Origin of the sequence: Leclercia adecarboxylata (assembly GCF_006874705.1) — a bacterium.
GTDB lineage: Bacteria > Pseudomonadota > Gammaproteobacteria > Enterobacterales > Enterobacteriaceae > Enterobacter > Enterobacter adecarboxylatus_C.
In genome coordinates this window covers 1601707-1717049 of sequence record NZ_CP035382.1, presented here as the reverse complement: position 1 = coordinate 1717049, position 115343 = coordinate 1601707, and the positions used below count along the sequence as shown (strand labels likewise).

Here is a 115343-nt window from a genome sequence, read left to right as displayed (position 1 = left end):
AGCTGACGCGCAGCGGTAAAGACTGGCGGGATGAGAGCTGTAGACACTGTGAAAATGGGAAGTCTTCATCCTTCTAAAGCCACCTAGCCCGAAGACCTGCCGGGATCACGTCGCATTTGGTTTCATCATCGCGTGCTATGGGTGAGGCCTGCGGCATCCTTCTTATATTGTGGATGCTTTTACAATGATTAAAAAAGTATCGCTGCTGACGGCGCTTTCCGTCACGGCATTTTCGGGCTGGGCGCAGGATAGCGCAGACGCGTTGGTGGTGACGGCAAACCGTGTTGCACAACCGGCTAATACCGTTCTGGCTCCCAGCTCCGTTGTTACCCGGGAAGATATTGAACGCTGGCAGGCAAAAAGCGTCGTTGAAGTCATGTCACGCTTACCGGGTGTGGATATCGCCCAAAGCGGCGGCATGGGTGCCAACTCCTCTACCTTTATTCGCGGGACGGAATCCCGTCATGTGCTGGTGCTGATCGACGGTATTCCACTGAATAACGCCGGGATCAGTAACTCACCTGATCTCAGCCAAATCCCCGTTTCGCTCATTCAGCGTGTCGAATACATTCGTGGCCCGCGCTCGGCCCTGTATGGTTCGGATGCGATTGGCGGCGTGATTAACATCATTACGGGTCGGGACAAGCCAGGGGCGGAAATCACCGCCAGCATCGGCTCGAAAGGCTATCAATCCTACGATGGTTCATTCCAGCAGGTACTGGATAAAACCAAAATCACCATGGCTGGCAATTACACGTACACCCGCGGCTTTGATATCGATGCGGCCGATGCGCCACGCCAGCCCGATCGCGACGGCTTTATGAGTAAGTCGTTATTTGGCTCTGTTGAGCAGCAGATCACCGACAACCTGAGCGGTTTCGTGCGTGGGCTCGGTTATGACAACCGCACCGCGTATGACGGCTATGATAACTATGGCGCAACGGGTATTGATGGTCGCCCGGACACCCGTCAGCTTTACAGCCAGAACTGGGACACCGGTCTGCGCTATAACCAGGGGATCTATCAGACGCAGCTGGTAGCCGGTTACGGTCGCAGTAAAGACCAGAACTACGATCCGAGCAAAGGCCGGTATGCTTCTTCCGCTACCATGGATGATGTTAAGCAGTACACCACCCAGTGGATGAACACCGTCACGGTTGGTCACGGCAATATCGGTGCTGGTCTGGACTGGCAGAAGCAAAAAACCCAGGCAGGAACGGGTTATCTGGAGAAAGGCTACGACCAGCGCAACACCGGCGTGTTCCTGTCTGCCATGCAGCAGTTCGATAGCGTCACCCTGGAAGCCGCAGCGCGTAATGACGATAACTCTAACTTTGGTAACCATAATACCTGGCAGACCAGCGCCGGATGGGAGTTTATCGACGGTTACCGGATCATCGCTTCCTACGGCACGGCCTATAAAGCGCCGACCATGAGCCAGATCCATAGTACGAGGTATGGCAACCCGGACCTGAAGCCGGAAGAGAGCAAGCAGTGGGAAGGCGGCTTCGAGGGGCTGACCGGCCCGGTGACCTGGCGTGTATCGGGTTATCGTAACGATATTGAAAACCTGATCAGCAGCGACCCGCGCACGTTCCGTTATTACAACGTTAATAAAGCGCGCATCAAAGGCATCGAAGCCACGGCCCAGTTCGATACCGGGCCGGTAGGGCATCAGATTTCTTATGACTATGTTGATCCGCGGAATGCCAAAACCAACGAAGTGCTCGCTCGCCGTTCGAAGCAGCAGGTGAAGTACCAGCTGGATACGCAGGTGTGGGATCTCGACTGGAATCTGGCCTATCGCTACCTGGGTACCCGTTATGACGATGACTTCAGTTCGTACCCGTCTCGCAGAGTAAAAATGGGCGGCGTAAGCCTGTGGGATCTCGCAGTTTCATATCCTGTCACCTCTCACCTTACAGTTCGTGGTAAAATCGCCAACCTGTTCGATAAAGACTACGAGACAGTTTATGGCTACGAAACTGCAGGACGGGAATACACCTTGTCTGGCAGCTACACCTTCTGACCCACGTCCCACCGTACTGGTGTTTGACTCCGGTGTCGGTGGGCTTTCAGTCTATGATGAGATTCGACATCTCCTGCCGGATCTTCATTACATCTATGCATTCGATAATGTGGCTTTTCCGTATGGGGAAAAGAGCGAAGCGTTTATCGTCGAACGCGTCGTTGAAATCGTCACCGCCGTACAACAGCATTACCCTCTCGCACTGGCGGTGATTGCCTGTAATACGGCGAGTACGGTTTCCCTCCCCGCCTTACGCGAAAAATTCCCGTTCCCGGTTGTCGGCGTGGTGCCTGCGATTAAACCTGCGGCGCGCCTGACGGCGAATGGCGTGGTGGGACTGCTGGCAACGCGCGGTACGGTGAAGCGCCCCTATACCCGCGAACTGATCGAACGCTTTGCCAATGAATGTCAGATCGCGATGTTAGGGTCTGCCGAGCTGGTGGAAATGGCAGAAGCGAAACTGCACGGTCAACCGGTGTCGCTGGAAGAGCTGCGTCGTATTCTGCGTCCCTGGCTGCGTATGGCGGAGCCGCCAGACACGGTAGTGCTGGGCTGCACGCATTTCCCTTTATTGCAGGAAGAGCTGCTTGCCGTACTGCCGGAAGGTACCCGACTGGTGGATTCGGGCGCGGCTATCGCTCGTCGCACTGCGTGGCTACTTGAACATGAAGCGCCAGATGCAAAATCTGCCGACGCGAATGTCGCTTATTGCATGGCATTGACTGCTGAGACTGAGCAACTTTTACCCGTTTTGCAGCGTTACGGCTTCGAAACGCTCGAAAAACTAGCGCTGTAGCACGTTTTTGAGCAAAAAAAAGACGGTTGAAAGATTTTTTTAAATTAGCTCTTGTCACTGCCGGAGAACTCCCTATAATGCGCCTCCACTGACACGGAACAACGGATTACAAACCGCCGTGACAGCAGGCTTCAGAGATGAACGCCGACAGAGAAAAGCGAAAAATAATTGCTTGACTCTGAATGAGGAAAGCGTAATATACGCCACCTCGCAACGGTGAGCGAAAGCCGCGTTGCACTGCTCTTTAACAATTTATCAGACAATCTGTGTGGGCACTCAAAGTGACATGGATTCTTAATGTCTTCGGACAATAAATGAATACCAAAGTCTCTGAGTGAACATACGTAATTCATTACGAAGTTTAATTCACGAGCATCAAACTTAAATTGAAGAGTTTGATCATGGCTCAGATTGAACGCTGGCGGCAGGCCTAACACATGCAAGTCGAGCGGTAGCACGGGGGAGCTTGCTCCCTGGGTGACGAGCGGCGGACGGGTGAGTAATGTCTGGGAAACTGCCTGATGGAGGGGGATAACTACTGGAAACGGTAGCTAATACCGCATAACGTCGCAAGACCAAAGAGGGGGACCTTCGGGCCTCTTGCCATCAGATGTGCCCAGATGGGATTAGCTAGTAGGTGGGGTAACGGCTCACCTAGGCGACGATCCCTAGCTGGTCTGAGAGGATGACCAGCCACACTGGAACTGAGACACGGTCCAGACTCCTACGGGAGGCAGCAGTGGGGAATATTGCACAATGGGCGCAAGCCTGATGCAGCCATGCCGCGTGTATGAAGAAGGCCTTCGGGTTGTAAAGTACTTTCAGCGAGGAGGAAGGCGGTGAGGTTAATAACCTCATCGATTGACGTTACTCGCAGAAGAAGCACCGGCTAACTCCGTGCCAGCAGCCGCGGTAATACGGAGGGTGCAAGCGTTAATCGGAATTACTGGGCGTAAAGCGCACGCAGGCGGTCTGTCAAGTCGGATGTGAAATCCCCGGGCTCAACCTGGGAACTGCATTCGAAACTGGCAGGCTAGAGTCTTGTAGAGGGGGGTAGAATTCCAGGTGTAGCGGTGAAATGCGTAGAGATCTGGAGGAATACCGGTGGCGAAGGCGGCCCCCTGGACAAAGACTGACGCTCAGGTGCGAAAGCGTGGGGAGCAAACAGGATTAGATACCCTGGTAGTCCACGCCGTAAACGATGTCGACTTGGAGGTTGTTCCCTTGAGGAGTGGCTTCCGGAGCTAACGCGTTAAGTCGACCGCCTGGGGAGTACGGCCGCAAGGTTAAAACTCAAATGAATTGACGGGGGCCCGCACAAGCGGTGGAGCATGTGGTTTAATTCGATGCAACGCGAAGAACCTTACCTACTCTTGACATCCAGAGAACTTAGCAGAGATGCTTTGGTGCCTTCGGGAACTCTGAGACAGGTGCTGCATGGCTGTCGTCAGCTCGTGTTGTGAAATGTTGGGTTAAGTCCCGCAACGAGCGCAACCCTTATCCTTTGTTGCCAGCGGTTAGGCCGGGAACTCAAAGGAGACTGCCAGTGATAAACTGGAGGAAGGTGGGGATGACGTCAAGTCATCATGGCCCTTACGAGTAGGGCTACACACGTGCTACAATGGCGCATACAAAGAGAAGCGACCTCGCGAGAGCAAGCGGACCTCATAAAGTGCGTCGTAGTCCGGATTGGAGTCTGCAACTCGACTCCATGAAGTCGGAATCGCTAGTAATCGTAGATCAGAATGCTACGGTGAATACGTTCCCGGGCCTTGTACACACCGCCCGTCACACCATGGGAGTGGGTTGCAAAAGAAGTAGGTAGCTTAACCTTCGGGAGGGCGCTTACCACTTTGTGATTCATGACTGGGGTGAAGTCGTAACAAGGTAACCGTAGGGGAACCTGCGGTTGGATCACCTCCTTACCTTAAAGAACCTGCCTTTGTAGTGTCCACACAGATTGTCTGATGAAAAAACAGCAGTAAAAAATCTCTGCAGGCTTGTAGCTCAGGTGGTTAGAGCGCACCCCTGATAAGGGTGAGGTCGGTGGTTCAAGTCCACTCAGGCCTACCAAATTTGCGATGCAAATTTGAAGAGATTAACTACGATGGGGCTATAGCTCAGCTGGGAGAGCGCCTGCCTTGCACGCAGGAGGTCTGCGGTTCGATCCCGCATAGCTCCACCATCCTTTACTGCGACAACAAGAAAACTTCAGAGTGTACCTGAGAAGGTGCGCTGCGAAGTTTTGCTCTTTAAAAATCTGGATCAAGCTGAAAATTGAAACGACGCGCCGTGTCTGTTCTCCGAAACAGGAACAGATAAGCGGTGTGTCAGAGTCTCTCAAATTTTCGCAAGTCGATGATGAATCGAAAGAAACATCTTCGGGTTGTGAGGTTAAGCGACCAAGCGTACACGGTGGATGCCTAGGCAGTCAGAGGCGATGAAGGACGTGCTAATCTGCGATAAGCGTCGGTAAGGTGATATGAACCGTTACAGCCGACGATTTCCGAATGGGGAAACCCAGTGCAATCCGTTGCACTATCGTTAAGTGAATACATAGCTTAACGAAGCGAACCAGGGGAACTGAAACATCTAAGTACCCTGAGGAAAAGAAATCAACCGAGATTCCCCCAGTAGCGGCGAGCGAACGGGGAGCAGCCCGGAGTCTGAATCAGCATGTGTGTCAGTGGAAGCGTCTGGAAAGTCGCAGGGTACAGGGTGATACTCCCGTACACGAAGATACACTTGCTGTGAACTCGAAGAGTAGGGCGGGACACGTGGTATCCTGTCTGAATATGGGGGGACCATCCTCCAAGGCTAAATACTCCTGACTGACCGATAGTGAACCAGTACCGTGAGGGAAAGGCGAAAAGAACCCCGGCGAGGGGAGTGAAAAAGAACCTGAAACCGTGTACGTACAAGCAGTGGGAGCACCCTTGTGGTGTGACTGCGTACCTTTTGTATAATGGGTCAGCGACTTATATTCTGTAGCAAGGTTAACCGTATAGGGGAGCCGAAGGGAAACCGAGTCTTAACTGGGCGTTAAGTTGCAGGGTATAGACCCGAAACCCGGTGATCTAGCCATGGGCAGGTTGAAGGTTGGGTAACACTAACTGGAGGACCGAACCGACTAATGTTGAAAAATTAGCGGATGACCTGTGGCTGGGGGTGAAAGGCCAATCAAACCGGGAGATAGCTGGTTCTCCCCGAAAGCTATTTAGGTAGCGCCTCGTGAATTCATCTCCGGGGGTAGAGCACTGTTTCGGCTAGGGGGCCATCCCGGCTTACCAACCCGATGCAAACTGCGAATACCGGAGAATGTTATCACGGGAGACACACGGCGGGTGCTAACGTCCGTCGTGAAGAGGGAAACAACCCAGACCGCCAGCTAAGGTCCCAAAGTCATGGTTAAGTGGGAAACGATGTGGGAAGGCACAGACAGCCAGGATGTTGGCTTAGAAGCAGCCATCATTTAAAGAAAGCGTAATAGCTCACTGGTCGAGTCGGCCTGCGCGGAAGATGTAACGGGGCTAAACCATGCACCGAAGCTGCGGCAGCGACGCTTATGCGTTGTTGGGTAGGGGAGCGTTCTGTAAGCCGTTGAAGGTGTGCTGTGAGGCATGCTGGAGGTATCAGAAGTGCGAATGCTGACATAAGTAACGATAAAGCGGGTGAAAAACCCGCTCGCCGGAAGACCAAGGGTTCCTGTCCAACGTTAATCGGGGCAGGGTGAGTCGACCCCTAAGGCGAGGCCGAAAGGCGTAGTCGATGGGAAACAGGTTAATATTCCTGTACTCGGTGTTACTGCGAAGGGGGGACGGAGAAGGCTATGTTGGCCGGGCGACGGTTGTCCCGGTTTAAGCATGTAGGCGGAGGTTCCAGGTAAATCCGGAACCTTGTTAACGCTGAGGTGTGATGACGAGGCACTACGGTGCTGAAGCAACAAATGCCCTGCTTCCAGGAAAAGCCTCTAAGCATCAGGTAACATCAAATCGTACCCCAAACCGACACAGGTGGTCAGGTAGAGAATACCAAGGCGCTTGAGAGAACTCGGGTGAAGGAACTAGGCAAAATGGTGCCGTAACTTCGGGAGAAGGCACGCTGATGTGTAGGTGAAGCCCCTGCGGGTGGAGCTGAAATCAGTCGAAGATACCAGCTGGCTGCAACTGTTTATTAAAAACACAGCACTGTGCAAACACGAAAGTGGACGTATACGGTGTGACGCCTGCCCGGTGCCGGAAGGTTAATTGATGGGGTTAGCGGCAACGCGAAGCTCTTGATCGAAGCCCCGGTAAACGGCGGCCGTAACTATAACGGTCCTAAGGTAGCGAAATTCCTTGTCGGGTAAGTTCCGACCTGCACGAATGGCGTAATGATGGCCAGGCTGTCTCCACCCGAGACTCAGTGAAATTGAAATCGCTGTGAAGATGCAGTGTACCCGCGGCAAGACGGAAAGACCCCGTGAACCTTTACTATAGCTTGACACTGAACACTGGTCCTTGATGTGTAGGATAGGTGGGAGGCTTTGAAGCGTGGACGCCAGTCTGCGTGGAGCCATCCTTGAAATACCACCCTTTAATGGCTGGTGTTCTAACGTAGACCCGTAATCCGGGTTGCGGACAGTGTCTGGTGGGTAGTTTGACTGGGGCGGTCTCCTCCTAAAGAGTAACGGAGGAGCACGAAGGTTAGCTAATCCTGGTCGGACATCAGGAGGTTAGTGCAATGGCATAAGCTAGCTTGACTGCGAGAGTGACGGCTCGAGCAGGTGCGAAAGCAGGTCATAGTGATCCGGTGGTTCTGTATGGAAGGGCCATCGCTCAACGGATAAAAGGTACTCCGGGGATAACAGGCTGATACCGCCCAAGAGTTCATATCGACGGCGGTGTTTGGCACCTCGATGTCGGCTCATCACATCCTGGGGCTGAAGTAGGTCCCAAGGGTACGGCTGTTCGCCGTTTAAAGTGGTACGCGAGCTGGGTTTAGAACGTCGTGAGACAGTTCGGTCCCTATCTGCCGTGGGCGCTGGAGAATTGAGGGGGGCTGCTCCTAGTACGAGAGGACCGGAGTGGACGCATCACTGGTGTTCGGGTTGTCATGCCAATGGCACTGCCCGGTAGCTAAATGCGGAAGAGATAAGTGCTGAAAGCATCTAAGCACGAAACTTGCCCCGAGATGAGTTCTCCCTGAGCCTTTAAGGCTCCTGAAGGAACGTTGAAGACGACGACGTTGATAGGTCGGGTGTGTAAGCGCAGCGATGCGTTGAGCTAACCGATACTAATGAACCGTGAGGCTTAACCTTACAACGCCGAAGCTGTTTCGGCGGATTTGAGAGATTTTCAGCTGATACAGATTATTCACTGCGCCTGCGGGTGGGGTGACAACAGAATTTGCCTGGCGGCTGTAGCGCGGTGGTCCCACCTGACCCCATGCCGAACTCAGAAGTGAAACGCCGTAGCGCCGATGGTAGTGTGGGGCCTCCCCATGCGAGAGTAGGGAACTGCCAGGCATCAAATTACGTAGTGAACCGGGGCATTAAACCGGTGGTTACAGAAGTATTCGGTGGAGCGGTAGTTCAGTCGGTTAGAATACCTGCCTGTCACGCAGGGGGTCGCGGGTTCGAGTCCCGTCCGTTCCGCCACCTATTTAAACTAAGCCTGCTTTATTAGCAGGCTTAGTAGTAAGAAATTTAGGGGCGTAGCTCAGTTGGTAGAGCACCGGTCTCCAAAACCGGGTGTCGCGAGTTCGAGTCTCTCCGCCCCTGCCATATAAGAATCCTTTGCTTCGGCAAAGGATTTTTTTTTGCCTGTCAGAAAGCAAATACCTTCCTCTCAGTCGTCTTTGCGTTGCGTCCCTGCAACACTTCTCTTAATCCATCACATTGATTTTAAGCAGATCTTTAATTTGCCCTTGCTTGTCACTGTTCTGCAGCCAGATGGCGTACAGCGGCCTCTGAAGCAGGGCTGAATCCGTCACCGTATACAGGCCGGCTTTCTGACTGGCCCAGCGCTGTGGCAACCAGGTACAACCTTTTAGCGATGCGAGTTGCTGGCAGGCTATCTCGGCAGAACTGGTGGTCAGGACCGGAACATCATCAATGGCAATCAAACCCGTCTCATGCGGCTGGAAATCAGGCCCCCATTCCAGTCGCAGATAGTTCAGGTCGCTTTTCATGGCCGAAGGTTCAGCAGCATAAAGCGCCAGGGTGAACTGCCCGAGGATCTGGCTGCTAAATTCATCCATTTTCGGGGCTTCGGTGGTGATCAGCAGATCCAGCTGTCGTTCATGTAACTGCTTAACCAGCGACTGTCGCTGCGCAATGCGGGCCTCAAACTGCAGTTGTGCGTGAGAGCGGTATAAGCGACTAAGCCAGGGGCTGAGCATACACTCCCATAAAGAGGCGCTGGCACCGATAGAAAATTCATTATGCTTTGAGGTATGAGCAACTTCCTTACGCGCGGCCTGCCAGGTATTCATTAAGGTTTCTGCATAGGGCAGAAGCTTTTCACCGGCAGGCGTTAATCGAATGTTGTTGCGATGGCGGGTAAAAAGGTTCACTCCAAGCTGATTTTCAAGCTGACGAATACGAAAGCTCACCGCCGACTGCGTCAGATAAAGCGCTTCTGCGGCGCGCCCAAAGTGGCGAGTTCTGCTCACTTCGAGGAAAGTTTTTAGCAATTCCGTATCCACGGTTTTCTCCGCAAAATAATTTGTCGTTATGATTTAAATGTTTTGTTGGACGCTCTGTCAAGCGTAACTAATACTCCGCGCCATAAATAGCTCGGCCAAAGATATAGGAGCGTGTAGGATGGCGGAAAGCTTTACGACGACTAATCGTTTTTTCGACAATAAAAATTATCCACGCGGATTTTCTCGCCATGGTGATTTCACCATCAAAGAAGCACAACTGCTTGAGCGCCACGGTTATGCTTTCAATGAACTGGATTTAGGAAAACGCGAACCCTCCACTGAAGACGAAAAATCGTTTGTTGCCGTCTGCCGTGGCGAACGTGAGCCGGTAACGGAAGCGGAGCGCGTATGGATCAAGTATATGGCACGTATCAAACGTCCAAAGCGTTTCCACACCCTGTCTGGTGGTAAACCACAGATGGAAGGTGCGGAAGACTACACCGAATCAGACGATTAAGAATAAGGGGCTACGGCCCCTTTTTTTATTCCAGCATCTTTTGCAGGTGCATGAGTAAACGGTCGATAGCGCGATAGCTCAGGGCTTCCTGCAGGTGTCTGCGTTCTATCTTTTCACTTTCCCCCAGGTCGGCAATCGTACGGGCCACCTTTAGCAGCCGTTGCCAGGCACGTACCGACAGGCCGAATCGGGTGAGGGTCTCTTCCAGCCACAGGGCATCCTCTGCCATGAGGGGGCAAAATCTGCGGATCTCCGCATTATCCAGATGGGCATTAAGTTTATTCTGCCGCACCAGCTGACGCTCCTGCGCGGCGATCACTCTGTTTCGTACGGTGAGACTGGTTTCTCCTGCTCTGTGCGCCTGGCTTAGCAAACCTGGCGGCGGTAGCGGGATCTCAAGCGATAAATCGAAGCGATCCAGAAACGGGCCCGATAAGCGTCCCAGATAGCGAAGCGTCTGTTCGGGCGAACAGCGGTTATGGTTACCTTGATAATGACCCGTTGGGCTGGGGTTCATGGCGGCGATAAGCTGGAAGCGAGCCGGATAACTGATCTTTGCACGGGTACGGGAGATGTTAATCTGACCCGATTCGATAGGCTCGCGTAAAGCATCCAGCACACGCCGTTCAAACTCGGGTAACTCATCCAGAAAGAGAATGCCGTTATGCGCCAGTGATATCTCTCCCGGGGCGGGGATTGCCCCCCCGCCTACCATGGCCACGAGCGAAGCGCTATGGTGCGGTGCGCGAAAGGGACGTCGACGCCACTGCTTATACATCGATGTGGCGTTGACCAGACTGACGATTGCCGCACTCTCCAGCGCCTCATGGTTGCTGAGTGGCGGTAGCAGACCATTGAGTCGGCTCGCGAGCATGGTTTTGCCTGTGCCGGGTGGGCCAATCAGCAGCAGGTTGTGTGCGCCGGCTGCGGTGATCTCCAGCGCCCTTTTACCCTGCTCCTGGCCGATAATATCGCTGATATCCTGATCGCTGTTTTCTACTGCAAACGGCTCCTGAACGGGCGCAGCCAGCTCGTGGCGACCCTCAAGAAAGGCGCACACTTCCTGCAGGTGCTCTGCCACCAGGCAGCCTTTTTGTTCGATAAGGCTGACTTCGGCAGCGTTATCGTTGGCAACGATAATCTCTCTGCCAGCCTGAATGGCCGCCAGGGCACCAGATATTGCGCCAGGAACCCCTCTTAATGCGCCTGTGAGCGCCAGCTCACCCACAAACTCGTATGCGCTTAGTCTGGGAGAGGAGAGTTGCTCAGAGGCGGCGAGAAGCGCAATGGCGATAGGTAAATCATATCGTCCGCCTTCCTTGGGTAGATCGGCTGGCGCCAGGTTAATCGTGATCTTTTTGGCCGGAAAGGTATAACCGCTATTGATGATTGCGCTGCGTACCCGGTCTCTGGCTTCCTTGACGGTGGTTTCCGGCAAGCCAACCAGCGTTAAGCCCGGCAGGCCATTACTGAGGTGAACCTCAACGGAAATCAGCGGCGCTTTAACACCTAGCGCAGCGCGGGTAAAAACAACCGACAGTGACATAAAGAGCCTCCTTGAAGCGCCACTATGTCACTATGAGGTGCCGAATTTTATCGGCAAATCGCGTTTTTACGCGTCCGGTTCCTTAATATTTCCCCGAAATTGTAAGCTTTTCATCACTATGGAAGGCCGCTCGCAAATAGCAATAAGCTTTCCTTCTCGGCTTCGGCTAAGCAACAAAAAAATGAAAATAATTCATTTTCTATTTTTCTCATAAAAAACAATGATTTTTATCTAAACTATTAGCGTAATAAGAAAGTGAATTATAAAAAAATGTTGTCTTCGTCTCGATATCTGTGATAACTCTTTAGGTATTCCTTCGAACAAGATGCAAAAAGAATAGAAAATGACAGCCCTTCTACTAGTGATTAGCCTGGTCGTGATTAGCGTGGTGGTGATTATTATCCCACCGTGCGGGGCTGCACTTGGACGAGGAAAGGCTTAATAATCAAGCCTTAACGAACTAAGACCCCCGCACCGAAAGGTCCGGGGGTTTTTTTATGACCTTAAAACATAAGCGAGGAGCAGACGATGAGTAATAGCATAAAATTCTGTTTCTCTCGATTTACGACGGGGAAGTAACTATGAATGGCGCACAGTGGGTAGTACATGCGTTGCGAGCGCAGGGAGTCGATACCATCTTCGGTTACCCGGGCGGCGCAATTATGCCGATTTACGATGCGTTGTATGACGGCGGCGTGGAACATCTGTTGTGCCGACACGAGCAGGGTGCGGCGATGGCGGCCATTGGCTATGCGCGTGCAACCGGGAAAACAGGCGTCTGCATGGCGACCTCCGGCCCGGGCGCAACTAACCTGATCACAGGCCTGGCTGATGCGCTGCTTGATTCCGTTCCCGTTGTGGCCATCACCGGCCAGGTTGCTTCTCCCTTCATCGGGACTGATGCTTTCCAGGAAGTGGACGTTCTCGGTTTGTCACTGGCTTGTACGAAACACAGCTTCCTCGTGCAATCTCTGGAAGAGCTGCCGCGCGTCATGGCGGAAGCCTTTGAGGTGGCAAACTCAGGCCGTCCTGGCCCGGTTCTGGTTGATATCCCAAAAGATATTCAGGTTGCGTTGGGCGATCTGGAGCCGCACTTCTCCACCGTTGAGAATGACGATGCGTTCCCGTTTGCCGAAGTCAGCGAAGCCAGCCAGATGCTGGCCCACGCGCAAAAGCCGATGCTCTATGTCGGCGGCGGCGTGGGGATGGCGCAGGCGGTTCCGGCCCTGCGCGAATTTATCGCGGTCACCCAAATGCCAGCGACCTGCACGTTAAAAGGGCTGGGCGCGGTGGATGCCGACTACCCTTACTATCTTGGCATGCTGGGGATGCATGGCACCAAAGCCGCCAACCTTGCCGTGCAGGAGTGTGACCTGCTGATTGCCGTGGGCGCACGTTTTGACGATCGCGTAACCGGCAAGCTGAACACTTTCGCACCGAATGCCAAAGTCATTCATATGGATATCGACCCGGCAGAGATGAATAAGCTCCGCCAGGCGCACGTGGCCTTGCAGGGCGATCTCAATGCGCTGCTGCCCGCATTACAACAGCCCTTAACGATCGACGCGTGGCGTCAGCATGCAGCAGAGATGCGCCGTGAACATGACTGGCGTTACGATCATCCAGGTGAGGCGATCTATGCCCCGTTACTGTTGAAACAACTTTCAGATCGTAAGCCTGCGGACAGCGTAGTGACTACCGACGTAGGTCAGCATCAGATGTGGTCAGCCCAGCACATGACCTACACGCGCCCGGAAAACTTCATCACCTCAAGCGGCTTAGGCACCATGGGCTTTGGCTTACCCGCTGCGGTGGGTGCCCAGGTCGCACGCCCGGACGATACGGTTATCTGTATCTCCGGTGACGGCTCCTTCATGATGAACGTCCAGGAGCTGGGCACCATCAAGCGTAAGCAGCTGCCGGTGAAGATCGTGCTGCTGGATAACCAACGTTTAGGCATGGTGCGCCAGTGGCAGCAGCTTTTTTTCCAGGAGCGTTACAGCGAAACCACCCTGACCGATAACCCCGATTTCCTCGTTCTGGCCAGCGCCTTTAGCATCCCTGGCCAGCACATCACCCGTAAAGACCAGGTTGAAGCGGCACTTGATGAAATGCTGTCAAGCAAGGGGCCTTACCTGCTTCATGTCTCAATCGACGAGCTTGAGAATGTCTGGCCGTTGGTGCCGCCCGGCGCCAGTAACTCACAAATGCTGGAGAAATTATCATGATGCAACATCAGGTCGCCGTGCAGGCTCGCTTCAACCCGGAAACATTAGAACGTGTGTTGCGCGTGGTGCGCCATCGTGGGTTCCAGATATGTTCCTTGAACATGGAAACCGCCACCGACGCGCAGAACATAAATATCGAATTGACCGTTGCCAGCCAGCGCCCCGTCGAATTACTGTTTAGCCAGTTGAGCAAACTGGTCGACGTCGCACGGGTCGATATCCAGCAGCGTGCCGCTACATCGCAAACACAACAAATTCGCGCCTGAGCGCAATAGGAAGAAAAATGACGACGAAAAAAGCTGATTTCATTTGGTCCAATGGTGAGATGATTCGCTGGGAGGACGCTAAAGTCCACGTGATGTCCCACGCGCTTCACTACGGTACGTCTGTTTTTGAAGGCATCCGTTGCTACGACTCTCACAAAGGACCAGTGGTGTTCCGCCATCGCGAACACATGCAGCGTCTGCGTGATTCAGCCAAAATTTATCGTTTCCCGGTTTCCCAGAGCGTTGACGAGCTGATGGAAGCTTGCCGCGCCGTTCTGCGCAAAAACAACCTTACCAGCGCCTATATCCGTCCTCTGGTATTTGTGGGCGATGTGGGGATGGGCGTTAACCCGCCAGCCGGTTACACCACCGATGTGATCATCGCCGCGTTCCCGTGGGGAGCCTACCTCGGCGCAGAAGCGCTGGAGCAGGGGATCGACGCGATGGTTTCCTCCTGGAACCGTGTCGCACCCAACACCATCCCGACCGCAGCCAAAGCGGGCGGTAACTACCTCTCCTCCCTGCTGGTTGGCAGCGAAGCACGTCGCCACGGCTATCAGGAAGGTATCGCTCTGGACGTGAATGGCTACATCTCCGAAGGCGCAGGTGAGAACCTGTTTGAAGTAAAAGATGGCATTCTGTTCACCCCTCCATTCACCTCTTCAGCTCTGCCGGGCATCACCCGTGACGCCATCATCAAGCTGGCGCAGGATCTGGGTATCGAAGTGCGCGAGCAGGTACTGTCCCGCGAATCTCTGTATCTGGCCGATGAAGTATTTATGTCCGGTACCGCAGCAGAAATTACGCCGGTACGCAGCGTTGACGGCATCCAGGTGGGCGAAGGCCGCCGTGGTCCGGTTACCAAACGTATCCAGGAAGCATTCTTTGGCCTCTTTACCGGTGAAACCGAAGATAAATGGGGTTGGTTGGATCAGGTTAATCAATAAGCATAATTATGGGACGGCACGCACCGTCCCATTTACCAGATAGACGGGAGTAAATAACGCATGCCTAAGTACCGTTCCGCCACCACCACTCACGGCCGCAACATGGCGGGTGCCCGCGCGCTGTGGCGCGCCACCGGAATGACCGACGCCGACTTCGGGAAACCGATTATCGCCGTGGTCAACTCTTTTACTCAGTTTGTACCGGGCCACGTGCACCTGCGCGATCTCGGGAAGCTGGTTGCCGAGCAGATTGAAGCCTCCGGCGGCGTGGCGAAAGAGTTCAACACCATCGCCGTGGATGACGGGATCGCGATGGGGCACGGGGGCATGCTTTATTCACTGCCGTCGCGCGAACTGATTGCCGACTCGGTGGAGTACATGGTTAACGCCCACTGTGCCGATGCGATGGTCTGCATCTCCAACTGCGACAAAATCACCCCGGGGATGCTGATGGCCTCCCTGCGCCTGAACATTCCGGTGATCTTCGTCTCCGGCGGTCCAATGGAAGCGGGTAAAACCAAGCTTTCCGATAAAATCATCAAGCTCGACCTGGTCGACGCGATGATTCAGGGCGCCGACCCGAAAGTCTCCGACGAGCAGAGCGAGCAGGTTGAACGTTCCGCCTGTCCGACCTGCGGCTCCTGTTCCGGTATGTTCACCGCCAACTCGATGAACTGTCTGACCGAAGCGCTGGGCCTGTCCCAGCCGGGTAACGGTTCGCTGCTGGCGACTCACGCCGATCGTAAAGAGCTGTTCCTTAACGCCGGTAAGCGCATCGTTGAACTGACCAAACGCTACTACGAGCAGGACGATGCCAGCGCGCTGCCGCGCAATATCGCCAGCAAAGCGGCGTTTGAAAACGCCATGACGCTGGATATCGCCATGGGTGGTTCCACCAACACCGTTCTGCACCTGCTGGCCGCCGCCCAGGAAGCAGAGATTGATTTCACCATGACGGACATCGACCAGCTGTCCCGTAAAGTGCCGCAGCTGTGTAAGGTTGCGCCGAGCACGCAGAAATACCACATGGAAGACGTTCACCGTGCCGGTGGCGTACTGGGTATTCTTGGCGAGCTGGATCGCGCCGGGCTGATGAACCGTGACGTGAAAAACGTGCTGGGTCTGACGCTGCCGCAAACGCTGGATCAATACGATGTAATGCTGACCAAAGACGAATCAGTGAAAAAAATGTTCCGCGCCGGTCCGGCAGGGATCCGCACCACGCAGGCCTTCTCGCAGGATTGTCGCTGGGACACCCTGGATGACGATCGCGCGGAAGGCTGTATCCGTTCCCTGGAAAACGCCTACAGCAAAGATGGTGGTCTGGCCGTGCTGTACGGCAACTTCGCGGAAAACGGCTGTATCGTTAAAACCGCGGGCGTGGACGACAGCATCCTGAAATTCACCGGTCCAGCAAAGGTGTACGAAAGCCAGGACGATGCGGTAGAAGCGATCCTCGGCGGTAAAGTAGTGGCTGGCGACGTGGTGGTAATCCGCTACGAAGGGCCGAAAGGCGGGCCGGGGATGCAGGAGATGCTCTACCCGACCACCTTCCTGAAATCCATGGGCCTCGGTAAAGCCTGTGCGCTGATCACCGATGGTCGTTTCTCCGGCGGCACATCAGGCCTCTCTATCGGCCACGTTTCACCGGAAGCGGCCAGCGGCGGCAACATCGCGATTATCGAAGATGGCGATCTGATCGAAATCGACATTCCGAATCGCGGCATTCAGCTGCAGCTGAGCCCTCAGGAGATCGCTGCCCGCCGTGAAGCACAGGACGCGCGTGGGGATAAAGCCTGGACGCCGAAAGATCGTCAGCGCGAAGTCTCCTTTGCCCTGCGCGCCTACGCCACCCTTGCCACCAGTGCGGATAAAGGCGCGGTGCGCGATAAATCCAAGCTTGGGGGCTAATGATGGCCGAATCCCAACCCTTATCGTCTGCCCCTGAGGGGGCAGAATATCTCCGGGCGGTGCTGCGTGCGCCGGTCTATGAAGCGGTGCAGGTGACGCCGCTGCAAAAAATGGACAAGCTGTCCTCGCGGCTGGATAACGTTATTCTGGTGAAGCGCGAAGACCGCCAGCCAGTGCACAGCTTCAAGCTGCGCGGCGCCTACGCGATGATGGCCGGGCTGACCGACGAGCAAAAAGCGCGGGGCGTGATCACGGCGTCTGCGGGCAACCATGCCCAGGGCGTGGCGTTCTCTGCCGCGCGACTGGGGCTGAAAGCCCTGATTGTCATGCCTGTGGCAACCGCAGATATTAAAGTCGATGCGGTGCGGGGTTTTGGCGGCGAAGTGCTGCTCCACGGTGCCAATTTTGACGAAGCGAAAGCCAAAGCCATCGATCTGGCGCAGCAGCAGGGCTTCACCTGGGTGCCGCCGTTCGATCACCCGATGGTGATTGCCGGCCAGGGCACCCTGGCGCTGGAGTTGTTGCAGCAGGATGCCCATCTCGACCGCGTGTTTGTCCCGGTTGGCGGCGGCGGGTTAGCTGCGGGCGTGGCGGTGCTGATCAAACAGCTGATGCCGCAGATCAAAGTCATCGCCGTTGAAGCCGAGGATTCTGCCTGCCTGAAGGCGGCGCTGGATGCTGGTCATCCGGTGGACTTACCGCGCGTCGGGCTGTTTGCCGAAGGCGTAGCGGTGAAACGCATCGGGGATGAAACCTTCCGCGTCTGCCAGGAGTATCTCGACGACATCATCACCGTCGACAGCGATGCGATCTGCGCAGCGATGAAAGATCTGTTCGAGGATGTGCGTGCGGTGGCGGAACCGTCCGGCGCGCTGGCGCTGGCGGGCATGAAAAAATACATCGCCCAGCACAACATTCGCGGCGAACGTCTGGCACACGTGCTTTCTGGTGCGAACGTCAACTTCCACGGTCTGCGTTACGTTTCCGAGCGTTGCGAGCTGGGTGAGCAGCGCGAAGCGTTGTTAGCGGTGACGATTCCGGAAGAGAAGGGCAGCTTCCTTAAGTTCTGTCAGCTGCTTGGCGGTCGCTCGGTGACGGAGTTTAACTACCGTTTCGCCGATGCTAAAGATGCCTGCATTTTTGTCGGCGTACGTCTGAGTCGCGGGCTGGAAGAGCGTAAAGAGATCCTCAACCTGTTGCACCTGGGTGGCTACAGCGTGGTGGATCTCTCCGACGACGAGATGGCGAAGCTGCACGTGCGCTACATGGTGGGCGGACGTCCATCGAAGCCGTTACAGGAACGCCTGTTCAGCTTCGAGTTCCCGGAATCACCGGGTGCGCTGCTGAAGTTCCTGCATACTCTCGGCACGCACTGGAACATCTCCCTGTTCCACTATCGCAGCCACGGCACCGACTATGGCCGCGTGCTGGCGGCGTTTGAACTGGGCGAGCACGAGCCGGATTTCGAAACGCGGCTCAACGAGCTGGGTTATGACTGTCATGACGAGACCCACAACCCGGCATTCAGGTTCTTCCTGGCGGGTTAAGTGAATCGTAGGCCGGGTTAGCGCAGCTAATGATTCGGCAATAAATTCCAGAACGCATCAATAAGCGGCTCATGCAGCCGCTTTTTTTGTGCACAGACGCCAAGCTCAAACGGCGTTTTCTCGTCGCTGCGCTCGAGGATCATCACGCGGTTACGCACCGGCTCCGGGCTGTTCTCCAGCACCACTTCCGGCAACAGCGCCACGCCGCATCCCAGCGCCACCATTGAGACCATCGCTTCATGACCGCCGACCGTGGCGTAAATCGAGGGATTACTGATTTTCTGCCGACGGAACCACAGCTCGATGCGGCGGCGCACCGGACCCTGATCGGCCATGATAAAGGGCACCGTTGACCAGTCCGGTTTTTCCACCGAGACCTGATTACGCACCGGGCAGGGCAGGGCCGGGGCGATCAGCACCACTGCCAGATTTTCCAGCATCGAAAACGCCACTGCGCCTGGCAGGGTTTCCGGCTTACCGGCAATCGCCAGATCCGCTTCTCCCGTCACCACCTTCTCCATCGCGTCAGCGGCATCACCGGTAGTGAGTTTGATCTCAACCGAAGGATGTTCTGCGCGGAAGCGATCGAGGATGGGCGGCAGATGACTATAGGCGGCGGTCACGGAACAAAAAATATGGAGCTCACCGGAAAGCGACGGCCCCTGCTGGTCGATGGTGTGGCGCAGCTGCTGGTACTGCAGCAAGGTTTGCTGGGCAAACGTACGCAACTCTTCTCCGGCTTCGGTGAGCGTCACCGTGCGGTTATCACGTACAAACAGGGGCTGGCCGAGGTCCTCCTCCAGGCGCTGGATCTGACGCGAAAGCGTGGAGGGGCTGACGTGCATCGCCCGCGCGCTGCGGCCAAAATGACGGCTTTCCGCCAGATGCAGGAACATTTTCAGATCGCGTAAATCCACCGATTCCACTCCAGGGTTTTATATTGCATAAATTGCAACGTGACGTTGTGAATATATCAATTTCCGCAATAAATTTCCTGTTGTAATGTGGGTACATTCTCGCTGAAACGCGAACCGAACAATAAGACACACAACATCACGAGGTATCACCATGGCTAACTACTTCAACACACTGAATCTGCGCCAGCAGCTGGCTCAGCTGGGCAAATGCCGCTTTATGGCGCGCGATGAATTTGCCGATGGCGCAAGCTATCTTCAGGGTAAAAAAGTGGTCATCGTCGGCTGCGGCGCTCAGGGTCTGAACCAGGGCCTGAACATGCGTGATTCCGGTCTGGATATTTCCTACGCCCTGCGTAAAGAAGCCATCGCTGAGAAGCGTGCATCCTGGCGTAAAGCGACCGAAAACGGCTTCAAAGTGGGTACCTACGAAGAGCTGATCCCGCAGGCGGATCTGGTAGTTAACCTGACGCCGGACAAACAGCACTCTGACGTTGTGCGTTCCGTGCAGCCGCTGATGAAAGACGGTGCGGCGCTGGGTTACTCCCACGGCTTCAACATTGTTGAAGTGGGCGAGCAGATCCGTAAAGACATCACCGTTGTGATGGTGGCACCGAAGTGCCCGGGTACCGAAGTACGTGAAGAGTACAAACGTGGTTTCGGCGTGCCGACGCTGATCGCGGTTCACCCGGAAAACGATCCGAAAGGCGAAGGCATGGCGATTGCCAAAGCATGGGCGGCGGCCACCGGCGGTCACCGTGCAGGCGTTCTGGAATCCTCTTTCGTTGCGGAAGTGAAATCTGACCTGATGGGTGAGCAGACTATCCTGTGCGGTATGCTGCAGGCCGGTTCTCTCCTGTGCTTTGACAAGCTGGTGGAAGAGGGCACCGACCCGGCATACGCAGAAAAACTGATTCAGTTTGGCTGGGAAACCATCACCGAAGCGCTGAAGCAGGGCGGTATCACCCTGATGATGGACCGTCTGTCTAACCCGGCGAAACTGCGTGCATTCGCGCTGTCCGAGCAGCTGAAAACCATCATGGCGCCGCTGTTCCAGAAACACATGGACGACATCATCTCCGGTGAGTTCTCTTCCGGCATGATGGCTGACTGGGCAAACGACGACAAAAATCTGCTGACCTGGCGTGAAGAGACCGGTAAAACCGCGTTCGAAACCGCCGCGCAGTTCGATGGCAAAATCAGCGAGCAGGAGTACTTCGACAAAGGCGTTCTGATGATTGCAATGGTGAAAGCGGGCGTTGAGCTGGCCTTCGAAACCATGGTGGATTCCGGCATCATCGAAGAATCTGCGTACTACGAATCACTGCACGAGCTGCCGCTGATCGCGAACACCATCGCCCGTAAGCGTCTGTATGAGATGAACGTGGTGATCTCTGATACCGCAGAGTACGGTAACTACCTGTTCTCTTACGCATGCGTACCGCTGCTGAAAGAGTTCATGACCACTCTGCAGACCGGCGACCTGGGTAAAGCAATTACCGAAGGCGCGGTAGATAATGCCCAGCTGCGTGACGTGAACGAAGCGATTCGCAGCCACGAGATCGAGAAAGTGGGTCAGAAGCTGCGTGGCTACATGACCGATATGAAACGTATCGCCGTAGCGGGTTAAGTAAATTGTCGGGTGGCGGCTACGCCTTACCCGACCTGGAAAAGCGCAAAATCGTAGGCCCGGTAAGCGTTAGCGCCACCGGGCTTTTTATTAGTTGCGGTACAGCACCTTAATGATGTGGTAACCGAACTGGGTGTGCAGCGGGCCGGTTGGTTCCAGCACCGGGCAGGAGAATACCACTTTATCGAACGCCGGAACCATCTGGCCCTGACGGAATTCACCTAAGTGGCCGCCTTTTTTACCGGATGGGCAGGTGGAGTGCTTTTTCGCCAGCTTTTCGAAGTCGCCGCCGTTCTTGATCTGCTCCAGAAGCTCCAGAGCCAGTTTCTCTTCTTTTACCAGGATGTGCATTGCTGCCGCTGTTTTCGCCATGATCGTGCCTTGAAGGATTGAGTAAAATCGGGGCGCAATATACCACGCGTTAGCTGCGGTACAGCACCTTAATGATATGGTAGCCAAATTTGGTTTTCACCGGGCCGTAAGGCTTCAGCAACGGGCAACTGAAGACCGCCTGATCGAAGGGTCCCACCATCGCACCCTGCTTAAATTCACCTAAATCGCCGCCGTTACGCCCGGAAGGGCATTTCGAGTAGCGCTTTGCCAGATGATCGAAGCTAATGCCGCGCTCCAGTTTGGCGAGGATCTCCTGCGCCAGCTTCTCTTCCTTTACCAGAATGTGCAGGGCCGCTGCGGTCTTTTTCATGGTTCTGTTCCCGGGGTTCATCGCGTTTTCTTCACTTTATCATTAGCCGGTAAATCTGCGCCCGGCTTTCTGCTACAATCCCCACCCCGTTCGAAGATTGAGCAATATTCCCATGCGTTTAAACCCTGGACAACAACAAGCGGTCGAATTCGTAACTGGACCATGCCTGGTGCTGGCAGGGGCCGGTTCCGGTAAAACCCGCGTGATCACCAACAAAATCGCCCATCTGATCCGCGGCTGCGGCTATCAGGCACGCCATATCGCGGCGGTGACCTTTACTAACAAAGCGGCGCGCGAGATGAAAGAGCGTGTCGGGCAGACGTTAGGGCGTAAAGAGGCCCGCGGCCTGATGATCTCCACCTTCCATACCCTGGGGCTGGATATCATTAAGCGCGAATACGCGGCATTGGGCATGAAGTCAAACTTCTCCCTATTCGACGACACCGATCAGGTGGCGCTGCTGAAAGAGTTGACCGAAGGGCTGATCGAAGACGACAAAACGGTGCTGCAGCAGTTGATCTCTACGATCTCTAACTGGAAAAACGATCTGATGGGCCCTGCCCAGGCCGCTGCAAGCGCCAAAGGGGAGCGGGATCGGATCTTCGCCCACTGCTACAGCCTGTACAACGATCATCTCAAAGCCTGTAACGTGCTCGATTTCGATGACCTGATCCTGCTGCCGACGCTGCTGCTGCAGCGTAATGAAGAGGTGCGAGAGCGCTGGCAGAACAAGATCCGCTATCTGCTGGTGGATGAATACCAGGACACCAACACCAGCCAGTACGAGCTGGTGAAACTGCTGGTAGGGCAGCGGGCACGTTTTACCGTCGTGGGTGATGACGACCAGTCGATCTACTCCTGGCGCGGCGCCCGTCCGCAAAACCTGGTCCTGCTGAGCAAAGACTTCCCGGCGCTGCAGGTGATCAAGCTGGAGCAGAACTACCGCTCCTCCGGGCGTATACTGAAGGCGGCCAACATCCTGATCGCCAATAACCCGCACGTGTTTGAAAAGCGCCTCTTCTCCGAGCTGGGCTATGGCACCGAGCTCAAGGTGTTGAGCGCCAATAACGAAGATCACGAAGCCGAACGCGTGGCGGGGGAGCTGATTGCCCATCACTTCGTGAATAAGACCGACTACAAAGATTACGCCATTCTCTATCGCGGGAATCACCAGTCGCGCGTCTTTGAAAAGATGCTGATGCAGAACCGTATTCCGTACAAAATTTCCGGCGGCACCTCGTTCTTCTCGCGCCCGGAAATCAAGGATCTGCTCGCCTACCTGCGCGTGCTGACCAACCCGGATGATGACAGTGCTTTTCTGCGGATCGTGAATACGCCGAAGCGGGAGATTGGGCCGGCGACGCTGCAAAAACTGGGTGAGTGGGCAATGACCCGCAATAAGAGCCTGCTGACAGCCAGCTTCGATATGGGCCTGAGCCAGAGCTTAACCGGGCGTGGCTATGAATCGCTGACCCGCTTTACCCACTGGCTGCGCGAGATCCAGCTGCTGAGCGAGCGGGAGCCGATCGCGGCGGTGCGCGATCTGATCCGCGGCATCGACTATGAATCCTGGCTGTATGAAACCTCCGCCAGCCCGAAAGCGGCAGAGATGCGGATGAAGAACGTTAACCAGCTCTTTAGCTGGATGACCGAGATGCTGGAAGGTTCCGATATCGACGAGCCGATGACCCTGACCCAGGTCGTCACCCGCTTTACCCTGCGCGACATGATGGAGCGCGGAGAAAGCGAAGAAGAGGCGGATCAGGTGCAGCTCATGACCCTGCACGCCTCGAAAGGGCTGGAATTCCCCTATGTCTATCTGGTGGGCATGGAAGAGGGCATCCTGCCGCATCAGAGCAGCATCGATGAAGATAACGTCGATGAAGAGCGCCGCCTGGCCTATGTGGGCATCACGCGGGCACAGAAAGAACTGACCTTTACGCTCTGTAAAGAGCGCCGTCAGTACGGGGAGCTGGTGCGTCCGGAGCCGAGCCGCTTCCTGCTGGAATTACCGCAGGATGATGTGCTCTGGGAGCAGGAACGTAAAGTGATTACCGCCGAAGAACGGATGCATAAAGGGCAGGCCAGTATCGCCAATATTCGCGCGATGATGGAGAAGGCAAAAAACCGCTAGTTTGAGGGCCCGGTAGGCGTCGCGCCGCCGGGCGTTTAATCGGGTTATTGTGCTTCAAGTACCCAGTGCACATAACTCTGCCACTGACACTCCTGCACCAGCATTTCTGCTCCCAGCGGATGGCTATCCAGCCACTTTTCCGGCAAATTCAACGTCAGCTTTTCGCCGTCCGCCATCAACGTCATGGCGGGCAGCAAATCGTCGCGCCGACGGCTGGCAAAGAGGATCGCCAGACGCAGCAGGCGGCAGAGATGCTCCGCCACGCGCGGCGGCACCGCATTTTGCTGGTGGAGCGAAGAGAGATCGACGGGGTTGGTCTGGTTCAACAGCAGCGTGGCCAGCAGCTTTTTCTGCGCCGGGGTATAACCGGGCAGATCGAGATTGCGTACCAGGTAGGCGGCATGCAGCGGTGCCTGTTTAAAATCGACGCTCAGGCCGATCTCATGCAGCTGACAGGCACTCACCAGCAGCTCGCGGCTGACAGGCTCAAGATGCCACTCGCTTTCAACCTGATCGAGGAAACTGACCGCCAGGTTCGCGACCCGATGCGCCTGTTCGATATCCACCATAAACCGGCGCTGAATATTGCGCAGCGTATGGTTGCGAATGTCCTGATCGACGGCCAGATGCAGCATGCCGTAGACCAGCCCTTCCCGTAGCGCACCGCCCGCAAGGGTCATGCACTGAATATTCAGTTCGGTGAAAATGGCAATCAGGATCGCCAGCCCGCTTGGGAACACCAGGGCACGCTCAAGGGTCAGCCCTTCAATTTCGAGCTCTTCCAGACGACCACAGTGGATTGCGCGCTGCTTTAACTGCTGCAGTTTCGCCAGCGTAATACGCTCATCCATCCCCTGCGCCATCATGATTTCCTGCAGCGCCTGGACGGTGCCAGACGCGCCAACGCAGACCTTCCAGCCGTGATAACGCAGCTCATCCGCCACCGGACGCAGTACCTCGCGAGCGGCTTTTTCCGCGTCATCGAAGTTCTCTTGCGCCAGATTGCGATCGGTAAAGTAGCGTTCAAGCCAGGTGACACAGCCCATCGACAGGCTGTTCAGGGAGGTTGCCTGCGCACCGATACCGGTGACCAGCTCAGTGCTTGCACCGCCGATATCCACCACCAGACGACGTTCATCGCCGCCCGTGGTGTGCGCCACGCCCTGATAAATCAGACGGGCTTCTTCTTCACCGCTAATCACCTGTACCGGGCAGCCGAGGATCGCCTGCGCTGTAGCAATAAACTCCCCGGCATTCACCGCCAGACGCAGGGTTGCGGTGGCGACAACACGGATTTGCTGGGCGGGAATATCCTGCAGGCGTTCGGCAAAGAGACGCAGGCATTGCCAGCCGCGCTCCATGGCTTCAGGAGAGAGATGATTATCCGCACTCAGGCCCGCCGCGAGACGGACCTTGCGCTTAATACGCGTCAGCGTCTGTATACTTCCCGCCACCTCGCGTACAACCAGCATATGAAAACTATTCGAACCTAAATCAATAGCTGCATAGAGCGAGGTGGACCGGAGCATAGTTTTTAGCCTGAACGACGACGATTACGCGGGGCGCTGTTACGGCGCGGGCCATTGCCGGAACGGGCGCGGGTCAGGCGCTTCGCCGGCGGCAGTTCGCTTAACAGCGCTTCCGGGTTGTATTTACTCTGCGGAATTGAGTGGCCGATATAGGTCTCAATCGCCGGCAGGTTCAGCGCATACTCTTCGCAGGCAAGGCTGATGGAGTGACCGCTGGCGCCCGCACGACCGGTACGGCCGATACGGTGAACGTAATCTTCGCAATCGTCCGGCAGATCGTAGTTAAAGACATGGGTGACCGCCGGGATATGCAGACCACGTGCGGCCACGTCCGTTGCCACCAGAATATCCAGATCGCCACGAGTGAAATCCTCGAGAATGCGCAGTCGTTTTTTCTGCGCCACATCACCGGTCAACAGACCCACACGATGCCCATCCGCAGCCAGATGGCCCCAGATATCTTCACAGCGGTGTTTGGTGTTAGCGAATACGATGGCGCGATCCGGCCACTCTTCTTCAATCAGCGTTTGCAGTAAACGCATTTTTTCTTCGTTAGACGGGTAGAAGAGCTCTTCTTTAATACGGTGGCCGGTTTTCTGTTCCGGCTCCACTTCGACGTATTCAGCGTTGTTCATCTGTTCGAACGCCAGCTCACGGACGCGATAAGACAGCGTAGCTGAGAACAGCATGTTCAGGCGCTGGTTAGCGGCAGGCATACGACGGAACAGCCAGCGGATATCTTTAATAAAGCCCAGATCGTACATACGATCGGCTTCATCCAGCACCACAACCTGGATAGCGCCGAGGTTAATGTGGTTCTGTTTTGCATAATCGATCAGACGGCCAGTGGTGCCAATCAGGATATCGACGCCGCTTTCCAGCACTTTCAGCTGTTTGTCGTAACCGTCACCGCCGTAGGCCAGGCCGAGCTTCAGACCGGTGGCCTGTGCCAGCGGTTCTGCGTCAGCGTGGATCTGTACCGCCAGTTCTCGCGTCGGGGCCATGATCAGCGCGCGCGGCTGGTTAACTTTGCGGTCAGCAATTGCCGGGTGAGTCAGTAAATAATGAAACGTTGACGTCAAAAACGCCATCGTTTTGCCGGTACCGGTTTGCGCCTGCCCTGCAACATCGCGACCTGCCAGCGTTAGCGGGAGGGCGAGAGCCTGAATGGGCGTGCAGTTATGAAACCCTTTATTTTCAAGGGCTTCGATCACTTTTGGGTGCAGGGCGAAGTCGGAAAACTTCTGTTCTGTTAAATGTGTTTTGCTCATAGTGTGGTAGAATATCAGCTATCTATTGCTTTACGAAAGCGTATCCGGTGAAATAAAGTCAACCTTTAGTTGGTTAATGCTACATCAACAGGTCGTTGATGGAAGCGAGATCAACGCACCAGGCTTATTCCTGTGGAGTTATATATGAGCGATAAAATTATTCACCTGACTGACGACAGTTTTGACACGGACGTACTTAAAGCTGACGGGCTGATCCTCGTCGATTTCTGGGCTGAATGGTGTGGTCCTTGCAAAATGATCGCCCCGATTCTGGATGAGATCGCTGACGAATATCAGGGCAAACTGACCGTAGCGAAACTGAACATCGACCAGAACCCGGGCACCGCACCTAAGTATGGCATTCGTGGTATCCCAACCCTGCTGCTGTTCAAAAACGGTGAAGTTGCGGCGACCAAAGTGGGCGCGCTGTCCAAAGGTCAACTGAAAGAGTTCCTGGACGCCAACCTGGCGTAAGGTTCTCGGCTGTGCGTCCAGGGTTTCTAAATTGTTTGGATCTCTGGACGCCCGGCTAGAGTCGTGCTAAGTTAGCTATGACTTCGTTTTAAACATACCTTGTTGTTTGAATCTTGTTTTACCCGATACTTCCCGTTGTTGACATAAACAGTGCGTGAAGTGGATAGATTCCGGGCTTGTCACTCAATCCGTCTTGTCGTTTCAGTTCTGTGCTTTCCCTGTGACCAGACAGCGAACAGACATGAGTTGATGGCCGCTAACAGGCATGGATGACCCTGCCATACCATTCACAAATTAAGTTCGAGTATCACCCCGAGTTTAAGAACCCACACCATTATGAATCTTACCGAATTAAAGAATACGCCGGTTTCTGAGCTGATCACTCTCGGCGAAAATATGGGACTGGAAAACCAGGCTCGTATGCGCAAGCAGGACATCATTTTTGCCATCCTGAAGCAGCACGCAAAGAGTGGCGAAGATATCTTTGGCGACGGTGTGCTGGAGATATTGCAGGACGGATTTGGTTTCCTCCGCTCTGCAGACAGCTCCTACCTCGCCGGTCCTGATGATATCTACGTTTCCCCCAGCCAAATCCGCCGTTTCAACCTCCGCACTGGTGACACCATTTCAGGTAAGATTCGTCCTCCTAAAGAGGGTGAACGCTACTTTGCGCTGTTGAAAGTTAATGAAGTTAACTACGACAAACCAGAAAACTCGCGCAATAAGATCCTGTTTGAAAACTTAACGCCGCTGCACGCGAACTCTCGCCTGCGCATGGAGCGTGGTAACGGTTCTACCGAAGACTTAACCGCTCGCGTTCTGGATCTGGCGTCTCCGATTGGTCGTGGCCAGCGTGGTCTGATTGTGGCACCGCCGAAAGCCGGTAAAACCATGCTGCTGCAGAACATCGCCCAGAGCATCGCATACAACCACCCAGACTGCGTGCTGATGGTGCTGCTGATTGACGAACGTCCGGAAGAAGTGACCGAGATGCAGCGTCTGGTGAAAGGTGAGGTTGTAGCCTCTACCTTCGACGAACCGGCATCCCGTCACGTTCAGGTTGCGGAAATGGTTATCGAGAAGGCGAAGCGTCTGGTTGAGCATAAAAAAGACGTTATCATCCTCCTCGACTCCATCACCCGTCTGGCGCGTGCCTACAACACCGTGGTTCCGGCTTCCGGTAAAGTACTGACCGGTGGTGTGGATGCCAACGCCCTGCACCGTCCGAAGCGTTTCTTCGGTGCTGCGCGTAATGTGGAAGAGGGCGGAAGCCTGACTATCATCGCAACCGCGCTGATCGACACCGGTTCGAAGATGGATGAAGTTATTTACGAAGAGTTTAAAGGTACAGGCAACATGGAACTGCACCTCTCTCGTAAAATCGCTGAAAAGCGCGTCTTCCCGGCTATCGACTATAACCGTTCCGGTACCCGTAAAGAAGAGCTGCTCACCACTCAGGAAGAGCTGCAGAAAATGTGGATCCTGCGCAAAATTATCCATCCAATGGGTGAAATCGATGCGATGGAGTTCCTCATTAACAAACTGGCGATGACCAAAACTAACGACGATTTCTTCGATATGATGAAGCGCTCGTAAAGCAAATAAAGCGCCGAAACGCCACGTTTTTACGTGGCGTTTTTCTTTTGTGGCTTATACGCTGTAACTGTGCGCTGTCCAATTATCCTGCCGGAGACGAAAATGGGAATGTTCGTCAAAGCAGAAAAGTAATTGTCTGAAAAATAAACAAAGGGACTTGGGTGAGGCCTGCTTTTTCCTTCTGGAGCCGAGCCTTCAAGGTTATACTTCCGGGATTAACATTTGTTGAGAGTATCCATAGTGAATCTACTCACCGCGGTGACTGAGCTAATCAGTATTTTTCTTTTCACCACCTGCTTTTTATTTCTCGCCCGCAAGGCGGCGAAGAGAGTGGGTCTGGTGGATAAGCCCAATTATCGTAAACGCCATCAAGGCTTGATTCCGCTGGTTGGCGGAATCTCTGTTTATGCGGGCATTTGTTTCACCTTCAGTATTGCGGATTACTATATCCCGCATGCGGCGCTCTATCTGGCGTGTGCCGGCGTGCTGGTACTGGTGGGGGCGCTGGACGACAGGTTCGATATTAGCGTGAAATTCCGCGCTGCGGTTCAGGCGGCCATCGGCGTCATCATGATGGTGGTTGGGAAACTCTACCTCAGCAGCCTTGGCTATATTTTCGGCACCTGGGAGATGGTGCTGGGGCCGTTCGGCTACTTCCTGACGCTGTTTGCCGTGTGGGCGGCGATTAACGCCTTTAACATGGTGGACGGCATCGACGGCCTGCTGGGGGGGCTCTCCAGCGTTTCGTTCGCCGCAATCGGCATCATCCTGTGGTTCGACGGTCAGTACAGCCTGTCGATGTGGTGTTTTGCGATGATTGCCGCCATTCTGCCATATATCCTCCTTAACCTTGGCGTGCTGGGCCGTCGCTACAAAGTCTTTATGGGCGATGCCGGGAGTACGCTGATTGGTTTTACCGTTATCTGGATCCTGCTGGAAACCACTCAGGGGAATACCCACCCAATCAGTCCGGTGACGGCCCTGTGGATTATTGCCATTCCGCTGATGGATATGGTGGCGATTATGTATCGCCGTCTGCGCAAAGGGATGAGCCCGTTCTCGCCAGATCGTCAACATATTCACCATCTGATTATGCGCGCCGGCTTCACCTCGCGTCAGGCGTTTGTCTTAATCACCCTCGCCGCTGCGCTGCTGGCCGGCATTGGTGTCGCCGCAGAATATGCACATTTCATCCCTGAATGGGTAATGTTGGTATTGTTCTTGCTAGCATTTTTCCTGTACGGCTATTGTATTAAGCGGGCATGGAAAGTGGCGCGATTTATTAAACGCGTAAAACGCCGTATGCGTCGAAATGGCAATAACCCAACTTTAACCAAGTAAATCGGGACTGTAATGACTCAACCGTTGGCGGGAGCAAAATCAGTGGTAACTGAGAATGAGCTGGATGTTCGTGGCTTGTTCCGCGTGTTGTGGGCGGGCAAGTTTTGGATCGCAGGTATTGCGCTGGGCTTTGCACTTATCGCACTGGCGTATACCTTTTTTGCCCGACAGGAGTGGAGCGCGACGGCCATTACCGATCGTCCGACGGTGAACATGCTCGGGGGCTTCTACTCTCAGCAGCAGTTTCTGCGTAACCTGGATGTGAAAGCGAATCCAGCCTCCGCCGAGCAGCCCTCGGTAATGGACGAGTCCTACAAAGAGTTCATTATGCAGCTCGCCTCCTGGGATACGCGCCGTGATTTCTGGAACCAGACCGACTATTTCAAACAGCGGATGGTGGGCAACAGCAAGGCGGATGCCGCCCTGCTGGACGAACTGATCAACAATATTCAGTTCATGGCGGGCGACCCGCTGCGCAACATTAACGACAGCGTCAAACTGATCGCGGAAACCGCGCCGGATGCCAACAATCTGCTGCGTCAGTATGTCGCTTTCGCCAGCCAGCGAGCGGCAAGTCATCTGAATGATGAGCTGAAAGGGGCCTGGGCAGCGCGTACCGTGCAGATGAAAGCGCAGGTCAAACGTCAGGAAGAGGTGGCGAAAGCGATCTTTAATCGCCGGGTTCATAATATTGAGCAAGCGCTGAAGATTGCGGAGAAGAGCAATATCTCCCGCAGCGAAACCGACGTGCCGGCCGACGAACTGCCAGATTCTGAAATGTTCCTGCTGGGCCGCCCAATGCTGCAGGCGCGCCTGGAAAACCTGCAGGCCGTAGGCCCGGATGTTGACCTGGACTACGATCAAAACCGCGCCATGCTCACAACCCTCAACGTAGGTCCGACACTGGACCCACGTTTTCAGACCTATCGTTATTTGCGAACACCTGAAGAACCTGTAAAACGCGATAGTCCACGTCGCGCATTCCTGATGATTATGTGGGGGATTGTGGGTGCTTTAATTGGCGCAGGCGTGGCGTTAACCCGTCGTCGCAAAATTTAAGAACGCCATCTACGATGAAGGCTTATGGCCTTCATCGCTTAATCGAAGAGAATCGATGTGAAAGTACTAACCGTCTTTGGTACGAGGCCGGAAGCCATCAAGATGGCGCCTCTGGTTCATGCGCTAGCAAGCGACCCTTATTTTGAGGCGAAAGTTTGCGTTACCGCACAGCATCGGGAGATGCTGGATCAGGTCCTTAACCTCTTTTCTATTGTTCCCGATTACGACCTCAATATTATGAAACCGGGGCAAGGATTAACCGAAATTACCTGCCGTATTCTGGAAGGGTTAAAACCCATTCTGGAGTCGTTCAGGCCTGATGTCGTGCTGGTGCACGGTGATACCACTACCACCATCGCCACCAGCCTGGCGGCGTTCTATCAGCGTATTCCAGTGGGGCATGTCGAAGCGGGATTGCGTACTGGCGATCTTTACTCTCCCTGGCCTGAAGAGGCGAACCGTACCCTGACCGGGCATCTGGCGATGTATCACTTCGCACCGACGGAGAACTCCCGTCAGAACCTGTTGCGCGAGAACATAAAAGACCAGCATATCTTTGTCACCGGCAACACGGTGATCGACGCGCTGATCTGGGTGCGTGACCGGGTGCTGGCGAGTGACACCTTGCGTGGGGAGCTGGCCGAGCAGTATCCGTTCCTGGCTAATGGTAAAAAGATGATCCTGGTGACCGGACACCGTCGGGAAAGCTTTGGTCAGGGATTCGAGCAAATATGCCATGCGCTGGCGGAAATCGCTGCACTTAATGAAGATGTGCAGATCGTCTATCCGGTGCACCTGAATCCCAACGTCAGTGAACCGGTCAACCGCATCCTGGGGCACGTCAAAAACGTCATACTTATTGAGCCGCAGGACTATCTGCCTTTCGTCTGGCTGATGAACCACGCCTGGCTGATCCTGACCGACTCTGGCGGTATTCAGGAAGAGGCGCCTTCATTGGGCAAACCGGTGCTGGTAATGCGTGAGACCACCGAGCGCCCGGAAGCGGTCAAAGCCGGAACCGTGCGGCTGGTGGGCACCGATTCGCGACTGATCGTGGAAGAGGTGACGCGCCTGCTGCACGACGATAAAGAGTATCAGGCCATGAGCCGGGCCCATAATCCTTATGGTGATGGCCAGGCCTGTGACCGTATTTTGCATGCACTTAAACATAATCGGGTATCGCTATGAGTTTTACGACCATTTCTGTCATTGGGCTTGGCTACATTGGGCTGCCAACGGCGGCGGCATTTGCCTCCCGTCAAAAACAGGTCGTAGGTGTGGACATCAACCAGCATGCGGTTGCGACGATCAACAAGGGTGAAATTCACATTGTTGAACCGGATCTCGACAAGGTAGTGAAAACGGCCGTTGAGGGAGGGTACCTGAAGGCCAGCACCACGCCGGTAGTCGCCGATGCTTACCTGATTGCCGTGCCGACGCCGTTCAAAGGCGAGCATGAGCCGGATATGGCGTATGTCGAAGCGGCAGCAAAATCCATCGCGCCGGTGCTGAAAAAAGGCGCCCTGGTGATCCTGGAGTCGACCTCCCCGGTGGGTGCCACCGAGCAGATGGCACAGTGGCTGGCCGAGGCGCGCCCGGATCTCACCTTCCCGCAGCAGGCGGGCGAGCGTGCGGATATCAACGTCGCCTACTGTCCGGAGCGCGTGCTGCCGGGGCAGGTGATGGTCGAACTGATTAAAAACGATCGTGTTATTGGCGGGATGACGCCGGTCTGTTCCGCCCGCGCCAGCGAGCTCTATAACATCTTCCTGGAAGGCGAGTGCGTCGTCACCAACTCCCGTACCGCCGAGATGTGCAAGCTGACGGAAAACAGCTTCCGCGACGTCAATATCGCGTTTGCCAATGAGTTATCGCTGATTTGCGCCGATCAGGGGATCAACGTCTGGGAATTGATTCGTCTGGCGAACCGCCATCCGCGCGTCAATATCCTGCAACCCGGCCCGGGCGTAGGCGGTCACTGTATCGCGGTCGACCCGTGGTTTATCGTGGCGCAGAACCCGCAGCTGGCGCGTCTGATCCGTACGGCCCGCGAAGTGAACGACAGCAAACCGCACTGGGTGCTGAACCAGGTGAAGGCCATGGTGGCGGATTACCTGACGCAGAGCGGCAAGCGGGCAAATGAGGTGACTATCGCCTGTTTTGGTCTCGCCTTTAAGCCGAACATCGACGATCTGCGTGAAAGCCCGGCGATGGAAATTGCTGAGATGATTGCCGACTGGCACAGTGGCGAAACGCAGGTAGTGGAACCCAATATCCACGAGCTGCCGAAAAAGCTGGCCGGTCACTGCACCCTGACACGCGTTAATGATGCGCTGGCCACCGCCGATGTGCTGGTGCTGCTGGTGGATCACAGCGAGTTTAAAGCGATTTCGGGCGATGCCGTGCGTCAGGAATTTATCGTTGATACCAAAGGCGTATGGCGTTGAGTCAGCTGCGTGGTGCGTTACAGCCGCTGGACTGGGAAAGTCAGTTTTTTTCCCTGCCTACGGCCATTGTGCGCCTGTCTGATGACGCCCCGTTGCTGGCGGCCGACGATTTATCCGCCTGGCAACGCGTGCAGGCTAAAATTCCGGCCACCCGCACCGACTGGCTGGATGCACTCCAGCAGCAGGGCTTCAGGCTGGTTGAAGGCGAAGCCGATCTTGCGATCGAGGTGACGCAGCATGCCTGCCCAGGCGCTGAGATCGCTACCGAACAGGATATTCCGGCGCTGCGCCAGCTGGCCGCGCAGGCGTTTGCCCTGAGCCGCTTTCGCGCGCCCTGGTACGCCCCGGACGACAGCGGTCGCTTCTATGCCCAGTGGATCGAAAATGCGGTAAAAGGCACCTTCGATCACCTCTGCCTGATATTCCGTGCACCGGATGGCGCCATCCTGGGCTTTGTCTCCCTGCGTAAACTGAATGACACCGACGCGCGTATCGGCCTGCTGGCCGGGCGCGGCATGGGCGAGCGGTTGATGCAGGCGGCGCTGTGCTGGGCCGGACAACAGCAGCTTTCCATATTGCGGGTGGCGACCCAGATGGGCAACACCGCCGCGCTTAAACGTTATATTGCAAGCGGCGGCAACATCGAAACGACCGCTTACTGGCTATACAGGTGACAAGATGATCCCATTTAATGCGCCTCCCGTGGTGGGCACCGAACTTGATTACATGCAGTCTGCGATGGGCAGCGGCAAACTCTGTGGCGATGGCGGCTATACTCGCCGTTGCCAGCAGTGGATGGAACAGCGTTTTCAGAGCGCGAAGGTGCTGCTCACGCCGTCCTGCACCGCCTCGCTGGAGATGGCGGCGCTATTGCTGGATATCGGTCCTGGCGATGAAGTGATCATGCCGAGCTACACCTTTGTCTCGACCGCTAACGCCTTCGTGCTGCGTGGAGCGAAAATCATCTTCGTGGATATCCGTCGGGACACCATGAACATCGACGAGACGCTGATTGAAGCGGCGATCACCGACAAGACCCGCGCCATCGTGCCGGTACACTATGCCGGCGTGGCGTGCGAGATGGACACCATCATGGCGATCGCCAAAAAGCACAACCTGTATGTGGTGGAAGATGCCGCGCAGGGGGTGATGTCCACCTACAAAGGCCGCGCGTTGGGTACTATCGGTCATATTGGTTGCTTCAGCTTCCACGAAACCAAAAACTACACCGCAGGCGGTGAGGGCGGCGCGACCCTGATTAACGATCGCGCCCTGGTGGAGCGCGCAGAGATCATCCGTGAGAAAGGCACCAACCGCAGCCAGTTCTTCCGCGGACAGGTCGATAAGTACACCTGGCGCGATATCGGCTCCAGCTACCTGATGGCAGATCTGCAGGCGGCGTATCTGTGGGCCCAGCTGGAGGCGGCAGACCGCATCAACCAGCAGCGCCTGGCGCTGTGGCAGACCTATTACGATGCGCTGGCCCCGCTGGCGCGAAAAGGCCGTATTGAGCTGCCAACCATCCCGGCGGACTGCGTGCATAACGCGCATATGTTCTATATCAAGCTACGGGATAACGACGATCGCAGCGAGCTGATCGCATACCTGAAAGAGGCCGAGATCCTGGCGGTGTTCCACTATATTCCGCTGCACTCCAGCCCGGCAGGGGAAGCCTTTGGTCAATTCGTGGGTGACGATCGCTTCACCACCAAAGAAAGTGAGCGGTTACTCCGCTTACCGCTGTTCTACAACCTCGCTGCAGTCAACCAGCGCACGGTCATTAATACCCTTCTGAGTTATTTCGGCTGATATGTCTCTGGCGAAAGCATCGGTGTGGACCGCCGCGTCCACACTCGTCAAGATCGGCACGGGCCTGTTAGTCGTCAAACTGCTGGCCGTCTCATTTGGCCCGGCGGGCATTGGGCAGGCGGGGAACTTCCGTCAGCTGGTCACCGTGCTGGGCGTGCTGGCCGGGGCGGGTATCTTCAACGGCGTGACCAAGTACGTGGCGCAATATCATGATGATAAGGCGCAATTACGTACGGTGGTCGGGACCTCATCCGCGATGGTGCTGGGCTTTTCCACCCTGCTGGCGGTGATCTTTTTACTGGCAGCCGCGCCCATCAGCCAGGGGCTGTTTGGTCATACGGGCTATCAGGGTCTGGTGCGGCTGGTGGCGCTGGTGCAGATGGGTATCGCCTGGGCTAACCTGCTGCTGGCGCTGATGAAGGGCTTCCGCGATGCCGCCGGCAATGCGCTGGCGCTGATCGTAGGCAGCGTGATTGGGGTTGTCGCCTATTACGCCTGTTATCGTCTCGGCGGCTACGAAGGCGCGCTGCTGGGGCTGGCGCTGGTGCCAGCGCTGGTGGTGATCCCGGCGGCTATCATGCTGATGCGCAGAGGCACTGTCCCGCTGCACTATCTTAAGCCGCAATGGGACAAGATCCTCGCGGGACAGCTGGGCAAGTTTACCCTGATGGCGCTCATCACCTCCGTCACCCTGCCGGTGGCCTATGTGATGATGCGAAATCTGCTGGCGGCGCACTACAGCTGGGATGAGGTGGGGATCTGGCAGGGGGTCAGCAGTATCTCCGATGCCTACCTGCAGTTTATTACCGCCTCTTTTAGCGTCTACCTGCTGCCAACCCTGTCGCGTCTGACGGGGCGTCAGGAGATCACCCGCGAGATACTCCGTTCCCTGCGCTTCGTCTTACCTGCGGTGGCTATCGCCAGTTTTACCGTCTGGTTGCTGCGCGATGTCGCCATCTGGCTGCTGTTCTCCGCTAAATTTACCGCGATGCGCGATCTGTTCGCCTGGCAGCTGGTGGGTGATGTGCTGAAAGTAGGCGCTTACGTCTTTGGCTATCTGGTGATCGCCAAAGCCTCGCTGCGGCTCTACATTCTGGCGGAAATCAGCCAGTTCACCCTGCTGACGGCGTTTTCGCACTGGCTGATCCCCACGCACGGCGCGCTGGGAGCAGCCCAGGCCTATATGGCCACCTATATTGTCTATTTTGCTGCCTGTTGCGGCGTCTTTTTACTTTGGCATAAACGCGCATGACTGCACTGATTCACGTCCTGGGATCGGATATCCCACATCATAACCAGACCGTACTGCGGTTCTTTAACGATGAGCTGGCACCCGGCAGCGCCCTGGCGCGCGAATTTATGGTGGTGGGGAAGGATACCGGCCTGAGCGCCGCCTGCCCGGCACTGCAGCTGACTTTCTGGCCGGATAAAGCGTCGCTTGCCAATGCGGTGATCGCCAGAGCCAAAGCGGATCGCCAGCAGCGTTTCTTTTTCCACGGTCAGTTCAATACCGGCCTGTGGCTGGCGCTACTGAGTGGGGGCATCAAGCCCGCGCAGTTTAACTGGCATATCTGGGGGGCAGATCTGTATGAAGTCTCCCAGGGCTGGAAATTCCGTCTTTTCTATCCGCTGCGTCGCATGGCCCAAGGGCGGGTGGGCTGCATCTTTGCCACTCGCGGCGATCTGAACTATTTCGCCCAACGTCATCCGAGCGTCCGCGGCGAGCTGCTCTATTTTCCGACCCGCATGGATCCGTCCCTGAACGGGTTAGCCAGGGATGTGAAGCGCGAGGGGAAGCTGACGATTCTGGTGGGTAATTCCGGGGATCGCAGCAACGAACATATCGCGGCCCTGAAGGCGGTGCATCAGCAATTTGGCGATACGGTCAACGTGATCGTACCCATGGGCTATCCTGCTAATAACGCGGCGTACATCAATGAAGTTCGCCAGAGCGGGCTGGCGTTGTTCAGCCCGGAGAATCTGCAGATCCTCAGCGATAAGCTGGCCTTTGACGACTACCTGGCCCTGCTGCGCCAGTGCGATCTGGGTTACTTCATCTTCGCGCGCCAGCAGGGGATTGGCACACTGTGTCTGCTGATCCAGGCGGGCGTGCCCTGCGTGCTCAGTCGCGACAACCCGTTCTGGCAGGATATGGCGGAGCAGCACATTCCGGTGCTGTTCACCACGGATGACCTGAATGAAGAGGTGGTGCGCGAAGCGCAGCGACAGCTGACGCAGGTGGATAAAAACACCATCGATTTTTTCAGCCCGAACTACCTTACGCCGTGGCACAAGGCGCTGCGGATCGCCTCAGGGGAGAAAGCATGAGCCAGTTGCAATTTAGCGGCCTGTTGGTCATCTGGCTTCTGAGCGCGCTCTTTATCGCCACCCTGACCTGGTTCGAATTCCGGCGGGTGCGCTTTAACTTCAACGTCTTTTTCTCGCTGCTGTTTCTGCTGACCTTTTACTTTGGCTTCCCGCTGACCAGCGTGCTGGTGTTCCGCTTCGACGTGGCCGTCGTACCGCCGGAGATCCTGATGCAGGCCCTGCTGTCGGCCACCTGTTTCTATGGGGTCTACTACGTCGCCTACAAGACGCGGCTGAAGCCCGCCAGCTCTGGCGCTGAGCGACGACCGCTGTTTACCATGAACCGGGTCGAGACCCACCTGACCTGGGTGATGCTGATGGGGATCGCGCTAATTACCGTCGGCATCTTCTTCATGCACAACGGCTTTTTGCTGTTTAAGCTGCAGTCCTACAGCCAGATCTTCTCCAGCGAAGTCTCAGGGGTGGCGCTCAAGCGCTTCTTCTACTTCTTCATTCCGGCGATGCTGGTGGTCTATTTTCTGCGCCAGGATGCCCGGGCGTGGTTGTTTTTCCTGGTCAGCACCGTGGCGTTTGGCCTGCTGACCTACATGATTGTCGGCGGCACGCGCGCGAACATCATTATCGCCTTTGCCATCTTCCTGTTTATCGGCATCATTCGCGGCTGGATCTCGCTGTGGATGCTGGCTGCCGCAGGGGTAATGGGGATTGTCGGGATGTTCTGGCTGGCGCTGAAACGCTATGGCATGGACGTCAGCGGCGATGAGGCGTTTTACACCTTCCTGTACCTCACCCGCGATACCTTCTCGCCGTGGGAGAACCTGGCCCTGCTGCTGCAGAGCTACGACAAAATCGACTTTCAGGGGCTGGCGCCCATCGTGCGCGATTTTTATGTCTTTATCCCCACATGGCTGTGGCCGGACAGGCCAGGGGTGGTTCTGAACACCGCCAACTACTTTACCTGGGAAGTGCTTAACAACCACTCCGGTCTGGCGATCTCACCGACGCTGATCGGCTCGCTGGTGGTGATGGGCGGCGGCTGGTTTATCCTGCCGGGGGCGATCGCCGTAGGGCTGATTATCAAATGGTTCGACTGGCTCTATACGCTGGGCAATCAGGATACCAATCGCTACAAGGCAGCGATTTTGCATAGTTTCTGTTTCGGTGCCATTTTCAATATGATCGTGCTGGCGCGAGAGGGGCTGGACTCGTTCGTCTCCCGCGTGGTCTTTTTCATGGTGGTTTTTGGCGCCTGTCTGCTGATGGCGAAGCTGCTGTACTGGCTGTTCGACAGCGCCGGGTTAGTACATAAGCGCGAGCCGGCAAGCGGCAGGGCGCTTTCGCGAGTCTGAGTAAGGATAATAATGACTGACAATACCTCTGCGCCGCTGTATGACCTGCGGGGCCTGAAGCTGATTGGCTGGCGTGATATGCAACATGCGCTGGACTATCTCTGCGCCAGTGACGGAATGAGAACCGGCACGCTGGTGGCCATTAACGCAGAAAAAATGCTTACCATTGAGGATAACGCCCAGGTACGCGATCTCATTGAGGCGGCAGAATTTAAATACGCTGACGGCATCAGCGTGGTGCGCTCCTTGCGTAAGAAATACCCGGATGCAGACATCTCCCGCGTGGCGGGGGCTGACCTCTGGGAAGCGCTGATGGCCCGGGCGGGCGCAGACGGCACGCCGGTGTTTCTCATTGGCGGCAAACCGGAGATTCTGGCGCAAACCGAGCAGAAGCTGCGTGACCAGTGGCAGGTGAATATCGTCGGTAGTCAGGACGGTTACTTCAGTGCCGATCAGCAGCAGGCGCTGTTTGCCCGCATTCGTGACAGCGGGGCGAAGATTGTCACCGTGGCGATGGGTTCCCCGCGTCAGGAGATCCTGATGCGCGACTGCCGTCAGGTCTACCCGGACGCGCTCTATATGGGCGCTGGCGGCACCTACGATGTCTTCACCGGCTGCGTAAAGCGTGCGCCAAAAGCCTGGCAGAATCTGGGGCTGGAGTGGCTGTACCGCCTGCTATCACAGCCCAGCCGCATCACCCGCCAGCTGCGTCTGCTGCGTTATCTCGGCTGGCACTACTCCGGTCGGCTTTGATCTGTGATTTGCAGCGCGATCTGCTGTTCGCGCTGCAACCTGCCTGCAAATCTGCTGCTTTTCTGTGCAATACATTCATTTTTTTAACGCATCATTTGCCATTTCACAAAATTTAAGAAACCATTCCTCCCCGCACTACCGTACCAGGCTGTTTTTGCATCAACTGTTAACATAAACGGTCCATATCGCACAGCCCGTGATAGCACATCCGTACCTATAACAATAACCGGCCGAGGCCGGGAGAGTCGCAAGCACAACCGAGGATTTATGGCAGAGAAAAAACCGGAGCTTCAGCGTGGGCTGGAAGCTCGTCATATTGAACTTATCGCCCTGGGCGGGACGATTGGCGTGGGGCTGTTTATGGGCTCCGCCAGCACCCTGAAATGGGCGGGGCCGTCGGTCCTGCTGGCGTATATCATCGCCGGGCTGTTCGTCTTCTTTATCATGCGCTCGATGGGCGAAATGCTGTTCCTCGAACCGGTTGCCGGTTCGTTCGCCGTCTACGCTCACCGCTACATGAGCCCGTTTTTCGGCTATTTAACGGCCTGGTCGTACTGGTTTATGTGGATGGCGGTCGGGATATCGGAGATTACCGCCATCGGGGTCTACGTGCAGTTCTGGTTCCCGGAGATGGCGCAGTGGATACCCGCACTGATCGCCGTGGGGCTGGTGGCGCTGGCTAACCTCGCAGCCGTGCGCCTGTACGGTGAGATCGAGTTCTGGTTTGCGATGATCAAAGTCACCACCATCATCGTGATGATCGTCATCGGGGTGGGGGTGATCTTCTTCGGCTTTGGTAATGGCGGGCAGGCGATTGGCTTTGGCAACCTGACCGAGCACGGCGGGTTCTTTGCCGGAGGCTGGAAAGGTTTCCTGACCGCGCTCTGTATCGTAGTGGCCTCCTACCAGGGCGTTGAGCTGATCGGTATCACCGCCGGTGAAGCCAAAAATCCGCAGGTGACCCTGCGCAGCGCGGTAGGCAAAGTGCTGTGGCGCATTCTGATCTTCTACGTGGGCGCGATTTTTGTCATCGTCACCATCTTCCCGTGGAATGAGATTGGCACCACCGGCAGCCCGTTCGTGCTGACCTTCGCCAAAATCGGTATTACCGCGGCGGCAGGCATTATCAACTTTGTGGTGCTGACGGCGGCGCTCTCTGGCTGTAACAGCGGCATGTACAGCTGCGGGCGTATGCTTTATGCCCTGGCGAAAAACCGCCAGCTTCCGGCGGCGGTGGGCAAGGTTTCCCGCGCAGGGGTGCCGGTGGCGGGTGTAGCTATCTCGATTGCCATCCTGCTGGTGGGGTCGTGCCTGAACTACATCATCCCGAACCCGCAGCGTGTCTTCGTCTACGTGTACAGCGCCAGCGTACTGCCGGGAATGGTGCCGTGGTTTGTGATCCTGATTAGCCAGCTGCGTTTCCGTCAGGCGCATAAAAAAGCGATTGCCAGCCATCCGTTCCGCTCCATTCTGTTCCCGTGGACGAACTATCTGACCATGGCGTTCCTGATCTGTGTGCTCATCGGCATGTACTTCAATGAAGATACCCGCATGTCACTGTATGTCGGGATGATATTTATCGCTGCCGTGAGCCTGGGATATAAGCTTTTTGGCCTGGGACGGCACGTCGAAAAGGCAAAAACGCAGTAATATGCGGCAAAGTGCGCAAACTGTAAGCAAACGCGCATTTATTTTAAAAAAGCACTAGACAGCAGAGCGAGACCTCCGTAATATCCAGCCCCGCAACGGCGCTAAGCGCCCGTAGCTCAGCTGGATAGAGCGCTGCCCTCCGGAGGCAGAGGTCTCAGGTTCGAATCCTGTCGGGCGCACCATTTACCCGGTGCTGGAGCTGCGGTGGTCTGTTAAGTAGGCAGAACCGCGTGGAAGTAAAGTATTAAGTAGTGGTGGCTATAGCTCAGTTGGTAGAGCCCTGGATTGTGATTCCAGTTGTCGTGGGTTCGAATCCCATTAGCCACCCCATTATTTAAAGAGTTGTGAATTGCGAAGGTGGCGGAATTGGTAGACGCGCTAGCTTCAGGTGTTAGTGTCCTTAGGATGTGGGGGTTCGAGTCCCCCCCCTCGCACCACGACTTTTAATGAATTGAACTAAAAATTCAAAAAGCAGTACAACGGCGAGTAGCGCAGCTTGGTAGCGCAACTGGTTTGGGACCAGTGGGTCGGAGGTTCGAATCCTCTCTCGCCGACCAATTTTGAACCCCGCTTCGGCGGGGTTTTTTGTTTTCTGCTATTCCTGCCTCTGTTGCTAATCGCCGACAGCATTCCGCCAGCCTGTCGTGAATAAGTGACACTTAACCTTCTGATAAATAATAATATATTTCTTTCTGTTCCAGGGTGTCGTTTTCAGGAGACACTTTGTCCGCGATCGCGATACATTCTGCCCCTCTCGACCTGCCTGAATAGCATAATTTCCTTTTATCTTAAAAAGTTGGAGATCGGACAACTTCGGGATACAAACCTGGCACGTTGCATGCAATAATACATATGTAGATGCTCATTCCATCTCTTATGTTCGCCCTAGCGCCTCATAAACCCCGGAATGATGCAGAGCCATTTACGGTGCTTATCGTCCACTGACAGATGTCGCTTCGGCCTCATCAAACACCATGGGCACAACGTTGAGTGAAGCACCACAAGTTGTCGAACAGACCTGTTTAACGCCTGCTTTTTAGCAGGCGTTTTTTTATGCCTTATCTGCCGTAGCGCCTCAGGGTCCCCACGACAATCAGCAAGGCACAGGCCGAAACGCCATACAGCGCCTGCAGCGGCCCCCATACGTCAGCAATCAGTGCCGTGAGGCAGGTAAAGAGTGACGCACTGGCGGTTTGCCATCGCCACGCCCTGCCGCTGGCCGAAGAAACCTGGTCAGCCTGAAAGCTGCTCAGCAGGCTAAAAGTGCCCACCGCAAAAACGATATTTGAGGCCAGATGGGCGATAAATACTACCCCCAGCGCCTGCATCCCCGATAACAGGGGGATCGTTCCGTAAGCGAATAAAAAGAGGCCGAGGCAGGTCAGCAGGAGACGGTTTTGCCCGGCGTAGCGGGGCAGGCTCTCTCTCTTCAGCAGCAGCGGGCCGCACAGCTGCCCAAGGCTGCGGGCAAAGAGCAAGGGTAGAGCCAGCCCGGCGGCATCCTCCGGTTCGATCTGCTGCGCCAGCGCAGGCAATAGCGCCATCGCGGGCGATCCCACGGCGGCGAGGGCGGGAAGCAGTAACAGGCTGCGTTTTTGCTGCGGGGCCAGCGTCTGCCAGTGCACTGCCACCGGTCTTTCGGTTTCTGCTGCCTGTCCAGGCGCCAGAGAAGGCAACGCGCTGCCGGCGAGGAGCAACATCAGCAAGGAACCCACAAAGGTGAGCGCGTCGAACCCGAGGAGTGTCAGGGCGGGCAACTGGTGGAACAGCACCATACCCAGCCCGGTACCCAGCAGCACCTGCGACGCAAAAATCATCGTCTCCAGGCATGTCGCCGCGGGCAGCTCGGCTTCGGATAATCCCCGACGGAACAGCAGGGTCAGAGCCGGCCAGCTCATGCCCGCCAGAAAGGCCTCGGTGGACTGCACCGCCAGCAGCGCCACCATGCTGTGATACTGAATGCCCATCAGGGGAAACAGCAGGGCGAGCAGACCCAGCCACTCGGTCAGGACCAGCAGGCGGATGGGCGAAAAGCGCATACAGAGCCTCTCTCCAACGAGGCTGCCCACAAAGCCGGGTAGCATGGCAAACAGATATGCCAGGGTCAGTAAAGAGGCGGGAGCCTGCCAGTCCAGCAGCAGGCCAAAGACCATGACCTGGGTTAAGCCATTCCCCACAGAGGTAAAGAGAAAAGCGCAGGCCAGCAGGCGCAGCCAGCGATGGCTGCGGAGCGCGCGAAAAAGCGCGTACAAAAGCGTGTTCATGAAACGATCCTTTCAAAAACGATTTAGTCCACGCCGCAAAGGCGTGTGCAGGAAAAATGTTTAATGAAAGGAGGTCGTTACATTGGCGGAAGCGGTCTCATGAAGATGATGCAAAGAATGTAGCAAATAAAAAAGGAGGCCGTCAGGCCTCCTGGGTAATTATTGCTGCGGGGGATTGTTCTGCAACGTCATCAGCAGGCCATCGCGACGCATCGCGGCGGCTTCCTCTGGCAGATGAAGCTTGTCCAGCGTATCCGCCAGCCAGGCGTAATCGAACGCATCCGGGCGCTGTTTTAACGCGGCGCGGAAGGCGAGGCTGGCCTCTTTCCATTCGCCATGTTTTGCCAGGGACTGACCCAGGGTACTCCACAGCAACGGACGATCGCCCACGGTTTTGATCTGTTGGCGGAGCATCTTCTCGATCTGTTCCGGGTTATTGGTTTTCAGACGCGGGATCACCATCACCAGCCGATCGTCATACTGGCGCTTCAGGCCATCAAGAATGATGCTCTGCGCGGTATCGTGATCGTCACACTCAATCAGGTGCTCCGCCATCGCCACCTGCAGTGGCACCTGCTGGCGCGTTTTGCGACTCTGATTTTTCCACCACTCTTTCAGTCCATCGCTGCCCTGATCGGCGCGGGCCTGGTCCATCAGACCAATCCAGGCCTGACGTTGCAGGTCGTCGCGCTGCTCATCGTCACCCACGTCTGCTTTTGCCATCGACGGGATGATGTCCAGCAGCGAGCCCCAGGCGCCGGTGCGGATATAGGCTTGCTCAGCCAGACGCAGAACCTCCGGATGACGCGGGGCGATCTCCAGCAGACGATCGACGCCGTGTCGGGCGGCATGGTTTTCGTTACGCGCCAGCTGCAGACGCACCCGGGTGATCTCCACCGGGATCGGATCGTTTTCGGCCAGCTCGGAGGCACGCTCCAGATGCTGATTGGCGCGCACTTCGTCGCCGCGCTGTTGGGCCGCTTCGGCCGCCAGCAGGTAGTTGACCACCGGCTGTTCAGCGTGATCGGCGTTCTTCGACATCAGCTTCTCAACCTGCTGATAGTCGCCTTCGGCCAGCTTGAGCAGCGCCTGTTCGGTCTGCTTGCGGGCACGACGGCGTTTGCGGCCGACAAACCAGCTGCGGGTATGCGCCCCGGTGCGGAAGATGCGGCGCAGGATCCATTCGATCGCCAGAAACGCCACCATCACCAGGATCAGAATGATCACCAGCCCGGTGACGCTGGTTTCGATATTGTAGTTATCGGTCTGGATCAGCACGTAACCCTGATGACCCGCCAGCATAGGACCAAGCACGATCCCGGCGAGCAACAGTGCGAAGAGTAACAGGACTTTCAACATAATTACTCTCCTTGTGGCGCGCTGTCAGGGGCCGGAGCGGAAGCGGGGGCTTGCTCTGCGGCCACGCCCGGCTGTGCCAGCAGGTTGCGCACGCGCGTCTGCATCAGCTTCTCCAGAATCGGCTGGCTTTCCAGCTTATCCGGGACGTTCATGGTGATGTTCTGTTGGCTCAGTTTGTCCACATCTTCAAGGAAGGCCGTGGTAGTGGCATCGTCGGTATCGTAGTAGGCACGCACCCAGGTCGAGACGTTGTCCAGCGCCTGCTTGTAGGTCTCTTCCTGATGGCGAGGCACCGCCTGGGCGGCCACCAGCAGACGCGAGCGCAGGTTTTCGCGCAGGTAGACGTCCTGATTCGGGGCTAACAGCGGCACGGTGGTCTCATCGCGGCGGCGAACGGTGATAAAGCTGTCCATAAAGTTCTGCCAGCTTTTCTGCAGGTTGATGCGCCACTCGCTCAGCGAGCTGGAGAGTTCGCTGCTGTCGGAATCCATCGGGGAGTCGTCGTCGTTATTGTCTGCCAGACGCAGGTTATCGATCTGGTTCGACAGCTGATTCACTTTCAGAATGATGCCGTCGTAGTCCACCTGCGAAACGGTGCCCAGGCTGGCGATATCTTCGGTGAGGGCGCGACGGGCAGCGATCAGGCTCGGGTCGTTCATGTCTCCCAGGCTGGCATCGGCACTTTTCAGCAGCGCGGCGGCGGTTGTGACGTCCTGATCGCTCCACAGCTTACGCCCGGCCAGTTTGACGAGGAAATCCGCCTGCGCCAGCAGCCAGGTTTTGGCGTCGGTGCCGGAAATGGTGGCCACTTTTTGCTGCATCTCATCCAGCTGCTTCGTCAGCTCGGCCTGCTGACGGTTCGCGTCGGCCAGCTGGGCTGCCTGCTGTTTGATCACCGCATCCAGCTCGGCTTTCTGCGACTGCTGTGCCTGTTGCAGGGCAGTGACCTGGGTAACCAGCGCGTCGCTGGCGGCGGTCTGATTAGTGGCTTGCTTTTTCACCAGACCGTACAGGCCGATACCTGCAGCCAGCGCAATGGCGATAGCAATCGCGCTTAACGCCAGGCTGGTTTTATTGCTGCCATGCTTTTTCTCTGTCGTTTCTGGCTGTGGCGTGGTGTCCACAGTCTCCCTGGTCTCTTCAACCACGGCGGAGGATTTTTCTTGTTCCGTCATTATGGCTTCCCATTATGAGAGTTATTGTAATGCGCGCAGCAGCGCATCGTTGTCGGCGTTATCAGCGATCCGAATATCTTGCCAGCCCAGTTCCCGGGCGAGGTTCGCCAGACGCTCACTGACGACCAGAAGCCGACAGCGGAGTAACCAGTTTTCACGATACCATTGTGGCATCAGCGACCAGAGGTGTTGCAGCATTTCGCCGCTGGTCACCACCAGGGTTGTAACGCCGCGAGACTGCCAGCGCATCGCCTCTTCCGCACCGTCATAGTGTTTATTACATCGTTGATAACATTCACAAAATGTCACTTCTGCTCCGCGCTCACGCAGCGTGTCGCCCAGCAGTTCACGTCCACCGTTGCCGCGCAAAATCAGGGCGCGCTTCCCGACAACGGTTTGTAATTCAGGTAATTGTAGCAATACTTCGCTGATTTCCCGATCCAGCGGATAGCGGACGTCTTTGCCACTTTCGGTATGCAGCGCCAGGGCGGTGGTTCTGCCGATGGCGAAATAGCGTGGCGCGTCCGGCCAGCGCTGACCGTCCTGTTGCAGCCGGGCGTGGGCAAATTCCACGGCATGTTGTGAAAGGGCAAACAGCATGTCATCGGCCTGCAGCGTACCAAGATGACCGGCAAGCAGGGGCAGTTCCCGGCCCGGGGTGAACTCAATCAGCGGAAAGCTCCACGCCACCTGCCCCAGTGCGCGCAGACGGCTCACTAACTGATCTCCAGCGGGAGAAGGGCGGGTGACGAGAATACTCATGCCGGGGGTTCTCCGTTATAGACATCCGCGAGAATTTCACGCGCGCCGTTATCGAGCAGCTCTTCAGCCAGCGAAATACCCAGCTGTTCTGCATCCTGGGGATGACCACGGCGTTCGCCGCGTACCATCTGCGAACCGTCCGGCGCGCCAACCAGCGCGCGCAGCCACAGTTCGCCATCAATTAATTCAGCATAGCTGCCAATCGGCACCTGACATCCCCCTTCAAGGCGGGTATTCATGGCGCGCTCTGCCTGGACGCGGATGACCGTCTCGTCGTGATTGAGCGGCGCCAGCAGCGCATGGGTGCGGGTATCGTCGAGTCGGCACTCAATGCCCACCGCGCCCTGGCCCACGGCCGGCAGCGACTGTTCCGGTGGCAACGCCACCTTAATGCGCGACTCCAGACCCAGGCGTTTCAGACCGGCAACCGCCAGGATGATGGCGTCATATTCGCCATTATCCAACTTGCCGAGACGGGTGCCGACGTTACCGCGCAGGGAGCGGATAACCAGGTCCGGGCGGGACTCGGCCAGCTGGCACTGGCGGCGTAAACTTGACGTGCCAACGATGCTGCCCTGTGGCAAGGCATCCAGCGAGTCGTAGCGGTTTGAAACAAAGGCGTCGCGCGGATCTTCGCGCTCGCAAATGGTGACCAGCCCCAGTCCCTCAGGGAAATCAACCGGGACGTCCTTCATGGAGTGGACCGCGATATCAGCGCGATCCTCAAGCAGTGCCAGCTCCAGCTCTTTCACGAACAGGCCTTTGCCGCCCACTTTCGCCAGCGGTGTATCAAGAATGACATCGCCGCGCGTGACCATCGGCACCAGCTCAACCCGCAAGCCTTCATGGCAGGCTTCGAGGCGCTGCTTAACATAATGTGCCTGCCAGAGCGCGAGGGGGCTTTGGCGTGTGGCAATTCTTAAAACATTGTCTAACATGCTTGTTACCGTCTTAATCATCTACTGACCATCCTAACATTGTTGTCCTGGGAGTGTCAGTTTTACGGACGTTGAGGGGTTCAGGACAGGGCAGCGATAGAGGTTGCCTGCTGCCGTATTCAGGAATTTACACGTACAGAACGGTGCTACACTTGTATGTAGCGCATCTTTCTTTACGGTCAAACGGCAAGGTGTTAAATTGATCACGTTTTAGACCATTTTTTCGTCTCCGAGACCAGAAAGATAAGGGCGAAAAAGGGCGACGGTTACTTTCGAAATACTGTGAACGCGTAATCCTCGGTCCTGGTGAGGATTAGTGCCTTCTGAACATCAGGCGATACGTCTTGTACCTCTATATTGAGACTCTGAAACAGAGACTGGATGCCATCAACCAACTGCGTGTCGATCGCGCGCTTGCTGCGATGGGCCCTGCTTTCCAGCAGGTTTACAGTCTTCTGCCGACATTGTTGCACTATCACCACCCACTGATGCCGGGTTACTTCGACGGTAACGTTCCCAAGGGCATCTGCCTTTTCACGCCTGATGAAACCCAAGAACACTACCTGAAAGAGCTGGAGCTCTACCGTGGCATGCCGCCGCAGGAGTCCCCGAAAGGTGAACTACCGATCACCGGCCTCTACACCATGGGCAGTACCTCTTCGGTAGGGCAAAGCTGTTCTTCGGATCTGGATATCTGGGTCTGCCATCAGTCCTGGCTCGATAACGACGAGCGTCAGCTGCTGCAGCGTAAATGCAGCCTGCTGGAGAGCTGGGCGGCCTCGCTCGGCGTGGAAGTGAGCTTCTTCCTGATTGATGAAAACCGTTTCCGCCATAATGAAAGCGGCAGTCTGGGTGGTGAAGACTGCGGCTCGACGCAGCACATCTTATTGCTGGATGAGTTTTACCGTACCGCCGTGCGCCTGGCCGGGAAGCGTATTCTCTGGAGTATGGTGCCGTGCGACGAAGAAGAGCATTACGACGATTACGTCATGAAGCTCTACGCCCAGGGGGTCCTGACGCCAAACGAGTGGCTGGATCTGGGCGGCTTAAGCTCCCTGTCTGCCGAAGAGTATTTCGGTGCGAGCCTGTGGCAGCTGTATAAAAGTATCGATTCCCCGTACAAAGCGGTGCTGAAAACCCTGCTGCTTGAAGCCTACTCGTGGGAATACCCGACGCCGCGCCTGTTGGCGAAAGACATTAAACAGCGTCTGCATGATGGCGAGATCGTCTCTTTCGGTCTTGATGCCTACTGCATGATGCTCGAGCGCGTCACCGAATACCTGAAAGCCATTGACGATCCGACCCGTCTGGACCTGGTCCGTCGATGTTTCTATCTCAAAGTCTGTGAGAAGCTCAGCCGCGAACGCGCATGCGTCGGCTGGCGTCGTGAAGTGGTCAGTCAGTTAGTCAAAGAGTGGGGATGGGACGAAGAGCGTCTGTCGATGCTCGATAACCGTGCCAACTGGAAGATCGATCAGGTGCGTGAAGCGCACAACGAGCTGCTCGATGCCATGATGCAGAGCTACCGTAACCTGATCCGCTTTGCCCGTCGTAATAACCTCAGCGTTTCCGCCAGCCCGCAGGATATCGGTGTTCTGACCCGTAAGCTGTACGCCGCGTTTGAAGCGCTGCCGGGTAAAGTGACGCTGGTGAACCCGCAGATTTCGCCGGACCTGTCTGAACCAAACCTGACCTTTATCTATGTGCCGCCGGGTCGCGCGAACCGCACCGGGTGGTATCTGTACAACCGTGCGCCGAGCATGGATTCGATCATCAGTCATCAGCCGCTGGAATATAACCGCTATCTGAACAAGCTGGTGGCCTGGGCCTGGTTTAACGGCCTGCTGACGTCGCGTACCCGCCTGTTTATTAAGGGTAACGAGATCGTCGATCTCGCCAAACTGCAGGAGATGGTGGCGGATGTGTCGCATCACTTCCCGCTGCGTCTGCCTGCGCCGACGCCGAAAGCGCTCTACAGCCCGTGCGAAATTCGCCATCTGGCGATCATCGTCAACCTGGAATACGACCCGACGGCGGCGTTCCGTAATCAGGTGGTGCATTTCGATTTCCGCAAGCTGGACGTGTTCAGCTTTGGCGAGCAGCAAAACTGCCTGGTGGGCAGCGTCGATCTGCTGTACCGCAACTCGTGGAACGAAGTGCGTACCCTGCATTTCAACGGCGAGCAGGCGATGATCGAAGCGCTGAAAACCATTCTCGGCAAGATGCACCAGGATGCTGCTCCACCGGACAGCGTCGAGGTCTTCTGCTACAGCCAGCATCTGCGCGGCCTGATCCGTACCCGCGTGCAGCAGCTGGTCTCCGAGTGTATCGACCTGCGTCTCTCCAGTACCCGTCAGGAAACCGGCCGCTTCAAAGCGCTGCGCGTCTCCGGGCAAACCTGGGGCCTGTTCTTTGAGCGTCTGAACGTCTCGGTGCAGAAGCTGGAAAATGCCATCGAGTTCTATGGCGCCATTTCGCACAATAAACTGCACGGTCTGTCGGTACAGGTTGAGACTAACCACGTCAAGCTGCCGCAGGTGGTGGATGGTTTTGCCAGCGAAGGGATTATTCAGTTCTTCTTTGAAGAGTCGGGCGACGATGCCGGTTTCAATATCTATATCCTTGATGAAACCAACCGCGCCGAAGTGTATCACCACTGTGAAGGCAGCAAAGAGGAGCTGGTGCGCGACGTCAGCCGCTTCTACTCGTCCTCACACGATCGCTTTACCTACGGTTCCAGCTTCATCAACTTCAACCTGCCGCAGTTCTACCAGATTGTGAAGGTCGATGGCCGTGCGCAGGTGATCCCGTTCCGTACCCAAGTGATTGCAGCCGCACCGGCCAATCAGGACGCCAACACCCCGCTGTTGCAGCAGTATTTCTCCTGAGCCGCTGTGCCGGATGCGCTTTGCTTATCCGGCCTACGGTTCGAGCCGTTGTAGGCCCGGTAAGCGCAGCGCCACCGGGCAATAAACCTTAGCGGAAGCTCACCTCTTCGCCCGACTGCGTGGTCGCGGCCTGCTCAAGCAGATCCCAGAACGCTTCACCGCTGCGATCGCAAATCCACTCGTCGCCCTTGAGGTCGAAATGGTAGCCGCCCTGCTTGGTGGCCAGCCACACCTGGTGAAGCGGTTCCTGACGGTTAATAATGATCTTGCTGCCGTTTTCAAAGCTGATGGTCAGCACGCCGCCGTTGATTTCACAATCGATGTCGCTGTCGCCATCCCAGTCGTCAAGACGTTCTTCGATGGTTTGCCACAGGTTATCGGCGAGGCGATGGAATTCACTGTCATTCATGGTTCTGTTCCTGTTTTTCGTGATGGCGGCAGTATAACGCTAAATAATTCCGGTTGCAGGTTAGCGGCAAACTCTTGCTTTTGTGCCTTCTCCTGCGATGATAGAAAACAGAAAGCATGAACTTACAGGCAACCTGATAATGAAAAACGTTTTTGGAACGCTTGCCGTTCTCCTCGCACTGTTTAGCCTGAGTGGCTGTGGTCTGAAAGGGCCGCTCTATTTCCCACCGGCAGATAAAACCGCGCCACCACCGACCAAAAAAGCGCAAAGCCCCGTACAAACCACCATGCCAGATCGTAACGATCGCGGCGACAATGGCGGCCCAAGCCAGGTGAATTACTGACGCGCGTTGCGAACCGCGCAATGGAGTAAATAATGCAATTCTCTAAAATGCATGGCCTTGGCAATGATTTTATGGTCGTCGACGCGGTAACGCAGAATGTCTTCTTTTCTCCGGAGCTGATCCGCCGCCTGGCCGATCGGCACCTCGGGGTCGGGTTTGATCAGCTGCTGGTGGTTGAGCCGCCTTACGATCCCGATCTCGATTTTCACTACCGCATCTTTAATGCTGACGGCAGCGAAGTCTCCCAGTGTGGCAACGGCGCGCGCTGTTTTGCCCGCTTTGTCCGGCTGAAAGGGCTGACCAACAAGCGTGATATCCGCGTCAGCACTGCTAATGGGCGAATGGTGCTGAGCGTCACCGACGATGAGCTGGTGCGGGTCAACATGGGCGAGCCGAACTTCGAGCCATCGCAGGTGCCGTTCCGCGCCAACAAAGCGGAAAAGACCTATATCATGCGCGCCGCGGAACAGACAGTCTTGTGCGGCGTGGTCTCCATGGGGAACCCGCACTGCGTGATTCAGGTTGATGACGTCGCGACCGCGCCCGTTGAGACGCTCGGTCCGGTGCTGGAAAGTCATGAACGTTTCCCTGAGCGCGCCAATATTGGGTTTATGCAGGTCGTCACTCGCGATCACATCCGTCTGCGCGTCTTTGAACGCGGAGCTGGTGAAACACAGGCGTGCGGAAGCGGTGCCTGTGCGGCCGTCGCGGTGGGGATTGCGCAGGGTTTACTGGCGGAAGAGGTTCGCGTGGATTTACCAGGCGGCCGTCTTGATATCGCCTGGAAAGGCCCGGGCCAGCCGCTGTATATGACCGGCCCGGCGACACAAGTCTACGACGGGTTTATCCATCTATGAAACAACCAGGAGAAGAACTGCAGGAAACGCTGACGGAGATGGACGACCGGGCGGTTGTTGATTATCTGCTGCGCCATCCTGAGTTTTTCATTCGTAATGCCCGCGTGGTTGAAGAGATGCGCGTGCCACATCCGATCCGCGGGACGGTCTCGCTGGTCGAATGGCATATGGCGCGCGCGCGCAATCATATCAACCATCTGGAAGAGAATATCTCGCTGCTGATGGAGCAGGCCACCAGTAATGAGAGCCTGTTCTATCGTCTGCTGCACCTGCAGTCGCGACTGGCCTCCGCCAGCAGCCTGGACGAATTTCTGCTTCGCCTGCATCGCTGGGCGCGCGAGCTGGGGCTGGCCGGGGCGACCCTGCGCCTGTTCCCGGATCGCTGGCGCATTGGCGCCCCCTCCAGCTTTACCCATCTGGCGCTATCGCGGCAGGCGTTTGAGCCGCTGCGCATTCAGCGCATGGGGCATGAGAACCACTACCTCGGGCCGCTGCATGGCCCGGAACTGCTGATCGTTCTGCCGGAGGCCAAGGCCATCGGTTCGGTGGCGATGTCGCTGATGGGACGCGATGGCGATCTCGGGGTGATGCTGTTTACCAGCCGCGATCCGCAGCACTATCAGCAGGGACAAGGGACGCAGCTGCTCCAGGAGATCGCGCAGATGCTGCCCGAGCTGCTGGAGCGCTGGATTGAACGCGTATGACGGATGCTCTGCTGGCGCCTGCCGTCACGCGTTTTCTGCGCTATCTGGGCGTTGAGCGCCAGCTCAGCCCAATCACCCTGGTAAACTACCAGCGTCAGCTTGATGCCATCATGCAGCTGGCCGACGAGATCGGCCTGAGGAGCTGGCAGCAATGTGATGCCGCCACGGTGCGGACCTTTGCCGTGCGCAGCCGCCGAAAAGGGCTTGGCCCTGCCAGCCTCGCGCTGCGTCTGTCGGCCCTGCGCAGCTTCTTCGACTGGCAGGTAAGCCAGGGCGAGCTCAACGCCAACCCGGCCAAAGGGATCGCCGCGCCAAAAGCGCCGCGCCACCTGCCCAAAAATATCGATGTCGATGACGTTAACCGCCTGCTGGATATCGATCTCAACGATCCGCTGGCGGTACGGGATCGGGCGATGCTGGAGGTGATGTACGGCGCGGGGTTACGTCTTTCCGAGCTGGTGAACCTCGATATCAAACACCTCGATCTGGACACCGGCGAAGTGTGGGTGATGGGCAAAGGCAGCAAAGAGCGCCGCCTGCCCATTGGCCGTAACGCCGTGGCGTGGATTGAGCACTGGCTCGATCTGCGCGGCCTATTTGGCACCGAAGACGATGCGCTGTTCCTCTCGAAGCTCGGGAAGCGCATCTCGGCGCGTAACGTGCAGAAACGCTTTGCCGAGTGGGGGATCAAGCAGGGGCTGAACAGCCATGTTCATCCGCATAAACTGCGTCACTCGTTCGCCACGCACATGCTCGAGTCCAGCGGCGATCTGCGTGGGGTGCAGGAGCTGCTGGGCCACGCCAATTTGTCCACCACCCAGATTTATACCCATCTTGATTTTCAACACCTTGCCTCGGTGTACGACGCGGCGCATCCACGCGCCAAACGGGGGAAATAATGCGTTTTTATCGTCCATTAGGCCACATCTCAGCACTGACGTTCGACCTTGATGACACCCTTTATGACAACCGCGAGGTGATCCTGCGTACCGAGCAGGAAGCGCTGGCGTTTGTGCAAAACTACCATCCCGCGTTAAAAACGCTGGAAAACAAAGAGTTTCACCGCCTGCGCCAGGCGTTACGGCAAACCGAGCCGGAAATTTACCACGACGTCACCGAGTGGCGTCGCCGCGCCGTTGAGCAGGCGATGCTGAATGCTGGCCTGACCGCCGCCGATGCCGCGCTTGGCGCAGAAGCCTCGATGGCGCACTTCGCCCAATGGCGCAGCCGCATCGACGTCCCGCAGGAGACCCACGACACCCTGGCGAAACTGGGCGAGAAGTGCCCGCTGGTGGCCATCACCAACGGCAATGCGCAGCCGGAGCTGTTCGGCCTGGGCGACTACTTCGAGTTTGTACTGCGCGCGGGCCCGCACGGGCGCTCCAAGCCGTTCAACGATATGTACCATCTGGCGGCAGAGAAGCTCGACCTGCCGCTGGGGGAGATCCTTCACGTGGGCGATGACCTGACTACCGACGTTGCTGGCGCGATCCGCTGCGGGATGCAGGCCTGCTGGATCAAGCCGGAAAATGCCGATCTGATGCAGACCGCCGACAGCCGCCTGCTGCCGCATATCGAAATTTCACGGTTGGCATCCCTCACCACGCTGATATAATCACCAGTAGTATTGTATAAATTACCAGGGTTTTGCAGTTGTAGGCCCGGTAAGCGAAGCGCCACCGGGCGTTTTGCCGTGTTCCTGATTACTACGTGACGGTGCCAATGGACGTTTCTTACCTACTCGACAGCCTTAATGACAAACAGCGTGACGCGGTTGCCGCGACGCGCACCAATATGCTGGTGCTGGCAGGGGCGGGCAGTGGTAAGACACGCGTGCTGGTACACCGCATTGCCTGGCTGCAGAGCGTGGAGAACTGCTCGCCGTACTCGATTATGGCGGTAACCTTCACCAACAAAGCGGCGGCGGAGATGCGCCACCGTATTGCCCAGCTGATGGGCACCAGCCAGGGCGGCATGTGGGTTGGCACCTTCCACGGGCTGGCGCACCGCCTGCTGCGTGCACACCATCTGGATGCCAACCTGCCGCAGGACTTTCAGATCCTCGACAGCGAAGATCAGCTGCGCCTGCTGAAGCGCCTGATCAAGGCCATGAACCTCGACGAGAAGCAGTGGCCGCCGCGTCAGGCGATGTGGTACATCAACAGCCAGAAAGACGAAGGGCTGCGCCCGCACCACATCCAGAGCTTTGGCAACCCGATTGAGCAGACCTGGCAGAAGGTCTATCAGGCCTACCAGGAGGCCTGCGATCGCGCCGGACTGGTGGATTTTGCCGAGCTGCTGCTGCGCGCCCATGAGCTGTGGCTCAACAAGCCGCATATCCTGCAGCACTACCGCGAACGCTTCACCAACATCCTGGTGGACGAATTCCAGGATACCAACAACATTCAGTACGCATGGATCCGCCTGCTGGCGGGCGATTCCAGCAAGGTGATGATTGTCGGCGATGACGATCAGTCGATCTACGGCTGGCGCGGCGCCCAGGTGGAGAACATCCAGCGCTTCCTCAAGGACTTCCCGGGCGCGGAGACCATCCGCCTGGAGCAGAACTACCGCTCCACCAACAACATTCTGAGCGCGGCCAACGCCCTGATTGAGAACAACAACGGGCGTCTGGGTAAAAAGCTGTGGACCGAGGGCATCGACGGCGAGCCGATCTCGCTTTACTGCGCCTTCAACGAGCTGGACGAAGCCCGCTTCGTGGTCAACCGAATCAAAACCTGGCAGGACAACGGCGGCGCGCTGGAGAAGTGCGCCATTCTCTACCGCAGCAACGCCCAGTCGCGCGTGCTGGAAGAGGCGCTGCTGCAGGCCAGCATGCCGTACCGCATCTATGGCGGGATGCGCTTCTTCGAACGCCAGGAAATTAAAGACGCGCTCTCCTATCTGCGCCTGATTGCCAACCGTAACGACGACGCGGCCTTTGAGCGCGTGGTCAACACCCCCACGCGCGGCATCGGCGATCGCACCCTTGACGTGGTGCGTCAGACCTCCCGCGATCGCCAGCTGACCCTGTGGCAGGCGTGTCGCGAGCTGCTGCAGGAGAAGGCCCTCGCCGGACGTGCGGCCAGCGCGCTGCAGCGCTTCCTGGAGCTGATCGAAGCCCTGGCTCAGGAAACCGCCGACATGCCGCTGCACGTTCAGACCGACCGGGTGATTAAAGACTCCGGCCTGCGCATGATGTACGAGCAGGAGAAGGGCGAGAAGGGCCAGACCCGTATCGAGAACTTAGAGGAACTGGTGACGGCCACGCGCCAGTTCAGCTACAACGAAGAAGATGAAGACCTGATGCCGCTGCAGGCGTTCCTGTCCCATGCCGCGCTGGAAGCGGGCGAAGGGCAGGCCGACACCTGGCAGGATGCGGTCCAGCTGATGACCCTCCACTCGGCCAAAGGGCTGGAGTTCCCGCAGGTGTTTATCGTCGGCATGGAGGAGGGGATGTTCCCGAGCCAGATGTCGCTGGATGAGGGCGGTCGTCTGGAAGAGGAGCGTCGCCTGGCCTACGTCGGCGTGACCCGCGCGATGCAAAAGCTGACCCTGACCTATGCGGAAACCCGCCGTCTGTACGGCAAAGAGGTTTACCACCGGCCGTCGCGTTTTGTTGGCGAACTGCCGGAAGAGTGCGTGGAAGAGGTTCGTCTGCGGGCCAGCATCAGCCGCCCGGTCAGCCATCAGCGTCTGGGTGCGCCAGTCTCGGAAAACGACAGCGGATTCAAACTCGGCCAGCGCGTGCGCCACGCCAAATTCGGTGAAGGCACCATTGTGAACCTGGAGGGCAGCGGGGAACACAGCCGCCTGCAGGTGGCATTCCAGGGGCAGGGTATCAAATGGCTGGTGGCCGCTTACGCCCGACTGGAAGCAGTGTAACTTTCCGAAAAATATCACTATTTTTTAATAAGCTGCCAGGCTTAAACGCTGAAGGGCATTTAAAGTTCTTCAGCGTTTCGTTGCGTGTTGACGCCGCTGTGACTGCTGGCGTAACATGCGCGCACGATTACGCTAAGAGGACATTCGCCTTGGACACACCCAGTAGATGCTGGCTCAATTCCCTGTCATCCAGGAACAACTCCTAAGGCTATCTCCTCACGCTGATGCCCTTAGTGGTTGTCAGCGACAGTTATTCCCGTCGCGCTGAGTCAGGCTGTTTAATGGTCTGAAACCCAATTTGTTTCTGTGTGCCCACCGAACTGTCCGATATTTTTTGCATTGGGAGTCCCGGTCATGCTGAGCGCATTTCAACTGGAAAAGAACCGACTGATTCGGCTTGAAGCTGAAGAGTCACAACCCCTCATTGATGCCGTTTGGGTGGATCTGGTCGAGCCGGATGACGACGAACGCCTGCGCGTACAATCTGAACTTGGACAAAGCCTGGCCACCCGCCCGGAACTGGAAGACATCGAGGCGTCGGCCCGTTTCTTCGAAGACGAAGACGGTCTGCACATCCACTCCTTTTTCTTCTTCGAAGATGCGGAAGATCACGCCGGTAACTCTACCGTCGCATTCACCATCCGCGATGGCCGCCTGTTTACCCTGCGTGAGCGTGAACTGCCCGCGTTCCGTCTCTACCGCATGCGCGCCCGTAGCCAGGCGATGGTGGACGGCAATGCCTATGAGCTGCTGCTCGACCTGTTTGAAACTAAAATCGAACAGCTGGCGGATGAAATTGAGAACATCTACAGCGATCTGGAAGCGCTGAGCCGGGTGATCATGGAAGGCCATCAGGGCGATGAGTACGACGAAGCGCTTTCAACCCTGGCAGAGCTGGAAGATATCGGCTGGAAGGTGCGTCTGTGTCTGATGGATACCCAGCGCGCGCTGAACTTCCTGGTGCGCAAGGCGCGTCTGCCGGGCGGTCAGCTGGAGCAGGCGCGTGAGATCCTGCGCGATATCGAATCCCTGCTGCCGCACAACGAATCCCTGTTCCAGAAGGTGAACTTCCTGATGCAGGCGGCGATGGGCTTTATCAACATCGAGCAGAACCGCATCATCAAGATCTTCTCGGTGGTCTCGGTAGTGTTCCTGCCGCCTACGCTGGTGGCCTCCAGCTACGGGATGAACTTTGAGTTTATGCCGGAGCTGAAATGGAGCTTTGGTTATCCGGGAGCGATTGTCTTTATGGTGCTCGCCGGTCTCGCGCCGTATCTCTACTTTAAGCGCCGTAACTGGCTGTGATGGTTGCGCCCGGTGGCGCTACGCTTACCGGGCCTACAGATCCCGTAGGCCGGATAAGGCGCAGCCGCCATCCGGCAAAAAGCACTACAACCCTTTGCGCGTCCTGCGCTGGGTATAAATCGCATCTGCCACAAACACCGCCAGCGCCACCCAGATAAAGGCAAAGGTCACCATCTTATCCGCGCCCGGCACTTCGCCGTAGAACAGCACCGCCAGCAGGAACATCAGCGTCGGGCCGATGTACTGGAAGAAACCCAGCGTCGACAGGCGCAGACGCGTTGCCGCACCGGTAAAGCACAGCAGCGGGATGGTGGTGACCACACCGGCCGCCATCAGCATCACGTTCAGCGTCCACGGGTTACTGCCCATATGGCTGGTGCTGCTGTCGGCAATGCCGAACAGGTAAATCGCGGCCACTGGCAGCAGCCACAGGGTTTCAAACAGCATCCCGGTTTGCGCTTCAACTGCAATTTTCTTGCGCACCAGGCCATAGAAGGCAAAGCTGAACGCCAGCCCCAGGGCGATGACCGGCAGCGAGCCGAAGGTCCAGAGCTGAACCAGAACGCCGCAGAGGGCGAGGATCACCGCTAGCCACTGCATCCGGCGGAAGCGCTCGCCAAGGAACAGCATCCCCAGCACGATATTCACCAGCGGGTTAATGAAGTAGCCGAGGCTCGCTTCCAGCATATGATGGTTATTGACTGACCAGATAAACAGTAGCCAGTTGCCGCCAATCAATACGGCAGAGAGGGCCAGCAGGAAAATTTTCTTTGGCGTTTGCAGGAGCGTTTTCACCCCCGACCACTGACGGCTTACGCTCATCAGCGCCACCATAAAGAAAAACGACCAGATCACGCGGTGGGTAAGAATTTCGTCAGCGGGGACGTAGTGAATCAGCTTGAAGTAGGCGGGCGCGATACCCCAGATAAAATAAGCGGCAAGGGCGAGCAAAACGCCCTGCCGCGTCTGTTTAGCATCCATCAGGAAAATCCGTTACAAAAAAGTAACGCAATTTTACCCGATTTTACCTTCTCAACCCACCATATAAGTGGCGGTTGCGCTGGCGATATAAACCTGATCTTCGTTGTGTAGCTCGACGCGCGCGACCGCGACTTTATTGCCCGCCCGCAGCAGGCTGCTGCTGGCAGTAAAGCGATTCCCGCGGCCAGGGCGCAGATAATCGACGCGCAGGTCGATGGTGCCCATCCGCGACAGGCGCTGGCGCAGCTCGTCTTCGTTGATGGTGTCGTGGCGGGTCAGGGTGCTGCCGACGCAGACCAGACCAGCGGCAACATCAAGGGCAGAGGCGATCACCCCGCCATGGAGAATGCTTTGCGCCCAGTTACCGACCATCATCGGCTGGTTGTTAAAGCTCAGTTGGGCAAAATCTTTTTCGTAACGCTCCAGCTCGAGCCCCAGCGCACGGTTGAACGGCATATGGTAGACGAAGATCTCCCCGACAAGCTTCAGGGCCTGGTCGGCAGTTAGCGTGGCAGACATAGCGCGTCACATCCTTATTGTTAAAAGGCTGTTGATTTTATGCCTCATTAGTGTGAATTTCTACTTTCAGACCCCGGATATAAGCAGTTAATCATTAATTCTGTAAAATGAATAAACCATAACTATTCATTAAAACAATTTCGCAGGAGAGCATCACCGATGCGGATATATCAGGCCGGGTTCCTGGCGGCGGTTACGCTGCCCTCTGTGGCATTCGCGCAGGAAGCGGTAACTCAAGAGGTGCCTGCTGTACGGGGCAGCATCATCGCTAACCTTTTGGAAGAGCACGATAATCCTTTTACGCTCTATCCCTATGACAGCAACTACCTCATCTACACCGCCACCAGCGACCTCAATAAAGAGGCGATCCGCACCTATGACTGGGCCGACGATTCGCAAAAAGATGAGGTGAAGTTTCAGCTGAGCCTTGCCTTCCCGCTATGGCGCGGCATTTTGGGGCCGAATTCGATTCTCGGTGGCTCCTACACGCAAAAATCCTGGTGGCAGCTGTCGAACAGCGATGAATCTTCGCCGTTTCGTGAGACCAACTATGAGCCGCAGCTTTTCCTTGGCTTTGCCACCGATTACTCGCTGGCGGGCTGGACCCTGCGGGACGTGGAGTTTGGCTACAACCACATGTCTAACGGCCGCTCCGACCCAACGTCGCGCAGCTGGAACCGCCTCTATACCCGCCTGATGGCGCAGAACGGCAACTGGCTGGTGGAGGTGAAGCCCTGGTACGTGGTGGGCAACACCGACGATAACCCGGATATCACCAAATACATGGGCTACTACCAGCTGCGGGTGGGCTATCAGCTGGGCGAAGCGGTGCTGAGCGTGAAGGGTCAGTACAACTGGAATACCGGCTACGGCGGCGCGGAGATGGGCGTCAGCTACCCGTTGACCAAACATGTTCGTTTCTATACCCAGGTCTACAGCGGTTACGGCGAATCGCTGATCGACTACAACTTCAACCAGACCCGCGTCGGCGTGGGCGTGATGCTGAACGATCTTTTCTAGCCTCCTCGAATGTTTTTGTCTTAAACGTTGAAGTTTCTCTCGCAGGCGCTGAAAATAGCGCCTGTTTTTATTTCAGGCAAATGGGGTTGATGTGGTGCAGGCGGAAGTCGTAAATCAGGAGTTGCTGGCTAAACAGGTTTTGCACGAAACCTTTGGCTACCAGCAGTTCCGCCCGGGCCAGGAAACCATCATTAACACTGCCCTTGCGGGCCGTGACTGTCTGGTGGTGATGCCGACCGGCGGCGGGAAATCCCTTTGCTATCAGGTTCCCGCCCTGGTGATGAACGGCCTGACGGTGGTGGTATCACCGCTGATCTCGCTGATGAAAGATCAGGTCGACCAGCTGCTGGCGAACGGCGTTGCGGCGGCCTGTATCAACTCCACCCAAACCCGCGAGCAGCAGCAGGAAGTCATGGCCGGGTGCCGCACCGGGCAGGTGCGTCTGCTGTATATCGCCCCGGAACGCCTGATGCTGGATAACTTCCTTGAGCATCTGGCGCACTGGAATCCGGTGCTGCTGGCGGTGGACGAAGCGCACTGTATTTCCCAGTGGGGTCATGATTTTCGTCCGGAGTACGCGGCCCTCGGTCATCTGCGCCAGCGTTTCCCCGAGCTGCCGTTTATGGCGCTCACCGCCACCGCCGACGACACCACCCGCCAGGATATTGTTCGTCTGCTGGGCCTTAACGATCCGCTAATCCAGGTCAGCAGCTTCGACCGCCCGAATATCCGCTACATGCTGATGGAAAAATTCAAGCCGCTGGATCAGCTGTTGCGCTATGTCCAGGAGCAGCGCGGCAAGTCGGGCATCATCTACTGCAACAGCCGGGCGAAGGTGGAAGACACCGCCGCGCGACTGCAAAGCCGGGGTTTCAGCGCAGCCGCCTATCATGCCGGGCTGGAAAACCACATTCGCGCCGAGGTGCAGGAGAAGTTCCAGCGCGACGACCTGCAAATCGTGGTGGCGACCGTCGCCTTTGGGATGGGCATCAACAAGCCGAACGTGCGCTTTGTGGTGCATTTCGACATTCCGCGCAATATCGAATCCTACTATCAGGAGACGGGCCGCGCCGGGCGTGACGGCCTGCCTGCGGAAGCGATGCTGTTCTACGATCCGGCCGATATGGCCTGGCTGCGCCGCTGCCTGGAAGAGAAACCGCAGGGGCCGTTGCAGGATATCGAGCGCCACAAGCTCAACGCGATGGGGGCCTTTGCCGAAGCGCAAACCTGCCGCCGCCTGGTGCTGCTGAACTATTTTGGCGAGGGGCGCCAGGAGCCGTGCGGCAACTGTGATATCTGCCTCGATCCGCCGAAGCAGTACGATGGCCTGATGGACGCGCGTAAGGCGCTCTCCACCATTGGCCGCGTCAATCAACGCTTCGGTATGGGCTACGTGGTGGAGGTGCTGCGCGGTGCCAACAACCAGCGTATCCGCGAGATGGGTCATGACAAGCTGCCGGTCTACGGTATTGGTCGCGATCAGAGCCATGAGCACTGGGTGAGCGTCATCCGTCAGCTGATCCACCTCGGTTTTGCGACCCAGAACATTGCCCAGCACTCTGCGCTGCAGCTCACCGAAGCTGCCCGCCCGGTGCTACGTGGCGTCGTGGAACTGCAGCTGGCCGTGCCGCGCGTGGTGGCGCTGAAACCGCGGGTGATGCAGAAATCTTACGGCGGTAACTACGATCGCAAGCTGTTCGCCAAGCTGCGTAAGCTGCGCAAAGCCATCGCGGATGAAGAGAATATCCCGCCGTACGTGGTGTTTAACGACGCGACGCTGATTGAGATGGCCGAACAGATGCCGCTCAGCGCCAGCGAAATGCTCAGCGTCAACGGCGTCGGCACGCGTAAGCTGGAACGTTTTGGTAAAGAGTTTATGGCGCTGATTCGTTCCCATACGGATGGCGATGATGAGGAGTAGTCAGTCCGGCAAAAAAGTGCCAGGATGATGACTCCCTGAACTATTTCCCCGCGAGTTAATTATGTTAACCCTGTTTCTGACCGTGGCGCTGGTGCATATTGTGGCGCTGATGAGCCCTGGCCCTGACTTTTTCTTCGTCTCACAGACGGCGGTGAGCCGCTCCCGCAAAGAGGCGATGATGGGCGTGCTGGGTATTACCCTTGGCGTCATGGTCTGGGCTGCCGTGGCGCTGCTGGGCCTGAACCTGATCCTCGAAAAAATGGCGTGGCTGCACAACATCATTATGGTCGGCGGCGGTCTGTATCTGTGCTGGATGGGCTATCAGATGCTGCGTGGGGCGTTTAAGAAAGAGGACAGCGATGCACCGGAGCCAAAAATGGAGCTGGCGGCCAGCGGGCGCAGCTTTGTGAAAGGGCTGCTGACCAACCTCGCCAATCCAAAAGCAATCATCTATTTTGGCTCGGTATTTTCACTGTTCGTGGGTGAAGACGTCGGGGCCGGTGCGCGCTGGGGCATTTTCCTGCTGATCGTGCTGGAGACCTTCGCCTGGTTCACAATCGTTGCGAGCCTGTTTGCTCTGCCCTCGATGCGCCGCGGATATCAACGCCTGGCGAAGTGGATTGACGGCGTTGCCGGCGCGTTATTCGCCGGCTTCGGCATTCATCTGATCCTGTCGCGTTAAGCGTGTCGTGCTGACGCCAGCAGCGCGCCCACCAGCATAAACAGCGAACCAAACACTTTATTCAGGGCCTTCATCTGACGAGGCCCTTTAATCCATGTCGCAATCCGCGTTGCCAGCGTCGCATAGCCAATCATCACAATAATATCGACCACAATGGTGGTCACGCCGAGCACCACGTACTGCATGATCTGGGGCTGATGCGGCACGATAAACTGCGGAAACAGGGCGGCTAGAAAGACGATGCTTTTCGGGTTGGTCAGGTTCACAAACACCGCGCGTTTAAACAGGCGGCCCCGGCTCTGGGTCTGGGCGAGCGTATTCAGATCCAGGGCACCCGCGGCGCGCCACTGCTGGATCCCCAGCCAGATAAGGTAGGCCGCGCCGGCCCACTTCAGCACTTCGAAAGCCAGTACCGAGCGGGAGAACAGAGTGCCGAGCCCTATGCCGACCAGCACGATGTGAATCCCCAGCCCGGTCTGCAATCCGGCAATCGACGCCGCCGCTCCGCGATAGCCATGGTTCATGGCGGTGGTCATGGTATTGATGGCCCCGGAACCCGGTGAAAGGCTGAGGATGATGGATGTCAGCAGGTAGGCGAACCACCACTCGAAGGTCATTTGAAGCTCCCGAATCGTCTATTTTTATGCCACAATACGCTAATGTTGCGTCATTTTACGACCTGTCACGAAAAAACGATATTCCTTGGCTTACAGGGGTGTAAACCCGATGTTTCAGCAGAATAAGGACTGGGAAACGCGAGAAAAGGCTTTCGCCGCTTTCTCTATGGGGCCGTTGACCGATTTCTGGCGCCAGCGCGAAGAGGGCGGGTTTACAGGCGTCGATGATGTTCCTGTGCGCTTTGTTCGTTTTCAGGCCGAAACCCATGATTCGGTGATAATAATTTGTCCCGGACGGATCGAAAGTTACGTCAAGTATGCCGAGCTGGCATACGATCTCTTCCGGCTGGGTTATGACGTGCTGATTATCGACCACCGTGGTCAGGGGCGCTCCGGGCGAATGCTGTCCGACACGCACCGCGGCCATGTAAGTCAGTTCAGCGATTACGTCGATGATTTTGCCGCCTTCTGGCAGCAGGAAGTGCAGCCCGGCCGATGGCGAAAACGGTTTATTCTGGCGCATTCGATGGGCGGCGCGATCGCCACGCTGTTTTTACAGCGCCACCCGCAGCATCAGTGTGATGCCATTGCCCTGAGCGCCCCGATGTTTGGCATCGTCATGCGTTTTCCGGACTGGATGGTACGCCATATCCTCGACTGGGCTGAGGGCCATCAGCGCATTCGTGAAGGCTACGCCATCGGCACCGGGCGCTGGCGCGCACTGCCTTTTGCCATTAACGTGTTAACCCACAGTCGGCAGCGTTATCGCCGCAACCTGCGCTTTTATGCGGATGAACCGCGTTTACGCGTCGGTGGTCCCACTTACCACTGGGTGCGCGAAGGCATTCTGGCAGGTGAGGAGGCGATGGCGGGCGCCGGCCAGGACGATACCCCCACAATTATCCTTCAGGCAGAAGAGGAGCGGGTAGTGGATAACCGCATGCACGACCGCTTCTGTGAACTGCGAGCCGCAGCCGGTCACCCTTGCGAAGGGGGTAAACCGCTGGTCATAAACGGCGCGTACCATGAGATCCTTTTTGAAAAGGACGCCATGCGCTCAGTCGCACTCAACGCCATCGTCGACTTTTTCGGCAGGCATAACTGATATTCACCAGAGGTTAAATTTTTCTATGTACCAGGTTGTCGCGTCTGATTTAGATGGCACGCTGCTCTCTCCCGACCACACTTTATCGCCTTACGCGAAAGAGACCTTAAAACTCCTGACTGCCCGTGGCGTGAATTTCGTCTTCGCCACCGGCCGCCACCACGTTGATGTGGGGCAGATCCGCGATAATCTGGAGATCAAGTCCTACATGATCACCTCCAACGGTGCCCGCGTGCACGATCTGGACGGGAATCTGATCTTCACCCATAACCTCGATCGCGACATCGCCACCGATCTGTTCGGGATCATGCATAACAACCCCGATATCATCACCAACGTCTATCGCGATGATGAGTGGTTTATGAACCGTCACCGCCCGGACGAGATGCGTTTCTTCAAAGAGGCGGTCTTCAACTATTCGCTGTATGAACCGGGCCTGCTGGAGCCGGAAGGCATCAGCAAGGTATTCTTCACCACCGACAGCCACGAAGCGCTGCTGCCGCTGGAGCAGGCGATCAACGCCCGCTGGGGCGATCGGGTTAACGTCAGCTTCTCCACGCTTACCTGTCTGGAAGTAATGGCGGGCGGCGTCTCCAAGGGTCATGCTCTGGAAGCGGTTGCCAAACGTCTGGGCTTTGATCTGCAGGACTGCATTGCCTTTGGCGACGGTATGAACGACGCTGAAATGCTCTCCATGGCGGGGAAAGGCTGCATCATGGAAAACGCCCACCAGCGCCTGAAAGACCTGCACCCGGAGCTGGAAGTGATCGGCACCAACGGTGACAACGCGGTGCCAAAATACCTGCGTAAGCTGTTCCTTGAATAATCTTCATTTGGTTGTTTAACGTTCAGCTGTCAACCAAAGAGTTCGCTACAATGCCTGTCCATCTTCCAGAGAGACAAGCATTGTGGCGCTACTCATCATCACCACTATCCTGTGGGCCTTCTCCTTTAGCCTGATCGGTGAATATCTTGCCGGACATGTCGACAGCTACTTCTCGGTGCTGATGCGCGTCGGGCTGGCGGCGCTGGTGTTCCTGCCGTTCCTGCGTACGCGCGGGCAAACGCTGAAAACTATCCTGCTCTATATGCTGGTGGGCGCGATGCAGCTTGGCATCATGTATCTGTTCAGCTTCCGGGCTTACGTTTATCTGTCGGTATCGGAATTCCTGCTGTTTACCGTGCTGACGCCGCTCTATATCACCCTGATTTACGATCTCCTGAGCAAGCGCCGGCTGCGCTGGGGCTACCTGCTGAGCGCGGCGCTGGCGGTAGTGGGTGCGGCGATCATTCGCTATGACAAAGTGAGCGATCATTTCTGGACCGGACTGATGTTCGTCCAGCTCGCCAACATCAGCTTTGCGATTGGCATGGTGGGCTATAAACGCCTGATGGAGACCCGGCCAATGCCGCAGCACAACGCTTTTGCCTGGTTCTATATGGGGGCAGCGATAGTAGCGGTGGCGGCGTGGTTCATGCTGGGTAATCCGCAGAAGCTGCCGACCACCACGCTGCAGTGGAGCGTGCTGATCTGGCTGGGGGTGGTGGCATCCGGGCTGGGTTACTTCATGTGGAACTACGGCGCCACGCAGGTGGACGCCGGGACGCTGGGGATCATGAACAACGTCCACGTCCCTGCGGGCCTGCTGGTGAACCTCGCCATCTGGCAGGAACAACCGCACTGGCCGAGCTTCATTATTGGGGGGACGGTGATCCTGGCTTCACTGTGGGTACATCGCCGTTGGGTCGCTCCGCGCTCCGGACAAACGGTAGATGGTCGCAAGCATGGTTCCGCGCTGAGCGAATAAAGGCCTCGGTAACCGGTTGACGCTGCTCGCCATCGCGCACGGCGGCGTACAACCGGCTCCACAATCCCTCGCCCAGGGTTTTGGTCACCACCAGACCCTGGCGTTCAAAACTCTCCACCACCCAGTGCGGCAGCGCCGCGATGCCCATTCTGGCCGCCACCATCTGAATCAACAGCAGGGTGTTATCCACGCTTTTCAGCTGCGGGCTGATGCCCGCCGGCTGCAGAAAGTGACGCCAGATATCCAGACGACTGCGCTGAACCGGGTAGATCAGCAGCGTTTCCGTCGCCAGATCTTCCGGCGTGATGCGCGCTCTGGCGGCCAGAGGATGGTCCGGGGCCAGCACCAGACGCACTTCAAAATCAAACATGGGCGAATAGTGCAGGCCGCTGCGCGGCAGAATGTCCGAGGTCATCACCAGATCCAGCTCGCCCTGCACCAGGGAGGGCTGCGGATCAAAGGTCACGCCGGATTTAAAGTCCATCTCCACCTGCGGCCACCTCTGGCGGAAGTTCTCAAGCGCGGGGGTCAGCCACTGAATACAGCTGTGACACTCGATGGCGATGCGCAGCCTGGTCTGCTCCGGCTCATGACAGGCCTGCAGCGCGCTGGCGATCTGCGGCAGCACCTGATTGGCCAGCTGTAGCAGGATCTCGCCCTGCGGCGTAAAGCGCAGCGGCTGACTTTTACGCACGAACAGACGGAAGCCAAGGCGTTGTTCCAGATCGCTGAACTGGTGGGAAAGGGCGGACTGCGTCTGGTGCAGCGTGGCCGCCGCCGCCGCGAGAGAACCGCAGTTCCGCAACGCCTGGAGCGTTTTCAGGTGTTTTATCTCGATCATGAAAGTCCTTCACTTCGCCATGAGCAATTTGCGCTTGAGGAATATACAGTACCTTTACAATATGGAAGTGTAAACATCTGGACGTCTAAATCCTGAAAATTCCATAAGGGGCATACCATGACAATTCGTAACCACACCCTCGGTTTTCCACGCGTCGGCCTTCGTCGCGAACTGAAAAAGGCACAAGAGAGCTACTGGGCGGGCAACGCCACGCGTGAAGAACTGCTGGCGGTAGGGCGCGAGCTGCGCGCCCGTCACTGGGACCAGCAAAAGCAGGCTGGCGTGGATCTGCTCCCGGTGGGCGATTTTGCCTGGTACGACCATGTTCTGACCACCAGCCTGCTGCTTGGCAACGTGCCGGCTCGTCATCAGAACAGCGATGGATCGGTGGATATCGACACCCTGTTCCGTATTGGCCGTGGCCGCGCACCGACCGGCGAGCCCGCGGCGGCAGCGGAAATGACCAAATGGTTTAACACTAACTATCACTACATGGTGCCGGAGTTCGTTAAAGGTCAGCAGTTCAAACTGACCTGGACCCAGCTGCTGGATGAGGTGGACGAAGCGCTGGCGCTGGGCCACAAGGTCAAACCTGTCCTGCTGGGCCCGGTTACGTATCTGTGGCTGGGTAAAGTGAAGGGCGAGCAGTTTGACCGCCTGAGCCTGCTGAACGACATCCTGCCGGTGTATCAGCAGGTGCTGGGCGAGCTGGCAAAACGCGGCGTTGAGTGGGTGCAGATCGACGAACCGGCGCTGGTGCTGGAGCTGCCGCAGGCATGGCTGAATGCTTTCAAACCGGCGTACGACGCGCTCGCGGGCCGGGTAAAACTGCTGCTGACCACCTATTTCGAAGGGGTGACGCCGAACCTCGACACCATCACCGCGCTGCCGGTGCAGGGTCTGCACGTAGACCTGGTTCACGGTAAAGATGAGGTAGCCGAGCTGCACACCCGTCTGCCTGCGAACTGGCTGCTCTCTGCCGGACTGGTGAACGGGCGTAACGTCTGGCGCGCCGACCTGACAGAAAAATATAACCAAATCAAAGGTATTATAGGCAAGCGCGAGCTATGGGTCGCCTCCTCTTGTTCACTGCTGCACAGCCCAATCGACCTGAGCGTCGAGACCCGCCTGGATGCGGAAGTGAAGAGCTGGTTCGCCTTCGCCCTGCAAAAATGCGAAGAGCTGGCGTTGCTGCGTGATGCGCTGAATACGGGTGACACCGCCGCCATTACCGAATGGAGCGCGCCGATTCAGGCCCGTCGTCACTCGACGCGCGTGCACAATGCCGCCGTGGAAAAACGTCTGGCGGCCATCACTGCCCAGGACAGCCAGCGTCAGAATGGCTATGAGGTGCGTGCCGAAGCCCAGCGTGCCCGTTTCAACCTGCCGGCCTGGCCGACCACCACCATCGGTTCCTTCCCGCAGACCACCGAGATCCGCGGCCTGCGTCTGGACTTCAAAAAGGGCAACCTGGATGCGGGTAACTACCGCACCGGCATCGCCGAACACATCAAACAGGCCATTGTGGAGCAGGAGCGTTTAGGACTCGACGTGCTGGTGCACGGTGAAGCCGAGCGTAACGACATGGTGGAGTACTTCGGTGAACACCTCGATGGGTTTGTCTTTACCCAGAACGGCTGGGTGCAGAGCTACGGCTCCCGCTGCGTGAAGCCGCCGGTAGTGATTGGCGACGTCAGCCGTCCGGAAGCGATCACCGTGGAGTGGGCGAAATATGCTCAGTCTCTGACCGACAAGCCGGTAAAAGGCATGCTGACCGGTCCGGTGACCATCCTTTGCTGGTCCTTCCCGCGCGAAGACGTGACCCGTGAGACCATCGCCAAACAGATTGCCCTGGCGCTGCGTGATGAAGTGGCGGATCTGGAAGCGGCGGGCATTGGCATCATCCAGATCGACGAACCGGCGCTGCGCGAAGGTTTGCCGCTGCGTCGCAGCGACTGGGATGCTTACCTGGCGTGGGGCGTGGAAGCCTTCCGTATCAACGCCGCCGTGGCGAAGGATGACACCCAGATCCATACCCATATGTGTTACTGCGAGTTTAACGACATCATGGACTCCATCGCCGCCCTGGATGCTGACGTGATCACCATCGAGACCTCGCGCTCAGACATGGAGCTGCTGGAGTCGTTCGAAGAGTTCGACTACCCGAACGAGATCGGGCCGGGCGTGTACGACATTCACTCCCCGAACGTCCCGAGCGTGGAGTGGATTGAAGCCCTGCTGCAGAAAGCGGCGCAGCGTATCCCCGCAGAGCGCCTGTGGGTAAACCCGGACTGCGGCCTGAAAACCCGCGGCTGGCCGGAGACCCGTAGCGCGCTGGCGAACATGGTTAAAGCGGCGCAGAATTTGCGCCAGGGTTAGCCCCGGCGCACGATTGCCGGGCGGCGCTGACGCTTGCCCGGCCTACGATTTAGTGTCATTTGTAGGCCCGGTAAGGCGCAGCCGCCACCGGGCGATTTACGCCTGCCCATCCATCAGCCGGCTAATATGGATGCTCAACCACGTCAGCTCATCTTTCGGCAGGGTGAGCTGATATTTATCCTGCACATAATCACGGATCACCCACGCCACGGTCATCGCGTCCGGGCGGTGGCGCATCAGCTCCTGATAAAAATCCTCGGTCTCGCTGAGGGCGATTTTCCCGGCCAGCACCCGCTCGGCAAAATAACGCAGATGGGTGATAAAGCGCATATAGTTAACCGACTGCGTATCGATGCTCTTGCCCAGCTTATAGCGCACGATATCAGCGATGCGGTTGACCAGCTCAACCTGCTGGTGGGCGGTGCTGTCGTCGTCCTGGCTGCTGGCGTTGATCAGATGAAAGGCGATATTTACCGCCTCTTCTTCAGGTAATTCGATGTCAAACTTCTCATTCACCTGGGCGCGTGCCTGCAAACCGACACTGTACTCCTGCGGATAGTAACGCTTCACTTCCCAGCTCAGCTTATTGAGGATCGTCTGCCCGTTGCGGCTGCGCTCCACCGCAAAGTGCAGATGCTCCGCAAGGGTAAAGAGCAATACGGAATTGAGCTTATCCCCACACAGGCGGCGCGCGAGGATAAGAATTTCATGGCTAATGTCGAAGAACGCCGCAGGAATGGTGTCCGTCAGGGATAAAAAATGGCGGGATTTGAGATCGCTCAGCGGCAGGAACACTTTCTCCACCTGCGCCAGGTCGATATGGGTACCGGGTTTCGCCCCAAAGCCGATCCCCTTGCCGAACAAAATCATCTCCCGCTGGTCGTTATCGACCAGCAGCATGCTGTTATTAAGCGACTTTTTTATCGTTATCACGGTTATTCCTGCGGCATGGCCGGTTAGCTCATGTCTGCGCCATTGCTGGCAATCACTTTTTTGTACCACCAGAAGGAGTCTTTTTTCAGGCGCTTCAGCGTGCCTTTGCCTTCATCGTCCTGATCGACATAGATAAAGCCGTAGCGCTTGGACATCTGCGAGGTGCCCGCACTGATAATGTCGATGCAGCCCCAGGTGGTGAATCCCATCACATCCACCCCTTCATTTATAGCTGCCAACGTTTGCTCGAAGTGGGCGCGGAAGTAGTCGATGCGGTAGCTGTCGTGGATCGCACCGTTTTCCACGACATCTTTCGCGCCAAGACCATTCTCCACGATAAACAGTGGCTTCTGGTAACGGTCATACAGCTCCAGCAGGGAGATTTTCAGCCCGACAGGGTCAATCTGCCAGCCCCATTCGGATGCCGGCAGGTACGGGTTTTTCACCCCGAGAACGGTATTCCCCGGGATGCGCTCCACGTCCGGCTGGGTCGATTCTGTCATCGACATGTAGTAGCTAAAGGAGACGAAGTCGACTGTATAATCCTTTAAGATGCGCTGATCGTCGGCCTGCATCGCAATCTGGATATCCCGCCGCGCCAGATCGCGCAGGATCAGCGGCGGATACTCGCCAAACACCTGCACATCGGCGTAGAAATAGTTCTCCAGATTCTTCTTCAGCGTCGCTTCCACGTCTTCGGGACGGCAGCTGTGCGGATAGGTGGTGAGTTTGGTCAGCATGCACCCGACCTGGCTGCCCGGGATTTTGGCGTGGCAGTCGCGCGTCACCAGCGCAGAGGCGACAAACTGGTGATGCAGCCCCTGGTAGATATCCTGCTGGGCTTTGCCCGGCGCGCTTTTCTCTTCCCGGATGCCCGCCGTGGTAAAGGGGTGGCGATGGATACTGTCGATCTCATTAAACGTCAGCCAGTAGCGGACCAGATCTTTATAGCGATCGAAACAGACGTTGCTGAAGCGCACAAAAGCATCCACCACGTTGCGGTGCACCCAGCCGTTGTACTTTTCGCTCAGGGCCAGCGGCATTTCGTAGTGAGAGAGGGTCACCAGCGGCTCGATGTTGTGGCGACGCAGCTCGCGGAACATCTCTTCATAAAACTGCAATCCTGCCTCGTTTGGCGCAGCGTCTTCACCGGTCGGGAAGATACGCGACCAGGCGATCGACACCCGCAGCACGGTATAGCCCATCTCAGCAAACAGGGCGATATCGTCCTTATAGTGGTGATAAAAATCGATGCCGCGGCGTTTCGGGTAGAGCGCGTCATTTTTACCTTCAAACGCGTCGCGGATGTTCTCGTCCGTCAGCGCCATATGGCCGCTGTAATCCTTCACGGACAGGTTGGGCTTCCAGGTGATGGCGTCAGCTACGGACGGCCCTTTGCCATCCACATTCCATGCCCCTTCGGCCTGATTAGCGGCTATAGCGCCACCCCATAAAAAACCTTGCGGAAACGGGAGGGATTTCTCCATTACACGGACTCCTTAAGCGTCATGATGATATGCGGGTCTGGATTCTTATCGTCGGTATTACCTGGTGTCAGCGAAAAGCGTTCGCCGTTCGTCACCACCATCATCACCACCGGATCGAGCCCGGCGGAAGTGATGGTATCGAGTGAAAATTCAATCAGCGTGTCGCCGCTCTTCACATGCTGGCCCTCCACCACCCGTGGTGAGAAACCTTCACCCTGCAGCCGGATGGTGTCGATGCCGATATGGAAAATCAGCTCGACGCCCGCGTCGGTGAGCAGGCTCAGCGCATGGCCGCTGTCAAATACGTTCACGATGGTTCCATCCGCCGGGGCCCGCAGCACGCCCTGGGAAGGAATAATAGCGATCCCGTCGCCCATGATTTTGCGGGAGAAGACGTCATCGTTAACGTTTTCAAGCGGGATGATCTGCCCTTCGACCGGGCGGGTGAGGCTCAGCGCGTCGGTGTGTTCAGCCGCTTTATCACGCCACAGCACGAAGGCGCTGATAAAGGCGACGGCAAAAGATAGCCCCGCCCCGGCGAAGGCCCAGACGATGTTCATCGGGTTATCCGGAGAGACAAACATTGAGATGCTGGCAAGGCCAGGGCCGACAAGGGCAAAGGCCTGAATCGCCATCCAGCCAATAAATGCCCCACCCACGATGCTGCCGAGGATCACGCTGTAAAGCGCCTTTTTATTCAGCAACGTAACGCCATACAGCGCCGGTTCGGTAATGCCGAACAGGGCGGAGATCCCGGCGGAGAAGGCGGTAGATTTCAGCACTTTATCTTTACTCTTAAGCGCAATCGCCAGGCACGCGCCGGACTCGGCAATGTTGTGCGCCAGCGACGCGGGCAGATAGAGCATCTCGCGCCCGAACTGGCTCATGGAGGCCACGGCGTAGGGCAGCATCGGCTTGTGCATCCCGGCGGCGACCATGAAGGGCAGGGCGGCGGCCAGCAGCCCGGTGGCGACAAAACCGAGTTTGCCGTAGAGCCATAAAATCACCGTTGCCAGGCCGGCACCCAGCTCGTAGCCCAGCGGCCCCAGGATCAGCAGCGTAACGGGGACCGTCACCAGCAGAGAGAGCATCGGCGAGAGAAAAATGCGCAGCGCGCCGGGGGAGTAGCGGTTGAACAACTTCTCCGTCCGGGCGTAAAACAGCACGCACAGGATGGCCGGGAATACCTGCGAGGCGTAGGCGACGTTGCGCAGATCGAACGACATGAATGCCGTCCCGTCGGCCAGCTGTTTGGTCATCGCCGGCAGCACCATCACGGAAACTGCCGAGACGGCCACCAGCACGTTCACCTTCAGCTTCATCGCCGTGGTGATCGCCACCAGGATCGGCAGGAAGTAGAGCGGCGCGGAGCCGATATTATCCAGTACCTTGTAGGTCGAACTGTCCCGGCTGAGCCAGCCCATGACGTCCAGCAACAGCAGCAGCGATTTCAGGACGCCACCACCGGCAATGGCAGGCACCAGCGGCTGAAAAATGCTTATCACGAAATCGACAACCTGCGCGCCACGGCTGATTCTGACAGGTGTATGTTGTCCGCCCGCCTGAGGGGCCCCCACCAGCGAGCGCACCGCCTCAAAGACCTGCACCACTTCGTGACCAATAATCACCTGGCACTGCACGTTCACCCGCACGCCCAGCACGCCGTCGACCTTTGCCAGCGCCGCTTCGTTGACCTTGCCACTGTCGTACAGGCTCAGCCGTAAACGGGTGGAACAGTGTTCGATATGTTCGATATTCTCAGCACCGCCGACCTGGGCGATGATGTCCAGCGCTGTTTGCAAGTGGTTCATGTTCTGGCCCCTGTCTCCAGAGCAAAAAAAAAGACCTGAACCCCCTCTCCGCTCGAAAACGGAGAGGGGGTTCAGGTCTTGCCTACGGATCGTAGTTACACGCCTGTGGTTTTTATATCGTCCAGATTGTGTTTAAAAGTCAAACAGTCGCGTCACTTTGCGTAGCGAAATGTGAGCCGCTTAACCTTTTTTACCACCATATTGTTGGAACCAGGCCAGCATCCGCTGCCAGCCATCTTTGGCTGAGTCCGCGTGATAGCTCGGGCGATAATCAGCGTTAAAAGCGTGTCCGGCTCCCGGATAAACCACAATCTCCGCCGTTGCGTTTGCCGCACGCAGGGCATGACGCATGGTCTCTACCGTATCCAGCGGGATCCCGGTATCTTCTGCGCCATACAACCCGAGGACGGGCGCGTTCAAATCGGTTGCAATATCAACCGGATGCTTCGGTGAATTCAGCGTCTTTTCGCCCACCAGCTTGCCATACCACGCCACGGCGGCTTTCAGCTGCGGGTTGTGCGCGGCATACAGCCAGCTGATACGGCCGCCCCAGCAGAAGCCGGTTGCCAGCAGACGATGGGGATCGCCCCCGTTGCGCGCCGCCCAGTTGGCGACGTGGTCAAGATCCGCCAGTACCTGCGCATCCGGCACTTTAGTGACCAGGTTGCTGAACAGGGTGGGAATGTCGTTGTAATCGTTCGGGTCGCCCTGACGGAAATAGAGCTCAGGCGCGACGGCCAGATAGCCTTCCAGCGCCAGGCGACGGCAGAGATCGCGAATGTGCTCATGTACGCCGAAAATTTCCTGAATCACGATGACGATTGGCAATGCCCCTTGCGCATTTTTGGGCCGGGCATGGTAAGCGGGCATATTATCGCCCTGGGTCGGAATCGAGGTCTCCCCGGCGGTAATCGCCTCGTCGGAGGTAGTGACAACGGTTGAGGCTTGCAGGTCAGCAGCAGGGGCAAATCCAGATTTTCCAGTCATGGCATTCTCCGTACCAATTAGCGCAAAAGTAAATATAGTCCGCAGGTTAACAATCCACAGTGCCCGAAACAGGCTATCTTTTGTGCAACAGATAACGATATAACTCGTTAATGTGATGTTAATCACTATTTCATGGTAATTAACTGCAATCAATTTTATTCATGGTGACGTCTGTCACGAAACAAGGCCGGTTCCTCCGGTAAAGTACCGCTTTGCTTCTGCTGACAAACTGACCCACAGAGGAGTTTTCTATGTCTAAGTCTGATGTTTTTCATCTCGGCCTCACTAAAAACGATTTACAAGGGGCTACGCTCGCTATCGTCCCTGGCGATCCTGAGCGTGTGGAAAAGATCGCCGCGCTGATGGATAAGCCGGTTAAGCTGGCAGCCCATCGCGAATTCACGACCTGGCGGGCAGAGCTGGATGGCAAAGCGGTGATCGTGTGCTCTACCGGTATCGGTGGCCCGTCTACCTCAATTGCCGTTGAAGAGCTGGCGCAGCTGGGCATCCGTACTTTCCTGCGTATCGGTACGACCGGTGCGATCCAGCCGCACATCAATGTCGGCGACGTACTGGTTACCACCGCGTCCGTGCGTCTGGACGGCGCGAGCCTGCACTTTGCGCCAATGGAGTTCCCGGCAGTGGCCGATTTCGAGTGCACCACCGCGCTGGTAGAAGCCGCGAAATCCGTCGGCGCGACCACGCACGTTGGCGTGACCGCCTCCTCTGATACCTTCTATCCTGGCCAGGAGCGCTACGACACCTTCTCCGGTCGCGTAGTCAACCGTTTCAAAGGCTCGATGGAAGAGTGGCAGTCGATGGGCGTGATGAACTATGAAATGGAATCTGCCACGCTGCTGACCATGTGCGCAAGCCAGGGTCTGCGTGCCGGTATGGTTGCGGGCGTCATTGTTAACCGCACCCAGCAAGAGATCCCTAACGCCGAGACCATGAAGCAGACCGAAAGCCACGCGGTGAAAATCGTGGTGGAAGCGGCCCGCCGCCTGCTGTAATTTCCCCTTTTCCTTGCCAAAGGCCGACCTGTTCGGCCTTTTTCTTTGCGTAGCGCCTCGCAGAAAACCCTTTTCAAACTGGACGTTTATACAGCACAATTCTATTTTGTGCGGGTCATACCTTGATGCAGGGGGCGTCGTGGATATTTCCATCCTTTTTTATGCCGTTATTGCGCTGGTCAGCGTCGGCGTGGGCTGGTTGTTCGCCAGCTATCAGCATGCGCAGCAGAAGGCCGATCAGCTTGCCGAACGTGAAGAGATGGTGGCCGATCTCAGTGCATTAAGACAGAACATAGCCCAGAGCGGGCACTGGCGCGACGAATGCGAGCTGCTCAACAACGAGCTGCGCAATCTGCGGGATATCAACACCTCGCTGGAAGCTGACCTGCGCGAAGTCACTACCCGGCTGGAGTCTACCCAGCTGCATGCGGAAGACAAAATCCGCCAGATGATCAACAGCGAACAGCGCCTGAGCGAGCAGTTCGAAAACCTCGCCAACCGCATCTTTGAGCAGAGTAACCGCCGCGTCGATGAACAAAACCGCCAGAGCCTGAACGGCCTGCTGTCGCCCCTGCGCGAACAGCTGGACGGCTTTCGTCGCCAGGTGCAGGACAGCTTCGGTCAGGAGGCGCGGGAGCGCCACACGCTGGCCCATGAAATCCGCAACCTCCAGCAGCTAAATGCCCAGATGGCGCAGGAGGCCATCAATCTCACTAAAGCGCTGAAAGGCGACAATAAAACCCAGGGTAACTGGGGCGAAGTCGTCCTGACCCGCGTGCTGGAAGCCTCTGGCCTGCGCGAGGGCCACGAATATCAAACCCAGGTCAGCATTGAAACTGAGAGCCGCGCGCGAATGCAGCCCGACGTCATTGTGCGTCTGCCGCAGGATAAGGACGTGGTCATCGATGCCAAAATGACCCTGGTGGCCTATGAGCGCTACTTCAACGCCGAAGATGACTACACCCGCGAGTCGGCGCTGCAGGAGCATATCGCCTCGGTGCGTAACCATATCCGTCTGCTGGGACGCAAAGACTATCAGCAGCTGCCCGGCCTGCGTTCGCTCGACTACGTGCTAATGTTTATCCCGGTTGAACCAGCCTTTTTACTGGCGCTGGACCGCCAGCCGGAGCTGATCTCCGAGGCGCTGAAAAACAACATTATGCTGGTCAGCCCCACCACGCTGCTGGTGGCGCTGCGCACCATTGCTAATCTGTGGCGCTATGAGCACCAGAGCCGCAATGCCCAGCAGATTGCCGACCGCGCCAGCCGCCTGTATGACAAAATGCGCCTGTTCGTCGATGACATGTCGTCGGTCGGGCAGAGCCTGGATCGCGCCCAGGATAACTACCGTCAGGCGATGAAAAAGCTGGCCTCCGGGCGGGGTAACCTGCTGGCTCAGGCCGAATCGTTCCGCAGCCTGGGCGTGGAAGTAAAACGCGAGATTAATCCGGAATTAGTTGAACAGGCCACGTCGCAGGATGAAGAGTACCGGCTGCGCAGTGATGAGCCCGTTCAAAATACAAACAACACCTTAGCAGGCGCGCAGGCGTCGGCAGACCCCCTGGAGCGTTATTCCCGGGGTGGTTGAATCGTAGGGCAAATGCGCCCAATCTGTTACACTTCTCAAACATTTGACTGATAAGCAGGCTCTGAGATGGTTGAAGATTCACAAGACACAACGCACTTTGGCTTTCAGACTGTCGCTAAAGCGCAGAAAGCTGACATGGTGGCCCACGTATTCCATTCCGTGGCGGCGAAGTACGATGTAATGAATGACCTGATGTCATTCGGCATTCATCGCTTGTGGAAGCGCTTCACTATTGACTGTAGCGGCGTGCGTCGTGGACAAACCGTGCTGGATCTGGCGGGCGGCACCGGCGACCTGACAGCGAAATTCTCGCGTCTGGTGGGCGAAACGGGCCGCGTGGTGCTGGCTGATATCAACGACTCCATGCTGAAAATGGGTCGTGAAAAACTGCGCAATATTGGCGTGGTCGGCAACGTTGAATATGTCCAGGCGAACGCTGAAGCGCTGCCTTTCCCGGATAACACCTTTGACTGCATTACCATCTCTTTCGGTCTGCGTAACGTCACCGATAAAGAGAAAGCGCTGCGTTCCATGTACCGCGTGCTGAAACCGGGTGGACGTCTGCTGGTGCTGGAGTTCTCGAAGCCGATTATTGAGCCGCTGAGCAAAGCCTACGACGCCTATTCGTTCCACATTCTGCCGCGCATTGGCGAAATGGTTGCCAACGATGCAGACAGCTATCGCTATCTGGCCGAATCCATCCGTATGCACCCAAACCAGGACACCTTAAAAGCCATGATGCAGGATGCAGGCTTTGACAATGTTGATTACTTCAACATGACGGCAGGCGTTGTTGCGCTGCATCGCGGTTATAAGTTCTGAGTGGAGGTGGCAAATGCCGTTTAAACCCTTGATCACAGCCGGTGTGGAAAACGTACTCAATACCTTTCTGTACCGGTCTCCCGCGCTAAAAACGGCGCGTCAGCGTCTTAACGGCAAAGTGCTGCGGGTAGTATTAAAAGAGTTTTCGACTCCGCTGGTGCTGGTGTTCAGCGAGCGTCAGCTCGACGTGCTGGGGGAGTGGGAAGGCGAGGCCGACTGCTCCGTCATCACCCATATGAGCACCCTGCCTAAACTGCGCGATCGCCAGCAGCTTACCGCCCTGATCCGCAGCGGCGAGCTGGAGGTTCAAGGCGATATCCAGGTGGTGCAGAACTTTGTCGCGCTGGCCGATCTGGCCGAGTTCGACCCGGCAGAGCTGCTGGCCCCCTGGACCGGCGATATTGCCGCTGAGGGGATTGGTAAAGTACTACGCGGCGGTGCCTCGTTGCTGAAGAAGGGGTTTCAGCGCCAGCAGCGCTATGCCGCGGAAGTGCTGACCGAGGAGTGGCGCATGGCGCCGGGGCCGCTGGAAGCGGCATGGTTTGCAGAAGAGACCGCCGCGGTTGAGCGTGCAGTTGATGCACTGACAAAACGGCTTGAAAAACTGGAGGGCAAATGACGCCTGGTGAAATTCGGCGCCTCTACTTTATCATCCGCACCTTTTTAAGTTACGGGCTCGACGAGCTTATCCCCCGAATGCGCATCACACTGCCGCTGCGTATCTGGCGGCGAACGCTATTCTGGATGCCAAATCGCCATCAGGACAAACTGCTTGGTGAGCGGCTGCGTTTGGCGCTTCAGGAGCTGGGGCCTGTCTGGATCAAGTTCGGCCAGATGCTCTCCACCCGTCGTGACCTGTTCCCGCCAATGATCGCCGATCAGCTGGCGCTGCTGCAGGATAAAGTTGCCCCGTTCGACGGTAAGCTGGCAAAGCAGCAGATCGAAAAAGCGATGGGCGATCTCCCGGTTGAAACCTGGTTCGATGATTTCGACATCCAGCCGCTGGCTTCCGCCTCCATTGCGCAGGTTCACACCGCACGGCTGAAAGAGAATGGCAAAGAGGTGGTCATCAAGGTGATCCGCCCGGACATTCTGCCGATCATCCGAGCCGACATGAAACTCATCTACCGCCTGGCCCGCTGGGTGCCGCGTCTGCTGCCTGACGGCCGCCGCCTGCGCCCGATGGAAGTGGTGCGCGAATATGAAAAGACGCTAATTGATGAGCTGAACCTGCTGCGGGAATCGGCGAACGCCATTCAGCTGCGCCGTAACTTTGAAAACAGCCCGATGCTGTATGTGCCGGAAGTCTATTCCGACTATTGCAGCCAGGACATGATGGTGATGGAGCGCATCTACGGGATCCCGGTCTCGGACGTCGCAACCCTGGAAAAGCAGGGTACCAACATGAAGCTGCTGGCCGAGCGTGGCGTGCAGGTCTTCTTCACCCAGGTGTTCCGGGACAGCTTCTTCCACGCCGACATGCACCCGGGGAATATCTTCGTCAGCTACGAGCATCCTGAAGATCCGCAGTATATCGGCATCGACTGCGGTATTGTCGGCTCGCTGAACAAAGAAGATAAGCGCTATCTGGCCGAGAACTTTATCGCCTTCTTTAACCGCGATTATCGTAAAGTGGCCGAGCTGCACGTCGATTCCGGCTGGGTTCCGCCGGATACCAACGTAGAAGAGTTTGAGTTCGCCATTCGTACGGTCTGTGAGCCTATTTTCGAGAAGCCGCTGGCTGAGATCTCGTTCGGCCATGTGCTGCTGAACCTGTTCAATACCGCCCGCCGCTTTAATATGGAAGTACAGCCCCAGTTAGTTTTACTTCAGAAAACATTACTTTACGTTGAAGGGGTGGGGCGACAGCTTTATCCTCAGTTAGACTTATGGAAAACGGCAAAACCCTTCCTTGAGTCGTGGATCAAGGACCAGGTGGGTCTTCCGGCGCTGGTGCGCTCCCTGAAAGAGAAAGCGCCGTTCTGGATTGAAAAAATGCCTGAAATTCCTGAACTGGTGTATGACAGTTTGCGTCAGAGCAAAAACTTGCAACACAGCGTGGATAAAATTGCCCGCGAGTTGCAAACCAACCATGTGCGTCAGGGGCAGTCCCGGTATCTGTTTGGCATTGGGGCGACACTGTTGTTAAGCGGCACGCTGCTGCTGATCAATCGTCCTGAGTGGGAGCTCATGCCTGCCTGGTTGATGGCGGGCGGCGTGGTTGTCTGGCTAGCCGGATGGCGCAAAACGCGCTGAATTGCGTCGCTATACCAGGGCCGCATAACGTATAATGCGGCCTGATTAATTATTCATCTATAACTGGGGAAGATGTATGGGTGGTATCAGTATCTGGCAATTGTTGATCATTGCCGTCATCGTCGTGCTGCTGTTCGGTACCAAAAAACTCGGTTCTATCGGTTCCGATCTCGGTGCGTCCATCAAAGGCTTTAAAAAAGCGATCAAAGATGATGACGAGAAGCAGGATAAATCCAGCCAGGATGCGGATTTCACTGCTAAATCCATCGCTGATAAACAAGACGATGCCAAAAAGGAAAATGCTAAACGCCACGATAACGAGCAGGTGTAATTCGTGTTCGATATCGGTTTTAGTGAACTGCTGCTGGTCTTCGTGATTGGTCTCATTGTTCTGGGGCCACAACGTCTGCCTGTGGCAGTAAAAACGGTTGCAGGCTGGGTGCGTGCGCTGCGATCGCTGGCGACTACGGTGCAAAATGAGCTGGCGCAGGAGCTTAAGCTGCAGGAGTTTCAGGACAGTCTGAAAAAGGTTGAAAAGGCGAGCATGGATAACCTGACGCCGGAACTGAAAGCCTCGATGGACGAACTGCGCGAAGCGGCGGAATCCATGAAGCGCTCCTACAGCGTCAACGATCCGGAAAAAGCGAGCGATGAAGCCAATACCATTCGCAACCCGCTGGTCAAAGATAACGAAGCGCAGCATGAAGGCGTGACGCCTGCCACTGCTGAGCATCAGGCCACTGCGCCCGAACAGGCGCCAGCCGAGCCGGTGACCCCAAAACAAGAACCGACGCCAGCGCCCGCAGAGAAAAAGCCTGCACCCGCTGCTGACGCGTCCCCCTCGTCGAGTGATAAAGCGTAAACATGGCAGTAGATGAAACTCAACCGCTGATTGCGCACCTGATCGAGCTGCGTAAACGCCTGCTGAACTGCATTATTGCGGTTTTGCTCATTTTTTTATGCCTGGTCTATTTTGCCAACGATATCTATCAGGTGGTCTCTGCCCCTCTGATTAAGCAGATGCCGCTTGGGGCCACCATGATCGCCACCGACGTGGCATCGCCCTTCTTCACGCCAATTAAGCTGACCTTCTGGGTGTCGCTGATTGCCTCTGCGCCGGTGATCCTCTATCAGGTCTGGGCCTTTATTGCCCCCGCGCTGTATAAGCATGAACGCCGCCTGGTGATCCCGCTGCTGGTCTCCAGCTCGCTGCTGTTTTATATCGGCATGGCCTTTGCCTACTTCGTGGTCTTCCCGCTGGCCTTTGGCTTTCTGGCAAATACCGCGCCGGTAGGGGTCCAGGTCTCGACCGATATTGCCAGTTATCTCAGCTTCGTGATGGCGCTGTTTATGGCCTTCGGCGTGGCGTTTGAGGTGCCGGTTGCCATCGTGCTGCTCTGCTGGATGGGGATCACCACCCCGGATGAATTACGCAAAAAACGGCCTTACATTCTGGTCGGCGCCTTTGTAGTGGGCATGCTTTTAACGCCGCCGGATGTCTTCTCGCAAACCCTGCTGGCAATCCCGATGTATTGCCTGTTTGAAGTCGGTGTCTTCTTCGCGCGCTTCTATACCGGCAAGCGACGTGAAGATCACGACGAAGAGTCCGAAGGAACAGAAGAATAACCCCAACCGCCCGCCAGGGCGGTTGTCATATGGGAGCCAGTATGTTTGATATCGGTCTGAATCTGACCAGCCCGCAGTTTGCCCAGGATCGTGACGAGGTGGTGGCAAGGGCCATCGCCGCCGGGGTCAACGGCTTACTGCTGACGGGCACCAACCTGCACGAAAGTGAACAGGCGCGACAGCTGGCGCAGCGCTACGACCGCTGCTGGTCAACGGCGGGCGTCCATCCGCACGACAGCAGCCACTGGACGGCGGAAAGTGCCAGCGCACTCCGGGCTTTAGCCGCATCCCCTGAGGTGGTGGCTATCGGTGAGTGTGGTCTCGACTTTAATCGCAACTTCTCTACTCCCGCCGAGCAGGAGCATGCCTTTAGTGCCCAGCTGGCATTAGCCGCGGAGCTGGGCATGCCGGTGTTTATGCACTGCCGCGACGCTCATGACCGTTTTCTGGCGCTGCTGGAGCCCTGGCTGGATAAACTGCCCGGGGCGGTGCTGCACTGTTTTACCGGCACGCGCGAGGAGGCGATAGCCTGTCTGGATCGCGGTTTGTATCTGGGGATCACCGGCTGGGTCTGCGATGAACGGCGCGGGCTTGAGCTGCGCGAGCTGCTGCCGGTTATTCCTGCCGAACGCCTGTTGGTTGAGACTGATGCACCTTATCTGCTGCCGCGCGATCTCCGTCCAAAACCGGCATCGCGACGCAATGAACCGGCTTATCTGGGACATATCATGGAACGGGTCGCCCACTGGCGCGGCGAAGAGGCGCAGTGGCTGGCAGCGCAGACGGATGACAACGTACGTCGTCTGTTTGGCGTCGACTTTTAAACTTTGCGGAAGCTGGTATTTTTTACGCTCTGCTTCACTTCTTTATTCAGTAAGTTCAGCAGCAGCATGGAGCGGGCTTCACCGTCCGGCTCAGCGAAAATGGCTACCAGCCCTTCAAAGGCCCCTTCGGTGATCACCACATCGTCGCCGGAGAAGGGGGTATCGGGATCGGTAATGCCTTCAGGTTGTTTGTAGACCGAGAGCTGGTGGATCACGGAAGAGGGCACGGTAGCCGGGTGCGCGCCAAAGCGTACGAAGTGGCTGACACCGCGCGTCGCATTGATGGTGGTGGTGTGGATCACTTCGGGGTCGAATTCAACAAACAGATAGTTAGGGAACAGCGGTTCACTGACGGTTGTGCGTTTACCACGGACCATTTTTTCCAGCGTGATCGCTGGCGTCAGACAGTTCACTGCCTGGCGTTCCAGATGTTCCTGAGCACGCTGAAGTTGTCCGCGCTTGCAATACAGTAAATACCAGGCCTGCATAATGACTCTTTTCCGCTTGTTATGCCGGCAAGCATATCAAAACCCTGGCGGGATCGCTAAGCTGATTATAATGGCCGTACCCAGAAGAAGCCGTGAATCTTCACGCTAATTTAACAAAAATACAGCATCAGGCAGTCTTACGCCGTATAATGAAACGCTTACAGAGAGAGCTTGACTAACTGCATGAAATACAACGATCTACGCGACTTCCTGGAACTGCTGGAAAAGCAGGGCGAACTCAAACGCATCACAATTCCTGTCGATCCTTACCTGGAAATGACAGAGATTGCCGACCGCACGCTCCGCGCGGGTGGGCCAGCGCTCCTGTTTGAAAATCCGAAAGGCTACACCATGCCGGTGCTCTGTAACCTGTTTGGCACACCAAAACGTGTGGCGATGGGGATGGGGCAGGAGGATGTCAGCGCGTTGCGTGAAGTGGGTAAGCTGCTGGCCTTTTTAAAAGAGCCTGAGCCGCCAAAAGGGTTTCGCGATCTCTTCGATAAGCTGCCGCAGTTTAAGCAAGTCCTGAATATGCCGACCAAACGGCTGCGCGGCGCGCCCTGCCAGCAGAAAATCGTGGAAGGCGATGCGGTCGATCTGACGCGTATTCCGATCATGCAGTGCTGGCCCGAAGACGCCGCCCCGCTGATTACCTGGGGTCTGACCGTGACGCGCGGGCCGCATAAAGAGCGGCAGAATCTTGGGATCTATCGTCAGCAGCTGATCGGTAAAAATAAATTGATTATGCGCTGGCTGTCGCATCGCGGCGGTGCGCTTGATTTTCAGGAGTGGTGCGCGGCCCATCCGGGCGAACGCTTCCCGGTCGCCGTGGCGCTGGGTGCCGATCCGGCCACCATTCTCGGTGCCGTCACGCCGGTGCCGGACACCCTGTCGGAATACGCCTTTGCCGGACTGCTGCGCGGCACCAAAACCGAAGTGGTGAAGTGCGTTTCGAACGATCTGGAAGTACCTGCCAGCGCTGAAATCGTGCTCGAAGGCTACATTGAGGCGGGTGAGATGGCACCGGAAGGGCCGTATGGCGACCACACCGGCTATTACAACGAAATCGACAGCTTCCCGGTGTTTACCGTGACGCACATTACCCAGCGTGAAGATGCCATTTACCACTCCACCTACACCGGACGTCCGCCGGATGAACCCGCGGTGCTGGGCGTGGCGCTGAACGAAGTGTTTGTGCCGATCCTGCAAAAGCAGTTCCCGGAAATCGTTGATTTCTATCTGCCGCCGGAAGGGTGCTCCTATCGCCTGGCGGTGGTAACCATTAAGAAGCAGTATGCGGGTCACGCTAAACGGGTGATGATGGGCGTATGGTCTTTCCTGCGCCAGTTTATGTATACCAAGTTTGTGATCGTTTGCGATGATGACGTCAACGCCCGTGACTGGAATGACGTGATCTGGGCCATTACCACCCGTATGGATCCGGCACGCGATACCGTGTTAGTGGAAAACACGCCGATAGATTACCTGGATTTTGCCTCGCCGGTTTCCGGTCTTGGCTCAAAAATGGGACTGGATGCCACCAATAAATGGCCCGGCGAAACCCAACGTGAATGGGGTCGTCCGATCAAAAAGGATCCTGAGGTGACTGCGCGAATTGACGCGATCTGGGATGAACTGGCCATAATGAATAACGGTAAAGACGCCTGAATGCGCCGTTATGCCCTATAGACTTCCCGACAGAGAGAGCGAATGACAACCTTAAGCTGTAAAGTGACTTCGGTAGACGCTATCACCGACACCGTATATCGCGTCCGTTTAGTACCTGAATCGGCGTTCTCCTTCCGCGCTGGCCAGTATCTGATGGTGGTGATGGATGAGCGGGATAAGCGCCCTTTCTCAATGGCCTCGACGCCGGACGAGCAAGAGTTTATCGAGCTGCACATTGGGGCGTCTGAGCTCAACCTGTATGCGATGGCAGTCATGGATCGCATTCTGAAAGAGAATGAGATCGAGATTGATATTCCTCACGGCGAAGCATGGCTGCGTGATGACGAAGAGCGTCCGCTGATCCTGATTGCGGGCGGCACCGGTTTCTCCTACGCGCGCTCCATCCTGCTGACGGCGCTGGCGCGTAACCCGGACCGTGATATTACCATCTACTGGGGTGGCCGCGAGGCGAAGCATCTCTACGATCTGTCTGAGCTGGAAGCGCTGAGCGTGACCCATCCGAACCTGCGCGTTGAGCCAGTAGTTGAACAGCCGGAAGAGGGTTGGCGCGGTCGCAGCGGCACCGTGTTAACGGCGGTGCTGCAGGATCATGGCACGCTGGTGAATCACGATATCTACATTGCCGGTCGTTTTGAGATGGCGAAAATTGCCCGGGACCTGTTCTGCAACGAACGTAACGCCCGTGAAGATCGCCTGTTTGGCGACGCATTTGCGTTTATTTGAGACGAAAAAAACCCGCCCCTGACAGGCGGGAAAACGGCAACTAAACCTTTCCCCGTCATCATTCACGCTGCCTCTTTGTTGGCTGCCTTTGCTCACCCCGGTCACATAGTTAACTATGCTCCCGGGGATTCGCGCAGTTGCCGCCGCGATGCAACGCGAATGATTTAGGGGAATATTCTTCGATTACACCCTTTCAAATACCGTCGCGATCCCCTGACCCAGGCCGATGCACATGGTTGCCAGACCAAACTGGGCATCTTTGCGTTCCATCAGGTTAATCAGCGTGGTGCTGATACGCGCCCCGGAACAACCCAGCGGGTGACCCAGCGCAATGGCGCCGCCGTTGAGGTTAATCTTCTCGTCGATCTGATCCATCAGCCCCAGATCCTTAATACACGGCAGGATCTGTGCGGCGAAAGCTTCGTTCATCTCAAAGAGGTCGATATCGCTGGCGGAAAGCCCGGCTTTTTTCAGCGCCAGCTTTGAGGCTGGCACCGGGCCGTAACCCATGATTGACGGATCGCAACCCACCACCGCCATCGAGCGGATGCGCGCGCGCGGCGTCAGGCCCAGCTCGCGGGCGCGGCTTTCGCTCATTACCAGCATCGCCGCCGCACCATCGGACAGGGCAGAAGAGCTGCCCGCCGTCACGGTACCGGTGACCGGATCAAAGGCCGGTTTCAGCGTCGAGAGGGCCTCAACGGTAGTTTCCGGGCGGATCACTTCATCGAAATAGAACTGCTTCAGCACGCCGTCAGCGTCGTGACCGCCGGTGGGCAGAATTTCATTCTTGAATGCGCCGGACTGCGTCGCGGCCCAGGCACGGGCGTGGGAGCGGGCGGCAAAGCCGTCCTGCATTTCACGGCTGATACCGTGCAGGCGTGAGAGCATTTCTGCCGTCAGCCCCATCATTCCCGCGGCTTTCGCTACGGTGCGGCTCATGCCGGGATGGAAATCGACCCCGTGGTTCATCGGCACGTGGCCCATGTGCTCCACGCCGCCGATCATGCACACCTGCGCATCGCCGGTCATGATCATACGCACCGCATCGTGCAGGGCCTGCATCGATGAACCGCACAGGCGATTGACGGTGACAGCCGGTACCGAATGCGGGATTTCCGCCAGTAGCGCCGCGTTACGGGCGATGTTAAAGCCCTGCTCCAGGGTCTGCTGCACGCAGCCCCAGTAGATATCGTCCAGCGCGGTGGCTTCCAGAGCCGGGTTGCGCGCCAGCAGGCTACGCATTAAATGTGCGGAGAGATCTTCCGCGCGCACGTTACGAAATGCGCCGCCCTTCGAACGGCCCATCGGGGTGCGAATTGCATCGACAATGACAACCTGTTCCATTGTGACTCCTTAAGCCGTTTTCAGTGCGCCAACCGGACGGGCGGGCTCAACCGGGGGATAGTACGCTTCGTTATTACGCGCTTTGGTACGCAGACCTTCTGGAGCCTGATAAAGCGCGCCGAGATGTTCATACTGCTGCGTCATATCCAGGTAGCGGGCGCTGCCCAGCGTATCCAGCCAGCGGAACGCGCCGCCGTGGAACGGAGGGAAGCCCAGGCCGTACACCAGCGCCATGTCTGCTTCCGCCGGGCTGGCGATAATACCCTCTTCGAGACAGCTCACCACTTCGTTGACCATCGGGATCATCATGCGGGCGATAATCTCTTCGTCGCTGAAATCGCGCTTCGCGTGACTGACGTCGGCCAGCAGGCTGTCCACGGCTGCGTCTTCCTCTTTCTTCGGCTTGCCTTTGCTGTCTTCTTTATAACGCCAGAAGCCGAGGCCGTTTTTCTGGCCGTAGCGGTTCGATTCAAACAGGGCGTCGATGGCATCGCGGTAATCTTTCTGCATGCGCTGCGGGAAACCTGCCGCCATCACCGCCTGAGCGTGATGCGCAGTATCAATGCCGACCACATCCAGCAGATACGCCGGGCCCATCGGCCAGCCAAACTGTTTTTCCATTACTTTGTCGATCTTGCGGAAATCCGCCCCGTCGCGCAGCAGCTGACTGAAACCGGCAAAGTAGGGGAACAGCACGCGGTTAACGAAGAAGCCCGGGCAGTCGTTCACCACAATCGGAGTTTTGCCCATCTTGCTGGCCCAGGCCACCACTTTGGCGAGGGTTTCGTCAGAGGTTTTTTCACCGCGGATCACTTCAACCAGCGGCATACGGTGCACCGGGTTAAAGAAGTGCATGCCGCAGAAGTTTTCCGGGCGCTTGAGAACGCTGGCCAGTTCGCTGATTGGAATGGTAGAGGTGTTGGAGGCCAGCACGGTGTCCGGACGTACTTTATCTTCGGTTTCTGCCAGTACCGCTTTTTTCACTTTCGGGTTTTCGACCACCGCTTCGACGACCACATCCACGCGATCGAAGCCGCTATATTCCAGCGTCGGATGAATAGTGGAGATCACCCCGGAGAGCTTCAGGCCGTCGATTTTGCCGCGTTCGAGCTGTTTATTCAGCAGCTTGGCCGCTTCGGTCATGCCCAGGGTCAGCGACTTCTCGTTGATGTCTTTCATCACCACCGGCACGCCTTTCCAGGCCGACTGGTAGGCAATGCCGCCGCCCATAATGCCTGCGCCCAACACCGCCGCCTGTTTTGGCGTCTCGATGTTTTTGGTGAGCTGCTTCGCTTTACCCTTCACGTACTGGTCATTGAGGAAAATACCGACCAGCGCGCGGGCTTCGTTGGTGTGAGCCAGTGGGACGAAACTTTGGTTTTCTAATTTCAGTGCTTCGTCACGGCCCAGACGTGCGGCGGCTTCGATGGTTTTCACCGCGGTGATCGGCGCCGGATAGTGTTTACCCGCCGTCTGCATCACCATGCCTTTGGCGATGGTGAAACTCATGGTGGCTTCAATTTTACTTAAGTGCAGCGGCTCCAGCTTCGGCTGGCGTTTCGCTTTCCAGTCAAGGTCGCCGTTGATCGCCTGACGCAGAATGGCCAGCGCTCCTTCATGCAGTTTTTCAGGCTTAACCACGCCATCCACCAGACCGAGTTTCAACGCCTGGTCGGCACCGACGTCTTTACCGGCAGCGATGATCTCGAGAGCGCTGTCGGCACCCAGCAGGCGCGGCAGACGGACCGAGCCGCCAAAGCCCGGCATAATGCCCAGTTTGGTTTCCGGCAGGCCGATGCGCAAATCAGGGGTGGCGAGACGGTAATCGGTCGCCAGCACGCATTCGCAGCCGCCGCCGAGCGCATAGCCGTTGACCGCAGAGATCGTCGGGACAGGGAGATCTTCCAGACGGTTAAAGACGCTGTTGGCAAAATGCAGCCACTGGCTCAGCTGCTCCTGGGGGACCAGGAACAGGGAGAGAAATTCGGTGATGTCTGCGCCGACGATAAATGCCGCTTTTTCGGAACGCAGCAGCAGACCTTTTAAGTCGGACTCTTTTTCAAGCACGTCCAGCGCATGGCCAAGGCTGGCCACGGTTGCGGTGTCCAGTTTATTCACTGAGCCGGGGGCGTCGAACACCAGTTCGGCAATGCCACCTTCCAGCCAGTCTACGTACAGGGTGTCGCCTTTGTAGAGCATGTCGGTCTCCTGAATCCAGCAATTGGATCTGGTCATACCAGATGATTCGGAGTGTGGGATTTGTGTTAATGAAATGCAAATTACTCATTAAATAATTGTAGGTCTGATCACGATCGGCGGAGATCACGCAGCCTTTCTGAGGTGTGCTAAGATGCGGTGACTTGAGGTCAAAACAAAAGGAAGAATGATGGACTCACTGGCCGCGCTGTATAAAAATCACATTGTTACGTTACAGGAACGTACCCGCGACGTACTGGCTCGCTTTAAGCTGGATGCCCTACTCATCCACTCAGGCGAGCTGTTCAATGTCTTTCTCGACGATCACGCTTATCCCTTCAAGGTGAATCCGCAATTTAAAGCCTGGGTGCCGGTAACCCAGGTTCCCAATTGCTGGTTGCTGGTGGACGGCGTGAACAAGCCGAAACTGTGGTTCTATCTGCCGGTGGATTACTGGCACAACGTTGAACCGCTGCCGACCTCCTTCTGGACGGAAGAGATCGAGGTGATTGCCCTGCCTAAAGCCGACGGTATTGGCAACCAGTTACCTGCTGCCCGCGGCAACATCGCCTATATTGGCCCGGTACCGGAACGTGCGCGCGGTCTGGAAATCGCCGCAGATAACATCAACCCGAAAGGCGTGATCGACTATCTGCACTACTACCGCTCCTATAAGACCGACTATGAGCTGGCGTGCATGCGTGAAGCGCAAAAAACCGCGGTCAACGGCCACCGTGCGGCACACGAAGCCTTCCTGTCCGGCATGAGCGAGTTCGACATTAACCTGGCTTACCTGACGGCCACCGGCCATCGTGACACCGACGTGCCATACAGCAACATTGTGGCGCTGAATGAGCACGCGGCGGTGCTGCACTACACTAAACTCGATCACCGCGCGCCGTCCGAAATGCGCAGCTTCCTGCTGGATGCCGGTGCGGAATATAACGGCTATGCCGCGGACCTGACCCGCACCTGGGCCGGGAACAGCGATACCGAGTTCGCTCAGCTGATCAAAGACGTCAATGAAGAGCAACTGGCCCTGATCGCCACCATGAAGGCCGGAGTGAGCTATGTGGATTACCACATCCAGTTCCATCAGCGCATTGCGAAGCTGCTGCGTAAGCACCAGATCGTCAGCGATATGAGTGAAGAGGCGATGGTGGAAAACGACCTGACCGGGCCGTTTATGCCGCACGGTATCGGCCACCCGCTGGGTCTGCAGGTGCACGACACCGCTGGTTTTATGCAGGATGACACCGGTACCCATCTGGCAGCGCCGTCCAAATATCCTTACCTGCGCTGCACCCGCATCCTGCAGCCGCGCATGGTGCTGACCATCGAGCCGGGCATCTACTTCATTGAGTCTCTGCTGGCGCCGTGGCGCGAAGGGCAGTTCAGCAAGCACTTCAACTGGCAGAAAATTGAGGCGCTGAAGCCGTTTGGTGGCATCCGTATCGAAGATAACGTGGTGATCCATGAAAACGGTACTGAAAACATGACGCGAGATCTGAAGCTGGCGTAATGGAGAGCTGGCTCATACCGGCAGCGCCGGTCACCTTTACGGAAGAGATCAAAAAAAGCCGTTTCATCACATTGCTGGCGCATACCGACGGCGTGGAGGCGGCAAAGGCTTTTGTTGAGTCAGTACGGGCAGAACATCCTGACGCCCGCCACCACTGCGTGGCGTGGGTAGCGGGGCCGCCCGACGATTCACAGAAGCTGGGGTTCTCGGATGATGGTGAACCGGCGGGCACGGCGGGCAAACCAATGCTCTCTCAGTTAATGGGCAGCGGCGTGGGCGAAATCACCGCCGTCGTGGTGCGTTACTACGGCGGCGTATTATTAGGAACGGGTGGGCTGGTCAAGGCCTATGGCGGCGGGGTCCAGCAGGCGCTGAATCAACTGACAACGATCCGCAAAACGCCACTTACCGAATATACTTTATTGTGCGATTACGCCCAGTTATCCGGCATCGAAGCGTTGCTGAAGCAGTATCAGGGCCTGATTGTGCACAGTGATTACCAGGCGACGGTGCAATTGCGTGTGGCGCTACCCCAGGCGTCGCTTCCGGTATTCTCAGCAAAACTGGCTGATTTTAGTCGTGGTTCGTTGCAATTACGGCCGATTGAAGAATAATCCCCACCTTACTTATTGAATACCTAAGGAAGCGGCAGAGATGCATTTTCGTGCCATAACCCGAATCGTTGGATTGCTGGTCATACTCTTTTCCGGGACGATGATCCTCCCCGGACTGGTGGCGCTTATTTATCGGGATGGTGCGGGCCGGGCCTTTACGCAGACTTTTTTCGTCGCGCTGATGATTGGCTCCCTGCTGTGGTGGCCTAACCGTCGTGAGAAGGGGGAGCTGAAATCCCGCGAAGGCTTCCTTATCGTGGTGCTGTTCTGGACCGTGCTGGGCAGCGTGGGGGCATTGCCCTTCATCTTTTCCGAACAGCCCAACCTGACCATCACCGATGCGTTCTTTGAATCCTTTTCCGGGCTGACCACCACCGGGGCCACCACGCTGGTGGGGCTGGACTCGCTGCCCCATGCCATCCTCTTTTATCGCCAGATGCTGCAATGGTTCGGCGGGATGGGGATCATTGTATTAGCCGTGGCGATCCTGCCGATACTGGGCGTCGGGGGGATGCAGCTCTACCGGGCAGAGATGCCGGGGCCGCTGAAAGATAACAAGATGCGCCCGCGTATCGCCGAGACGGCCAAAACCTTGTGGCTCATCTATGTGCTGTTAACCGTCGCCTGTGCGCTGGCGCTGTGGTTCGCCGGAATGCCGGCCTTTGATGCTATCGGCCACAGCTTTGCCACCATCGCGATTGGGGGGTTCTCCACCCATGATGCCAGCATCGGCTATTTTGACAGCCCGACCATCAACACCATTATTGCGGTCTTCCTGCTCATCTCCGGCTGTAACTATGGTCTGCACTTCTCTTTACTCAGTGGTCGTAACCTGAAGGTCTACTGGCGCGATCCGGAATTCCGCATGTTTATCGGCGTGCAGCTGACGCTGGTAGTGATTTGTACCCTGGTGCTGTGGCTACACGATGTCTATGCTTCGGCGGTCACTACGCTGAACCAGGCCTTCTTCCAGGTGGTGTCAATGGCGACGACCGCAGGCTTTACCACCGACAGTATTGCGCGCTGGCCGCTCTTCCTGCCGGTTCTGCTGCTCTGTTCGGCCTTTATCGGCGGCTGCGCCGGGTCGACGGGGGGCGGGTTAAAAGTGATCCGTATCCTGCTGCTGTTTAAGCAGGGCAACCGTGAGCTTAAGCGTCTGGTGCACCCGAATGCGGTTTACAGCATCAAGCTGGGTAACCGTGCGCTGCCAGAACGTATTCTCGAAGCGGTGTGGGGTTTCTTCTCCGCCTACGCGCTGGTCTTTATCGTCAGCATGCTGGCGATTATCGCGACGGGCGTGGATGACTTCTCGGCGTTTGCCTCCGTTGTGGCTACATTAAATAACCTGGGACCGGGCCTTGGCGTGGTCGCAGATAACTTTGCCAGCATGAATCCGACCGCGAAGTGGATCCTGATTGCCAACATGCTGTTCGGGCGTCTTGAGGTCTTTACGCTGTTGGTCCTCTTTACGCCAACATTCTGGCGCGAATAAAGGGAGCCATTTGTGAAAACACTCATTCTATTTTCAACACGCGATGGGCAAACGCGCGAGATTGCCGCTTTTCTGGCTTCTGAGTTAAAAGAGCAGGGCATCTATGCCGACGTCATTAACCTGAACCGCACCGAAGAGATTGCGTGGCAGGAGTATGACCGGGTGGTGATCGGCGCCTCCATCCGCTACGGCCATTTCCATCCGGCGGTGGATCGCTTTGTGAAAAAGCATACGGCAACGCTGAACAGCCTGCCCGGCGCTTTCTTCTCCGTGAACCTGGTGGCGCGTAAAGCGGAAAAGCGTACCCCGCAGACCAACAGCTACACGCGTAAGTTTTTGCTGAACTCGCCCTGGAAGCCAACGGCCTGTGCCGTCTTTGCCGGTGCCCTGCGTTACCCACGCTATCGCTGGTACGATCGCTTTATGATCCGTCTTATTATGAAGATGACCGGCGGCGAAACGGATACACGCAAAGAAGTGGTCTACACCGACTGGTCCCAGGTCTCCAGTTTTGCCCGGGAAATCGCACAATTAACCGGCAATCCGCGGCTTTAATAAACGTAAAGATTGAAAAGTAAGCGAACGAAAAACTTTTTGAGATTTATGCTTGTCACCGCCGAAGAACTCCCTATAATGCGCCTCCACTGACATGGAACAACGGCAAACAAGCCGCCGGGTCAGCAGGGAAAAGCGTGAAATTATCGCTTGACTCTGAAAGAGGAAAACGTATTATACGGGACCTCGCAACGGTGAGCGAAAGCCGCGTTGCACTGCTCTTTAACAATTTATCAGACAATCTGTGTGGGCACTCAAAGTGACATGGATTCTTAATGTCTTCGGACAATAAATGAATACCAAAGTCTCTGAGTGAACATACGTAATTCATTACGAAGTTTAATTCACGAGCATCAAACTTAAATTGAAGAGTTTGATCATGGCTCAGATTGAACGCTGGCGGCAGGCCTAACACATGCAAGTCGAGCGGTAGCACGGGGGAGCTTGCTCCCTGGGTGACGAGCGGCGGACGGGTGAGTAATGTCTGGGAAACTGCCTGATGGAGGGGGATAACTACTGGAAACGGTAGCTAATACCGCATAACGTCGCAAGACCAAAGAGGGGGACCTTCGGGCCTCTTGCCATCAGATGTGCCCAGATGGGATTAGCTAGTAGGTGGGGTAACGGCTCACCTAGGCGACGATCCCTAGCTGGTCTGAGAGGATGACCAGCCACACTGGAACTGAGACACGGTCCAGACTCCTACGGGAGGCAGCAGTGGGGAATATTGCACAATGGGCGCAAGCCTGATGCAGCCATGCCGCGTGTATGAAGAAGGCCTTCGGGTTGTAAAGTACTTTCAGCGAGGAGGAAGGCGGTGAGGTTAATAACCTCATCGATTGACGTTACTCGCAGAAGAAGCACCGGCTAACTCCGTGCCAGCAGCCGCGGTAATACGGAGGGTGCAAGCGTTAATCGGAATTACTGGGCGTAAAGCGCACGCAGGCGGTCTGTCAAGTCGGATGTGAAATCCCCGGGCTCAACCTGGGAACTGCATTCGAAACTGGCAGGCTAGAGTCTTGTAGAGGGGGGTAGAATTCCAGGTGTAGCGGTGAAATGCGTAGAGATCTGGAGGAATACCGGTGGCGAAGGCGGCCCCCTGGACAAAGACTGACGCTCAGGTGCGAAAGCGTGGGGAGCAAACAGGATTAGATACCCTGGTAGTCCACGCCGTAAACGATGTCGACTTGGAGGTTGTTCCCTTGAGGAGTGGCTTCCGGAGCTAACGCGTTAAGTCGACCGCCTGGGGAGTACGGCCGCAAGGTTAAAACTCAAATGAATTGACGGGGGCCCGCACAAGCGGTGGAGCATGTGGTTTAATTCGATGCAACGCGAAGAACCTTACCTACTCTTGACATCCAGAGAACTTAGCAGAGATGCTTTGGTGCCTTCGGGAACTCTGAGACAGGTGCTGCATGGCTGTCGTCAGCTCGTGTTGTGAAATGTTGGGTTAAGTCCCGCAACGAGCGCAACCCTTATCCTTTGTTGCCAGCGGTTAGGCCGGGAACTCAAAGGAGACTGCCAGTGATAAACTGGAGGAAGGTGGGGATGACGTCAAGTCATCATGGCCCTTACGAGTAGGGCTACACACGTGCTACAATGGCGCATACAAAGAGAAGCGACCTCGCGAGAGCAAGCGGACCTCATAAAGTGCGTCGTAGTCCGGATTGGAGTCTGCAACTCGACTCCATGAAGTCGGAATCGCTAGTAATCGTAGATCAGAATGCTACGGTGAATACGTTCCCGGGCCTTGTACACACCGCCCGTCACACCATGGGAGTGGGTTGCAAAAGAAGTAGGTAGCTTAACCTTCGGGAGGGCGCTTACCACTTTGTGATTCATGACTGGGGTGAAGTCGTAACAAGGTAACCGTAGGGGAACCTGCGGTTGGATCACCTCCTTACCTTAAAGAACCTGCCTTTGTAGTGTCCACACAGATTGTCTGATGAAAAAACAGCAGTAAAAAATCTCTGCAGGCTTGTAGCTCAGGTGGTTAGAGCGCACCCCTGATAAGGGTGAGGTCGGTGGTTCAAGTCCACTCAGGCCTACCAAATTCTTCCTGATACTGCGTTGCAGAATAACTCACATACTTAAGTATGCTTCGTTATTCCACGCCTTGTCTCAGAAAGAATTAGCGGTACAGAGATTAGCATTTTGCGATGGGGTTATAGCTCAGCTGGGAGAGCGCCTGCCTTGCACGCAGGAGGTCTGCGGTTCGATCCCGCATAGCTCCACCATCCTTTACTGCGACAACAAGAAAACTTCAGAGTGTACCTGAGAAGGTGCGCTGCGAAGTTTTGCTCTTTAAAAATCTGGATCAAGCTGAAAATTGAAACGACACGCCGTGTCTGTTCTCCGTAATAAGAGCAGATAAGCGGTGTGTCAGAGTCTCTCAAATTTTCGCAAGTCGATGATGAATCGAAAGAAACATCTTCGGGTTGTGAGGTTAAGCGACCAAGCGTACACGGTGGATGCCTAGGCAGTCAGAGGCGATGAAGGACGTGCTAATCTGCGATAAGCGTCGGTAAGGTGATATGAACCGTTACAGCCGACGATTTCCGAATGGGGAAACCCAGTGTGTTTCGACACACTATCGTTAAGTGAATACATAGCTTAACGAAGCGAACCAGGGGAACTGAAACATCTAAGTACCCTGAGGAAAAGAAATCAACCGAGATTCCCCCAGTAGCGGCGAGCGAACGGGGAGCAGCCCAGAACCTGAATCAGCGTATGTATTAGTGGAAGCGTCTGGAAAGTCGCAGGGTACAGGGTGATACTCCCGTACACAAAAATACATGCACTGTGAGTTCGAAGAGTAGGGCGGGACACGTGGTATCCTGTCTGAATATGGGGGGACCATCCTCCAAGGCTAAATACTCCTGACTGACCGATAGTGAACCAGTACCGTGAGGGAAAGGCGAAAAGAACCCCGGCGAGGGGAGTGAAAAAGAACCTGAAACCGTGTACGTACAAGCAGTGGGAGCACCCTTGTGGTGTGACTGCGTACCTTTTGTATAATGGGTCAGCGACTTATATTCTGTAGCAAGGTTAACCGTATAGGGGAGCCGAAGGGAAACCGAGTCTTAACTGGGCGTTAAGTTGCAGGGTATAGACCCGAAACCCGGTGATCTAGCCATGGGCAGGTTGAAGGTTGGGTAACACTAACTGGAGGACCGAACCGACTAATGTTGAAAAATTAGCGGATGACCTGTGGCTGGGGGTGAAAGGCCAATCAAACCGGGAGATAGCTGGTTCTCCCCGAAAGCTATTTAGGTAGCGCCTCGTGAATTCATCTCCGGGGGTAGAGCACTGTTTCGGCTAGGGGGCCATCCCGGCTTACCAACCCGATGCAAACTGCGAATACCGGAGAATGTTATCACGGGAGACACACGGCGGGTGCTAACGTCCGTCGTGAAGAGGGAAACAACCCAGACCGCCAGCTAAGGTCCCAAAGTCATGGTTAAGTGGGAAACGATGTGGGAAGGCACAGACAGCCAGGATGTTGGCTTAGAAGCAGCCATCATTTAAAGAAAGCGTAATAGCTCACTGGTCGAGTCGGCCTGCGCGGAAGATGTAACGGGGCTAAACCATGCACCGAAGCTGCGGCAGCGACACTATGTGTTGTTGGGTAGGGGAGCGTTCTGTAAGCCGTCGAAGGTGTGCTGTGAGGCATGCTGGAGGTATCAGAAGTGCGAATGCTGACATAAGTAACGATAAAGCGGGTGAAAAACCCGCTCGCCGGAAGACCAAGGGTTCCTGTCCAACGTTAATCGGGGCAGGGTGAGTCGACCCCTAAGGCGAGGCCGAAAGGCGTAGTCGATGGGAAACAGGTTAATATTCCTGTACTCGGTGTTACTGCGAAGGGGGGACGGAGAAGGCTATGTTGGCCGGGCGACGGTTGTCCCGGTTTAAGCATGTAGGCGGAGGTTCCAGGTAAATCCGGAGCCTTACTAACGCTGAGGTGTGATGACGAGGCACTACGGTGCTGAAGCAACAAATGCCCTGCTTCCAGGAAAAGCCTCTAAGCATCAGGTAACATCAAATCGTACCCCAAACCGACACAGGTGGTCAGGTAGAGAATACCAAGGCGCTTGAGAGAACTCGGGTGAAGGAACTAGGCAAAATGGTGCCGTAACTTCGGGAGAAGGCACGCTGATATGTAGGTGAAGCCCCTGCGGGTGGAGCTGAAATCAGTCGAAGATACCAGCTGGCTGCAACTGTTTATTAAAAACACAGCACTGTGCAAACACGAAAGTGGACGTATACGGTGTGACGCCTGCCCGGTGCCGGAAGGTTAATTGATGGGGTTAGCGGCAACGCGAAGCTCTTGATCGAAGCCCCGGTAAACGGCGGCCGTAACTATAACGGTCCTAAGGTAGCGAAATTCCTTGTCGGGTAAGTTCCGACCTGCACGAATGGCGTAATGATGGCCAGGCTGTCTCCACCCGAGACTCAGTGAAATTGAAATCGCTGTGAAGATGCAGTGTACCCGCGGCAAGACGGAAAGACCCCGTGAACCTTTACTATAGCTTGACACTGAACACTGGTCCTTGATGTGTAGGATAGGTGGGAGGCTTTGAAGCGTGGACGCCAGTCTGCGTGGAGCCATCCTTGAAATACCACCCTTTAATGGCTGGTGTTCTAACGTAGACCCGTAATCCGGGTTGCGGACAGTGTCTGGTGGGTAGTTTGACTGGGGCGGTCTCCTCCTAAAGAGTAACGGAGGAGCACGAAGGTTAGCTAATCCTGGTCGGACATCAGGAGGTTAGTGCAATGGCATAAGCTAGCTTGACTGCGAGAGTGACGGCTCGAGCAGGTGCGAAAGCAGGTCATAGTGATCCGGTGGTTCTGTATGGAAGGGCCATCGCTCAACGGATAAAAGGTACTCCGGGGATAACAGGCTGATACCGCCCAAGAGTTCATATCGACGGCGGTGTTTGGCACCTCGATGTCGGCTCATCACATCCTGGGGCTGAAGTAGGTCCCAAGGGTACGGCTGTTCGCCGTTTAAAGTGGTACGCGAGCTGGGTTTAGAACGTCGTGAGACAGTTCGGTCCCTATCTGCCGTGGGCGCTGGAGAATTGAGGGGGGCTGCTCCTAGTACGAGAGGACCGGAGTGGACGCATCACTGGTGTTCGGGTTGTCATGCCAATGGCACTGCCCGGTAGCTAAATGCGGAAGAGATAAGTGCTGAAAGCATCTAAGCACGAAACTTGCCCCGAGATGAGTTCTCCCTGAGCCTTTAAGGCTCCTGAAGGAACGTTGAAGACGACGACGTTGATAGGTCGGGTGTGTAAGCGCAGCGATGCGTTGAGCTAACCGATACTAATGAACCGTGAGGCTTAACCTTACAACGCCGAAGCTGTTTCGGCGGATTTGAGAGATTTTCAGCTGATACAGATTATTCACTGCGCCTGCGGGTGGGGTGACAACAGAATTTGCTTGGCGGCTGTAGCGCGGTGGTCCCACCTGACCCCATGCCGAACTCAGAAGTGAAACGCCGTAGCGCCGATGGTAGTGTGGGGTCTCCCCATGCGAGAGTAGGGAACTGCCAGGCATCAAACACGCGAAAGCCCATCCTCACGGATGGGCTTTTTGCGTTGCGGCGGGAAAACCCGCCGGGCGGCTGCGCCTTACCCGCCTACAACACCCCCTGGCCCGGCAATTCCAGCCGACAATGATCCCCCGATGGGGTAAACTATCCCGGTTTTTGCATCTGGATAGCCTCTATGAATCACTCCCTTAAGCCCTGGAATACCTTCGGTATCGACCGAAATGCCCGACAGATCGTGCGAGCCGACGATGCGCAGCAGCTGCTGGCCGCATGGAATCATGCCACGCAACACCACCAACCCGTTCTTATTCTGGGCGAGGGCAGTAACGTTCTCTTTCTGGAAGATTTTTCCGGCACGGTGATCGTTAACCGCATCCGTGGGATCGCGGTTGAGGAGACGCAAGAATGCTGGCGTCTGCACGTGGGTGCCGGAGAAAACTGGCACGATCTGGTGCAATTTACCCTTGAACACAACATGCCGGGGCTGGAAAACCTTGCCCTGATCCCAGGCTGTGCCGGTTCATCCCCTATTCAGAACATTGGTGCCTACGGTATTGAACTCAAAAACGTCTGTGAATATGTAGACTGTATCGAGCTGGCTACCGGTGAAGCACGTCGTTTACAAGCTGATGAATGCCGTTTCGGCTACCGCGACAGCATTTTCAAACATGAATATCAGGACAAATATGTCATCGTCGCGGTCGGTCTGCGCCTGACAAAAAACTGGAAGCCGGTTCTCTCCTACGGTGATTTAACCCGTCTGGATCCCGCTACTGTGACCGCGAAAGAGATTTTTACGGCAGTTTGCCAGATGCGCATGAGCAAATTGCCCGATCCGAGAGTGAATGGTAATGCCGGGAGTTTCTTTAAAAACCCGGTGATCGGCGCCGAAAATGCACAAACATTGCTTGCCCAATGGCCGAATGCGCCGCACTATCCGCAGGCAGATGGCAGCGTTAAGCTGGCTGCCGGCTGGTTGATCGATCAGTGTCAGCTCAAAGGCACCACCTTTGGCGGCGCGGCGGTACATCGCCAGCAGGCGCTGGTGCTTATCAACGAAAATAATGCGACCAGCGATGACGTCGTGCAGCTGGCCCATCAGGTGCGTCAGCGCGTGGGTGAGAAGTTCAATGTCTGGCTGGAGCCGGAAGTGCGCTTTATCGGGCATCACGGTGAAGTGAACGCGGTGGAGACCATTGCATGAAAGACCATACTGTCCCCCTGAAGCTGATCGCCATTCTGGCCGACGGCGATTTTCATTCCGGTGAACAGCTCGGTGAACAGCTGGGAATGAGCCGTGCGGCCATAAACAAGCATATTCAGACCCTGCGCGACTGGGGTGTGGATGTCTTTACCGTGCCGGGCAAAGGCTACAGCCTGCCGGAGCCGGTTCAGCTGTTGAATGAAGCCTTTATCCACAGTCAGATTGTCGATAACAGCGTCGCCGTTCTGCCGGTGATTGATTCCACCAACCAGTATCTGCTCAACAGGCTCAACGAACTGAAGTCAGGCGACAGCTGTGTGGCTGAGTACCAGCAGGCCGGACGCGGTCGCCGGGGACGTAAATGGTTTTCGCCTTTTGGCGCCAACCTCTACCTGTCTATGTACTGGCGTCTGGAGCAGGGGCCCGCTGCCGCCATCGGTCTTAGCCTGGTGATTGGTATTGTGCTGGCAGAGGTCCTGCAATCCCTTGGTGCTGACGACGTGCGGGTGAAGTGGCCAAACGATCTCTATCTTAAGGATCGCAAACTGGCCGGCATTCTGGTCGAACTGACGGGTAAAACCGGTGATGCGGCGCAGATCGTGATGGGTGCCGGGATCAATCTGGTGATGCGTAACGTGCAGGCAGACGATATCAATCAGGGCTGGATCAACCTGCAGGAAGCGGGGATCGCCATCGATCGTAACGTCCTGGCGGTGCAGGTCATCAATGAGCTGCGTCACTCGCTGAAAATCTTCGAACAGGAAGGGTTAACGCCGTTCCTGCCTCGCTGGGAGAAGCTGGATAATTTTGTTCACCGTCCGGTGAAGCTCATTATTGGCGATAAAGAGATCTACGGCACCTCGCGGGGTATTAACGAGCAGGGCGCACTGTTGCTGGAACAGGATGGGGTTATAAAACCCTGGGTAGGTGGAGAGATTTCACTGCGCAGCGCCGAATAAGGCACCAGGCTGCAGCCCCCGTTATACGGGGCTGTAACCGGCCTGAACAACCGCTCCACACCCTGTGCGGAGCGGGAACCAGAATAATCCCTAAACGGTTGGTTACACTCTCTTAAATACATCACGATAAGGTATACTCTGAAAGCAGCGGGGTAACAGTTGATTAACCTGCGTTTCGCGTTTCTGGAGATTCATTTTGCGTGTCAGCCGCTCTTTAACTATCAAACAAATGGCGATGGTGACTGCCGTCACTATGGTGTTTGTTTTTGTCTTTTGCGTCATTTTGCTGTTTCATGCCATTCAGCAGAATCGCTATAACACGGCTTCGCAACTCGAAAGTATTGCCCGCTCAATCCGTGAGCCCCTTTCTGCGGCCATTCTTAAGGGCGACATTCCCCAGGCGGAATCCATTATTAAGAGCATCAGGCCGGCAGGCGTCGTCAGCCAGGCCGATGTGGTGCTGCCCAATCAGTTTCAGGCGCTGCGCATGAACTTTATTCCGGAGCGTCCGGTACCGGTGATGGTGAAGCGCCTGTTTGAGCTGCCGGTACAAATCTCGCTGCCGGTCTATTCCCTGCAGCGTCCGGCGAACCCGCAGCCGCTGGCCTATCTGGTGCTGCAATCGGACTCCTGGCGAATGTACAAATTCGTGATCAGTTGGGTCTCAACGTTGGTAACCACTTACTTATTGTTGACGCTGATGCTCACCGTGGCGCTGACCTGGTGCATCAACCGGCTGATCGTCCACCCGCTGCGCCGGATTGCCCGCGAGCTGGATACCCTTTCGCCGCAGCAGCAGATCGGGCATCAGCTACCCGTCCCTCGTCTGCATCATGACGACGAAATTGGCATGCTGGTACGCAGCTACAATCTGAACCAGCAGCGCATGATGCGCCAGCATGAAGAGATCAACCACAACGCCACCCGCTTTGCAGTGTCGGATCTGCCCAACAAGGCATTTCTGATGGCGTTGCTGGAGCAGGCGGTGAAACGCCAGCAGACTACCGCGCTGATGGTGGTGGCCTGTGAGACCCTGCAGGACACCGCTGGCGTGCTGAAGGAGAGCCAGCGGGAAATGGTGCTGCTGACGCTGGTCGAAAAGCTCAAATCCGTACTGGCACCGCGGATGGTGCTGACCCAGGTAAGCGCCTATGACTTTGTGATTATCGCCAATGGCGTCAAAGAACCGTGGCACGCCATTACGCTAGGTCAGCAAGTACTCACCGTTATCAATGAACGGTTGCCGGTACAGGGGATCCAGCTGCGCCCGAGCGCCAGTATCGGCATCGCCATGTTTAACGGCAACCTGACCGGCGAGCAGCTCTACCGCCGGGCATTCTCTGCCGCATTTACTGCCCGGCAGAAAGGAAAGAACCAGATCCAGTTCTTCGAACCGGAGCAGATGGAGAAGGCGCAGCAGCGGCTCTCAGAAGAGAACGATATTCTGACCGCGCTGGACCACAACCACTTCGCTATCTGGCTACAGCCACAGGTGGATCTGCATACCGGCAAGGTAAGGAGCGCTGAAGCGCTGCTGCGGATGCGCCAGGCCGATGGCAGCTGGGAGCTCCCGGAAGGGCTGATCGACCGCATTGAGAACTGCGGTCTGATTGTGACCGTAGGTCACTGGGTGCTGGAGGAGTCCTGCCGTTTGCTGTCAGCCTGGCAGTCGCGGGGAATAATGATGCCATTGTCGGTTAACCTGTCGGCATTACAGCTGATGCACCCGAACATGGTCCCGGAGCTGCTGGAGATGATCGGTCGCTACCGCATCCAGCCTGATACCCTGATACTGGAAGTGACCGAGAGCCGTCGGATCGACGATCCTAACGAAGCCGTGGCAATACTCCGCCCGCTACGTAATGCCGGCGTGCGCATTGCGCTGGACGATTTTGGCATGGGGTACGCCGGGCTGCGTCAACTCCAGCATATGAAAACCCTGCCGGTAGACGTGCTGAAAATCGATAAGGCCTTTGTCGAGGAGCTGCCTGACGACAGCAGCATGGTGGAGGCGATTATCCAGATGGCGCACAGCCTGAAGCTGGAGATTATCGCCGAGGGTGTCGAGACCGACGCTCAGCGACGCTGGTTGGCTGATGCCGGGGTGGAGTGCGGACAGGGATTTTTGTTTGCTAAAGCCGTTCCAGGCGATGTTTTTGAAAGCCGTTATCTTCACCAGAATGACAATCACACAGTTGAATGAAATGTTGCTGGCTTGTGCGAGCCAGCTCAAGTTTCTTAACATTTGTGTTTCAAATTCAGCCTGAGCTTCTATTTGTCCTGATTATTGGGTGCTATTTTAAGGCCGCAGGTGAGCAGTAACCCTACACTGCCTGCGGTTTTTCTTCCCAAGGACATCTTATGAAAACCTCTCTCTTCAGAAGTCTTTATTTTCAGGTCTTAACCGCCATCGCCATCGGTATTCTGCTTGGCCATTACTACCCTGAATTAGGCGCCCAAATGAAACCGCTTGGCGATGCCTTCGTTAAGCTGATTAAGATGGTGATCGCTCCGGTTATATTCTGTACCGTCGTGACCGGCATCGCAGGCATGGAAAGCATGAAAGCCGTGGGCCGCACGGGTGCGGTTGCGCTTCTCTATTTTGAAGTGGTCAGCACCCTCGCGCTGATCATCGGCCTGATCATTGTGAACGTGGTTCAGCCTGGCGCGGGTATGAACGTTGACCCCTCGACGCTGGATGCGAAAGCGGTGGCGGTCTACGCCGAGCAGGCGAAGGATCAGGGCGTGGTCGCCTTCCTGCTGGATGTGATCCCCGGCAGCGTGATTGGCGCCTTCGCCAGCGGCAACATCCTGCAGGTGCTGTTGTTCGCCGTGATGTTTGGCTTTGCTCTGCATCGCCTCGGCAGCAAAGGCCAGCTGATTTTCAACGTGATTGAAAGCTTCTCGCAGGTCATCTTCGGCATTATCAACATGATTATGCGCCTGGCACCGATCGGAGCCTTCGGGGCGATGGCCTTTACCATCGGCAAATATGGCGTTGGCACCCTGGTACAGCTCGGCCAGCTGATCATCTGCTTCTATATTACCTGTATCCTGTTTGTGGTGGTGGTGCTGGGCAGTATTGCGCGTGCCACAGGCTTCAACATCTTTAAGTTCATCCGCTATATTCGTGAAGAGCTGCTGATCGTGCTGGGTACTTCTTCGTCCGAATCGGCTTTGCCGCGCATGCTCGACAAGATGGAGAAGCTGGGCTGTCGTAAATCGGTGGTGGGGCTGGTTATCCCGACCGGTTACTCCTTTAACCTTGATGGCACCTCGATCTACCTGACGATGGCGGCGGTGTTTATCGCTCAGGCCACCAACAGCCATATGGATATCTTCCATCAGATCACGCTGCTGGTGGTGCTTCTGCTCTCCTCGAAAGGCGCAGCAGGGGTGACGGGCAGCGGCTTTATCGTGCTGGCAGCCACCATCTCTGCGGTAGGGCACCTGCCGGTAGCCGGGCTGGCGCTGATCCTCGGTATTGACCGCTTTATGTCTGAAGCCCGCGCGCTGACCAACCTGGTGGGTAACGGCGTGGCGACCATCGTGGTGGCGAAGTGGGTGAAAGAGCTGGACCACAAAAAACTCGACGATACGCTGAATAATCGTGCGCCAGACGGCAAAACACAGGGTTTGTCCTCCTAAAATCTTCTCTCTGGCCCGCATTCCCTTGTCGGGGTGCGGGCTCCTGCGCATAATGGCCCTGAATACTTGTCATAATCGGACAAGATTTATTTCGGGTATATTTCACTTCTTGCCGTGACGTTTCGCTTCACGCGCGGTCTAATCGGAGTGTTTTGAACATCATCTTTAGAGTGCGACAGGGCGTGTGGCACTCTTTATAACCAGGAATGTTGATCAGGGGTTCACATGCAGGGCACAAAAATTCGACTCTTAACCGGCGGTTTGCTCATGATGGCAGCAGCCAGTTACGTGCAGGCTGACGCGCTCCAGCCGGACCCGGCCTGGCAACAGGGTACGCTGGCGAACGGTTTTCAGTGGCAGGTTTTAGCCACACCACAACGCCCCAGCGACCGCATTGAAATCCGCCTTTCCGTCAATACCGGCTCCCTGACCGAGAGTACGCAACAGAGCGGTTTCAGCCATTTTCTTCCCCGTCTGGCGCTGACCCAAAGCGGCAGCCTGCAGGCCGTACAGGTTCGTTCACTGTGGCAACAGGGTATTGACCCTAAGCGTCCTTTGCCGCCTGCCGTTGTCTCCTATGACTACACCATGTTTAACCTCAGCCTGCCAAACAACCGTAACGATCTGCTCAAAGAGGCGTTGACCTGGCTGTCCGATACCGCCGGTAGCGTCTCGATTACGCCTGATACCGTGAATTATGCCCTGAGCAACAGCGATATGGTGGCGACCTGGCCGGCGGATACCAAAGAGGGCTGGTGGCGCTATCGCCTGAAAGGCTCTGCGCTGCTGGGCCACGATCCGGCGGAGCCGCTGAAACAACCGGTTGATATCGAGCAGGTCAAATCGTTCTACCAGACCTGGTACACCCCGGACGCCATGACCCTGATTGTGGTCGGCAACATTGATAGCCGCTCGGTGATCGAGCAGATCAGCAAAACCTTTGGCGAGCTGAAGGGCAAACGCAGTACCCCTGCGCCGGTACCCACCCTGTCGCCGCTGCGTGCAGAGCCGGTCAGCATCATGACCGATGCCGTGCGCCAGGAGCGACTCTCTATTATGTGGGACAGCCCGTGGCAGCCGATTCGCGAATCTGCCGCGCTGCTGCGTTACTGGCGCGCCGATTTAGCCCGTGAGGCGCTGTTCTGGCACGTTCAGCAAACCCTGAGCAAGAACAACGCCAAAGACATTGGTCTGGGCTTTGATTGCCGGGTGCTGTTCCAGCGCGCCCAGTGCGCCATTAACGTGGAGTCGCCGGGCGACAAGCTGAACGCCAATATGGCGGTGGTCGCCAAAGAGCTGGCGAAGGTGCGTGAGAACGGCCTGAGCGAAGAGGAGTTCAACGCGCTGGTGGCGCAGAAAAACCTCGAGCTGCAAAAACTGTTCGCCACCTATGCCCGGACCGATACCGATATTCTGATCAGCCAGCGTATTCGCTCGCTGCAAAACCAGGTGGTGGATATCGCGCCGGAGCAGTATCAGAAACTGCGTCAGGACTTCCTTAACAGCCTGACCGCAGAGATGCTGAGCCAGGATCTGCGTCAGCAGCTTTCACAGGATATGTCGCTGATTCTGATGCAGCCGAAAGGCGAGCCGGAATACAACATGAAGGATCTGCAGGCGACGTGGGATGGGATTATGGCACCCGCGAAATAAAAGCAAAAAGGCAACGTAAGTTGCCTTTTTTAATGTTTGCTCCCTCGGACTAAAGGAGAGGGTTGGGACGAGGGCTCCAGACCGCAGTTATGCAGGCATCGCCTCACGCGGGATGATCGCGCCGCGATACTGAATCACCGTGCTGGCGGTCAGATGGCCGCGCTGCGCTGCCGCTTCCGGGGTTCCGCCCGTCAGACGCACCGCAAGATAACCGGCGCTGAAGGAATCACCCGCCGCGGTGGTATCAATCACTTTCTCTTTCGCCAGCTTCACCGCAGGCACGTCAACAACCGCTTCCCCGGCAACCGCCACCAGGCAGGAGTCTGCCCCGCGCTTAATCACGAATTCAGATACACCAGCAGCCTGAGTACGGGCGATCACCTCATCAACCGGCTTTTCGCCCCACAGGGCATCTTCGTCATCGAGGGTTAAGAAGGCGATATCGGTGCATTCAAGCATGCGGGTATAAACCTGCTGCGTCTCTTCGCGGCTGGCCCACAGGCGTGGACGGTAGTTATTGTCGAAAATCACCTTTCCGCCGTTGGCGCGGCATTCGCGCAGCAGGGAGAAGAGTTTTTCACGGCTGTTTGGGCTGAGGATCGCCAGGCTGATGCCGCTCAGGTAGAGATAGTCAAAGTGGGCCAGCGTTTCGCAGATGCGATCGGCGCTGTCGCTCTCCAGCCAGAATTTGGCGGCGGCTTCGTTACGCCAGTAGTAGAAGGTACGCTCGCCGGTGCTATCAGTCTCAATGTAATAAAGACCCGGCAGGCGGTTTTCCATCCGCTGGGTCAGAGAGATATCAACGTTTTCACTCTGCCAGGCGTCCAGCATCTGCTGGCTGAAATTATCCGTGCCCAGGGCAGTCACATAGTTGACCGCCAGCGCATCAGCATCAACCTGACGGGCAATATACACCGAGGTGTTTAAGGTATCGCCACCAAAGCCACGGTTCACTTCCGCGCCTTTCTGGGACAGTTCGATCATACATTCGCCGATCACGGCAATTTTCTTAGACATAGTCGTGAACCTGAACAGTTAAATTAGCGCTAGTGTGCGCTGCAGCCCGGGAGCGGTCAACTGTATTAAAACGACGTTCCATTATTTTTTTGAACCCGGACAAGTTTCGGGGAAGTTTCAGATCCCAGATTTTAATATTCGTCCGCAACCGAACATAAAGTTCTCTTAGCCCGGGCCGATAATCCTTTGACCAGTCCCGACAGGCTCTTCCCTATTCAACAGGATATCTGAAATGAAGTTAAGGCAGGACATCCAGCTGCTGAGCATCCCTGAGGCAAGTATTGAGAACTTGCAGGAACATCGCTACTGGCTGCAATGTCAGCGTGCTTATACTTATCAGCCCATTTACCGCACCGACGGTAAACTGATGGCGATCGAGATCCTGACCGTCGTGACCCATCCCTCCAACCCGGCACAGCGGATCGCTCCGGATCGCTATTTTGCGGAACTGCCGGTGCGCCACCGCCTGGATATCCTTGAAGAGCAGCTCAGCATGCTGACGGCAAAACAGGACTTCTTCGCTGACAACAGCATTCTGGCCTCGGTCAACGTTGATGGTCCAACCCTGCTGGCGGTGCGTCAGGATGAGAGCCTGCAGAAGCTGATTCAACAGCTGCCGTGGCTGCGCTTTGAGCTGGTGGAGCACGTGCGTCTGCCGCAGGACTCCTCGTTTGCCACCATGTGCGAATTTGGCCCCCTGTGGCTGGACGACTTTGGCACCGGCATGGCGAACTTCTCCGCCCTGAGCGAAGTGCGTTACGACTACATCAAAGTGGCGCGGGACCTGTTCATTATGCTGCGTCAGACCCCGGAAGGCCGCAACCTGTTCACGCTGTTATTACAGCTCATGAACCGCTACTGCCAGGGCGTGATTGTCGAAGGTGTCGAGACGCTGGAAGAGTGGCGCGATGTGCAAAACTCACCCGCCGCCGCCGCGCAGGGCTATTTCCTTTCCCGTCCGGTACCGATGGAGACGCTCGACAACGTTATCATCACTCTGTAATCCCTGGCTGCTTCCCATAATAGCGCGTGGTTAACGCGTTATTACCGGACGCTGCCGCCCCTTTTTTGCTTGTCTGAACTATATTCATGACTGGCAAGGTAAAAAGGGAAATATGGGATGACAAAAACAGCGAAGATTATCACCTGGTCCGGGGGGGTCTTCTTGTTGCTGATTGTGGTGCTTATTGTCGTGATCGCGACATTTGACTGGAACCGCCTCAAACCGACCATCAACCAGAAAGTCTCGACTGAACTCAACCGTCCATTCGCCATTCGCGGCGATCTGGGCGTTGTATGGGAGCGCCAGAAGGGCGAAACGGGCTGGCGCAGCTGGGTCCCATGGCCACACGTGCATGCCGACGACGTTATTCTCGGCAACCCACCCGATATTCCTGAAATCACTATGGTGCATCTGCCGCGCGTCGAAGCCACGCTGGCCCCGCTGTCGCTGCTGACCAAAACGGTCTATCTGCCGTGGATCAAACTCCAGAAGCCCGATGCCCGGCTGATCCGCCTGTCGGAAAAGACCAACAACTGGACCTTTGATTTTGCCGATAGCAAAGACAAAGAGGCCGCAGCTAAACCCTCGTCCTGGTCGTTCCGTCTCGACAACATTATTTTCGATCGCGGGCGCGTCACCATTGACGATACGGTGAGCAAAGCCAACCTCGAAATCTTCGTCGATCCGCTGGGTAAAGCGCTGCCTTTTAGCGAAGTCACCGGCGCGAAGGGCAAAGATGATAAAGGCAAAGTGGGCGATTACGTCTTTGGCCTGAAAGCCGAGGGGCGTTACAACGATCAGCCTCTGAAAGGTAGCGGCAAAATTGGCGGCATGCTGGCCCTGCGCAGCGAAGGCACTCCCTTCCCGGTGCAGGCCGATTTCCGCTCCGGCAACACCCGGGTGGCCTTTGTCGGCACGGTGAGCGATCCCATGAAGATGGGCGGGGTCGATCTGCGCCTCAAATTCTCCGGGGATTCGCTGGGCGAACTGTACGAACTGACCGGGGTACTGCTCCCGGATACACCACCGTTTGAAACCGACGGCCATCTGGTGGCAAAAATCGACCCTGAAAAATCGTCCGTCTATGACTACCGCGACTTCAATGGCCGGATCGGTGACAGCGATATTCATGGCTCGCTGACCTACAGCACCGGTAAACCACGGCCGAAGCTGGAAGGCGACATGGAGTCCCGGCAGCTGAGGCTGGCCGATCTGGGGCCGCTGATTGGCGTTGACTCCGGCAAAGGCACCAAGGCGCAGAAGGTGAGAAAGGAGGCACCGCCGTCAGGGAAAGTGCTGCCTAACGACCGCTTCGAAACCGATAAATGGGATGTGATGGATGCCGACGTGCGCTTCAAGGGGCGTCGAATCGAGCACGGCAGCAGCCTGCCGCTCAGCGATCTCTCGACCCATATCATTCTCAAAAATGCTGACCTGCAGCTGAAGCCGCTGAAATTTGGCATGGCGGGCGGGACGATCTCGGCCAACATCAAGCTGGAAGGTGACAAGAAACCGATGCGCGGCCAGGCGGAGATCCAGGCCCGCCGGCTGAAGCTTAAACAGCTGATGCCCGATGTGGAGCTGATGCAAAAAACCCTCGGGGAGATGAACGGCGATGCGACCATCCGTGGCACGGGTAACTCCGTGGCGGCCCTGCTGGGCAACGGTAACGGTAACCTGAAGCTGCTGATGAACGATGGGCTGGTCAGCCGCAACCTGATGGAGATCCTCGGGCTTAACGTTGGCAACTTCCTGGTCGGGCAGATTTTTGGTGACGATGAGGTGAGGGTCAACTGTGCGGCGGCCAATATCGACCTGGTCAACGGCGTTGCCCGTCCGCAGATTTTTGCTTTTGATACTGAAAATGCGGTGATCAACATTACCGGCACGGCCAGCATGGCTTCTGAGCAGCTGGATCTGACGATTAACCCTGAAAGTAAAGGCATTCGCATCGTGACGCTGCGCTCGCCGTTGTACGTACGCGGTAGCTTTAAAGATCCGGATGCGGGAGTGAAGGCGGGACCGTTGATTGCGCGTGGTGCGGTGGCTGCGGCGCTGGCAACGCTGGTGACGCCAGCGGCAGCACTGCTGGCGCTCATTTCCCCGTCAGAGGGGCAGGCCAATCAGTGTCAGGTGATTCTGTCGCAGATGAAGAAATAGAGCGGGGATTTGCCCGGCGGCGTATTGCTTGCCGGGCCTGGGTGTTATTCACCCTCTCCCTTTGGGAGAGGGTAGTTTGAATTACAATGATTGATGGCGGGTCTCGTGGGTCAGCAGCAGGGCAATCAGCGTCAGCGCCGCCATTGCCGCCAGGTAGAACCCGACATACGCCAGACCGTAGTTCGCCTGCAGCCAGGTGGCGATATACGGCGCTACAGAGGCCCCCAGAATCGAGGAGACGTTATAGGAGAATGACGCTCCGGTATAACGTACTTCGGTCGGAAACAGCTCTGGCAGCAGCGCGCCCATCGGACCGAACGTCAGTCCCATCAGGCTCAGACCAATCAGCAGATAAGCCATCACCAGCGCCGGGTTACCGGAACCCAGCAGCGGCGGGAAGACGAACAGCGCAAACAGAATGATCAATGAAGTGATAACGATCATGCTCGGGCGACGACCAAAGCGGTCAGCCAGCAGCCCGGCAATCGGCACCATCACGCCAAAACCAATCACCGCCATCATCAGCATCCACAGCACTTCGTTACGCGGCAGACCCAGACCCACAGGCGCAGCGGTGGTACTGAAGGTCATGGAGTAGACGGTCATGATGTAGAACAGCGTATAGGTCGCCAGCATGATGAAGGTACCGAGCACCGTCACGCGGACGTGTTTGGTCAGCAGCGTGCCGAGCGGGATTTTTACCTGTTTCTTCGCGGCGGCCACTTTGGCGAACACCGGGGTCTCATGCAGGGAGACGCGCACATACAGGCCGATCAGCACCAGCACCGCCGAGAAGATAAACGGAATACGCCAGCCCCAGGTCATGAACTGCTCGTCGGTCAGCAGCCAGGAGAGCAGCAGGAAGGTGCCGTTGGCAAAGAAGAAGCCAATCGGCGCGCCCAGCTGCGGGAAGGAGCCGTACAGCGCGCGCTTGCGCGGTGGCGCATTCTCGGTGGCCAGCAGTGCCGCGCCGCCCCATTCACCGCCCAGACCCAGACCCTGACCAAAACGGGCCAGCGCCAGCAGCAGCGGAGCCAGAATACCGATGGTTTCGTAGGTCGGCAGCAAGCCGATGGCGACAGTAGAGATCCCCATGGTCAGCAGCGAGGCGACCAGCGTCACCTTACGCCCGACGCGATCGCCGAAGTGGCCGAACAGCGCTGAACCAATAGGACGTGCGATAAAGGCGATGGCGAAGGTCGCCAGCGACTGCAGGGTAGCCGCCGTCGGGTCGCCCTGCGGGAAGAAGATATGCGGGAAAACGATGACCGCAGCGGTCGCGTAAATATAGAAGTCGAAGAATTCGATGGCGGTGCCAATCAGCGATGCGACGACGACTTTATTGCGCGAGTTAACCGGGGCGTTTTCCTGCTCTGAATTGAGTGTTGTGGCTGTGGCTTGCATAAACTTTTCTTATTTTTGGCGAACGAAAGGCCATATTACGCACAGCAAAAGCGACATTTCAATCTGTAACAAACGCAGCGAATGGCGAAAAAGCCGGCAAAAAGTGAATAATTTTCAGACCTGGAAATTCACATCTATGAAATGCTTCACAGAAATTAATACTTAGAGGATAAAACTGGTTTTTGGTTAAATAAAAGTTACAGGCTGGATTTATATGCTGAAATGATGAATCGGGCTGAAATATTGCGTTCTTATCCAGCCCGATGAGGTGCTTAACGGTGTGTTTTGCCGGGCATTCTCCGGTCATCCGGGTACTGGGCGGTGGCGATCCACGCCGCGCAGAACAGCGTCAGCCTGGCGAAGAAGTAGAAGAAGGCCATCAACCCCAGCACGGAGCCGAATGCCGCCCCGGAAGGAGAAGACACCAGCGACGGAAGGGTGTAGGTCATGACAATTTTGATCACCTCAAAACCAATCGCGGCAATGAAGGTGCCACGGATCAGCGCTTTGCGCCGCGGCCGGTGGCGCGGCAGACGCCAGAAGATCCAGAAGAACAGCAGATAGTTCGCCAGCATCGAGATCGCCAGCCCCACCAGATGCCAGACGGGCTTCAGCCACTCGATGGTATCGAGATAAAGCGCAGAGATAATCATCTGCTGCGCTGCGCCTGCCGCAGAGGTGATGGAGAGGGTGATAATCAGCGCCACCAGCAGGCCAATCAGCGAAACGAAATCGCGGAAATACTTGATCCAGATTTTCTCCTCATCCTGCGGTTTACGCTCCCAGACGTCACGCGACTGGGCGCGGATCGCTTCCCGCAGGTTGCCCATCCAGTTAATGCCGGAGTAGAGCGCCACAAACAGCCCGACAATCCCCACGGTGGTACGCTGCTGTACGGCGGTGCTGATGGTGCTTTTCAGGGTGGCCGCCAGCGTTGGATCGCTGACGTTCTGCAGAATTTTACCGAAGATGTCCTGCAGCAGGGTCGGGTGCGACACCAGAATGAAACCCGCCGCGGCAAAAGAGAGCATCAGGATGGGGATCATCGACAAAAATGAGAAGTAGGTGATCGCCGCGCCAAACTGATTGCCCAGTCGATCGTTAAACCGCTCGGTGGCACGCAGCAGGTGGGCAATGACCGGCTGCTGCTGAATCAGCTGGAAGGCGTCCTTCGCTTTGTCCAGCAGGCTCCCCGTTTTACGTATAGAGGTGACTTTAGGTTCAGCCGGCGGAGGCGGGCTGTTTTCCAGTTTTTTAATCGGTTCGAAGTCCAGATCATGGGTGGGGCGTTGCTCACTATTTTCCGGCGTCACGCGCACTTTCCTTATTGATTAGCGGGAGGTCCTTAAAATTATAGCCTGCACTCAGTCAACGTACGCTTTCATGATATCCGTGAGCCAGGCCATAAACAGATGCACCCGGCGGGAGAGGTTGCGGCGGTGGGGATAGATGAGCGACACCGGCATCGGTCGGGCGCGGTACTGCGGCAGGATCTCCAGCAGCTTTTTGGTGCGCAGCGCGTCACGCACGCCTACCCGCGGTGCCTGAATAATCCCCAGCCCGGCGAGTGCCGAAGCGTTATAAGTCTCGGTAGTGTTGACCGTCAACACGCCGCCGGTTTTAACCCAGTGGCTCGCCTCGCCGTCGTAGTATTCGAAACCCTGTGACCGGGTGCCAGGGTGCGCCGCGTAGTGCACCACCGCATGGGAGGCTAAATCCTCCAGCCCGTCGGGATAGCCGAAACGCGACAGATAATCGGGGCTGGCGCAGTTGATTACCGACAGCCTGCCAAGCGGTCGGGCAATTAAGCCGGAATCCTTCAGGGTGCCAACGCGCACCACGCAGTCGAACCCTTCCCGCACCACATCCACCAGCCGGTCGCTGCTGCTCAGCTCCAGTTCTATGCCGGGATACTGTTGTAGAAAAAGCGGCAGGCGAGGGATGACTAAATTTCGCGCAACGCTTACGGGCATATCCACCCGCAATCTTCCGCTGACGCTGGCAGGGTCGTGCAAAAAAAGACCATCCAGTTCATCCATGTTGGTCAGCAGATCTTTGGCCCGCTCGTAATAGACCATTCCGTCCTGAGTCAGACTGACGCGCCGCGTGGTGCGGTGCAGCAGTCGGGTGCCAAGCCCGTTCTCCAGGGCCTGGATCTGACGGGATACGCTACCTTTAGGAAGGCCCAGTGAGTCTGCTGCCCGGGAAAAACTCTCCAGTTCAGCGACGCGAATGAACAACTGCATTGCCTGAATTTTATCCATAGGGAGCACTCATTGTTGTTGGATATGAAACAGTGAAGCGTTGCTAGCCATATTTATTGATTTTCTATCACCTAATAAGCTCTTTCTCAATCACCACCACAGCCGAAACGAGGTTTCTTATGACTGAACGTATTGCATTAGTGACTGGCGGCAGCCGCGGGCTCGGTAAAAACGCGGCGCTGAAGCTGGCAGACAAAGGTGTCGGGATCCTCCTGACCTGGAACCGTAGCCAGCAGGAGGCGCTCGAAGTTGTGCGCGAAATTGAGCTAAAAGGGGTAAAGGCGGCGGCATTGCAGCTGAACGTCGGGGAAGTTGCCAGCTTCGACGCCTTTACCGGACAG

General features: G+C 56.5%; 91 protein-coding genes, 10 tRNA genes, 6 rRNA genes, 1 pseudogene and 1 riboswitch (2 of these 109 only partly in view). Of the genes and pseudogenes, 80 read left to right on the top strand and 28 right to left on the bottom strand.

The window, feature by feature from the left end; translation table 11 throughout:
• Positions 1–119, top strand: a riboswitch (cobalamin riboswitch) (it extends 58 nt beyond the left edge of the window).
• Positions 120–184: 65 nt separating this feature from the next.
• From btuB to ES815_RS09185, 9 genes are all read left to right on the top strand, one after another.
• Positions 185–2029, top strand: coding sequence for a TonB-dependent vitamin B12 receptor BtuB (gene btuB, locus ES815_RS09225; RefSeq protein ID WP_142487546.1), 1845 nt, complete (start codon positions 185–187; stop codon positions 2027–2029).
• Entirely contained in the window at positions 1974–2825 is an 852-nt protein-coding gene (gene murI, locus ES815_RS09220) for a glutamate racemase (RefSeq protein ID WP_142487545.1), read from the top strand. The genes btuB and murI overlap by 56 nt, the downstream gene beginning before the upstream one ends.
• A gap of 383 nt (positions 2826–3208) precedes the next feature.
• Positions 3209–4750 (top strand): 16S ribosomal RNA (locus tag ES815_RS09215).
• A gap of 71 nt (positions 4751–4821) precedes the next feature.
• Positions 4822–4898 (top strand) — tRNA-Ile (locus ES815_RS09210).
• Positions 4899–4934: 36 nt separating this feature from the next.
• Positions 4935–5010 (top strand) — tRNA-Ala (locus tag ES815_RS09205).
• A gap of 207 nt (positions 5011–5217) precedes the next feature.
• Positions 5218–8124: ribosomal RNA gene (locus ES815_RS09200) — 23S ribosomal RNA — on the top strand.
• Positions 8125–8215: 91 nt separating this feature from the next.
• A 5S ribosomal RNA gene (gene rrf / locus ES815_RS09195) occupies positions 8216–8331 on the top strand.
• Together the 16S, 23S and 5S rRNA genes with 4 tRNA genes alongside form the textbook arrangement of a ribosomal RNA operon.
• A 55-nt stretch (positions 8332–8386) precedes the next feature.
• Positions 8387–8463 (top strand) — tRNA-Asp (locus ES815_RS09190).
• Positions 8464–8513: 50 nt separating this feature from the next.
• Positions 8514–8589 (top strand) — tRNA-Trp (locus ES815_RS09185).
• Between the two features lie 101 nt (positions 8590–8690).
• Here ES815_RS09185 and hdfR read toward each other — a convergent pair.
• Positions 8691–9512, bottom strand: coding sequence for an HTH-type transcriptional regulator HdfR (hdfR, locus tag ES815_RS09180; protein WP_142487544.1), 822 nt, complete (start codon positions 9510–9512; stop codon positions 8691–8693).
• Positions 9513–9630: 118 nt separating this feature from the next.
• Between hdfR and ES815_RS09175 the strand changes: the two genes are divergently transcribed.
• Positions 9631–9969, top strand: a complete 339-nt coding sequence (locus ES815_RS09175) for a DUF413 domain-containing protein (protein WP_142487543.1) — start codon at positions 9631–9633, stop codon at positions 9967–9969.
• A gap of 25 nt (positions 9970–9994) precedes the next feature.
• Here the strand turns inward: ES815_RS09175 and ES815_RS09170 are convergent, their stop codons facing one another.
• Complete coding sequence (locus tag ES815_RS09170) at positions 9995–11515, bottom strand: YifB family Mg chelatase-like AAA ATPase (protein WP_142487542.1); 1521 nt, start codon at positions 11513–11515, stop codon at positions 9995–9997.
• A gap of 343 nt (positions 11516–11858) precedes the next feature.
• On the opposite strand from ES815_RS09170, the gene ilvL reads away from it, so the two are divergent.
• The 7 genes from ilvL to ilvA all read left to right on the top strand — a co-directional run bounded on the left by ilvL (position 11859) and on the right by ilvA (position 18414).
• Positions 11859–11957 (top strand): ilv operon leader peptide, encoded by a 99-nt coding sequence (gene ilvL / locus ES815_RS09165; protein WP_023620831.1) that lies wholly within the window; start codon positions 11859–11861, stop codon positions 11955–11957.
• A gap of 86 nt (positions 11958–12043) precedes the next feature.
• A complete protein-coding gene (gene ilvX / locus ES815_RS23845) occupies positions 12044–12094 on the top strand; it encodes a peptide IlvX (protein WP_197090613.1) in 51 nt (16 codons plus the stop codon).
• Between the two features lie 2 nt (positions 12095–12096).
• On the top strand, positions 12097–13743 hold the full coding sequence (ilvG, locus tag ES815_RS09160; protein ID WP_142487541.1) for an acetolactate synthase 2 catalytic subunit: 1647 nt from the start codon (positions 12097–12099) through the stop codon (positions 13741–13743).
• Complete coding sequence (ilvM, locus tag ES815_RS09155) at positions 13740–14009, top strand: acetolactate synthase 2 small subunit (RefSeq protein WP_142487540.1); 270 nt, start codon at positions 13740–13742, stop codon at positions 14007–14009. The genes ilvG and ilvM overlap by 4 nt, the downstream gene beginning before the upstream one ends.
• A gap of 17 nt (positions 14010–14026) precedes the next feature.
• Positions 14027–14956, top strand: a complete 930-nt coding sequence (ilvE, locus tag ES815_RS09150; RefSeq protein WP_142487539.1) for a branched-chain-amino-acid transaminase — start codon at positions 14027–14029, stop codon at positions 14954–14956.
• Positions 14957–15016: 60 nt separating this feature from the next.
• A complete protein-coding gene (gene ilvD / locus ES815_RS09145) occupies positions 15017–16867 on the top strand; it encodes a dihydroxy-acid dehydratase (protein ID WP_142487538.1) in 1851 nt (616 codons plus the stop codon).
• Between the two features lie 2 nt (positions 16868–16869).
• A complete protein-coding gene (ilvA, locus tag ES815_RS09140; RefSeq protein ID WP_142490035.1) occupies positions 16870–18414 on the top strand; it encodes a threonine ammonia-lyase, biosynthetic in 1545 nt (514 codons plus the stop codon).
• A gap of 26 nt (positions 18415–18440) precedes the next feature.
• On the opposite strand, the gene ilvY is transcribed toward ilvA, so the two are convergent.
• A complete protein-coding gene (ilvY, locus tag ES815_RS09135; protein WP_142487537.1) occupies positions 18441–19331 on the bottom strand; it encodes an HTH-type transcriptional activator IlvY in 891 nt (296 codons plus the stop codon).
• 151 nt (positions 19332–19482) lie between these two features.
• Between ilvY and ilvC the strand changes: the two genes are divergently transcribed.
• Positions 19483–20958 carry a ketol-acid reductoisomerase gene (ilvC, locus tag ES815_RS09130; RefSeq protein WP_032615195.1) on the top strand — a complete coding sequence of 492 codons (1476 nt, stop codon included), beginning with the start codon at positions 19483–19485 and terminating at the stop codon, positions 20956–20958.
• 90 nt (positions 20959–21048) lie between these two features.
• Here the strand turns inward: ilvC and ppiC (ES815_RS09125) are convergent, their stop codons facing one another.
• Both ppiC (ES815_RS09125) and ppiC (ES815_RS09120) read right to left on the bottom strand, forming a co-directional pair.
• A complete protein-coding gene (gene ppiC, locus ES815_RS09125; protein ID WP_032615193.1) occupies positions 21049–21330 on the bottom strand; it encodes a peptidylprolyl isomerase PpiC in 282 nt (93 codons plus the stop codon).
• Positions 21331–21379: 49 nt separating this feature from the next.
• The gene (gene ppiC, locus ES815_RS09120) at positions 21380–21661 is read right to left on the bottom strand and encodes a peptidylprolyl isomerase PpiC (RefSeq protein ID WP_106995953.1); all 282 of its coding nucleotides are present in this window, start codon (positions 21659–21661) and stop codon (positions 21380–21382) included.
• A 112-nt stretch (positions 21662–21773) separates the two neighbouring features.
• Between ppiC (ES815_RS09120) and rep the strand changes: the two genes are divergently transcribed.
• Complete coding sequence (gene rep, locus ES815_RS09115) at positions 21774–23795, top strand: DNA helicase Rep (RefSeq protein WP_142487536.1); 2022 nt, start codon at positions 21774–21776, stop codon at positions 23793–23795.
• Between the two features lie 44 nt (positions 23796–23839).
• Here the strand turns inward: rep and gppA are convergent, their stop codons facing one another.
• A complete protein-coding gene (gene gppA / locus ES815_RS09110; RefSeq protein WP_142487535.1) occupies positions 23840–25324 on the bottom strand; it encodes a guanosine-5'-triphosphate,3'-diphosphate diphosphatase in 1485 nt (494 codons plus the stop codon).
• A 5-nt stretch (positions 25325–25329) separates the two neighbouring features.
• Complete coding sequence (rhlB, locus tag ES815_RS09105; RefSeq protein WP_142487534.1) at positions 25330–26595, bottom strand: ATP-dependent RNA helicase RhlB; 1266 nt, start codon at positions 26593–26595, stop codon at positions 25330–25332.
• Between the two features lie 144 nt (positions 26596–26739).
• Here rhlB and trxA point away from each other — a divergent pair, with 144 nt between their 5' ends.
• The 17 genes from trxA to ES815_RS09020 all read left to right on the top strand — a co-directional run bounded on the left by trxA (position 26740) and on the right by ES815_RS09020 (position 41958).
• A complete protein-coding gene (gene trxA, locus ES815_RS09100) occupies positions 26740–27069 on the top strand; it encodes a thioredoxin TrxA (protein WP_006179218.1) in 330 nt (109 codons plus the stop codon).
• A gap of 336 nt (positions 27070–27405) precedes the next feature.
• Positions 27406–28665, top strand: coding sequence for a transcription termination factor Rho (gene rho, locus ES815_RS09095; protein ID WP_001054528.1), 1260 nt, complete (start codon positions 27406–27408; stop codon positions 28663–28665).
• 240 nt (positions 28666–28905) lie between these two features.
• Positions 28906–30006 (top strand): UDP-N-acetylglucosamine--undecaprenyl-phosphate N-acetylglucosaminephosphotransferase, encoded by a 1101-nt coding sequence (gene wecA / locus ES815_RS09090; protein WP_142487533.1) that lies wholly within the window; start codon positions 28906–28908, stop codon positions 30004–30006.
• A gap of 12 nt (positions 30007–30018) precedes the next feature.
• Entirely contained in the window at positions 30019–31065 is a 1047-nt protein-coding gene (wzzE, locus tag ES815_RS09085; protein ID WP_142487532.1) for an ECA polysaccharide chain length modulation protein, read from the top strand.
• A gap of 57 nt (positions 31066–31122) precedes the next feature.
• A complete protein-coding gene (gene wecB / locus ES815_RS09080) occupies positions 31123–32253 on the top strand; it encodes a non-hydrolyzing UDP-N-acetylglucosamine 2-epimerase (RefSeq protein ID WP_142487531.1) in 1131 nt (376 codons plus the stop codon).
• Positions 32250–33512, top strand: coding sequence for a UDP-N-acetyl-D-mannosamine dehydrogenase (gene wecC / locus ES815_RS09075; protein ID WP_142487530.1), 1263 nt, complete (start codon positions 32250–32252; stop codon positions 33510–33512). The genes wecB and wecC overlap by 4 nt, the downstream gene beginning before the upstream one ends.
• Positions 33509–34186, top strand: a complete 678-nt coding sequence (gene rffC / locus ES815_RS09070) for a dTDP-4-amino-4,6-dideoxy-D-galactose acyltransferase (protein WP_142487529.1) — start codon at positions 33509–33511, stop codon at positions 34184–34186. The genes wecC and rffC overlap by 4 nt, the downstream gene beginning before the upstream one ends.
• A gap of 4 nt (positions 34187–34190) precedes the next feature.
• Positions 34191–35321 carry a dTDP-4-amino-4,6-dideoxygalactose transaminase gene (rffA, locus tag ES815_RS09065; protein WP_142487528.1) on the top strand — a complete coding sequence of 377 codons (1131 nt, stop codon included), beginning with the start codon at positions 34191–34193 and terminating at the stop codon, positions 35319–35321.
• A gap of 1 nt (position 35322) precedes the next feature.
• Positions 35323–36573 carry a lipid III flippase WzxE gene (wzxE, locus tag ES815_RS09060; protein ID WP_142487527.1) on the top strand — a complete coding sequence of 417 codons (1251 nt, stop codon included), beginning with the start codon at positions 35323–35325 and terminating at the stop codon, positions 36571–36573.
• Positions 36570–37649, top strand: a complete 1080-nt coding sequence (locus ES815_RS09055; RefSeq protein ID WP_142487526.1) for a TDP-N-acetylfucosamine:lipid II N-acetylfucosaminyltransferase — start codon at positions 36570–36572, stop codon at positions 37647–37649. The genes wzxE and ES815_RS09055 overlap by 4 nt, the downstream gene beginning before the upstream one ends.
• Positions 37646–38998 carry an ECA oligosaccharide polymerase gene (gene wzyE / locus ES815_RS09050; protein WP_142487525.1) on the top strand — a complete coding sequence of 451 codons (1353 nt, stop codon included), beginning with the start codon at positions 37646–37648 and terminating at the stop codon, positions 38996–38998. The genes ES815_RS09055 and wzyE overlap by 4 nt, the downstream gene beginning before the upstream one ends.
• 12 nt (positions 38999–39010) lie before the next feature.
• Positions 39011–39751 carry a lipopolysaccharide N-acetylmannosaminouronosyltransferase gene (wecG, locus tag ES815_RS09045; RefSeq protein WP_142487524.1) on the top strand — a complete coding sequence of 247 codons (741 nt, stop codon included), beginning with the start codon at positions 39011–39013 and terminating at the stop codon, positions 39749–39751.
• A gap of 267 nt (positions 39752–40018) precedes the next feature.
• On the top strand, positions 40019–41401 hold the full coding sequence (thrP, locus tag ES815_RS09040) for a bifunctional threonine/serine APC transporter ThrP (RefSeq protein ID WP_142487523.1): 1383 nt from the start codon (positions 40019–40021) through the stop codon (positions 41399–41401).
• Positions 41402–41506: 105 nt separating this feature from the next.
• A tRNA-Arg gene (locus ES815_RS09035) sits at positions 41507–41583 on the top strand.
• Between the two features lie 72 nt (positions 41584–41655).
• Positions 41656–41731 (top strand) — tRNA-His (locus tag ES815_RS09030).
• A 21-nt stretch (positions 41732–41752) separates the two neighbouring features.
• Positions 41753–41838 (top strand) — tRNA-Leu (locus ES815_RS09025).
• A 43-nt stretch (positions 41839–41881) separates the two neighbouring features.
• Positions 41882–41958, top strand: a tRNA-Pro gene (locus ES815_RS09020).
• Between the two features lie 501 nt (positions 41959–42459).
• Here the strand turns inward: ES815_RS09020 and ES815_RS09015 are convergent.
• The 5 genes from ES815_RS09015 to hemC all read right to left on the bottom strand — a co-directional run bounded on the left by ES815_RS09015 (position 42460) and on the right by hemC (position 47899).
• On the bottom strand, positions 42460–43665 hold the full coding sequence (locus tag ES815_RS09015) for an MFS transporter (RefSeq protein WP_142487522.1): 1206 nt from the start codon (positions 43663–43665) through the stop codon (positions 42460–42462).
• 159 nt (positions 43666–43824) lie between these two features.
• Complete coding sequence (hemY, locus tag ES815_RS09010) at positions 43825–45024, bottom strand: protoheme IX biogenesis protein HemY (RefSeq protein ID WP_142487521.1); 1200 nt, start codon at positions 45022–45024, stop codon at positions 43825–43827.
• Between the two features lie 2 nt (positions 45025–45026).
• Positions 45027–46199, bottom strand: a complete 1173-nt coding sequence (gene hemX / locus ES815_RS09005) for a uroporphyrinogen-III C-methyltransferase (protein WP_142487520.1) — start codon at positions 46197–46199, stop codon at positions 45027–45029.
• A gap of 21 nt (positions 46200–46220) precedes the next feature.
• On the bottom strand, positions 46221–46961 hold the full coding sequence (gene hemD / locus ES815_RS09000) for a uroporphyrinogen-III synthase (protein WP_142487519.1): 741 nt from the start codon (positions 46959–46961) through the stop codon (positions 46221–46223).
• Positions 46958–47899: a hydroxymethylbilane synthase gene (hemC, locus tag ES815_RS08995; protein ID WP_142487518.1), complete on the bottom strand. Its 942-nt coding sequence runs from the start codon at positions 47897–47899 to the stop codon at positions 46958–46960. The genes hemD and hemC overlap by 4 nt, the downstream gene beginning before the upstream one ends.
• A gap of 344 nt (positions 47900–48243) precedes the next feature.
• Here hemC and cyaA point away from each other — a divergent pair, with 344 nt between their 5' ends.
• Positions 48244–50787 carry a class I adenylate cyclase gene (gene cyaA, locus ES815_RS08990; RefSeq protein ID WP_142487517.1) on the top strand — a complete coding sequence of 848 codons (2544 nt, stop codon included), beginning with the start codon at positions 48244–48246 and terminating at the stop codon, positions 50785–50787.
• Between the two features lie 88 nt (positions 50788–50875).
• On the opposite strand, the gene cyaY is transcribed toward cyaA, so the two are convergent.
• Positions 50876–51196, bottom strand: a complete 321-nt coding sequence (gene cyaY, locus ES815_RS08985) for an iron donor protein CyaY (RefSeq protein ID WP_142487516.1) — start codon at positions 51194–51196, stop codon at positions 50876–50878.
• A 139-nt stretch (positions 51197–51335) separates the two neighbouring features.
• On the opposite strand from cyaY, the gene lptM reads away from it, so the two are divergent.
• The 8 genes from lptM (at position 51336) to corA (ending at position 58290) form a co-directional block, all read left to right on the top strand.
• Entirely contained in the window at positions 51336–51539 is a 204-nt protein-coding gene (gene lptM, locus ES815_RS08980; RefSeq protein WP_106995931.1) for an LPS translocon maturation chaperone LptM, read from the top strand.
• A gap of 32 nt (positions 51540–51571) precedes the next feature.
• Complete coding sequence (gene dapF, locus ES815_RS08975) at positions 51572–52396, top strand: diaminopimelate epimerase (protein ID WP_142487515.1); 825 nt, start codon at positions 51572–51574, stop codon at positions 52394–52396.
• Positions 52393–53100 carry a DUF484 domain-containing protein gene (locus ES815_RS08970; RefSeq protein WP_142487514.1) on the top strand — a complete coding sequence of 236 codons (708 nt, stop codon included), beginning with the start codon at positions 52393–52395 and terminating at the stop codon, positions 53098–53100. Before dapF ends, ES815_RS08970 begins: the two co-directional genes overlap by 4 nt.
• Entirely contained in the window at positions 53097–53999 is a 903-nt protein-coding gene (gene xerC / locus ES815_RS08965; protein WP_142487513.1) for a tyrosine recombinase XerC, read from the top strand. The genes ES815_RS08970 and xerC overlap by 4 nt, the downstream gene beginning before the upstream one ends.
• Complete coding sequence (yigB, locus tag ES815_RS08960; RefSeq protein WP_142487512.1) at positions 53999–54715, top strand: 5-amino-6-(5-phospho-D-ribitylamino)uracil phosphatase YigB; 717 nt, start codon at positions 53999–54001, stop codon at positions 54713–54715. The genes xerC and yigB overlap by 1 nt, the downstream gene beginning before the upstream one ends.
• 107 nt (positions 54716–54822) lie before the next feature.
• Positions 54823–56985: a DNA helicase II gene (gene uvrD, locus ES815_RS08955; RefSeq protein WP_142487511.1), complete on the top strand. Its 2163-nt coding sequence runs from the start codon at positions 54823–54825 to the stop codon at positions 56983–56985.
• The gene (gene ysgD, locus ES815_RS24130) at positions 56946–57191 is read left to right on the top strand and encodes a YsgD/CorL family protein (RefSeq protein ID WP_350223562.1); all 246 of its coding nucleotides are present in this window, start codon (positions 56946–56948) and stop codon (positions 57189–57191) included. The genes uvrD and ysgD overlap by 40 nt, the downstream gene beginning before the upstream one ends.
• 148 nt (positions 57192–57339) lie before the next feature.
• Positions 57340–58290, top strand: coding sequence for a magnesium/cobalt transporter CorA (corA, locus tag ES815_RS08950; protein WP_142487510.1), 951 nt, complete (start codon positions 57340–57342; stop codon positions 58288–58290).
• A gap of 84 nt (positions 58291–58374) precedes the next feature.
• On the opposite strand, the gene rarD is transcribed toward corA, so the two are convergent.
• Positions 58375–59271 (bottom strand): EamA family transporter RarD, encoded by an 897-nt coding sequence (gene rarD / locus ES815_RS08940; protein ID WP_142487509.1) that lies wholly within the window; start codon positions 59269–59271, stop codon positions 58375–58377.
• Positions 59272–59322: 51 nt separating this feature from the next.
• Positions 59323–59790 carry an acyl-CoA thioesterase YigI gene (yigI, locus tag ES815_RS08935; RefSeq protein ID WP_142487508.1) on the bottom strand — a complete coding sequence of 156 codons (468 nt, stop codon included), beginning with the start codon at positions 59788–59790 and terminating at the stop codon, positions 59323–59325.
• 159 nt (positions 59791–59949) lie between these two features.
• Here yigI and pldA point away from each other — a divergent pair, with 159 nt between their 5' ends.
• From pldA to rhtC, 3 genes are all read left to right on the top strand, one after another.
• Positions 59950–60810 carry a phospholipase A gene (pldA, locus tag ES815_RS08930; RefSeq protein ID WP_142487507.1) on the top strand — a complete coding sequence of 287 codons (861 nt, stop codon included), beginning with the start codon at positions 59950–59952 and terminating at the stop codon, positions 60808–60810.
• Positions 60811–60901: 91 nt separating this feature from the next.
• Positions 60902–62731, top strand: coding sequence for an ATP-dependent DNA helicase RecQ (gene recQ, locus ES815_RS08925; protein WP_142487506.1), 1830 nt, complete (start codon positions 60902–60904; stop codon positions 62729–62731).
• Between the two features lie 61 nt (positions 62732–62792).
• Positions 62793–63413, top strand: coding sequence for a threonine export protein RhtC (gene rhtC, locus ES815_RS08920; RefSeq protein ID WP_142487505.1), 621 nt, complete (start codon positions 62793–62795; stop codon positions 63411–63413).
• Here rhtC and rhtB read toward each other — a convergent pair.
• Complete coding sequence (gene rhtB / locus ES815_RS08915; RefSeq protein WP_106995919.1) at positions 63410–64030, bottom strand: homoserine/homoserine lactone efflux protein; 621 nt, start codon at positions 64028–64030, stop codon at positions 63410–63412. The genes rhtC and rhtB overlap by 4 nt on opposite strands.
• 109 nt (positions 64031–64139) lie before the next feature.
• Here rhtB and pldB point away from each other — a divergent pair, with 109 nt between their 5' ends.
• The 3 genes from pldB (at position 64140) to ES815_RS08900 (ending at position 66943) form a co-directional block, all read left to right on the top strand.
• On the top strand, positions 64140–65135 hold the full coding sequence (gene pldB / locus ES815_RS08910; RefSeq protein ID WP_142487504.1) for a lysophospholipase L2: 996 nt from the start codon (positions 64140–64142) through the stop codon (positions 65133–65135).
• Positions 65136–65160: 25 nt separating this feature from the next.
• Complete coding sequence (yigL, locus tag ES815_RS08905; protein ID WP_142487503.1) at positions 65161–65961, top strand: sugar/pyridoxal phosphate phosphatase YigL; 801 nt, start codon at positions 65161–65163, stop codon at positions 65959–65961.
• An 82-nt stretch (positions 65962–66043) separates the two neighbouring features.
• Positions 66044–66943, top strand: a complete 900-nt coding sequence (locus ES815_RS08900; RefSeq protein WP_142487502.1) for a carboxylate/amino acid/amine transporter — start codon at positions 66044–66046, stop codon at positions 66941–66943.
• Here ES815_RS08900 and metR read toward each other — a convergent pair.
• Positions 66831–67784, bottom strand: coding sequence for an HTH-type transcriptional regulator MetR (gene metR, locus ES815_RS08895; RefSeq protein WP_142487501.1), 954 nt, complete (start codon positions 67782–67784; stop codon positions 66831–66833). The genes ES815_RS08900 and metR overlap by 113 nt on opposite strands.
• Before the next feature lie 117 nt (positions 67785–67901).
• Here metR and metE point away from each other — a divergent pair, with 117 nt between their 5' ends.
• A complete protein-coding gene (metE, locus tag ES815_RS08890; RefSeq protein ID WP_142487500.1) occupies positions 67902–70163 on the top strand; it encodes a 5-methyltetrahydropteroyltriglutamate--homocysteine S-methyltransferase in 2262 nt (753 codons plus the stop codon).
• Between the two features lie 96 nt (positions 70164–70259).
• Here the strand turns inward: metE and ES815_RS08885 are convergent, their stop codons facing one another.
• From ES815_RS08885 to ES815_RS08870, 4 genes are all read right to left on the bottom strand, one after another.
• Positions 70260–71096, bottom strand: a complete 837-nt coding sequence (locus ES815_RS08885) for a PRD domain-containing protein (RefSeq protein ID WP_142487499.1) — start codon at positions 71094–71096, stop codon at positions 70260–70262.
• Positions 71097–71119: 23 nt separating this feature from the next.
• Complete coding sequence (locus ES815_RS08880) at positions 71120–72583, bottom strand: glycoside hydrolase family 1 protein (RefSeq protein WP_142487498.1); 1464 nt, start codon at positions 72581–72583, stop codon at positions 71120–71122.
• Positions 72583–74394 carry a beta-glucoside-specific PTS transporter subunit IIABC gene (locus tag ES815_RS08875; protein WP_142487497.1) on the bottom strand — a complete coding sequence of 604 codons (1812 nt, stop codon included), beginning with the start codon at positions 74392–74394 and terminating at the stop codon, positions 72583–72585. The genes ES815_RS08880 and ES815_RS08875 overlap by 1 nt, the downstream gene beginning before the upstream one ends.
• A 180-nt stretch (positions 74395–74574) precedes the next feature.
• Complete coding sequence (locus ES815_RS08870) at positions 74575–75381, bottom strand: dienelactone hydrolase family protein (RefSeq protein WP_142487496.1); 807 nt, start codon at positions 75379–75381, stop codon at positions 74575–74577.
• Between the two features lie 251 nt (positions 75382–75632).
• Here ES815_RS08870 and udp point away from each other — a divergent pair, with 251 nt between their 5' ends.
• The 9 genes from udp (at position 75633) to tatD (ending at position 83510) form a co-directional block, all read left to right on the top strand.
• The gene (gene udp / locus ES815_RS08865) at positions 75633–76394 is read left to right on the top strand and encodes a uridine phosphorylase (RefSeq protein WP_106995909.1); all 762 of its coding nucleotides are present in this window, start codon (positions 75633–75635) and stop codon (positions 76392–76394) included.
• 139 nt (positions 76395–76533) lie between these two features.
• The gene (gene rmuC, locus ES815_RS08860) at positions 76534–77982 is read left to right on the top strand and encodes a DNA recombination protein RmuC (protein WP_142487495.1); all 1449 of its coding nucleotides are present in this window, start codon (positions 76534–76536) and stop codon (positions 77980–77982) included.
• A 66-nt stretch (positions 77983–78048) separates the two neighbouring features.
• Positions 78049–78804, top strand: a complete 756-nt coding sequence (gene ubiE, locus ES815_RS08855; RefSeq protein ID WP_032615102.1) for a bifunctional demethylmenaquinone methyltransferase/2-methoxy-6-polyprenyl-1,4-benzoquinol methylase UbiE — start codon at positions 78049–78051, stop codon at positions 78802–78804.
• 13 nt (positions 78805–78817) lie between these two features.
• Positions 78818–79423 (top strand): ubiquinone biosynthesis protein UbiJ, encoded by a 606-nt coding sequence (gene ubiJ / locus ES815_RS08850; RefSeq protein ID WP_142487494.1) that lies wholly within the window; start codon positions 78818–78820, stop codon positions 79421–79423.
• Entirely contained in the window at positions 79420–81060 is a 1641-nt protein-coding gene (ubiB, locus tag ES815_RS08845) for a ubiquinone biosynthesis regulatory protein kinase UbiB (protein WP_142487493.1), read from the top strand. The genes ubiJ and ubiB overlap by 4 nt, the downstream gene beginning before the upstream one ends.
• Before the next feature lie 76 nt (positions 81061–81136).
• On the top strand, positions 81137–81391 hold the full coding sequence (gene tatA / locus ES815_RS08840; protein WP_032615095.1) for a Sec-independent protein translocase subunit TatA: 255 nt from the start codon (positions 81137–81139) through the stop codon (positions 81389–81391).
• Between the two features lie 3 nt (positions 81392–81394).
• The gene (gene tatB, locus ES815_RS08835; RefSeq protein ID WP_142487492.1) at positions 81395–81922 is read left to right on the top strand and encodes a Sec-independent protein translocase protein TatB; all 528 of its coding nucleotides are present in this window, start codon (positions 81395–81397) and stop codon (positions 81920–81922) included.
• Positions 81923–81924: 2 nt separating this feature from the next.
• The gene (gene tatC, locus ES815_RS08830; RefSeq protein ID WP_142487491.1) at positions 81925–82686 is read left to right on the top strand and encodes a Sec-independent protein translocase subunit TatC; all 762 of its coding nucleotides are present in this window, start codon (positions 81925–81927) and stop codon (positions 82684–82686) included.
• Between the two features lie 41 nt (positions 82687–82727).
• The gene (gene tatD / locus ES815_RS08825) at positions 82728–83510 is read left to right on the top strand and encodes a 3'-5' ssDNA/RNA exonuclease TatD (RefSeq protein WP_142487490.1); all 783 of its coding nucleotides are present in this window, start codon (positions 82728–82730) and stop codon (positions 83508–83510) included.
• Here tatD and rfaH read toward each other — a convergent pair.
• Complete coding sequence (gene rfaH / locus ES815_RS08820; protein ID WP_106995902.1) at positions 83507–83998, bottom strand: transcription/translation regulatory transformer protein RfaH; 492 nt, start codon at positions 83996–83998, stop codon at positions 83507–83509. The genes tatD and rfaH overlap by 4 nt on opposite strands.
• A 183-nt stretch (positions 83999–84181) precedes the next feature.
• Between rfaH and ubiD the strand changes: the two genes are divergently transcribed.
• Both ubiD and fre read left to right on the top strand, forming a co-directional pair.
• Positions 84182–85666: a 4-hydroxy-3-polyprenylbenzoate decarboxylase gene (gene ubiD, locus ES815_RS08815; protein WP_142487489.1), complete on the top strand. Its 1485-nt coding sequence runs from the start codon at positions 84182–84184 to the stop codon at positions 85664–85666.
• Between the two features lie 42 nt (positions 85667–85708).
• The gene (gene fre, locus ES815_RS08810) at positions 85709–86410 is read left to right on the top strand and encodes an NAD(P)H-flavin reductase (protein WP_142487488.1); all 702 of its coding nucleotides are present in this window, start codon (positions 85709–85711) and stop codon (positions 86408–86410) included.
• Between the two features lie 183 nt (positions 86411–86593).
• Here the strand turns inward: fre and fadA are convergent, their stop codons facing one another.
• Positions 86594–87757: an acetyl-CoA C-acyltransferase FadA gene (fadA, locus tag ES815_RS08805; RefSeq protein WP_142487487.1), complete on the bottom strand. Its 1164-nt coding sequence runs from the start codon at positions 87755–87757 to the stop codon at positions 86594–86596.
• Between the two features lie 9 nt (positions 87758–87766).
• Positions 87767–89956 (bottom strand): fatty acid oxidation complex subunit alpha FadB, encoded by a 2190-nt coding sequence (gene fadB, locus ES815_RS08800; RefSeq protein ID WP_142490034.1) that lies wholly within the window; start codon positions 89954–89956, stop codon positions 87767–87769.
• A 187-nt stretch (positions 89957–90143) separates the two neighbouring features.
• On the opposite strand from fadB, the gene pepQ reads away from it, so the two are divergent.
• From pepQ to ES815_RS08730, 14 genes and pseudogenes are all read left to right on the top strand, one after another.
• Complete coding sequence (gene pepQ / locus ES815_RS08795) at positions 90144–91475, top strand: Xaa-Pro dipeptidase (protein ID WP_142490033.1); 1332 nt, start codon at positions 90144–90146, stop codon at positions 91473–91475.
• Positions 91475–92089 (top strand): IMPACT family protein, encoded by a 615-nt coding sequence (locus tag ES815_RS08790; RefSeq protein WP_142487486.1) that lies wholly within the window; start codon positions 91475–91477, stop codon positions 92087–92089. Before pepQ ends, ES815_RS08790 begins: the two co-directional genes overlap by 1 nt.
• 40 nt (positions 92090–92129) lie before the next feature.
• On the top strand, positions 92130–93581 hold the full coding sequence (trkH, locus tag ES815_RS08785) for a Trk system potassium transporter TrkH (protein ID WP_142487485.1): 1452 nt from the start codon (positions 92130–92132) through the stop codon (positions 93579–93581).
• 12 nt (positions 93582–93593) lie between these two features.
• Entirely contained in the window at positions 93594–94136 is a 543-nt protein-coding gene (gene hemG, locus ES815_RS08780; RefSeq protein WP_142487484.1) for a menaquinone-dependent protoporphyrinogen IX dehydrogenase, read from the top strand.
• 361 nt (positions 94137–94497) lie between these two features.
• Positions 94498–96039, top strand: a 16S ribosomal RNA gene (locus ES815_RS08775).
• Positions 96040–96110: 71 nt separating this feature from the next.
• Positions 96111–96187, top strand: a tRNA-Ile gene (locus ES815_RS08770).
• A 110-nt stretch (positions 96188–96297) separates the two neighbouring features.
• Positions 96298–96373, top strand: a tRNA-Ala gene (locus ES815_RS08765).
• A gap of 207 nt (positions 96374–96580) precedes the next feature.
• A 23S ribosomal RNA gene (locus ES815_RS08760) occupies positions 96581–99486 on the top strand.
• A gap of 91 nt (positions 99487–99577) precedes the next feature.
• Positions 99578–99693: ribosomal RNA gene (gene rrf / locus ES815_RS08755) — 5S ribosomal RNA — on the top strand.
• Positions 99694–99865: 172 nt separating this feature from the next.
• On the top strand, positions 99866–100894 hold the full coding sequence (murB, locus tag ES815_RS08750; protein WP_142487483.1) for a UDP-N-acetylmuramate dehydrogenase: 1029 nt from the start codon (positions 99866–99868) through the stop codon (positions 100892–100894).
• Positions 100891–101853, top strand: a complete 963-nt coding sequence (birA, locus tag ES815_RS08745) for a bifunctional biotin--[acetyl-CoA-carboxylase] ligase/biotin operon repressor BirA (RefSeq protein ID WP_142487482.1) — start codon at positions 100891–100893, stop codon at positions 101851–101853. Before murB ends, birA begins: the two co-directional genes overlap by 4 nt.
• A 196-nt stretch (positions 101854–102049) precedes the next feature.
• Entirely contained in the window at positions 102050–104056 is a 2007-nt protein-coding gene (gene hmsP / locus ES815_RS08740; RefSeq protein WP_221888532.1) for a biofilm formation regulator HmsP, read from the top strand.
• Between the two features lie 158 nt (positions 104057–104214).
• A complete protein-coding gene (gene dctA / locus ES815_RS08735) occupies positions 104215–105501 on the top strand; it encodes a C4-dicarboxylate transporter DctC (RefSeq protein WP_142487480.1) in 1287 nt (428 codons plus the stop codon).
• Between the two features lie 225 nt (positions 105502–105726).
• A pseudogene (locus tag ES815_RS08730) lies at positions 105727–107145 on the top strand (M16 family metallopeptidase); the annotation flags it as partial.
• A gap of 96 nt (positions 107146–107241) precedes the next feature.
• Here the strand turns inward: ES815_RS08730 and ES815_RS08725 are convergent.
• Complete coding sequence (locus ES815_RS08725) at positions 107242–108171, bottom strand: sugar kinase (protein ID WP_142487478.1); 930 nt, start codon at positions 108169–108171, stop codon at positions 107242–107244.
• Between the two features lie 232 nt (positions 108172–108403).
• Between ES815_RS08725 and pdeH the strand changes: the two genes are divergently transcribed.
• On the top strand, positions 108404–109174 hold the full coding sequence (gene pdeH, locus ES815_RS08720; protein WP_142487477.1) for a cyclic-guanylate-specific phosphodiesterase: 771 nt from the start codon (positions 108404–108406) through the stop codon (positions 109172–109174).
• Between the two features lie 117 nt (positions 109175–109291).
• Positions 109292–111334, top strand: coding sequence for an AsmA family protein (locus ES815_RS08715; RefSeq protein ID WP_142487476.1), 2043 nt, complete (start codon positions 109292–109294; stop codon positions 111332–111334).
• Between the two features lie 81 nt (positions 111335–111415).
• Here ES815_RS08715 and ES815_RS08710 read toward each other — a convergent pair whose 3' ends face one another.
• From ES815_RS08710 to ES815_RS08695, 3 genes are all read right to left on the bottom strand, one after another.
• A complete protein-coding gene (locus ES815_RS08710; protein ID WP_142487475.1) occupies positions 111416–112738 on the bottom strand; it encodes an MFS transporter in 1323 nt (440 codons plus the stop codon).
• A gap of 272 nt (positions 112739–113010) precedes the next feature.
• Complete coding sequence (gene yhjD, locus ES815_RS08700; RefSeq protein ID WP_142487473.1) at positions 113011–114051, bottom strand: inner membrane protein YhjD; 1041 nt, start codon at positions 114049–114051, stop codon at positions 113011–113013.
• A gap of 51 nt (positions 114052–114102) precedes the next feature.
• A complete protein-coding gene (locus ES815_RS08695) occupies positions 114103–115002 on the bottom strand; it encodes a LysR family transcriptional regulator (RefSeq protein WP_142487472.1) in 900 nt (299 codons plus the stop codon).
• Between the two features lie 119 nt (positions 115003–115121).
• Between ES815_RS08695 and ES815_RS08690 the strand changes: the two genes are divergently transcribed.
• Positions 115122–115343: the beginning of an SDR family NAD(P)-dependent oxidoreductase gene (locus ES815_RS08690; protein WP_142487471.1), read on the top strand. 537 nt of this gene lie beyond the right edge of the window; the window shows 222 of its 759 coding nt (coding positions 1–222); the start codon lies at positions 115122–115124; the stop codon falls past the right edge of the window.

Bases quoted from the DNA above. Each gene is read 5' to 3' on its own strand.
- ilvC (WP_032615195.1), top strand. From the start codon at position 19,483: ATGGCTAACTACTTCAACACACTGAATCTGCGCCAGCAGCTGGCTCAG.
- hemD (WP_142487519.1), bottom strand. From the start codon at position 46,961: ATGAGTATTCTCGTCACCCGCCCTTCTCCCGCTGGAGATCAGTTAGTG.
- ES815_RS08870 (WP_142487496.1), bottom strand. From the start codon at position 75,381: ATGACTGGAAAATCTGGATTTGCCCCTGCTGCTGACCTGCAAGCCTCA.
- wecG (WP_142487524.1), top strand. From the start codon at position 39,011: ATGACTGACAATACCTCTGCGCCGCTGTATGACCTGCGGGGCCTGAAG.
- ilvL (WP_023620831.1), top strand. From the start codon at position 11,859: ATGACAGCCCTTCTACTAGTGATTAGCCTGGTCGTGATTAGCGTGGTG.
- ES815_RS08725 (WP_142487478.1), bottom strand. From the start codon at position 108,171: ATGTCTAAGAAAATTGCCGTGATCGGCGAATGTATGATCGAACTGTCC.
- trxA (WP_006179218.1), top strand. From the start codon at position 26,740: ATGAGCGATAAAATTATTCACCTGACTGACGACAGTTTTGACACGGAC.
- birA (WP_142487482.1), top strand. From the start codon at position 100,891: ATGAAAGACCATACTGTCCCCCTGAAGCTGATCGCCATTCTGGCCGAC.
- ES815_RS09015 (WP_142487522.1), bottom strand. From the start codon at position 43,665: ATGAACACGCTTTTGTACGCGCTTTTTCGCGCGCTCCGCAGCCATCGC.
- hemC (WP_142487518.1), bottom strand. From the start codon at position 47,899: ATGTTAGACAATGTTTTAAGAATTGCCACACGCCAAAGCCCCCTCGCG.
- uvrD (WP_142487511.1), top strand. From the start codon at position 54,823: ATGGACGTTTCTTACCTACTCGACAGCCTTAATGACAAACAGCGTGAC.
- ES815_RS08880 (WP_142487498.1), bottom strand. From the start codon at position 72,583: ATGGAGAAATCCCTCCCGTTTCCGCAAGGTTTTTTATGGGGTGGCGCT.
- ES815_RS08710 (WP_142487475.1), bottom strand. From the start codon at position 112,738: ATGCAAGCCACAGCCACAACACTCAATTCAGAGCAGGAAAACGCCCCG.
- metR (WP_142487501.1), bottom strand. From the start codon at position 67,784: ATGATCGAGATAAAACACCTGAAAACGCTCCAGGCGTTGCGGAACTGC.
- ilvA (WP_142490035.1), top strand. From the start codon at position 16,870: ATGGCCGAATCCCAACCCTTATCGTCTGCCCCTGAGGGGGCAGAATAT.
- yigB (WP_142487512.1), top strand. From the start codon at position 53,999: ATGCGTTTTTATCGTCCATTAGGCCACATCTCAGCACTGACGTTCGAC.
- rarD (WP_142487509.1), bottom strand. From the start codon at position 59,271: ATGGATGCTAAACAGACGCGGCAGGGCGTTTTGCTCGCCCTTGCCGCT.
- fadB (WP_142490034.1), bottom strand. From the start codon at position 89,956: ATGCTCTACAAAGGCGACACCCTGTACGTAGACTGGCTGGAAGGTGGC.
- wecC (WP_142487530.1), top strand. From the start codon at position 32,250: ATGAGTTTTACGACCATTTCTGTCATTGGGCTTGGCTACATTGGGCTG.
- ES815_RS09175 (WP_142487543.1), top strand. From the start codon at position 9,631: ATGGCGGAAAGCTTTACGACGACTAATCGTTTTTTCGACAATAAAAAT.
- pdeH (WP_142487477.1), top strand. From the start codon at position 108,404: ATGAAGTTAAGGCAGGACATCCAGCTGCTGAGCATCCCTGAGGCAAGT.
- corA (WP_142487510.1), top strand. From the start codon at position 57,340: ATGCTGAGCGCATTTCAACTGGAAAAGAACCGACTGATTCGGCTTGAA.
- trkH (WP_142487485.1), top strand. From the start codon at position 92,130: ATGCATTTTCGTGCCATAACCCGAATCGTTGGATTGCTGGTCATACTC.
- murB (WP_142487483.1), top strand. From the start codon at position 99,866: ATGAATCACTCCCTTAAGCCCTGGAATACCTTCGGTATCGACCGAAAT.
- ilvM (WP_142487540.1), top strand. From the start codon at position 13,740: ATGATGCAACATCAGGTCGCCGTGCAGGCTCGCTTCAACCCGGAAACA.
- ilvD (WP_142487538.1), top strand. From the start codon at position 15,017: ATGCCTAAGTACCGTTCCGCCACCACCACTCACGGCCGCAACATGGCG.
- dctA (WP_142487480.1), top strand. From the start codon at position 104,215: ATGAAAACCTCTCTCTTCAGAAGTCTTTATTTTCAGGTCTTAACCGCC.
- ubiE (WP_032615102.1), top strand. From the start codon at position 78,049: ATGGTTGAAGATTCACAAGACACAACGCACTTTGGCTTTCAGACTGTC.
- ES815_RS09170 (WP_142487542.1), bottom strand. From the start codon at position 11,515: ATGTCACTGTCGGTTGTTTTTACCCGCGCTGCGCTAGGTGTTAAAGCG.
- rhtC (WP_142487505.1), top strand. From the start codon at position 62,793: ATGTTAACCCTGTTTCTGACCGTGGCGCTGGTGCATATTGTGGCGCTG.
- hemX (WP_142487520.1), bottom strand. From the start codon at position 46,199: ATGACGGAACAAGAAAAATCCTCCGCCGTGGTTGAAGAGACCAGGGAG.
- rhtB (WP_106995919.1), bottom strand. From the start codon at position 64,030: ATGACCTTCGAGTGGTGGTTCGCCTACCTGCTGACATCCATCATCCTC.
- rep (WP_142487536.1), top strand. From the start codon at position 21,774: ATGCGTTTAAACCCTGGACAACAACAAGCGGTCGAATTCGTAACTGGA.
- murI (WP_142487545.1), top strand. From the start codon at position 1,974: ATGGCTACGAAACTGCAGGACGGGAATACACCTTGTCTGGCAGCTACA.
- ES815_RS08790 (WP_142487486.1), top strand. From the start codon at position 91,475: ATGGAGAGCTGGCTCATACCGGCAGCGCCGGTCACCTTTACGGAAGAG.
- gppA (WP_142487535.1), bottom strand. From the start codon at position 25,324: ATGCTCCGGTCCACCTCGCTCTATGCAGCTATTGATTTAGGTTCGAAT.
- yigI (WP_142487508.1), bottom strand. From the start codon at position 59,790: ATGTCTGCCACGCTAACTGCCGACCAGGCCCTGAAGCTTGTCGGGGAG.
- ysgD (WP_350223562.1), top strand. From the start codon at position 56,946: ATGGCTGGTGGCCGCTTACGCCCGACTGGAAGCAGTGTAACTTTCCGA.
- rho (WP_001054528.1), top strand. From the start codon at position 27,406: ATGAATCTTACCGAATTAAAGAATACGCCGGTTTCTGAGCTGATCACT.
- ES815_RS09055 (WP_142487526.1), top strand. From the start codon at position 36,570: ATGACTGCACTGATTCACGTCCTGGGATCGGATATCCCACATCATAAC.
- pldB (WP_142487504.1), top strand. From the start codon at position 64,140: ATGTTTCAGCAGAATAAGGACTGGGAAACGCGAGAAAAGGCTTTCGCC.
- ES815_RS08970 (WP_142487514.1), top strand. From the start codon at position 52,393: ATGAAACAACCAGGAGAAGAACTGCAGGAAACGCTGACGGAGATGGAC.
- cyaY (WP_142487516.1), bottom strand. From the start codon at position 51,196: ATGAATGACAGTGAATTCCATCGCCTCGCCGATAACCTGTGGCAAACC.
- rfaH (WP_106995902.1), bottom strand. From the start codon at position 83,998: ATGCAGGCCTGGTATTTACTGTATTGCAAGCGCGGACAACTTCAGCGT.
- metE (WP_142487500.1), top strand. From the start codon at position 67,902: ATGACAATTCGTAACCACACCCTCGGTTTTCCACGCGTCGGCCTTCGT.
- ES815_RS08695 (WP_142487472.1), bottom strand. From the start codon at position 115,002: ATGGATAAAATTCAGGCAATGCAGTTGTTCATTCGCGTCGCTGAACTG.
- ES815_RS08715 (WP_142487476.1), top strand. From the start codon at position 109,292: ATGACAAAAACAGCGAAGATTATCACCTGGTCCGGGGGGGTCTTCTTG.
- btuB (WP_142487546.1), top strand. From the start codon at position 185: ATGATTAAAAAAGTATCGCTGCTGACGGCGCTTTCCGTCACGGCATTT.
- fadA (WP_142487487.1), bottom strand. From the start codon at position 87,757: ATGGAACAGGTTGTCATTGTCGATGCAATTCGCACCCCGATGGGCCGT.
- fre (WP_142487488.1), top strand. From the start codon at position 85,709: ATGACAACCTTAAGCTGTAAAGTGACTTCGGTAGACGCTATCACCGAC.
- ilvG (WP_142487541.1), top strand. From the start codon at position 12,097: ATGAATGGCGCACAGTGGGTAGTACATGCGTTGCGAGCGCAGGGAGTC.
- ppiC (WP_106995953.1), bottom strand. From the start codon at position 21,661: ATGAAAAAGACCGCAGCGGCCCTGCACATTCTGGTAAAGGAAGAGAAG.
- ubiJ (WP_142487494.1), top strand. From the start codon at position 78,818: ATGCCGTTTAAACCCTTGATCACAGCCGGTGTGGAAAACGTACTCAAT.
- ilvE (WP_142487539.1), top strand. From the start codon at position 14,027: ATGACGACGAAAAAAGCTGATTTCATTTGGTCCAATGGTGAGATGATT.
- wzzE (WP_142487532.1), top strand. From the start codon at position 30,019: ATGACTCAACCGTTGGCGGGAGCAAAATCAGTGGTAACTGAGAATGAG.
- pldA (WP_142487507.1), top strand. From the start codon at position 59,950: ATGCGGATATATCAGGCCGGGTTCCTGGCGGCGGTTACGCTGCCCTCT.
- pepQ (WP_142490033.1), top strand. From the start codon at position 90,144: ATGGACTCACTGGCCGCGCTGTATAAAAATCACATTGTTACGTTACAG.
- rhlB (WP_142487534.1), bottom strand. From the start codon at position 26,595: ATGAGCAAAACACATTTAACAGAACAGAAGTTTTCCGACTTCGCCCTG.
- hemY (WP_142487521.1), bottom strand. From the start codon at position 45,024: ATGTTGAAAGTCCTGTTACTCTTCGCACTGTTGCTCGCCGGGATCGTG.
- ES815_RS08875 (WP_142487497.1), bottom strand. From the start codon at position 74,394: ATGAACCACTTGCAAACAGCGCTGGACATCATCGCCCAGGTCGGCGGT.
- wzyE (WP_142487525.1), top strand. From the start codon at position 37,646: ATGAGCCAGTTGCAATTTAGCGGCCTGTTGGTCATCTGGCTTCTGAGC.
- tatD (WP_142487490.1), top strand. From the start codon at position 82,728: ATGTTTGATATCGGTCTGAATCTGACCAGCCCGCAGTTTGCCCAGGAT.
- tatA (WP_032615095.1), top strand. From the start codon at position 81,137: ATGGGTGGTATCAGTATCTGGCAATTGTTGATCATTGCCGTCATCGTC.
- yigL (WP_142487503.1), top strand. From the start codon at position 65,161: ATGTACCAGGTTGTCGCGTCTGATTTAGATGGCACGCTGCTCTCTCCC.
- wzxE (WP_142487527.1), top strand. From the start codon at position 35,323: ATGTCTCTGGCGAAAGCATCGGTGTGGACCGCCGCGTCCACACTCGTC.
- udp (WP_106995909.1), top strand. From the start codon at position 75,633: ATGTCTAAGTCTGATGTTTTTCATCTCGGCCTCACTAAAAACGATTTA.
- ppiC (WP_032615193.1), bottom strand. From the start codon at position 21,330: ATGGCGAAAACAGCGGCAGCAATGCACATCCTGGTAAAAGAAGAGAAA.
- thrP (WP_142487523.1), top strand. From the start codon at position 40,019: ATGGCAGAGAAAAAACCGGAGCTTCAGCGTGGGCTGGAAGCTCGTCAT.
- tatC (WP_142487491.1), top strand. From the start codon at position 81,925: ATGGCAGTAGATGAAACTCAACCGCTGATTGCGCACCTGATCGAGCTG.
- ubiB (WP_142487493.1), top strand. From the start codon at position 79,420: ATGACGCCTGGTGAAATTCGGCGCCTCTACTTTATCATCCGCACCTTT.
- rffA (WP_142487528.1), top strand. From the start codon at position 34,191: ATGATCCCATTTAATGCGCCTCCCGTGGTGGGCACCGAACTTGATTAC.
- dapF (WP_142487515.1), top strand. From the start codon at position 51,572: ATGCAATTCTCTAAAATGCATGGCCTTGGCAATGATTTTATGGTCGTC.
- ubiD (WP_142487489.1), top strand. From the start codon at position 84,182: ATGAAATACAACGATCTACGCGACTTCCTGGAACTGCTGGAAAAGCAG.
- xerC (WP_142487513.1), top strand. From the start codon at position 53,097: ATGACGGATGCTCTGCTGGCGCCTGCCGTCACGCGTTTTCTGCGCTAT.
- lptM (WP_106995931.1), top strand. From the start codon at position 51,336: ATGAAAAACGTTTTTGGAACGCTTGCCGTTCTCCTCGCACTGTTTAGC.